General features: G+C 42.0%; 121 protein-coding genes, 1 tRNA gene and 2 pseudogenes (1 of these 124 running past the window's edge). 87 read left to right on the top strand and 37 right to left on the bottom strand.

Annotated features, from left to right (window positions below):
* Positions 1 to 2,285 carry the 5' portion of a CBS domain-containing protein gene (locus NSP_RS19755; protein ID WP_017804363.1) on the bottom strand. 409 nt of this gene lie to the left of the window's left edge, so only the first 2,285 of its 2,694 coding nucleotides appear in the window; it begins with the start codon at positions 2,283 to 2,285; the stop codon falls past the left edge of the window.
* A 267-nt stretch (positions 2,286 to 2,552) separates the two neighbouring features.
* Between NSP_RS19755 and psbZ the strand changes: the two genes are divergently transcribed.
* From psbZ to NSP_RS19730, 5 genes are all read left to right on the top strand, one after another.
* The gene (gene psbZ / locus NSP_RS19750) at positions 2,553 to 2,741 is read left to right on the top strand and encodes a photosystem II reaction center protein PsbZ (protein ID WP_006198368.1); all 189 of its coding nucleotides are present in this window, start codon (positions 2,553 to 2,555) and stop codon (positions 2,739 to 2,741) included.
* A gap of 171 nt (positions 2,742 to 2,912) precedes the next feature.
* Positions 2,913 to 3,491: a 6,7-dimethyl-8-ribityllumazine synthase gene (gene ribH, locus NSP_RS19745; RefSeq protein ID WP_006198369.1), complete on the top strand. Its 579-nt coding sequence runs from the start codon at positions 2,913 to 2,915 to the stop codon at positions 3,489 to 3,491.
* A gap of 174 nt (positions 3,492 to 3,665) precedes the next feature.
* Positions 3,666 to 3,737, top strand: a tRNA-Gly gene (locus NSP_RS19740).
* Positions 3,738 to 4,096: 359 nt separating this feature from the next.
* Positions 4,097 to 4,507, top strand: a complete 411-nt coding sequence (locus NSP_RS19735) for a hypothetical protein (protein WP_017804362.1) — start codon at positions 4,097 to 4,099, stop codon at positions 4,505 to 4,507.
* A 4-nt stretch (positions 4,508 to 4,511) separates the two neighbouring features.
* The gene (locus tag NSP_RS19730; protein WP_006199122.1) at positions 4,512 to 5,777 is read left to right on the top strand and encodes a glutamate-5-semialdehyde dehydrogenase; all 1,266 of its coding nucleotides are present in this window, start codon (positions 4,512 to 4,514) and stop codon (positions 5,775 to 5,777) included.
* A 124-nt stretch (positions 5,778 to 5,901) separates the two neighbouring features.
* Here NSP_RS19730 and NSP_RS19725 read toward each other — a convergent pair whose 3' ends face one another.
* The 4 genes from NSP_RS19725 to NSP_RS19710 all read right to left on the bottom strand — a co-directional run bounded on the left by NSP_RS19725 (position 5,902) and on the right by NSP_RS19710 (position 10,763).
* The gene (locus NSP_RS19725; RefSeq protein WP_006199121.1) at positions 5,902 to 6,993 is read right to left on the bottom strand and encodes a fatty acid desaturase family protein; all 1,092 of its coding nucleotides are present in this window, start codon (positions 6,991 to 6,993) and stop codon (positions 5,902 to 5,904) included.
* Between the two features lie 398 nt (positions 6,994 to 7,391).
* The gene (locus NSP_RS19720) at positions 7,392 to 8,462 is read right to left on the bottom strand and encodes a fatty acid desaturase (RefSeq protein WP_006199120.1); all 1,071 of its coding nucleotides are present in this window, start codon (positions 8,460 to 8,462) and stop codon (positions 7,392 to 7,394) included.
* A 190-nt stretch (positions 8,463 to 8,652) separates the two neighbouring features.
* Complete coding sequence (locus tag NSP_RS19715; protein ID WP_173403309.1) at positions 8,653 to 9,705, bottom strand: fatty acid desaturase; 1,053 nt, start codon at positions 9,703 to 9,705, stop codon at positions 8,653 to 8,655.
* Between the two features lie 239 nt (positions 9,706 to 9,944).
* Positions 9,945 to 10,763, bottom strand: coding sequence for an acyl-CoA desaturase (locus NSP_RS19710; protein WP_006199118.1), 819 nt, complete (start codon positions 10,761 to 10,763; stop codon positions 9,945 to 9,947).
* A gap of 84 nt (positions 10,764 to 10,847) precedes the next feature.
* Here NSP_RS19710 and NSP_RS19705 point away from each other — a divergent pair, with 84 nt between their 5' ends.
* Together NSP_RS19705 and NSP_RS19700 are read left to right on the top strand one after the other, a co-directional pair.
* On the top strand, positions 10,848 to 12,077 hold the full coding sequence (locus tag NSP_RS19705; RefSeq protein ID WP_017804361.1) for a methionine gamma-lyase family protein: 1,230 nt from the start codon (positions 10,848 to 10,850) through the stop codon (positions 12,075 to 12,077).
* A gap of 37 nt (positions 12,078 to 12,114) precedes the next feature.
* A complete protein-coding gene (locus tag NSP_RS19700) occupies positions 12,115 to 12,492 on the top strand; it encodes a GxxExxY protein (RefSeq protein WP_006197667.1) in 378 nt (125 codons plus the stop codon).
* A gap of 43 nt (positions 12,493 to 12,535) precedes the next feature.
* Here NSP_RS19700 and NSP_RS19695 read toward each other — a convergent pair whose 3' ends face one another.
* Positions 12,536 to 13,729 (bottom strand): Coenzyme F420 hydrogenase/dehydrogenase, beta subunit C-terminal domain, encoded by a 1,194-nt coding sequence (locus NSP_RS19695; RefSeq protein WP_006197666.1) that lies wholly within the window; start codon positions 13,727 to 13,729, stop codon positions 12,536 to 12,538.
* A 333-nt stretch (positions 13,730 to 14,062) separates the two neighbouring features.
* On the opposite strand from NSP_RS19695, the gene NSP_RS19690 reads away from it, so the two are divergent.
* The 3 genes from NSP_RS19690 (at position 14,063) to NSP_RS19680 (ending at position 20,169) form a co-directional block, all read left to right on the top strand.
* Positions 14,063 to 15,826, top strand: coding sequence for a DnaJ domain-containing protein (locus NSP_RS19690; RefSeq protein ID WP_006197664.1), 1,764 nt, complete (start codon positions 14,063 to 14,065; stop codon positions 15,824 to 15,826).
* Between the two features lie 992 nt (positions 15,827 to 16,818).
* Complete coding sequence (locus NSP_RS19685) at positions 16,819 to 18,285, top strand: glycoside hydrolase 100 family protein (protein ID WP_006197663.1); 1,467 nt, start codon at positions 16,819 to 16,821, stop codon at positions 18,283 to 18,285.
* Between the two features lie 468 nt (positions 18,286 to 18,753).
* Complete coding sequence (locus NSP_RS19680; protein ID WP_006197662.1) at positions 18,754 to 20,169, top strand: glycoside hydrolase 100 family protein; 1,416 nt, start codon at positions 18,754 to 18,756, stop codon at positions 20,167 to 20,169.
* Positions 20,170 to 20,237: 68 nt separating this feature from the next.
* On the opposite strand, the gene NSP_RS19675 is transcribed toward NSP_RS19680, so the two are convergent.
* On the bottom strand, positions 20,238 to 20,741 hold the full coding sequence (locus NSP_RS19675; RefSeq protein WP_006197661.1) for a hypothetical protein: 504 nt from the start codon (positions 20,739 to 20,741) through the stop codon (positions 20,238 to 20,240).
* Between the two features lie 177 nt (positions 20,742 to 20,918).
* Between NSP_RS19675 and NSP_RS19670 the strand changes: the two genes are divergently transcribed.
* Together NSP_RS19670 and NSP_RS19665 are read left to right on the top strand one after the other, a co-directional pair.
* On the top strand, positions 20,919 to 22,268 hold the full coding sequence (locus NSP_RS19670; protein WP_006197660.1) for a 16S rRNA (cytosine(967)-C(5))-methyltransferase: 1,350 nt from the start codon (positions 20,919 to 20,921) through the stop codon (positions 22,266 to 22,268).
* A gap of 59 nt (positions 22,269 to 22,327) precedes the next feature.
* Positions 22,328 to 22,750 (top strand): tellurite resistance TerB family protein, encoded by a 423-nt coding sequence (locus tag NSP_RS19665; protein ID WP_042202572.1) that lies wholly within the window; start codon positions 22,328 to 22,330, stop codon positions 22,748 to 22,750.
* A 159-nt stretch (positions 22,751 to 22,909) separates the two neighbouring features.
* Here the strand turns inward: NSP_RS19665 and psb35 are convergent, their stop codons facing one another.
* Positions 22,910 to 23,137, bottom strand: a complete 228-nt coding sequence (psb35, locus tag NSP_RS19660) for a photosystem II assembly protein Psb35 (RefSeq protein ID WP_006197658.1) — start codon at positions 23,135 to 23,137, stop codon at positions 22,910 to 22,912.
* Positions 23,138 to 23,337: 200 nt separating this feature from the next.
* Between psb35 and NSP_RS19655 the strand changes: the two genes are divergently transcribed.
* The 4 genes from NSP_RS19655 to NSP_RS19640 all read left to right on the top strand — a co-directional run bounded on the left by NSP_RS19655 (position 23,338) and on the right by NSP_RS19640 (position 26,112).
* A complete protein-coding gene (locus NSP_RS19655) occupies positions 23,338 to 23,751 on the top strand; it encodes a secondary thiamine-phosphate synthase enzyme YjbQ (RefSeq protein WP_006197657.1) in 414 nt (137 codons plus the stop codon).
* A gap of 101 nt (positions 23,752 to 23,852) precedes the next feature.
* Positions 23,853 to 24,590, top strand: a complete 738-nt coding sequence (locus tag NSP_RS19650; protein ID WP_006197656.1) for a hypothetical protein — start codon at positions 23,853 to 23,855, stop codon at positions 24,588 to 24,590.
* Positions 24,587 to 25,246, top strand: a complete 660-nt coding sequence (locus tag NSP_RS19645) for an NAD(P)H-binding protein (RefSeq protein ID WP_006197655.1) — start codon at positions 24,587 to 24,589, stop codon at positions 25,244 to 25,246. The genes NSP_RS19650 and NSP_RS19645 overlap by 4 nt, the downstream gene beginning before the upstream one ends.
* Before the next feature lie 203 nt (positions 25,247 to 25,449).
* On the top strand, positions 25,450 to 26,112 hold the full coding sequence (locus tag NSP_RS19640; protein WP_272092650.1) for a glycoside hydrolase family 24 protein: 663 nt from the start codon (positions 25,450 to 25,452) through the stop codon (positions 26,110 to 26,112).
* A 30-nt stretch (positions 26,113 to 26,142) separates the two neighbouring features.
* On the opposite strand, the gene menH is transcribed toward NSP_RS19640, so the two are convergent.
* Both menH and mutL read right to left on the bottom strand, forming a co-directional pair.
* Positions 26,143 to 26,988 carry a 2-succinyl-6-hydroxy-2,4-cyclohexadiene-1-carboxylate synthase gene (gene menH, locus NSP_RS19635; protein WP_006197653.1) on the bottom strand — a complete coding sequence of 282 codons (846 nt, stop codon included), beginning with the start codon at positions 26,986 to 26,988 and terminating at the stop codon, positions 26,143 to 26,145.
* A gap of 179 nt (positions 26,989 to 27,167) precedes the next feature.
* Complete coding sequence (gene mutL / locus NSP_RS19630; protein ID WP_006197652.1) at positions 27,168 to 28,826, bottom strand: DNA mismatch repair endonuclease MutL; 1,659 nt, start codon at positions 28,824 to 28,826, stop codon at positions 27,168 to 27,170.
* Between the two features lie 149 nt (positions 28,827 to 28,975).
* On the opposite strand from mutL, the gene NSP_RS19625 reads away from it, so the two are divergent.
* The gene (locus NSP_RS19625) at positions 28,976 to 29,311 is read left to right on the top strand and encodes a rhodanese-like domain-containing protein (RefSeq protein WP_006197651.1); all 336 of its coding nucleotides are present in this window, start codon (positions 28,976 to 28,978) and stop codon (positions 29,309 to 29,311) included.
* Positions 29,312 to 29,420: 109 nt separating this feature from the next.
* Here NSP_RS19625 and NSP_RS19620 read toward each other — a convergent pair whose 3' ends face one another.
* A complete protein-coding gene (locus tag NSP_RS19620) occupies positions 29,421 to 30,464 on the bottom strand; it encodes an adenosine deaminase (protein ID WP_006197650.1) in 1,044 nt (347 codons plus the stop codon).
* Between the two features lie 145 nt (positions 30,465 to 30,609).
* Positions 30,610 to 30,753: pseudogene (locus tag NSP_RS27075) on the bottom strand (diguanylate cyclase domain-containing protein); the annotation flags it as partial.
* Between the two features lie 224 nt (positions 30,754 to 30,977).
* Between NSP_RS27075 and NSP_RS19610 the strand changes: the two are divergent.
* The 6 genes from NSP_RS19610 to NSP_RS19585 all read left to right on the top strand — a co-directional run bounded on the left by NSP_RS19610 (position 30,978) and on the right by NSP_RS19585 (position 36,379).
* Positions 30,978 to 32,321 (top strand): adenylosuccinate synthase, encoded by a 1,344-nt coding sequence (locus NSP_RS19610; protein WP_006197648.1) that lies wholly within the window; start codon positions 30,978 to 30,980, stop codon positions 32,319 to 32,321.
* Between the two features lie 45 nt (positions 32,322 to 32,366).
* The gene (gene rplY, locus NSP_RS19605) at positions 32,367 to 32,666 is read left to right on the top strand and encodes a 50S ribosomal protein L25 (protein WP_006197647.1); all 300 of its coding nucleotides are present in this window, start codon (positions 32,367 to 32,369) and stop codon (positions 32,664 to 32,666) included.
* Positions 32,667 to 33,059: 393 nt separating this feature from the next.
* Positions 33,060 to 34,589, top strand: coding sequence for a bifunctional aminoglycoside phosphotransferase/ATP-binding protein (locus NSP_RS19600; protein WP_006197646.1), 1,530 nt, complete (start codon positions 33,060 to 33,062; stop codon positions 34,587 to 34,589).
* A gap of 153 nt (positions 34,590 to 34,742) precedes the next feature.
* A complete protein-coding gene (locus tag NSP_RS19595) occupies positions 34,743 to 35,252 on the top strand; it encodes a hypothetical protein (RefSeq protein ID WP_006197645.1) in 510 nt (169 codons plus the stop codon).
* A 45-nt stretch (positions 35,253 to 35,297) separates the two neighbouring features.
* Complete coding sequence (locus NSP_RS19590) at positions 35,298 to 36,089, top strand: YdcF family protein (protein WP_006197644.1); 792 nt, start codon at positions 35,298 to 35,300, stop codon at positions 36,087 to 36,089.
* Between the two features lie 68 nt (positions 36,090 to 36,157).
* Entirely contained in the window at positions 36,158 to 36,379 is a 222-nt protein-coding gene (locus NSP_RS19585) for a hypothetical protein (protein WP_006197642.1), read from the top strand.
* Between the two features lie 5 nt (positions 36,380 to 36,384).
* Here NSP_RS19585 and NSP_RS19580 read toward each other — a convergent pair whose 3' ends face one another.
* Positions 36,385 to 36,657: a ferredoxin-thioredoxin reductase variable chain gene (locus NSP_RS19580; RefSeq protein ID WP_042202566.1), complete on the bottom strand. Its 273-nt coding sequence runs from the start codon at positions 36,655 to 36,657 to the stop codon at positions 36,385 to 36,387.
* A gap of 454 nt (positions 36,658 to 37,111) precedes the next feature.
* The gene (locus NSP_RS19575; protein ID WP_006197640.1) at positions 37,112 to 39,103 is read right to left on the bottom strand and encodes a PP2C family protein-serine/threonine phosphatase; all 1,992 of its coding nucleotides are present in this window, start codon (positions 39,101 to 39,103) and stop codon (positions 37,112 to 37,114) included.
* A gap of 239 nt (positions 39,104 to 39,342) precedes the next feature.
* On the opposite strand from NSP_RS19575, the gene NSP_RS19570 reads away from it, so the two are divergent.
* Positions 39,343 to 39,774 (top strand): NfeD family protein, encoded by a 432-nt coding sequence (locus NSP_RS19570; RefSeq protein WP_006197639.1) that lies wholly within the window; start codon positions 39,343 to 39,345, stop codon positions 39,772 to 39,774.
* A gap of 160 nt (positions 39,775 to 39,934) precedes the next feature.
* Positions 39,935 to 40,930, top strand: a complete 996-nt coding sequence (locus NSP_RS19565; protein ID WP_006197638.1) for an SPFH domain-containing protein — start codon at positions 39,935 to 39,937, stop codon at positions 40,928 to 40,930.
* A 206-nt stretch (positions 40,931 to 41,136) separates the two neighbouring features.
* Here NSP_RS19565 and NSP_RS19560 read toward each other — a convergent pair whose 3' ends face one another.
* Positions 41,137 to 41,544 (bottom strand): Fur family transcriptional regulator, encoded by a 408-nt coding sequence (locus tag NSP_RS19560; RefSeq protein ID WP_006197637.1) that lies wholly within the window; start codon positions 41,542 to 41,544, stop codon positions 41,137 to 41,139.
* Positions 41,545 to 41,690: 146 nt separating this feature from the next.
* On the opposite strand from NSP_RS19560, the gene purS reads away from it, so the two are divergent.
* The 4 genes from purS to NSP_RS19540 all read left to right on the top strand — a co-directional run bounded on the left by purS (position 41,691) and on the right by NSP_RS19540 (position 49,776).
* The gene (purS, locus tag NSP_RS19555; protein WP_006197636.1) at positions 41,691 to 41,969 is read left to right on the top strand and encodes a phosphoribosylformylglycinamidine synthase subunit PurS; all 279 of its coding nucleotides are present in this window, start codon (positions 41,691 to 41,693) and stop codon (positions 41,967 to 41,969) included.
* A gap of 104 nt (positions 41,970 to 42,073) precedes the next feature.
* Positions 42,074 to 42,748, top strand: coding sequence for a phosphoribosylformylglycinamidine synthase subunit PurQ (purQ, locus tag NSP_RS19550; RefSeq protein ID WP_006197635.1), 675 nt, complete (start codon positions 42,074 to 42,076; stop codon positions 42,746 to 42,748).
* Between the two features lie 182 nt (positions 42,749 to 42,930).
* Positions 42,931 to 45,945 carry a hypothetical protein gene (locus NSP_RS19545; RefSeq protein WP_017804357.1) on the top strand — a complete coding sequence of 1,005 codons (3,015 nt, stop codon included), beginning with the start codon at positions 42,931 to 42,933 and terminating at the stop codon, positions 45,943 to 45,945.
* A gap of 225 nt (positions 45,946 to 46,170) precedes the next feature.
* Positions 46,171 to 49,776 carry a helicase-related protein gene (locus tag NSP_RS19540; RefSeq protein WP_006198576.1) on the top strand — a complete coding sequence of 1,202 codons (3,606 nt, stop codon included), beginning with the start codon at positions 46,171 to 46,173 and terminating at the stop codon, positions 49,774 to 49,776.
* Between the two features lie 144 nt (positions 49,777 to 49,920).
* On the opposite strand, the gene trpE is transcribed toward NSP_RS19540, so the two are convergent.
* The 3 genes from trpE to NSP_RS19525 all read right to left on the bottom strand — a co-directional run bounded on the left by trpE (position 49,921) and on the right by NSP_RS19525 (position 54,177).
* Positions 49,921 to 51,435: an anthranilate synthase component I gene (gene trpE, locus NSP_RS19535; RefSeq protein WP_042202922.1), complete on the bottom strand. Its 1,515-nt coding sequence runs from the start codon at positions 51,433 to 51,435 to the stop codon at positions 49,921 to 49,923.
* 136 nt (positions 51,436 to 51,571) lie between these two features.
* Positions 51,572 to 51,991, bottom strand: coding sequence for a photosystem I reaction center subunit II PsaD (locus tag NSP_RS19530; RefSeq protein ID WP_006198574.1), 420 nt, complete (start codon positions 51,989 to 51,991; stop codon positions 51,572 to 51,574).
* Positions 51,992 to 52,164: 173 nt separating this feature from the next.
* Complete coding sequence (locus NSP_RS19525) at positions 52,165 to 54,177, bottom strand: DICT sensory domain-containing protein (RefSeq protein ID WP_006198573.1); 2,013 nt, start codon at positions 54,175 to 54,177, stop codon at positions 52,165 to 52,167.
* A gap of 1,020 nt (positions 54,178 to 55,197) precedes the next feature.
* Between NSP_RS19525 and NSP_RS19515 the strand changes: the two genes are divergently transcribed.
* Together NSP_RS19515 and NSP_RS19510 are read left to right on the top strand one after the other, a co-directional pair.
* Positions 55,198 to 57,423, top strand: coding sequence for an amylo-alpha-1,6-glucosidase (locus NSP_RS19515; RefSeq protein WP_006198572.1), 2,226 nt, complete (start codon positions 55,198 to 55,200; stop codon positions 57,421 to 57,423).
* A gap of 112 nt (positions 57,424 to 57,535) precedes the next feature.
* Positions 57,536 to 58,024 carry a DUF29 domain-containing protein gene (locus NSP_RS19510; RefSeq protein ID WP_006198571.1) on the top strand — a complete coding sequence of 163 codons (489 nt, stop codon included), beginning with the start codon at positions 57,536 to 57,538 and terminating at the stop codon, positions 58,022 to 58,024.
* 69 nt (positions 58,025 to 58,093) lie between these two features.
* On the opposite strand, the gene NSP_RS19505 is transcribed toward NSP_RS19510, so the two are convergent.
* Both NSP_RS19505 and NSP_RS19500 read right to left on the bottom strand, forming a co-directional pair.
* On the bottom strand, positions 58,094 to 58,411 hold the full coding sequence (locus tag NSP_RS19505) for a DUF2973 domain-containing protein (RefSeq protein ID WP_006198570.1): 318 nt from the start codon (positions 58,409 to 58,411) through the stop codon (positions 58,094 to 58,096).
* Between the two features lie 276 nt (positions 58,412 to 58,687).
* Complete coding sequence (locus NSP_RS19500) at positions 58,688 to 59,005, bottom strand: DUF2605 domain-containing protein (protein WP_006198569.1); 318 nt, start codon at positions 59,003 to 59,005, stop codon at positions 58,688 to 58,690.
* 528 nt (positions 59,006 to 59,533) lie between these two features.
* Here NSP_RS19500 and thrS point away from each other — a divergent pair.
* Positions 59,534 to 61,378: a threonine--tRNA ligase gene (gene thrS, locus NSP_RS19495; protein ID WP_071839338.1), complete on the top strand. Its 1,845-nt coding sequence runs from the start codon at positions 59,534 to 59,536 to the stop codon at positions 61,376 to 61,378.
* Positions 61,379 to 61,491: 113 nt separating this feature from the next.
* Here thrS and NSP_RS19490 read toward each other — a convergent pair whose 3' ends face one another.
* The 3 genes from NSP_RS19490 to NSP_RS19480 all read right to left on the bottom strand — a co-directional run bounded on the left by NSP_RS19490 (position 61,492) and on the right by NSP_RS19480 (position 63,091).
* Positions 61,492 to 62,331, bottom strand: coding sequence for an Rpn family recombination-promoting nuclease/putative transposase (locus tag NSP_RS19490; RefSeq protein ID WP_006198567.1), 840 nt, complete (start codon positions 62,329 to 62,331; stop codon positions 61,492 to 61,494).
* 210 nt (positions 62,332 to 62,541) lie between these two features.
* Positions 62,542 to 62,790: a hypothetical protein gene (locus NSP_RS19485; protein ID WP_006198566.1), complete on the bottom strand. Its 249-nt coding sequence runs from the start codon at positions 62,788 to 62,790 to the stop codon at positions 62,542 to 62,544.
* Complete coding sequence (locus NSP_RS19480; protein ID WP_006198565.1) at positions 62,759 to 63,091, bottom strand: DUF6972 family protein; 333 nt, start codon at positions 63,089 to 63,091, stop codon at positions 62,759 to 62,761. Before NSP_RS19480 ends, NSP_RS19485 begins: the two co-directional genes overlap by 32 nt.
* 167 nt (positions 63,092 to 63,258) lie before the next feature.
* Here NSP_RS19480 and thrB point away from each other — a divergent pair, with 167 nt between their 5' ends.
* From thrB to NSP_RS19460, 4 genes are all read left to right on the top strand, one after another.
* On the top strand, positions 63,259 to 64,176 hold the full coding sequence (gene thrB, locus NSP_RS19475; protein ID WP_044482849.1) for a homoserine kinase: 918 nt from the start codon (positions 63,259 to 63,261) through the stop codon (positions 64,174 to 64,176).
* Between the two features lie 6 nt (positions 64,177 to 64,182).
* A complete protein-coding gene (locus tag NSP_RS19470) occupies positions 64,183 to 64,695 on the top strand; it encodes a hypothetical protein (RefSeq protein ID WP_017804354.1) in 513 nt (170 codons plus the stop codon).
* A 252-nt stretch (positions 64,696 to 64,947) separates the two neighbouring features.
* Positions 64,948 to 66,561: an NAD(P)H-quinone oxidoreductase subunit 4 gene (locus NSP_RS19465; RefSeq protein ID WP_017804353.1), complete on the top strand. Its 1,614-nt coding sequence runs from the start codon at positions 64,948 to 64,950 to the stop codon at positions 66,559 to 66,561.
* 225 nt (positions 66,562 to 66,786) lie between these two features.
* The gene (locus NSP_RS19460) at positions 66,787 to 67,392 is read left to right on the top strand and encodes a Uma2 family endonuclease (RefSeq protein WP_017804352.1); all 606 of its coding nucleotides are present in this window, start codon (positions 66,787 to 66,789) and stop codon (positions 67,390 to 67,392) included.
* A gap of 48 nt (positions 67,393 to 67,440) precedes the next feature.
* Here the strand turns inward: NSP_RS19460 and NSP_RS23750 are convergent, their stop codons facing one another.
* From NSP_RS23750 to NSP_RS19420, 8 genes are all read right to left on the bottom strand, one after another.
* Positions 67,441 to 68,181 carry a dual OB domain-containing protein gene (locus NSP_RS23750; RefSeq protein ID WP_017804351.1) on the bottom strand — a complete coding sequence of 247 codons (741 nt, stop codon included), beginning with the start codon at positions 68,179 to 68,181 and terminating at the stop codon, positions 67,441 to 67,443.
* A 37-nt stretch (positions 68,182 to 68,218) separates the two neighbouring features.
* Positions 68,219 to 68,668: a DUF488 domain-containing protein gene (locus tag NSP_RS19450; RefSeq protein ID WP_006196774.1), complete on the bottom strand. Its 450-nt coding sequence runs from the start codon at positions 68,666 to 68,668 to the stop codon at positions 68,219 to 68,221.
* The gene (locus tag NSP_RS19445) at positions 68,652 to 69,332 is read right to left on the bottom strand and encodes a DUF488 domain-containing protein (protein WP_006196773.1); all 681 of its coding nucleotides are present in this window, start codon (positions 69,330 to 69,332) and stop codon (positions 68,652 to 68,654) included. The genes NSP_RS19450 and NSP_RS19445 overlap by 17 nt, the downstream gene beginning before the upstream one ends.
* 73 nt (positions 69,333 to 69,405) lie before the next feature.
* Positions 69,406 to 69,630 (bottom strand): hypothetical protein, encoded by a 225-nt coding sequence (locus NSP_RS19440; protein ID WP_006196772.1) that lies wholly within the window; start codon positions 69,628 to 69,630, stop codon positions 69,406 to 69,408.
* A gap of 96 nt (positions 69,631 to 69,726) precedes the next feature.
* Complete coding sequence (locus NSP_RS19435) at positions 69,727 to 70,194, bottom strand: hypothetical protein (RefSeq protein WP_006196771.1); 468 nt, start codon at positions 70,192 to 70,194, stop codon at positions 69,727 to 69,729.
* 89 nt (positions 70,195 to 70,283) lie between these two features.
* Positions 70,284 to 70,634 (bottom strand): DUF1257 domain-containing protein, encoded by a 351-nt coding sequence (locus NSP_RS19430; RefSeq protein ID WP_006196770.1) that lies wholly within the window; start codon positions 70,632 to 70,634, stop codon positions 70,284 to 70,286.
* Positions 70,635 to 70,775: 141 nt separating this feature from the next.
* Positions 70,776 to 72,287, bottom strand: a complete 1,512-nt coding sequence (gene ycf46 / locus NSP_RS19425; RefSeq protein WP_006196769.1) for a stress-responsive protein Ycf46 — start codon at positions 72,285 to 72,287, stop codon at positions 70,776 to 70,778.
* 90 nt (positions 72,288 to 72,377) lie between these two features.
* A complete protein-coding gene (locus NSP_RS19420; RefSeq protein ID WP_006196768.1) occupies positions 72,378 to 72,722 on the bottom strand; it encodes a slr0373 family blue light stress response protein in 345 nt (114 codons plus the stop codon).
* A 360-nt stretch (positions 72,723 to 73,082) separates the two neighbouring features.
* Here NSP_RS19420 and NSP_RS19415 point away from each other — a divergent pair, with 360 nt between their 5' ends.
* From NSP_RS19415 to NSP_RS19405, 3 genes are all read left to right on the top strand, one after another.
* The gene (locus NSP_RS19415) at positions 73,083 to 73,571 is read left to right on the top strand and encodes a hypothetical protein (RefSeq protein ID WP_006196767.1); all 489 of its coding nucleotides are present in this window, start codon (positions 73,083 to 73,085) and stop codon (positions 73,569 to 73,571) included.
* Between the two features lie 115 nt (positions 73,572 to 73,686).
* On the top strand, positions 73,687 to 74,841 hold the full coding sequence (locus NSP_RS19410) for an NAD-dependent epimerase/dehydratase family protein (RefSeq protein ID WP_006196766.1): 1,155 nt from the start codon (positions 73,687 to 73,689) through the stop codon (positions 74,839 to 74,841).
* 240 nt (positions 74,842 to 75,081) lie between these two features.
* Complete coding sequence (locus NSP_RS19405) at positions 75,082 to 76,218, top strand: glycosyltransferase family 4 protein (RefSeq protein WP_006196765.1); 1,137 nt, start codon at positions 75,082 to 75,084, stop codon at positions 76,216 to 76,218.
* A gap of 67 nt (positions 76,219 to 76,285) precedes the next feature.
* On the opposite strand, the gene NSP_RS19400 is transcribed toward NSP_RS19405, so the two are convergent.
* Positions 76,286 to 76,561 (bottom strand): DUF7219 family protein, encoded by a 276-nt coding sequence (locus NSP_RS19400; protein WP_231859496.1) that lies wholly within the window; start codon positions 76,559 to 76,561, stop codon positions 76,286 to 76,288.
* A 44-nt stretch (positions 76,562 to 76,605) separates the two neighbouring features.
* Here NSP_RS19400 and NSP_RS19395 point away from each other — a divergent pair, with 44 nt between their 5' ends.
* From NSP_RS19395 to NSP_RS19360, 8 genes are all read left to right on the top strand, one after another.
* Entirely contained in the window at positions 76,606 to 77,985 is a 1,380-nt protein-coding gene (locus NSP_RS19395) for a carotenoid oxygenase family protein (protein WP_071839336.1), read from the top strand.
* 204 nt (positions 77,986 to 78,189) lie between these two features.
* Positions 78,190 to 78,927 carry a phosphoribosylaminoimidazolesuccinocarboxamide synthase gene (gene purC, locus NSP_RS19390; protein WP_006196762.1) on the top strand — a complete coding sequence of 246 codons (738 nt, stop codon included), beginning with the start codon at positions 78,190 to 78,192 and terminating at the stop codon, positions 78,925 to 78,927.
* 161 nt (positions 78,928 to 79,088) lie between these two features.
* Entirely contained in the window at positions 79,089 to 81,359 is a 2,271-nt protein-coding gene (locus NSP_RS19385) for a BamA/TamA family outer membrane protein (RefSeq protein WP_006196761.1), read from the top strand.
* 205 nt (positions 81,360 to 81,564) lie between these two features.
* Positions 81,565 to 82,401, top strand: a complete 837-nt coding sequence (lpxC, locus tag NSP_RS19380) for a UDP-3-O-acyl-N-acetylglucosamine deacetylase (RefSeq protein WP_006196760.1) — start codon at positions 81,565 to 81,567, stop codon at positions 82,399 to 82,401.
* Between the two features lie 69 nt (positions 82,402 to 82,470).
* The gene (fabZ, locus tag NSP_RS19375; RefSeq protein WP_006196759.1) at positions 82,471 to 82,980 is read left to right on the top strand and encodes a 3-hydroxyacyl-ACP dehydratase FabZ; all 510 of its coding nucleotides are present in this window, start codon (positions 82,471 to 82,473) and stop codon (positions 82,978 to 82,980) included.
* Positions 82,981 to 83,199: 219 nt separating this feature from the next.
* Positions 83,200 to 84,018, top strand: a complete 819-nt coding sequence (lpxA, locus tag NSP_RS19370; protein WP_006196758.1) for an acyl-ACP--UDP-N-acetylglucosamine O-acyltransferase — start codon at positions 83,200 to 83,202, stop codon at positions 84,016 to 84,018.
* 73 nt (positions 84,019 to 84,091) lie between these two features.
* Complete coding sequence (gene lpxB / locus NSP_RS19365; RefSeq protein WP_006196757.1) at positions 84,092 to 85,261, top strand: lipid-A-disaccharide synthase; 1,170 nt, start codon at positions 84,092 to 84,094, stop codon at positions 85,259 to 85,261.
* 75 nt (positions 85,262 to 85,336) lie between these two features.
* Entirely contained in the window at positions 85,337 to 86,635 is a 1,299-nt protein-coding gene (locus NSP_RS19360; RefSeq protein ID WP_006196756.1) for a DNA cytosine methyltransferase, read from the top strand.
* A 289-nt stretch (positions 86,636 to 86,924) separates the two neighbouring features.
* On the opposite strand, the gene NSP_RS19355 is transcribed toward NSP_RS19360, so the two are convergent.
* Complete coding sequence (locus tag NSP_RS19355) at positions 86,925 to 87,767, bottom strand: prohibitin family protein (protein ID WP_006196755.1); 843 nt, start codon at positions 87,765 to 87,767, stop codon at positions 86,925 to 86,927.
* Between the two features lie 122 nt (positions 87,768 to 87,889).
* Between NSP_RS19355 and NSP_RS24515 the strand changes: the two are divergent.
* The 5 genes and pseudogenes from NSP_RS24515 to NSP_RS19335 all read left to right on the top strand — a co-directional run.
* Positions 87,890 to 88,027: pseudogene (locus NSP_RS24515) on the top strand (endonuclease V); the annotation flags it as partial.
* Between the two features lie 110 nt (positions 88,028 to 88,137).
* Entirely contained in the window at positions 88,138 to 88,689 is a 552-nt protein-coding gene (locus NSP_RS19350) for an FHA domain-containing protein (protein WP_006196754.1), read from the top strand.
* Positions 88,690 to 88,793: 104 nt separating this feature from the next.
* Entirely contained in the window at positions 88,794 to 90,746 is a 1,953-nt protein-coding gene (locus NSP_RS19345; protein WP_006196753.1) for an FHA domain-containing protein, read from the top strand.
* A 141-nt stretch (positions 90,747 to 90,887) separates the two neighbouring features.
* Complete coding sequence (locus NSP_RS19340) at positions 90,888 to 91,592, top strand: GDSL-type esterase/lipase family protein (protein WP_173403308.1); 705 nt, start codon at positions 90,888 to 90,890, stop codon at positions 91,590 to 91,592.
* The gene (locus tag NSP_RS19335; protein ID WP_006196751.1) at positions 91,589 to 92,023 is read left to right on the top strand and encodes a hypothetical protein; all 435 of its coding nucleotides are present in this window, start codon (positions 91,589 to 91,591) and stop codon (positions 92,021 to 92,023) included. The genes NSP_RS19340 and NSP_RS19335 overlap by 4 nt, the downstream gene beginning before the upstream one ends.
* Positions 92,024 to 92,307: 284 nt before the next feature.
* Here the strand turns inward: NSP_RS19335 and nrtS are convergent, their stop codons facing one another.
* Positions 92,308 to 92,559, bottom strand: coding sequence for a nitrate/nitrite transporter NrtS (nrtS, locus tag NSP_RS19330; protein ID WP_006196750.1), 252 nt, complete (start codon positions 92,557 to 92,559; stop codon positions 92,308 to 92,310).
* 182 nt (positions 92,560 to 92,741) lie between these two features.
* Here nrtS and NSP_RS19325 point away from each other — a divergent pair, with 182 nt between their 5' ends.
* The gene (locus NSP_RS19325; RefSeq protein ID WP_006196749.1) at positions 92,742 to 93,509 is read left to right on the top strand and encodes an AMIN domain-containing protein; all 768 of its coding nucleotides are present in this window, start codon (positions 92,742 to 92,744) and stop codon (positions 93,507 to 93,509) included.
* A 15-nt stretch (positions 93,510 to 93,524) separates the two neighbouring features.
* Here the strand turns inward: NSP_RS19325 and NSP_RS19320 are convergent, their stop codons facing one another.
* Positions 93,525 to 94,064, bottom strand: coding sequence for a DUF3172 domain-containing protein (locus NSP_RS19320; RefSeq protein WP_006196748.1), 540 nt, complete (start codon positions 94,062 to 94,064; stop codon positions 93,525 to 93,527).
* 152 nt (positions 94,065 to 94,216) lie between these two features.
* Positions 94,217 to 94,705 carry an NAD(P)H-quinone oxidoreductase subunit N gene (ndhN, locus tag NSP_RS19315; protein ID WP_006196746.1) on the bottom strand — a complete coding sequence of 163 codons (489 nt, stop codon included), beginning with the start codon at positions 94,703 to 94,705 and terminating at the stop codon, positions 94,217 to 94,219.
* 858 nt (positions 94,706 to 95,563) lie between these two features.
* On the opposite strand from ndhN, the gene rplC reads away from it, so the two are divergent.
* From rplC to prfA, 31 genes are all read left to right on the top strand, one after another.
* Positions 95,564 to 96,199 (top strand): 50S ribosomal protein L3, encoded by a 636-nt coding sequence (gene rplC / locus NSP_RS19310; protein WP_006196744.1) that lies wholly within the window; start codon positions 95,564 to 95,566, stop codon positions 96,197 to 96,199.
* A 35-nt stretch (positions 96,200 to 96,234) separates the two neighbouring features.
* On the top strand, positions 96,235 to 96,873 hold the full coding sequence (rplD, locus tag NSP_RS19305) for a 50S ribosomal protein L4 (protein WP_006196743.1): 639 nt from the start codon (positions 96,235 to 96,237) through the stop codon (positions 96,871 to 96,873).
* Complete coding sequence (locus NSP_RS19300) at positions 96,866 to 97,180, top strand: 50S ribosomal protein L23 (RefSeq protein ID WP_006196742.1); 315 nt, start codon at positions 96,866 to 96,868, stop codon at positions 97,178 to 97,180. The genes rplD and NSP_RS19300 overlap by 8 nt, the downstream gene beginning before the upstream one ends.
* A 6-nt stretch (positions 97,181 to 97,186) precedes the next feature.
* The gene (gene rplB, locus NSP_RS19295) at positions 97,187 to 98,050 is read left to right on the top strand and encodes a 50S ribosomal protein L2 (protein ID WP_006196741.1); all 864 of its coding nucleotides are present in this window, start codon (positions 97,187 to 97,189) and stop codon (positions 98,048 to 98,050) included.
* 149 nt (positions 98,051 to 98,199) lie between these two features.
* Complete coding sequence (rpsS, locus tag NSP_RS19290) at positions 98,200 to 98,478, top strand: 30S ribosomal protein S19 (RefSeq protein ID WP_006196740.1); 279 nt, start codon at positions 98,200 to 98,202, stop codon at positions 98,476 to 98,478.
* Between the two features lie 64 nt (positions 98,479 to 98,542).
* Positions 98,543 to 98,899, top strand: a complete 357-nt coding sequence (gene rplV / locus NSP_RS19285) for a 50S ribosomal protein L22 (RefSeq protein ID WP_006196739.1) — start codon at positions 98,543 to 98,545, stop codon at positions 98,897 to 98,899.
* 51 nt (positions 98,900 to 98,950) lie between these two features.
* Positions 98,951 to 99,727 (top strand): 30S ribosomal protein S3, encoded by a 777-nt coding sequence (rpsC, locus tag NSP_RS19280; protein WP_006196738.1) that lies wholly within the window; start codon positions 98,951 to 98,953, stop codon positions 99,725 to 99,727.
* An 82-nt stretch (positions 99,728 to 99,809) separates the two neighbouring features.
* Entirely contained in the window at positions 99,810 to 100,235 is a 426-nt protein-coding gene (gene rplP / locus NSP_RS19275; protein WP_006196737.1) for a 50S ribosomal protein L16, read from the top strand.
* Between the two features lie 3 nt (positions 100,236 to 100,238).
* Entirely contained in the window at positions 100,239 to 100,454 is a 216-nt protein-coding gene (rpmC, locus tag NSP_RS19270; protein WP_006196736.1) for a 50S ribosomal protein L29, read from the top strand.
* A 19-nt stretch (positions 100,455 to 100,473) separates the two neighbouring features.
* Positions 100,474 to 100,725, top strand: coding sequence for a 30S ribosomal protein S17 (rpsQ, locus tag NSP_RS19265; protein WP_006196735.1), 252 nt, complete (start codon positions 100,474 to 100,476; stop codon positions 100,723 to 100,725).
* A 42-nt stretch (positions 100,726 to 100,767) separates the two neighbouring features.
* Complete coding sequence (gene rplN / locus NSP_RS19260; RefSeq protein ID WP_006196734.1) at positions 100,768 to 101,136, top strand: 50S ribosomal protein L14; 369 nt, start codon at positions 100,768 to 100,770, stop codon at positions 101,134 to 101,136.
* Entirely contained in the window at positions 101,136 to 101,489 is a 354-nt protein-coding gene (rplX, locus tag NSP_RS19255) for a 50S ribosomal protein L24 (RefSeq protein ID WP_006196733.1), read from the top strand. Before rplN ends, rplX begins: the two co-directional genes overlap by 1 nt.
* Positions 101,490 to 101,546: 57 nt before the next feature.
* A complete protein-coding gene (rplE, locus tag NSP_RS19250; protein WP_006196732.1) occupies positions 101,547 to 102,095 on the top strand; it encodes a 50S ribosomal protein L5 in 549 nt (182 codons plus the stop codon).
* 20 nt (positions 102,096 to 102,115) lie between these two features.
* Positions 102,116 to 102,517 (top strand): 30S ribosomal protein S8, encoded by a 402-nt coding sequence (gene rpsH / locus NSP_RS19245; protein ID WP_006196731.1) that lies wholly within the window; start codon positions 102,116 to 102,118, stop codon positions 102,515 to 102,517.
* A gap of 51 nt (positions 102,518 to 102,568) precedes the next feature.
* Complete coding sequence (gene rplF / locus NSP_RS19240; protein ID WP_006196730.1) at positions 102,569 to 103,117, top strand: 50S ribosomal protein L6; 549 nt, start codon at positions 102,569 to 102,571, stop codon at positions 103,115 to 103,117.
* Between the two features lie 2 nt (positions 103,118 to 103,119).
* The gene (gene rplR, locus NSP_RS19235; RefSeq protein WP_006196729.1) at positions 103,120 to 103,482 is read left to right on the top strand and encodes a 50S ribosomal protein L18; all 363 of its coding nucleotides are present in this window, start codon (positions 103,120 to 103,122) and stop codon (positions 103,480 to 103,482) included.
* A 99-nt stretch (positions 103,483 to 103,581) separates the two neighbouring features.
* Positions 103,582 to 104,106: a 30S ribosomal protein S5 gene (gene rpsE, locus NSP_RS19230; RefSeq protein ID WP_006196728.1), complete on the top strand. Its 525-nt coding sequence runs from the start codon at positions 103,582 to 103,584 to the stop codon at positions 104,104 to 104,106.
* 83 nt (positions 104,107 to 104,189) lie between these two features.
* On the top strand, positions 104,190 to 104,633 hold the full coding sequence (gene rplO, locus NSP_RS19225; RefSeq protein WP_006196727.1) for a 50S ribosomal protein L15: 444 nt from the start codon (positions 104,190 to 104,192) through the stop codon (positions 104,631 to 104,633).
* A 71-nt stretch (positions 104,634 to 104,704) separates the two neighbouring features.
* Positions 104,705 to 106,018: a preprotein translocase subunit SecY gene (gene secY / locus NSP_RS19220; protein ID WP_006196726.1), complete on the top strand. Its 1,314-nt coding sequence runs from the start codon at positions 104,705 to 104,707 to the stop codon at positions 106,016 to 106,018.
* Positions 106,019 to 106,023: 5 nt separating this feature from the next.
* On the top strand, positions 106,024 to 106,578 hold the full coding sequence (locus NSP_RS19215) for an adenylate kinase (protein WP_173403355.1): 555 nt from the start codon (positions 106,024 to 106,026) through the stop codon (positions 106,576 to 106,578).
* A gap of 206 nt (positions 106,579 to 106,784) precedes the next feature.
* A complete protein-coding gene (gene infA / locus NSP_RS19210) occupies positions 106,785 to 107,009 on the top strand; it encodes a translation initiation factor IF-1 (protein ID WP_006196724.1) in 225 nt (74 codons plus the stop codon).
* A 116-nt stretch (positions 107,010 to 107,125) separates the two neighbouring features.
* The gene (gene rpmJ / locus NSP_RS24510; protein WP_006196723.1) at positions 107,126 to 107,239 is read left to right on the top strand and encodes a 50S ribosomal protein L36; all 114 of its coding nucleotides are present in this window, start codon (positions 107,126 to 107,128) and stop codon (positions 107,237 to 107,239) included.
* Positions 107,240 to 107,351: 112 nt separating this feature from the next.
* On the top strand, positions 107,352 to 107,732 hold the full coding sequence (rpsM, locus tag NSP_RS19205) for a 30S ribosomal protein S13 (RefSeq protein ID WP_006196722.1): 381 nt from the start codon (positions 107,352 to 107,354) through the stop codon (positions 107,730 to 107,732).
* A gap of 54 nt (positions 107,733 to 107,786) precedes the next feature.
* Complete coding sequence (rpsK, locus tag NSP_RS19200) at positions 107,787 to 108,182, top strand: 30S ribosomal protein S11 (protein WP_006196721.1); 396 nt, start codon at positions 107,787 to 107,789, stop codon at positions 108,180 to 108,182.
* 266 nt (positions 108,183 to 108,448) lie between these two features.
* Positions 108,449 to 109,396 carry a DNA-directed RNA polymerase subunit alpha gene (locus NSP_RS19195; RefSeq protein ID WP_006196720.1) on the top strand — a complete coding sequence of 316 codons (948 nt, stop codon included), beginning with the start codon at positions 108,449 to 108,451 and terminating at the stop codon, positions 109,394 to 109,396.
* Between the two features lie 33 nt (positions 109,397 to 109,429).
* Positions 109,430 to 109,780 carry a 50S ribosomal protein L17 gene (rplQ, locus tag NSP_RS19190; RefSeq protein ID WP_006196719.1) on the top strand — a complete coding sequence of 117 codons (351 nt, stop codon included), beginning with the start codon at positions 109,430 to 109,432 and terminating at the stop codon, positions 109,778 to 109,780.
* Positions 109,781 to 109,854: 74 nt separating this feature from the next.
* The gene (gene truA / locus NSP_RS19185; protein ID WP_006196718.1) at positions 109,855 to 110,745 is read left to right on the top strand and encodes a tRNA pseudouridine(38-40) synthase TruA; all 891 of its coding nucleotides are present in this window, start codon (positions 109,855 to 109,857) and stop codon (positions 110,743 to 110,745) included.
* Positions 110,746 to 110,757: 12 nt separating this feature from the next.
* Positions 110,758 to 111,216: a 50S ribosomal protein L13 gene (rplM, locus tag NSP_RS19180; RefSeq protein WP_006196717.1), complete on the top strand. Its 459-nt coding sequence runs from the start codon at positions 110,758 to 110,760 to the stop codon at positions 111,214 to 111,216.
* Positions 111,216 to 111,632 carry a 30S ribosomal protein S9 gene (gene rpsI / locus NSP_RS19175; protein WP_006196716.1) on the top strand — a complete coding sequence of 139 codons (417 nt, stop codon included), beginning with the start codon at positions 111,216 to 111,218 and terminating at the stop codon, positions 111,630 to 111,632. Before rplM ends, rpsI begins: the two co-directional genes overlap by 1 nt.
* A 131-nt stretch (positions 111,633 to 111,763) precedes the next feature.
* The gene (gene rpmE / locus NSP_RS19170) at positions 111,764 to 112,003 is read left to right on the top strand and encodes a 50S ribosomal protein L31 (RefSeq protein ID WP_006196715.1); all 240 of its coding nucleotides are present in this window, start codon (positions 111,764 to 111,766) and stop codon (positions 112,001 to 112,003) included.
* Positions 112,004 to 112,099: 96 nt separating this feature from the next.
* Entirely contained in the window at positions 112,100 to 113,197 is a 1,098-nt protein-coding gene (prfA, locus tag NSP_RS19165; protein WP_006196714.1) for a peptide chain release factor 1, read from the top strand.
* A gap of 9 nt (positions 113,198 to 113,206) precedes the next feature.
* Here prfA and NSP_RS19160 read toward each other — a convergent pair whose 3' ends face one another.
* A complete protein-coding gene (locus tag NSP_RS19160; protein ID WP_017804346.1) occupies positions 113,207 to 113,656 on the bottom strand; it encodes a hypothetical protein in 450 nt (149 codons plus the stop codon).
* Between the two features lie 498 nt (positions 113,657 to 114,154).
* Between NSP_RS19160 and NSP_RS19155 the strand changes: the two genes are divergently transcribed.
* From NSP_RS19155 to NSP_RS19150, 3 genes are all read left to right on the top strand, one after another.
* Positions 114,155 to 114,517 (top strand): helix-turn-helix domain-containing protein, encoded by a 363-nt coding sequence (locus NSP_RS19155; RefSeq protein WP_006199182.1) that lies wholly within the window; start codon positions 114,155 to 114,157, stop codon positions 114,515 to 114,517.
* An 18-nt stretch (positions 114,518 to 114,535) separates the two neighbouring features.
* Positions 114,536 to 114,649, top strand: coding sequence for a DUF29 family protein (locus tag NSP_RS24500; RefSeq protein WP_006199181.1), 114 nt, complete (start codon positions 114,536 to 114,538; stop codon positions 114,647 to 114,649).
* A gap of 121 nt (positions 114,650 to 114,770) precedes the next feature.
* Positions 114,771 to 115,343, top strand: a 573-nt coding sequence (locus NSP_RS19150) for an IS607 family transposase (RefSeq protein ID WP_017804345.1), incomplete at its 3' end; no start/stop codon positions are given.

The following is a 115,343-nucleotide window of genomic DNA, read 5'->3' as shown; positions in this document are numbered from 1 at the left end:
TGAGCAATTAACGCTTCTAGGCGCATTTCCCAGTGTATGAGGGTTTGTTCAGAATCAAATCGTCGTAAACAGCGTTCTAATAATCGCAATTGCTGCAAAAGTGATTCATCGAGTTTCAGGGTAGGATGAATACACTGCAACGCCCCTAATTGATTGAGTAGTTGTAACGCTGATTTCCAATAGGGGGTTTGGAGGATGTATTTTAATTCGGCTTTGAGTCGAGTTTGTAAGGCCGGGGTTTTAATATTTGTTTGGGCAGTGCGATCGTAAACGCCACTATTGATAGCATAATGAATAAACTCTTCGGTTTGTGCTTCGATTTCAAATCCAAAGCGCACAGCGAAGCGCACAGCGCGATAAATGCGAGTCGGGTCTTCAATAAAACTGTTGGGGTGTAAAACCCGAATTTGCTTGGCTTGTAAATCTATTAAACCGCCGAAGAAATCCAGTAATTCCCCAGAACGAGGAGAAGTCAGGCGCAAGGCGAGGGCGTTAATGCTAAAATCACGGCGATACAAGTCTTGACGAATGGAACTGGCTTCAACTTCCGGGTTTGCGGCTGGGTAAGGATAAAATTCTGTTCTAGCGGTAGCAATATCCATCCATAAAGAATCTAATTCTGGGTCTTTGTGCCATAGTAAAGCCGCAGTTTGAAAAGCCCCATGAATTTCTAACCGCGCCCCTGGATAAATTTCTTGCAGTGCTTTTGCTAATTCTACACCAGCACCCACATCTGCTGCTTGGTGAAAGCCATCAACTACAAGGTCAATATCTGTAATCATTAATGAACCTGCGGCTGATTCCGCTAAGAGCAAGTCTCGCACAGCACCACCGACTAAGTAAAGATGCCAACCGCGTTTTTCTGCTGCTTGGGATGCTACGGTGAGTAATTGCCATAATTGCGGCGCAAGCCGATTTTGTAACTCTGTATTAAAATTTATTTTGAATTTTGAATTTTGAATTTTGAATTTGTTTTCTTCATCGGCTTGATGTAATTCCCGCAAGACATCGGTGCGGGTGACAATTCCTACTAATTGCCCATTTTCTAATACAGGTAAGCGTCCAATATCATAAGTTACCATCAATGATTCGATTTGGGGCAGGATGGTGTCTGGTGTAATTGTTTTAACTTTAGTTGTCATGTAGCCTTTGACTGGCGCATGACTAAAGCCGTGGTGTAGGGCAATATCTATATCTCGTCGCGAAATAATTCCTACCAGTTTTCCTTGGGTATCGACTACAGATAAACCAGAGTGTCCATAGCGTAATAAGATACTTTGGGCTTGGGAAATTGTGGTTTCGGGACGAATGGTGCGGACTGGGGAAGACATCAAGTCTCTGGCTGTGGGAGGATGAGGAATTGAGGTTTTGATGCCGTCTAGAAGTTGTTGTAATGTTTCTTGTGGATTTACTTGGCGTAAACTCAAGGATGCAGCTTGAGAATGTCCACCACCGCCGAATATTTGAAATAAGAGGTTGAGATTTACACCGGGTATTTGGCTTCTCCCAATGATGGTTAAGCGTGAGTCACCTTCTTTGTGAGTATATTCGTTTGCCAGTAGTAAAGCATCTATTTCGGTTAATTCTACGAGTTGTGAAGCTAAACTTGATAACCCTGGCACAAATTCTTCTGTTCTGAGTGTTACCCATCCAATAGTATATCCACGCAAGGAAAAATATTCTAAATTTTCTAAGGCTTCAGTTAATAGCTGTTGTAATTGAGGCGATAAACCGGGGTCAAGATAAGTGGAAATTACCGATGAACTCACTCCTTGTGCCATTAACCAAGCTAAAGCTAAAGCATCTCTGGGTGTGGCACTGTCAAAGGTTAATGAGCCTGTATCCACATGAATACCCAATGCCATGACTGTGGCTTGGGATAAAGTCAGGGGAATTTGCTGTTGTTGCAATTGTTCCACCATTAAAGTTGTACAGGCTCCCACTGGTTCAATATGGGATGCTGTGGCGGGAATATTTAGCTGTTGACTTAAGTGATGATCATAAACTATGATTTGTATGTTGGGTAAATCTAACCATTCGGCAGCTTTACCTAGGCGATCGCGCTGTTGTGTATCCACAACTCTCACAGAACGAATATTTTCGGCAATGACTGCACGTCTTTCAATCAGGGGATATTCATCCCGGTGTAGTGCTAAAAAATCTCTGACAGGCGGATGTGCGCCACCGCTCAAGACGATCTTACTGCCTGGCAATAGACAGGTCAGCCCAACTGCGGCTCCCAATGCGTCAAAATCTGCGGTTGTATGACAAAGAATTAAGTCCATATTCATAAGTCATTAGTCATTGGTCATTAGTCATTGGTCATTAGTCCTTGGTTGGAAATCCTAGTTGTTATGGAGTGCAGAATCGCTCAGAGCCTGGATGAGCAGGACTAAAGTCCTGAGTACAAACTAGATTTCGTTACCAGTGGTTACTTAAGAGTGACTATAGTGACGCAATTTCTGCTAGCTTAACAAATAAGGCCAAACTGTTGGTGTCGCCCTTTAGGATATTCTAGATTTAGTATTTGCGCTAGTTTGAGAGAAGGAAAAATGACCATAATATTTCAATTCGCTTTGATATCTTTAGTTCTCACATCTTTTGTTTTGGTAGTTGGCGTTCCTGTAGTCTATGCTACCCCACAAAATTGGGTGGAATCTAAAAAACTGCTCTGGCTTGGTTCTGGAGTTTGGATTGCTTTGGTGCTTTTAGTCGGTATATTAAACTTTTTTGTAGTTTAAGCGATCGCTGATAGCTATTTCCCCAAAATAGATCGCAACTACAGGAGCAGAAGAGCCAAGAACAAGATTTTCCGGTGATCTTGTTCTATTTACCTAAATGTGCTTTTCTGCTCTTTGGCATCTCCAGAAGAAATGTATATTGGTCAGAGTATAGTTGATTAAGAGGCAGTCATGGCAGTTTTTGAGGGAACTTTTGCTCAAACCGAACCATTGCGTTTAGCAGTGGTTGTGGGTCGATTCAATGACCTGGTTACCGGGAAGCTGCTAGAGGGTTGTCAAGATTGCTTGAAACGCCACGGTGTAGACCCAGACCCCTACGGTAGTCAGGTGGACTATGTTTGGGTTCCGGGAAGTTTTGAAGTGCCTCTAGTCGCCCGCCAACTAGCACTTTCCCATCGTTATGATGCGGTAATTTGTCTGGGTGCAGTGATTCGGGGACAAACGCCTCATTTTGATTATGTCTCGGCGGAAGTGTCTAAGGGCATCGCCGCCGCTAGCTTTCAAACTGGTGTGCCGGTAATTTTTGGCATTTTGACTGTGGATACTATGCAGCAAGCCTTAGAACGAGCCGGGATTAAAGGTAATCATGGCTGGGATTATGCCATGAACGCCCTAGAAATGGCTAGTCTGATGCGGCAATTGCGCTCTAAACTCACAGAGTCATATCCCCGGAACGGCCAGTCTTTACCAGCATCTTTTTCTGGTCAAAACGTCGGCAATTTAGCCGCAGAGTCAGAAGAAGTAGGCTGAAGCGTTTCCTGTGTGCTGAGGAATGCGAATTTTATCAAATGCGCCAACCTCACCCCCAACCCCTCTCCTTACTAAGGAGAGGGGAGCTAGTTAAAAAATTCAGCACTTGAAAGTTTAAATTTAGGGGTTGACAAATCAAAATATATCTGAGAAGATAGAATTCACATGGGAACTGCGGGTATAGCTCAGTGGTAGAGCGTCACCTTGCCAAGGTGAATGTCGCGCGTTCGAATCGCGTTACCCGCTTTAAAAAAAGTTTGAAATCTAGGTTAATATAACCTCTGGGATTATATAGCCTGAATAAAACTTTTGGGGTGTAGCCAATTTGTGTTATGTGGGTGTACTACACTTGATTAGGTTTAGCTAATTGAACGGTAGTATGAACAGGCAAATCATGATTTAGCATCTCCTGGAAATTTACAGCAGATTTCATCTGAGTAGGTACACAAGGGCAGGCATCTTTGCCCCCACCCGCAAGGTTTATAATACTAATGTGTCTACTTCATTTACTTGCAAAGTGCTGTATGCTGAGAAACCAAACCCCAAGGTATTGAGGAACGGTGTTCTCGCAGAAGATAAAAAACACGCTCAAGTTATTAGAACGCTTGTGCCATCTCAAAAACCCGAAAAAAATTGATTTTAACACGGAATATCCTTGTCCCTGCCGTCGCAAAGGACAGTTAGTTCCGATTACACTCACAGAAGCATTTGGTTGCGATCGCTGTCAACAAATCTTTGTAGTAGAAGATAATGGTCATGTGCTAGAACAGCTTTCAACCACCTATCCCTACAAACGAGCTTGGCACTGGACGGGAAAAATTTGGCGTGTTGTGCCGACTCGTTTGGGAGAAAGCTATCTACCTATAGCGCTAGGGATTATATTCGTGCTAGTGATTATATGGTTACCATTAGCACTGCGATTGGCAAATGGTTCTAGCATTATTGCATGGGCGATAGTGGCGGTACTGTTGGCTATTCTGCCTGCACTGATGGTCTGGCTTACTTACAGACGTTAATTCAATGACCGTTGAAGTTTTGGATGATTTCCCCGAACCAATTACTAGCGCTCAACGCGCTTATCAAGCCTCCCTCAAGTTGGGGTTTACCAAGGGCGTAGACCGCAGTCGCGCTGTGTTAGCAATGGCACAGGCGCTCTTAAATTCCTTTGATGACATTTTGGAAGCTAACACTTTGGATTTAGAAGCCAGCAAAGAAATGGCTGTGCCAGAGTTAATTTTAGATTGGCTGAAGCTGACTCCTACGAGGCTAGAAGCAGCAGTAGAAGTTCTTCAGAGGTTGGGGGAAATCTCCGATCCTTTACGGCGCGTCAGGACTGCTGACTATCAATTAGAGGATTCCCAGAGTTACACTCAGTTAATGCCTTTGGGTGTGATTGCATTTGTGTATGAGGCTTTTCCTGATTTAGGGGCGATCGCAGCTGGTTTATGTATTAAGACTGGCAATAGTATTATACTCAAAGGTAGTACAGAAGCAAGTCATTCCAACGAGGCGATCGCTAATGTCCTGCAAAGCGCCTTGGAAGAAGTTGGTTTACCTCCAGGCTGTTTAGAACTGATTAAAGCCGAACACGGTGGTTCGATTCGGGATTTAGTCACCCAAGACAAGTACCTGAATTTAGTGTTACCCTATGGACGTTCTAGCTTAGTCCAGCAGGTGATGCGACAATCAACTTGCCCCGTGTTAAAATCAGCAATGGGTAACTGTCACCTCTATTGGTCACTTAATAGCAGTTTAGACATGATTCGCTGGATGATTACGGATAGCCATGAAAGCGAACCAGACCAAGTAAACGCCATTGAAAAAGTATTAATTCATCGTCAAGCCTTACCATCATCTTTAGCAGTTCTGTGGAACAGTTTAAAAGAAAAAGGTTTTGAAGTTAAAGGAGATGAAGAACTAGTAGAAGCTTTTCCCCACTTACCGCTAGTCAAGTCAGGAGAATGGGGCAGCGCTTATTTAAATAAGACAGTAGCCTTTAAACTGGTAGATAGTTTAGAAGATGCGATCGCCTGGATTAATCAATATAGTAGCGGTCATGCTGACTGCATTGTAACAGAATCTTATCAAGAAAGTCGCCAGTTTGCTTTAGGAGTCAACAGCGCCTCTACCTACATCAATACTTCCCCCAGGTTTTCTCGCAACCCTTCACGGGGAGATTCAGTATTCCTCGGTATGTCTAACCAAAAAGGACATCGGCGAGGATTTATCAGTTTAGAAACATTAACAACTGCGAAGCACATTGTCCAAGGGAATGGACGGTTTTAGGATTACAGGTGCTTTAAGTGTAACTTGATAGAACAATTCTAAACAAGTTTATCACAGACATATCCCGGAATTTTTCCATAATTCCGGGAACTGAACCTATTTTACAAATCAGATAGAATTGCTATTACTCTAGATTTGGTGCGCTTCCCATGAGCTTTAGCCAACGATAATTAGAAGCTAATGCTTCAGTGAAAGTTTCACAAACATTGTACTTCACGCCAAAATCTTCGCAGACATCAGCTAATATTTTAGCTAGTTGGGGATAATGTATATGACAAATATTTGGAAATAAATGATGCACAACTTGATAGTTAAGACCACCAAGATACCAGTTTAAAAACTGATTTTTGGGAGCAAAATCTACAGTTGTTTTGATTTGAAATATTGCCCATTCATCATTAACTTGCTGCAAATCTGAATTTGGTTCAATAAACTCGGCTGCTTCCAAAACATGAGCCATCATGAAAATTATACAAATCATTAAGCCATAGGTCATGTAAGTAATCACAAAACCCACAACTGCTTGAATAGGTGAATATCCGACAGCAATTGGTATTCCCAAGAAAAGTCCCAGCCACATCAATTTTCCACTGAAGAAAACCAACAGGTCTAGTGGTTTAAGTTTAGGAATATCATAAGTATGATATTTACGTTTAAACATAACTAAATAAACATCAGCAAAAGACCAATACAAAGGGATGATGGGATATATAAACCAAATAAATACGTGTTGGAATGAGTGATACCATTTATGCTCCATATAAGGAGTCATTCGCACTAAGCCATCACCATGTATTTCGACATCATGCCCTAATATATTAGTGTATTTGTGGTGTAGAAAATTATGTCTAAATTTCCACAAAAAACTAGACAAACCAATTATATCGAAGGTGTAACCAAAGATATTATTGACCATTTTGTGGCGAGAATAACCACCATGATTTGCATCGTGTCCCACACTAAAACCAATACCAGCAATACCGAATCCTAAAGCAATACAGCCAATTACTTTGAGCCATATTTCAGGCGGACCGAAGAGAGTAAAAGTCCAAGTAGCGACGACCCATGACAAAATAACTGTTGTCTTCATGTACATCGCCGCATTATCTCTAGTAGAGATATTCTGCGACTCAAAATAAGCATCAACTCGCTTATTTAATTCCTTTCTAAAACCGTAATTTTTGGTAAAAGTTACTTTTGGTTGTGTTTGCGTCATTTATTTGATTGCACTGGATTCATTTGTGGGATAAAAATCGGACTTTTTCGTATATTTCTAGTGTCAACTTTGAAAAATACACCAGAATATACACTCTAGTAATTCACATCAAAAGCTTAGTAGATAAAAACTACCAGAATCAATTTTTACAGAATAATAGACATTAATCAAAACCTTAATATTCAATTAAGAAACTTGTCTTAATTCTCCTCACCTCTCTTCTTTGCGCCTAACGCACTTCGTGCTAGAGCCTACGGCACGCTCCGCGTTAGCGGAGCTTTCGCTTTAGCGATACGCTTCGCTGGTGCGCCTTTGCGTGTTAGCGTCAGCGAGGCGTAGCCCGATAAAAAAAGTCCGCGCCTGCGGACTTTGTGTATATAGCTAAGAATCATCCTCGCCTACTTCTGATGATTAGAGGTGTAGTAAACCTTACTACCTGTATCCGGGACAAAATGACAGCTAAGAGCTGAACGCCATACAGACTTCCAAATTGGCTCTTTAGACTCGTGGAAATATTCACCCATAATTGGTTTAATCGCCTCAGTCGCCTTCAGCAAATTGTAGTGAGGCATATTCAGAAAGATATGATGAGCAACATGAGTACCGATATCATGATGGATATGATTGATAAAACCATAGTCTCTATCAATACTAGAAATCGCACCTTTAAGGAAAGTCCAATCTTCTCCACGATACCAAGGAATATCTGACTCTGTATGATGCAAAAAAGTCACCAAATCTAGCCAAATCACAAACACAATGTAAGGCATAGCGTAGTATTTTAGTAACCACATCCAACCCCATTGAAAGGTAAAGAAGCCTAGTAAAGCCACCATACCAATCCAAAGTGCAGTGCTAGTGATAATATCCCATTTTTCGGAAGGCTTAAAAAGTGGGCTACTGGGTGAAAAGTGAGAGCCTTCCTTCCCTGGGGAACGCTTAAATAAATACACCGGATAAGCCAAAAGAAAAACATAATATCTGCCTAACTTTTGGACTAATGGCATTTCCTTATACTGCGATTCTGACACAGGATACCAGCTTTCATCGTTATCAATGTTGCCAGTATTTTTGTGGTGAGTTCTGTGGCTAATTCTCCAACCGTGATAAGGAACTAATATCGGCGTGTGAGATAAATGTCCAATCAAATCATTCAGCCATTTGTGCTTAGAAAAAGATTGGTGTCCACAGTCATGTCCAACTACAAACAAAGCCCAAAACATTGTTCCTTGCATGACCCAGAAAACCGGCCAAAAATACCAAGAATCTAGGTAATTAGCCACTGCATAAAGCAGTCCAATAATCAAGATGTCACGAAAGAAATAAAATAGGGATTTTGTTACACTGGGCTGAAAGCATTCAGCAGGTATTGCTGCTTTCAAATCCTGAAGAGTAAAGGGGAGTTTGGTTATATCCTCAGACGGTTCACAGTCATCAGGATTATTGAAAGCGACGGTATTTGATTGCACTTGATTCTTTGGTGAAATATAAATCGGATTTTTTTGACATATCTCTAGTATCAGCTTGGACTAATACGCAAGAAGATAATCTCTGGTAATTCACCTAAGAATAGTAAGTAGATCAAGAATTACCAGAATCTATTTAATTTACAGGATACTAAAAACTATTGCAACAACAATAATACAAGTTGGTTGCTATTTATTTTCCTGCGTAATATTCGTCGAAAGTCTCATAGCCAATATCAGTTTTATACAGTTGACATTGGTTTGTGATTTGCTTCATTAAAGACCAAGAGAACTCACATTCATCATGGAGATAAGGCTGCCAATTTTCTTTGATGCTGCTGTAAGCTAGCCGCAAATTATAGGAAGGAATGGCAGTGGAAAGATGATGAGGAACGTGGACATTGATATCGTGGCAGAAAATTTCAACCCAACGAGGATAATCACAATGAATCGTACCTGATAGCTGTGCCAAAGCCTCGTTCCACTTGTTTGCTGTGTTAAAAGGAACATCTGATGCAGTGTGGTGAACGATGGTGAAGGTACTCATCCAAAAATGGTATACCATCCAGGGTAAGAGCCAAAACTTGACAAATCCCCAAATACCTGTTGTCGCAATTAGGAGAGGAAATGCGATCGCCGCAAATATCACGACTACAGCCACAGACAGCTTAACACTGGATTGGTCTTTGGTTTTGAAGTTCCGCGCATCAAAATGCACCAACGCCCAATGTCCGATGGAACCTACCCACCACAGACGCTTACGCATGAAGCCTTCAAAGGCAAACTGCCTAAAAGGTGTCCAATTGGCAAATACGTGTGTTCTAATGGGATGCCAAGCATTATCCTCATCCAGTTTGTTGGTATGAGCATGGTGATAATTATGCTTAATCCGCCAACTGTGGAAGGGATAAATTAAGGGAGCCATGAATATGTGTCCCACTAAATCATTTACCCAACGACGTTTGGCAAAAGACCTGTGACCACAATCATGGCCAATTACAAAAAAACCTGTTAAAGCAGTCCCTGTAAAAATCCAAGCTACAGGTAAGAGAAACCACGGACTGATAGCCAGAAAACAGTAGCCCAAGGCGACCATCAAGACACTGAGCATGGCTTGTGTCCAAGCTTTGCGACTGTTTTTTTCAAAACATTCTCGTGGCAAAGTTTTGATAATATCTTTGAGCTTTAAGTTGGGTTCGCCAAGGTCTTCACCTAATTTCTGGCTGTTGATTATTGATGTAGTCATGAACACCTGGAAAACAGTATGCTTCACAGCCAAGTCACCAAAAAAGTGGCTAGGCGCAAAGTTTCTTAACATTAGCGTCTCAGATTATAACAACCTCAGCTACACAAGCGCACTATTAAATAGCTGTAGTTGATAATTTTCTGAAATAGTGAATGGTTATTAGTTCCTCGGAAAAATTCCTTTTTAGCCAATAGTGAATAAATTCTGTATTTATCCACTATTAACCAATAACCTGGAAATTACTGCTTTTTGGCAGCTAACTTGACATTAGTCGCCAGACCAAGTGATTGCAGTAATTGAACTGTCATCCAAGTTAAATCGATTTCCCACCATTCCAGCCCGTGACGAGCTGAGTATTGAAAAGCATGGTGGTTATTATGCCAGCCTTCGCCGAATACTAGCACAGCGACCCACCAGCAGTTTGTGGAGCGATCGCCTGAATCATAACTGCGATAACCGAATTTGTGAGTAGCGCTGTTCACCAGCCAGGTGCAATGGTAAACCCACACAATGCGAGCAAACACGCCCCAAACCACAAAAGACCAGCCACCCAGATACATGAGTAATAAACCCAGTGCTACCTGAACCAAAATGAAATATTTTTGTAAAAACTGATAAACTGGGTCTTCGGCAATATCCTTGGTAAAACGAGGAACATCAGCGTGAGAGGGAGAGTGATAAATTAACCAACCGATATGACTCCACCAGAAGCCTTTATTGGAATCGTGGGGATCTGGGTCAGTATCAGAATGTACGTGATGAATGCGATGTGTCCCGATCCACTCAATTGGTCCACCTTGACAGGCCAAAGTCCCGCAAAAGACCAAGAAATATTCCAGCCATTTGGGAGTTTGAAAACTGCGGTGAGTAACTAGACGGTGAAATCCGAGAGTAATCCCCAGTCCACCTGTAATCCAGTAAAGCAATAAAGCTACACCAACGGCATTCCAGCTAAAGTTACTGGGAAGAAAAGCGAACAAAGCGCCGATGTGCAAGGCTAGGAAAAACAGGGTATTTACCCAGTTAATTTGAAGTTTCGTTGAAGTAGCAATTGTCATGCAATAACCCGATTGAAATTGTCTAACCTAATCTGCGGGGTTTGAAAATCCGCATATCTATAATTTTTTCTAAAAGAGGAACTAATGAACAGCTTAGAACAGATGCGGCAAGCAGAACAGGCACTAATAGAGATTTTTTCTGGAATTGACGCTCAGGTCAAGCATAATCTCAAACGAGTCCTAGATGCCTTTCGTAATCACCGTGTAGGCGCACACCATTTTGCGGGTGTTAGTGGCTATGGTCACGATGATTTAGGACGAGAAACTTTAGATAAAGTTTTTGCCGAAGTTATGGGCGCTGAAGCTGCGGCCGTGCGGGTGCAGTTCGTTTCTGGAACTCATGCGATCGCGTGCGGCTTATTTGGTGTTCTCCGTCCTGGAGATGAGATGTTAGCAGTGGTCGGTTCTCCCTACGATACGCTCGAAGAAGTCATTGGTTTACGGGGTAAAGGCCAAGGCTCCCTTATTGAGTTTGGCATAAATTACCGCCAATTGGAGCTAACCGCCGAAGGAACTATAGATTGGGAAACCTTAAGTCATAGCGTAGCTGACCATACCCGTTTAGTATTAATCCAACGCTCTTGTGGTTATTCGTGGCGGCCGAGTTTATCAATAGCGGATATAGAAAAAATCGTTCATTTAGTTAAACAGCAAAACCCGAACACTGTCTGCTTTGTCGATAACTGTTACGGTGAATTTATTGAAACCAGAGAACCCACAGATGTGGGTGTGGATTTAATGGCGGGGTCATTAATTAAAAATCCTGGGGGAACGATTGTCACCGCAGGCGGTTATATAGCTGGTCGGGCTGACTTAGTAGAAGCCGCAGCTTGTCGTTTAACTGCTCCTGGTATTGGTAGTTATGGTGGTGCGACCTTTGACCAAAATCGGCTGCTCTTCCAAGGCTTATTTTTAGCTCCCCAGATGGTCGGGGAGGCGATGAAAGGGACTCACTTAACTGGTTATGTATTTGATAAATTGGGTTATCCCGTAAATCCCGCACCCCTCGCGCCTCGTGGAGATGTGATTCAAGCGATTAAATTGGGTTCTGCGGCCAAGTTAATTGCTTTCTGTAAGGCGATTCAGCAGCATTCACCAGTTGGTTCTTATCTGGAACCTATTCCCGATGAGATACCGGGGTATGAGAGCCAGGTAGTGATGGCTGGGGGGACGTTTATTGAGGGGAGTACTTTGGAGTTTTCGGCGGATGGACCTTTAAGAGAGCCTTATGTGGTTTATTGTCAGGGGGGGACTCATTGGACTCATGTGGCGATCGCATTAGAAGCGGCGATGGATGCTGTGGGTATGAGTTAAGATTGTCTCACGCAGAGACGCAGAGGCGCGGAGAGGAATGATTGAGAATGAGATTACGGGGGAGATTGTGGATGCTGCTTACAGGGTTCATGTGAGTTTGGGGCCTGGGTTGTTGGAATCTGTTTATGAGACAGTTTTAGATTTGGAGTTACGGAGGCGCAAGTTACAAGTGAGGAGACAGGTATTGATTCCAGTCATGTATGAGGGTATACGCTTGGATGAAGGTTTTCGGGCTGATTTAATTGTCGAAGATAAAGTAATTGTTGAACTCAAATCCGTAGAAACCGTTCATCCAGTACACCACAAACAGCTACTAACCTATCTCCGACTTGCTGATAAACGAGTGGGATTGCTAATCAACTTCAACGTCTCACTCATCAAAGAAGGAATTTCACGAGTAGTTAATAACCTCTAAAAAACCTCCTCCTCTCTGCGCCTCTGCGCCTCTGCGTGACATCTTACTCGGGTAACTTATACCCCCCCACAATCCTCTTAGCAAACTCCGGCACATGAGCCGCCAACTTCTCAGGATAATTGCGCTTCACATACAAATAATTCCGCGTAAAATGGGAATCAATGGAAAACCGCGCATACTCTAAACCCTTCGGTCCAATTTTTTCAATCACCACACCCATCAATTTCGCCGCCCACATCGGCAGAGTCACGCCCTTATCGTAAGCAGGAATACTCTGTTGCACAGCCTCTTTCCTGTTCCCCTGAGACATCACCGGCTGAGTGTCTAACTGGTCTTGCACCAAATCCAGCATTTCTTTTCCTGTATCATTTCTGACTACAATCCACTGCCAGCCGAAGGGTGCGCCCATATAACCCACAACTAAATCAGCTAGGGAATTAACATAATCAAAGCAAGTCATACAGGAAGGTGCAAACACATCTTTGAGTTTATTAGTCTTCAAACCAAAGAATGGCACGGTTTCGCTGGAACCATCCTCATGTTTGAAGTGAACTCGGAAGTCTTGCATAAATTCATAATGCACCACTGTATCAGGTGAACGGCTAGTGGTTTCTAAGAATGTTTGCAGTCCGGCGCGGGTAACGTTATCTACACAGGGTGTACCCAACACATAGAGTTTTTCTAAGCCTAGTTCTTTTTCTACGGCTCTCAGGGCTTGAATTTGGCAACCTACACCAATGACTAATAACCGTGTCATCCCCGATTTTTCTATTTGTTCTAAAACAGAAAGGTTGGGCGATAATGTTGGTTTATTTACTCTAGCTGCCAGTATTTCTTCTGGGGTACGGGCGATAACTGGCATGGGTTGAAAGCGGTCTTCTTTGGTGTTTTGGACACAGACAACACCTTCAACTAAGCCGCGATTCAGCATTTCAATGGCAATGGTACTGACAATACCTGTCCATTGTGCGCCTTCTATGGGCTGCTGTTTGCGGGCGGCGATCATGTCTTGATGAACACCAAAGTATAGTTCATTTTCATTATCTAGGTCACGCGATCGCTTGTGGGTTTGTTCTTCAAGTCCCCCTATCTGCTGATTAATAAAAGCGCAGGCTTCCTTGACATAATGAATATAGTATGTATCACACAGTCCGCACTCGCTACAGAGTTCTTTCGCCGGGCGGCGACTAGTAGATTTGAGGGCTTTGGCTTTTTTGTGAGGAGAAACTGAAGTCATATTAAGCGCAATTTGTGATCTCAAAATTTAAAATAGCGGAATGCTGTATTTTACACAAAATTTCAGAGCAATTCTACACGTCTACCATCAGGGAACCTTTACAGGAAGCGAAAGTTCATTCAATACTGATAACAACAGCACAAACAAGTCTAATAATTTACTTCTGGATAAGATTATAAAAAAACCGAAAAAACCTAAGACCAAATAAAATTGTATAGTCAACTTTTTTATCAAGGAGATGATACTTATTATTTAGAAGAAACTCATTTAAAATTAAATTCTCAAAACCAATTTACTCAAATTACTTCCTATTCTACAAGTCCTTAAATCAACATGAAATCAACTTCCCAAACAGGTGCAGCATTTATCGTCGGCGGAAGTATCGCAGGTGCAGGTATATCCTCCACAGTTGGCGGAATCGGAATTGTCGGCGGCTTTGGCGGTGTAGGAATTGGGGTAACTCCCGTAGTTGCGGCTGGCGCTGTGGCTGGTGCGGCTGTTTATGGTGCATTCCAAGGCATCACAGAGGGGGATACAGCCGCATACGGTGCAATGGGAATTGGTGCAGTTGGTGGTGTTGGGGTGGCTAGCGTTGTCGGTGGGATGGGATTCGTTGCACCAAAAATCGGGTTAGCATTTGGTATTGGTGTAGTTCCAATGGCGGGAATTGGTGCAGTGGTGGGACTCGCGGCTTATGGTATTGCTAAAATATTAGACGAATCTCAAGTTAAGGAAACTCCTTTTGAGGTTTTTGGAAGGATGGAAGAAAAAGTCTTACAAATGGACTACTATTCCGCAGCACTGATTGAGTTAGATTTATTTTTATGTGGTGATGATCTGCATCAAAAATTTGCAGCTTGGGAAATTGAGGATGAGTTAAAAGCACTCAAAGCGAAAGTAAAAAAGCCAGTTGTTCCTCCTCAATCTCAACCTCCTAAAATTGAACCTAAAATCATACTGCAAACAACCAAAAACCCGGAAACTTGGAGATGTGTACAAACTCTTAAAGGTCACTCAGCAGCAGTGAATGCTTTAGCTATTTCTCCTGATGGTCAAACTTTCATTAGTGGGAGTAATGATAAGACAGTCTGTTTGTGGGATTTAAACACTGGCAAATGTTTATATACTTTTTATGGACAAGCAGAAGCAGTGTTATCTGTGGCTATCAGTCCTAATGGTAAGCAAATTATTAGCGGTTGTGTAGACCGGAAAATCAGCAGTTGGCAATTAGATACAAAAGAATATCTTCGGACATTCTCTTATTTAAATTCTCCCTATAGTCATAATGGCTTTGTTACCTCACTTACCTATAGTTTAGATGGCAGAATAATTGCTAGTGCTAGTACAGATAAAACTATTAGAATTTGGGGAGGTTATACAAGAAAGCACAAACTTACTTTGAATGGGCATACTGATACAGTGTATGCTGTAGCTATGAGTCCCAACTGTCAGATTTTAGTTAGTAGTAGTAAAGATAAAACCATTAGAATTTGGGATTTAGAAACAGGGAGAGAACGCTGTATTTTAACTCAAGATTCAGCAGCGAAGACAGTTATTATTAGTCCTGACGGTGAAACGCTTATTAGTGGAAGTAAAGACAGCACTATTAAGCTGTGGAATCTGCACACTGGGGAATTAAGCTGTACTTTGACTGGACACACAAGGGCGGTTCTCTCTCTAGCTATTCATCCCGACGGAAAAACCCTCGCCAGTAGCAGTAGCGACGGTGTAATCAAACTTTGGAATTTACAAACTGGTGAAGTAATTCAAACTTTGACTGGGTTTAGTCCCGTAGCTTTTAGTCCAGATGGTAAAACTCTATTAAGTAGTGCTAGAACTGGTGCAATTAAAATTTGGCGACAAGTACAAAGTGATGAAAAACAACCTGATTTCTTGTCTGGGAAATGGTGGGAAGTTTTGGGTGTTGATGAAGACGCTAATTCTGAAAATGTGAGGTCTGCTTATCTTCGATTAGCCAGATTGTATCATCCTGATGTTAACCGTACTGCCAGTAATAAAGCCTCAATGCAAGCAATTAATCGCGCATATCAGCAATATAAAATACAGAACCTCACCCCCAACCCCTCTCCTTACTAAGGAGAGGGGAGAAATTAATATTTTCCTGATATTAACAGTTCTGTCAGTGCCGAAGGGTCAATGCAAGCAATTAATCAAGCATATCATCAATATAAAATACAGAACCTCACCCCCAACCCCTCTCCTTCTCCCAAAGGGAGACGCTACACGAAAGTAAGGAGAGGGGAGAAATTAATATTTTTCAACCATCAACTAACTGTATCTGATAATTACCCTCTCTTTCTCTGTGTACTCTGCGCCTGGTGTGGTTCGTTATTAACGAAAAATTGATAAATAACGAGTTGATTTATGATTTACCTAGGGTCTTGTCGATATCACTCAAATTCATTTTAAATTGTGACAAAATACTCAATTTTTTAATTCTATTTATTAAAGTTTTGTGATTGCCTCAATAATTACTTTATATTGGTGTAGTAATCTTTTGGTGTCTCGCGGAAAACCTGCATCTACCTTAAGTTATATGCCATATACATTTTTTGACTGTACTTTCAAAAATTCACCTGATTATTGGTAATTTAGGTAAAATATGCACCTCCTGAGAAGTATTGACATCTAAAATTGTTCAGCTTTTATATTGCATATTCTGAGAAAACATTATAAATTATGAAGTTATAGGGGAATAATCTAATTTACCGCCTCAAAACTAAATTCTGATTAAGTAAATATACTAAAAATAGTTAATTCAGTTATCAGTCATCAGTTATCAGACGTATGCTGGTGGATATAGACCCGCCACCAATTACTGGGGGACTTAGACACAGGTATTTAAGTGATAACTGTTCACTGATAACTGTTCACTGTTCACTGTTAAAAACTAACTAATTATAGATTAAGTTGCCTAGTATTCAGTAGCTTAAGTTATTATTTATAAGTTATTTTTTTTACAGCAATTTGCTATTCAAAACATGGTCTTTGTTATGCTTAAAATAGCATAAATAATCAATCAAGGCGCATCTACTAAAAAATCACCCCCTCAATGGAGTTACCTAGCGATGCCAATAAATGAAGTCCTAACAGATGAAAATATAGAAGAAGAAGCATGGCGAGCGTTAGAGAAGTCAATTCTCTATTATCAAGGTCGCCCCATTGGGACTGTAGCCGCCTATGATGCATCTGTAGAAGCACTTAATTATGACCAGTGCTTTGTCCGGGATTTTGTTTCTTCAGCGTTAATTTTTCTGATTAAAGGTAGAACAGAGATTGTTCGCAATTTCCTAGAAGAAACTTTGAAGTTACAGCCTAAAGAAAGGGAATTAGATGCTTATAAGCCTGGGCGTGGGTTAATTCCGGCTAGCTTTAAAGTTGTGGTAGAAAATGGAGAGGAGCATTTAGAAGCTGATTTTGGGGAACACGCGATCGCCAGAGTTACCCCAGTAGATTCTTGTCTATGGTGGATTATTTTGTTGCGTGCTTATGTAGTCGCCACCAAGGATTATTCCATCGCCTATCAACCTGATTTCCAAAACGGTATCCGCTTAATTATCGAAATCTGCTTGGCTAATCGCTTTGATATGTACCCGACGCTGTTGGTTCCCGATGGTGCTTGTATGATTGACCGTCGGATGGGTATTTATGGTCATCCGCTAGAACTTCAGGTGTTATTTTATGCGGCTTTGCGTGGGGCGCGTGAGATGCTAGTTTGTAAAGGTAATCAAGAATGTAAAGGTAATCAGGATATAGTCGCCGCAATTGATAACCGCTTACCGCTTTTATGCGCTCACATTCGCCAACATTATTGGATAGATATTAATCGCCTCAATGCAATTTATCGCTTCAGAAGTGAAGAATATGGCAAAGGTGCAGTGAATCTATTTAATATCTATGTAGACTCTCTTCCCTATTACGAATTAGACAAATGGCTACCCAGAAAAGGTGGTTATTTAGCTGGTAATGTTGGTCCATCGCAGTTAGATACGCGTTTCTTTGCACTGGGTAACTTGATGGCGATTATTTCCGATTTAGCCACCGAAGACCAGTCACAAGCTATTATGAATTTGATTGAGGAACGATGGGACGATTTGGTGGGAGATATGCCAATGAAAATCTGTTTTCCAGCTTTAGAAAGTGAAGAATACAGAATTGTTACCGGATGTGACCCTAAAAATATTCCTTGGTCATATCATAATGCTGGAAGTTGGCCGGTATTAATGTGGATGTTTGCCGCCGCATCTGTAAAAACTAACAGAACTGGTTTAGCTAGAAGGACTATTGAAATTGCCAAAGCAAGGCTGAGTGAAGATGAATGGCCTGAATATTATGATGGTAAGAAAGGGCGATTAATTGGCAAACAAGCCAGGAAATATCAAACTTGGACAATTGCTGGTTTCTTGTTGGCAAAAGAACTGATGGATAATCCCAATTATTTATCGTTAGTGAGTTTTGAGGAATTAGCTCCTGAAGCAGTTTCCCGCGCCTGTGAGTTTGAAGTTGGCAGTGTAGAACCTTACTTACCTCGATAGTAGATATCATTAGGTTCATGATCGCTGCTATGGTGAAATTAATTGCAGTAATACTTTAGAGCAAGTGTGCAAACTGTCCAAATTAAACATTATTTTGAAAGCCCCTTTGTAGTTCTCTGGGGCTTTTGTTATTTTCTAAATTGCTCTATGTGATCACTTTAAAATCAGAGCCTATGTAACAATAAGGTAAATGACAAACTTGGATTATCCTGAGAGTATGGACGGTGGAATATCGCCCTATTTTACTGTAGCAAAAAACTACAGCATATCTCATTTAAGTAGGTACGCAGGGCGGGCATCTTTGCCCTAAACCACAAGAATTAGGATATTAAAATGTGTACTTCATTTACTTGCAAATGTCTGTAGATTGCCATACATATATTACCTAATGAATAAGGATTGAAAAGTAAGAGTTGAACTCTGGTTTTTATCTTGCCAAAATCCCATCACAACGGAGTGTTTCTCGTAATGGACAGAGAGGAAGTAGTAATAGTTGATGATTTAGAGAAACAGGCCTGGGAAATCTTAGAAAAGTCGATTCTTTACTACCAAGGTCGTCCTATAGGTACAATTGCCACTTATGATCCTTCGCAAAAAGTGTTAAGCCATGACCATTGTTTTATTAGGGATTTTGCATCGTCAGCTTTACTTTTTCTGATCAAAGGTAAATATGATATTGTCCGTAATTTTCTAGAAGAAACTTTAAAGTTACAGCCGAAAAAAAACAAGTTTGACGCTTATATACCTGGGCAAGGTTTGATACCAGCTAGCTTTAAAGTTGTATTAAAAGATGGGGAAGAATATTTAGAAACGGATTTTGGTGAACACGCGATCGCCAGAGTTACACCTGTTGATTCTTGTCTGTGGTGGATTATAATACTATATGCTTATGTCAAAGCTACAAAAGATATAAGTTTCGCCTTGCAGCCGGAATTTCAGCAAGGAATCACCTTAATTATGGAACTCTGCTTGGCGACACGATTTGATATGTACCCTACGCTGTTAGTTCCAGATGGCGCTTGTATGATTTATCGGCGTATGGGTATCTATGGTTATCCTTTAGAAATTCAAGCGCTATTTTATTCTGCGTTGCGTTCGGCGCGGAAGTTGCTGATTTGTGCAGGTGATGAAGAAATTGTCGTCGGGATTGATAACCGCTTACCTCTATTAAGAGATCATATTCGTCATCACTATTGGATTGATATGAAGCGATTGAATGTAATTTATCGCTTTAAGGGTGAAGAATACGGAGAGTCAGCAGTCAATCAATTTAATATCTATCCTGATTCCATTCACTATGCTAAATTAGCTATTTGGTTGCCTAAACACGGTGGTTACTTAGCAGGTAATGTCGGTCCTTCGCAACTAGATACACGTTTCTTTGCACTGGGAAATATGATGGCTATTATTTCCTCTTTAGCAAGTGAACAGCAATCCCAAGCGATTATGAATCTGATTGAAGAACAATGGGATGATTTAGTGGGAGAAATGCCGATGAAAATCTGTTTCCCGGCTGTAGAAAAGGATGAATACAGAATTTTTACGGGATGTGACCCCAGAAATGTCCCTTGGTCATACCATAATGGTGGTAGTTGGCCGGTATTATTGTGGTCGTTAATTGCTGCGGCTCAAAAAACAGGTAGAACGGATATTGCTAAACGCGCGTTGGAAATTGCCGAAACACGTCTGAGTAAAGATAATTGGCCGGAATATTACGATGGTACACGGGGGCTGTTAATTGGTAAGGAAGCGAGAAGATATCAAACCTGGACAATTTCTGGCTTTCTATTGGCAAAAGAATTGATGCGAAATTCGGCGCATTTAGGATTAATTAGTTTTGGGCAGTTTGATTTAGAGAATGCTTCCCAGTCTTGTGAATTGTAATATGAATTAAATTGAATGCTTGAGCGATCGCATAGCGTGCGTGCAGTGCGATCGCATTCGTTCATATATCAAAACTTCGATAAACTAAACGTAAAATTTCTGTTATCTATTACTCCATTACCTGATATTTTACTACCACAGTCTTGGAAATTTCCTTGCATGGTTCCTATTTTTTTAATAATTGTTAAATTGTTTTGTAATTGTGACTTCCATAATTCGAGAGTTACAGCATTACCTTGAACCGAAGCCTTTACTGTTCCCTGATTCAAAGTTCCAGATGCGCCCACAAATTTCCAAGTTCCCTGTTGAGGTGCTGTTCCCGGAGAAATATTCATTTCTAAATGAATTACAATATCATCACTAGTTGGGACTATCATGCCTTTCCAGTTACCGGTAATCGAGGCTTTAGTACATAGCTGAGGCTGGAATTGAAGCTGCTGGTTCATTTGGCGGGAGTTTGTCTGTGCAGAAGCGGCGGAAATGCTACCCGAAAGTGCTAAACCAGTGGAGACAGAAATTGTAGAAACTGTCATCATAGTAGCAAGAGCAATAGATTTTATAGAAAGTTTCATGGTATTTTGTTGCTTTTAGTTAGTGTAAATAAAAGAAGTTTTTTATCTTCCTTCACTAACTCAATACGTCTACCTCTAATTATTTATGCAGCCATAAATAGGGAAGATTTTTTGCTAATTTTTTCTCACCTCTGTGTTCTCTGCGTCCTCTGCGGTTCAAATCATCTACTATATTTCATGACTAACCCCCGTCAAATAGCTTTTAATGCCTTGCGCGACGTTCACAAAGGAGCTTATGCTGATGTTGCCTTAAATAGAGCGCTGCAAAAAGTTACCTTACCGAATCACGATCGCCGTTTACTGACAGAATTAGTATATGGCAGTGTCAGAAGACAACGCACCCTCGACACACTTATAGACCAACTCGCCACGAAGAAATCTCACCAACAACCCAAAGACCTCCGCAGCATTTTACATCTGGGTTTATACCAACTGCGTTATCAAGAGCGTATCCCCGCTTCGGCGGCTGTGAACACCACTGTCCAACTAGCTAAGGAAAATGGCTTTTCTGGTCTGACGGGTTTTGTGAATGGTCTATTGCGGCAATACATCCGGTTAGCCCAGAAATTACCAGAGCCTTTAAAGTTACCTGAGAATCCGGTGGAACGTTTGGGAATTTTACACAGTTTTCCCGATTGGATTATTCAGGTTTGGTTAGACCAATTGGATTTGGTGGAGACAGAAAATCTCTGTGATTGGATGAACCAAACACCGACAATTGATTTACGAATTAATCCCCTGCGGACTTCTATTGAGGAAGTTGAGGCGGCTTTGGAGTCGGCGGGAATTTTAACGCGGCGGGTTAACAATTGCCCCCAAGCTTTAAGATTAATTGGTAGTACTGGGGCGATTCAAAATCTGCCCGGATTTAACGAGGGTTGGTGGTCTGTACAAGATGCTAGCGCTCAACTGGTGGGTTATTTACTTCATCCCCAAGCCGGTGAGGTGGTAATTGATGCTTGTGCTGCACCTGGGGGTAAAACTACCCATATTGCTGAGTTAATGGGGGATGAGGGGGAAATTTGGGCTTGCGATCGCACTGCGTCCCGATTGCGTAAACTGAAAGAAAATGCTCAACGGCTACATTTACAATCGATTCAAATTTGTACAGGTGATAGTCGTAATTTACCGCAATTTAATCATAGAGGCGATCGCCTCTTACTCGATGCTCCATGTTCTGGCTTGGGAACTCTACACCGTCACGCTGATGCACGTTGGCGACAAACACTGGAATCTGTGCAGGAACTCTCAATTTTGCAAACAGAACTGATTTCACAGACATCGCAATTTGTCAAGCCCGGAGGTGTACTGGTTTATGCCACTTGTACCCTACATCCAGCCGAAAATGAAGGTGTGATTTCGACATTTTTAGCGAATCATCCCCAATGGCAAATTTACCCCCCCAGCGCTGATTTCCTTGATTCTGCCTATTCCACACCCCAAGGCTGGCTTAAAGTCTGGCCTCATCGACAGAACATGGATGGCTTTTTTATGGTGCGCTTAAGAAAAACCAACGATTCCGAATGAATACTGTTTGGGATTGTACTATTTTGTTGAAGCCCCGAATCTACACCGAAGAGGCAGCAATGGTTACTGATTCCCATGTGAAAAACTTAGTTAAAATTTTGATTGGTGCGGCTTGGATTGATGGTAAGATCCAGCCTGAAGAACGGCAATATCTGCGGGAGATAGCTCAAGCAAAAGGTTTGGCCACTGACCCAGAGATTAAGCCTTGGCTATACGAATTGGTTCGGGAGCAACCACAAGAATGTTATGCTTGGGTCGAAGAATATTTAGGCGATCGCCCCAGCTTGGAAGATTGCGAAAATCTCATTGAGGCTATTAGTGGATTAATTTACAGTGATGGCGAAGTGGCTGTAGAAGAAGCACGGCTTCTGACCAAACTACAGGAGTTAACAAAGCTTAATGAATCTACTCAACCAGCTTATACAGCCTTGCTCAAGCAAATTCAAAAGCTTTATCGTCGGTGGGTTGATGTGCAGAACTAACACGAGAGTTATCAGTTATCAGTTATCAGTTATCAGTCAAAAGACATAACTGGGCTTAAAAACTCATAACCCAAAGCCGATTAGTGGTAGGCGTTGATGGCGGGTCTAATTCCCCCACCATAGGCCTTGATAACTGTTCACTGTTAACTGTTCACTGATTTAAGACTTCGGTTCACCCACCCCCGGAGTTTCTTCTTTTTCAATCTCAGGTACAAAATCAGGACGATCTTTGCTTTCCCAACCGGCAGGTCGTTTGGAGTTGTACCAAGCAATAGAACCAATGGTGACAGCAGCAATAAAACCAACTACATACACTAAAGTAAAAGCTAGAGGAAATTGGGAACCTTTGGCGGCTGCTTCAGTTGCAGTTTGCATCAATAAATTCATGAGTATATTCTCCTATTGTAACCAACATTACTTAAGACACTATAGAAAGAGCGTATCACTTACTTCTACCCCAAGTTTGAAAAACTTGATGTCATGTGGTAGATATTACCTTGGGGAACTGGACTTTCTTCGATAAAGTCCATCAGCACCAAAGCTAGAAATCATCCATAAAATAGAATAAATAGTCAATTACAGTCAAGATGGCTCACTACCAAAAACTCCTAAAAATTTCTACTACAGGCAAAAATTTTCAGAATATCACTGCAAAAATTGCCGCCGCAGTTGCAGAGTCTGGGGTAGAAACTGGACTTTGTACCTTGTTTTTACGCCACACCTCCGCCAGTTTAGTCATACAAGAAAATGCTGACCCAGATGTACTGGTGGATTTAGCCAACTTTATGGCAAAATTAGTGCCAGAATCGGCCAAATATATCCACAATGCCGAAGGTGCAGACGATATGCCAGCACATATACGCACAGCACTCACCCATACCTCAGAACATATTCCCATAAATCGCGGTCATTTAGTCCTGGGAACTTGGCAAGGGATTTATATTTGGGAACATCGTCAGCGTAGTCATACCAGAGAATTAGTTATCCACATTTCTGATTAGGGAGTGGGGAGAAGAGGCAGGGGGGCAGGGTGCAGGGTGCAGGGGGGAGAAGACGGTAACTTGCCAATGACTAATGACCAATGACTCATGACTAATGACTAATGACAAATCACCTTTTTCAAAGCCTTGACGAAATTTTAGCCCAACATTCCGTTAATCCATTAACACTCAACCCCCATAAAACTTTAATCACCAGTTTTGTAGAACTGGAAAATTTAATTACTGCCATCACCACAGACCAAGAAATTATTGTAGCCTTGCGGGATAGTTTGGAACTCATAATTTATGCCCAGGTGCAAAACTTCCCAGAAAATATATTCTGGGATTTTGATTTTATGGTGGGTAGTATGGTCAGACAGGCTTTGGTAGCAGATGAAGGTGCTGTTTCTTTCTTAAAAAGCTTTGGTCATAAAATGGTTTTGCTAATAGAGTTATTCGGTATTAAAAAAGAAATTCGCTTCCGCTACGTTCACGATTTTATCTATGGGTTTGATTGGGCAAGATGGGTAAAAAAAGAACCACAAAGTCGCTCACATTCAGAGCCTTTTAGCTTGGTTTTTTTAGATAATTTGCTGATAAAGGGGGAAAAACTGGTCAAACATATCAATTATGGTCAGGTGACATCTTATAATCTTGGTAATACAGGATACCGTAATCCCTTCGACTTTTCCCGTGAACCAGAAGATGAACACCTGCTGCTAACTTCTCTGGCTAAAGAAAAGCTGATTCCTGTGGAAGCATGGAATTGGGATATCAGCCCAGTGTGGAATCAACCTTTCCAAGAAATGCGCCAGCAGTTAGCATTAAAGTTAAATATTCAACCCCAAAAACACTCATGAAAGCATTTGTAGCCGGAGCAACAGGTGAAACAGGTCGCCGCATTGTCCAAGAACTCATAGCCCGAAATATTCCCGTGCGGGCTTTAGTCAGAGATGTAGAGAAAGCTAGGGCTATTTTACCTCCTGATGTTGAGTTAGTTTTGGGCGATGTCTTAGAAGCACAAAGCCTGAATGCTGCTTTAGGAGATAGTACAGTTTTACTGTGCGCCACTGGTGCAAAACCCAGCTTTGACCCCACTGGTCCCTATAAGGTCGATTTTGAAGGTACTAAAAATTTAGTTGATGCTGCTAAGGCTAAAGGAATTGAGCATTTTGTTTTTGTCTCTTCTTTGTGTGTTTCCCAGTTATTTCATCCGTTGAACTTGTTTTGGTTGATTTTGGTGTGGAAAAAACAAGCAGAGGAATACATTCAAAAAAGTGGTTTAACTTATACTATTGTCCGCCCTGGTGGTTTGAAAAATGAAGATAACTCTGATGCAATTGTGATGCAGAGTGCTGATACCTTATTTGATGGTAGTATTCCTCGACAGAAAGTCGCTCAGGTGGCTGTTGAGTCTCTGTTTAAGTCAGCTTCACGCAATAAAGTTGTTGAGGTTGTGGCTAAACCAGATGCTACCTCGAAAAATTTTGAAGAACTATTTGCTAATGTTGCTTAATTAGTTTTGTTGGGTTTCGCAAAGCCTTAACCCAACCTAGGAATATTTGATTTTTCAGAGTCATAAAAAAGCGCTTGAGCAAGGAAGCACTTTCTTGGTGAACTTTGCCGAAATACGTGCGTCAATTATTGTTGTTACTGATAGAGCGAATTTGAAGGAGTCTGACACTGAAAGGCTTTAAACTCAAAGGCGTTGAGCCTCTGATTGGTCCTATCGCCTCACTGCTTGGCTTTGTGTGCTTGTTGCAGTGGTACATACATGGTACATTGCGATCGCCTACTGATCCTGTATTTAGAGTCCAACAGCCACCTTTAGTTATGCAAGGGGGTGATCCTCATATCCGCGCTTTGATGCGAACCATCTCCGCCAGTGAGGCCAATGGTCCTCGTCCTTATTCTCTTTTATATGGTGGTCAACAGGTCCATGACCTCAGCCGTCATCCGGAAAAATGTGTCACTATTGTCACAGGGCCAAATAAAGGTAATTGTTCCACTGCGGCTGGTAGATATCAAATTATTAATAATACTTGGTTTGAAATCGCCCCTCGCTATCATCCAAAACCTCCCGGAAACATGATGTTTTGGTCTGCTTATAGTTTTGAAGCTGAGTATCAAGATGTTGTGGTTTACCGTTGGTTGAATGATAGAAAGGTTTGGGGAACTGATATTTCTCAACTTTTGCAAAAGGGCAAAATTAACGATGTTTTGCGGCGACTTTCTCCCACTTGGACAAGTCTAGGATACGGTATAGAGACTAATTCAATTAGTAATTCTTTGCCGAATATTTATCAGAAAATGTTGCAGGAGGAATTAAAGGTTGTTAATCAACCAGCATCTGTAATTATGACTCCAAAACGGAGTTTTTAACAAACCACACCAGGCGCAGAGAACACAGAGTTAGAGGGAAAAGGGGGAATTTTGCATGGGTGTGGAATTAGTTAAAAAGTCTCTGATGTGTTTTACAAATTCTTCGGTATTTTCTAAGTGAATATTATGCCCAGCATGATTAATTACTTTTAGCTGGGCAATTTGATATTTTTGCACTATTTCTGTATTAATATCTATAAACTTCTGATCATATTCCCCTGTTAATAATAGCAAAGGTGTGATATTTGTGTCGAGTTTTTCCCATAAAGAAGGTTGATTACCAGTTCCCATGAATTGCAAAGATTTAGTTAATTCAACTGGATTATTTTGCAACCGACTTTCTAACATGGTTGCAAATTTGGGATGATTTTTTATTTCGCCAAATATGGGCTGAATATACCAATTTTGTAAAAAAGTAGCAAAATCTGCTTTGGTAATACTTCTAGCTAATTTTCTAGCTATTTGAGCATCACTTTTCACTCTTGCTAACCGTTCTGTTTCTGTGGCTAAACCTGGGGATGCTGATTCGAGGACAACTTTAGTAAAACGCTCTGGGAAATGTAGAGTTAGATATAAGCCTAATCTTCCACCCATTGAATAACCCACTAAAAAGCATTGCTGAATTTTTAACTCGTCTAGTAAGTTAATTACAGCATTAGCAGTATTTGCCATTGTATAGTATTCATCCCCACCGAAGACTTGAGTTTTACCATGTCCGGGGAGGTCAATTGTTAAAAATGAAAATTCTTCAGCTAGTACTTTTATAGCTTCATCAAATTCATGAATGTTACCCATAAAACCATGCAAAAATAGAATAACTGGTTTATTTGAGTTGTTAATTAAAGAATAATAAAGTTTATAATTTCCTAATCTCATAGGGGAGTATCTTTAATGTATGATTTTGACTTACCCAGAGGCAGGGTATAAAAAAACGAACCGCAAAGGACACAAAGGACACAAAGTAAAGAGGGTTGGAAAGGGTTTTTTCGTCAGTACCGGATGTTTTTGGAAAGTTGGGATTGTTGAAAATTAGCTTATTCACAGAATTTCCAAATTTAAATACCGTGACTTTTACCAATTACCCAATTACGCCGGAAAAATCTGGCTAAAGCTGGTTCTTCTAAGGATAAATAAATGGGGCGACCGTGGGGACAGGTGCGGGGGTTGCGAGTCCGTTGCCATTGATTTAATAATGTCTGCATTTCTGGGATAGTCATGGGTGTACCATTACGAATAGCACTGCGACAGGCGACGGCTACTTGGGCTACTTGTAAATCTCCGCCCCAACTGAGTTCTAAAATTGCGTCTGCACGGTCTTCTCGCTGTTGTAAAGGTGCGGGTATGGTGCGAATTGCCCAAAGTTGTTCCCCAAAGGGTTCTATATCTAAACCGATTCTTTGCAGTTGTAATACTTGCGCTGCTGAGAGTTGATAAAGAATGATGGCGGGTTCAATGGGTACAAGTTGCCAGTTATCACAGATTTGCTCATATAATACTCGCTCATGGGCTATGTGTTGTTCTACTAACCACATTCCATTGGGATGTTCTACTACTATATAGGTGTTGCTCAGTTGGGCGATCGCCTTTAAAGAATGCAGTGTATTATTATGTTCAGGGGTATTTTCAGGATTAACATGATAACCGCCTTTGGCTTCTGCGGCTTTGAGTATTTTACTGACTCTGGTTGTTTGAACAGATTCTTTGAAATTGGCTGAACTTATGCGGAGTGCTTTGTCAATTGCTGTGGTAATTTGTTCTTGCCAATAACCAATTTCATTCAGGTAAATTTCACTTTTGGCGGGGTTTCGATTCCAGTTAATTTGGTCAGGAGAAATGGTCAGATTTAATAAACAAATCGGATAGCGATCGCGTGGTAATGTTCTATGAAATGCTGATAAAGTCGTTTGCTCTAATTCCGGCAATTTTACCATGCGGCCGTTAATCGCTACCCGTACCCAATCAGGGCGGCGACGATGACATCTGTCAGGTAAGCCTACCACTAAATTGAGTTGGGAGTGGGGAATGGGTAGTTCTAGTTTGATTTCGTTTAAATCACCTTGTCGCACCTGGGGGAGAATTTGCGGTAGGAGTTGTGCAGTGGAAGCTGCGGGAGAGATACTGAACCATTGGCGGTCATTTTGCCAAACTTGCCAAGTAACATGGGGGTGACACAGGGCGATTTGTTGAATTGCTAATTGTACGCCTCGCATTTGCTGGGCGGATGTGGGTAAACCTTGACGACGCACGGCACAATTACCGAAGAGATGAGAAACTGTAACTACTGTACCAGGTGCGATCGCAGTCGCTTCCAATTCTACAGCTTGACCACCCTCACCATAAACAACCCGCCAGCCCACGTTTGCAGCCCTTGGACGGCTCAAAATCTCCAAATCTGCCAAAGTTGTCAAACTGTGCAACGCTTCACCGCGAAAGCCCAAACTGTTAATCTTCCATAAATCTTCACTAGAGCGAATTTTGCTGGTGCTGTGTGCCAATGCTGCTTGTTGCAAATCATATTCGTCCATTCCGCAACCGTTATCTGCCACGCGGATGCGCCACTGCTGCGGCCAAAGAGAAACTACAATGCGGGTTGCGCCTGCGTCTAGGGAATTTTCCACCAATTCCCGCACCACAGAGGCTAAAGAGTCGATTACCTCTCCAGCAGTAATTAGATATACGACTTCTGTCGGTAGAGCTTGAATAGTAGATGCCATAAATTACAGTTTAGGCTAATAGCTAACCACTGCATAGAATAAGCATTTATATTTACAATTCCAGACAATTTTAGATTTATTGTAAAGAAACTCAGGTTCTAGAGGAATTGTTGATAGATTGCTTGTAAGGTTATCCGCGAGAAAAGGTTATGATTAGTGATTTAGTTGCTGAAGTTCATGATCTAAAGTTTCGTTTGGAATGGGGACAACCAGCGTTTACAATCATAGATGTGCGCGATCGCCACACATACAATTACAATCGCATCACAGGCGCAATGCAAATGCCCTTAGATGAATTGGTAAAACGCGCCAAATCTGCACTACACCAAGAACGCCAGATTTATATATATGGCGATAGCGACACACAAGCCGGCTACGCAGTCCAATTATTACGAGCTGCTGGCTTTATGAATGCAACCGTACTCAGAGGCGGTATCAAAGCCTGGAAAATAGTTGGTGGTGCGACAGAAGGCGTAGCCGCTTAAAAACACTCATCCTCAAAACCTCTGCGTACCTCCGCGTTAACTTAGCGTAACTCTGCGTTTAATCCTTAATCTTGTGGGATAAGCATCCTCACCCCACAAAATAACTTAACTAATCTGTCCTGGCTAAAACTTTCGGAAGTTCAGGCTTAAGTAATTTGTTCAATAGAGATGCAGGGGGTTGATTGTGAGGCCAAGCAAAAGCATGGCGGAAGGCTGCATTTTGACAAGCTTGTAACTGTTCAAAATTAATGATATCGTAAGTCAAAAGATTTTCGTACTCAAACGGTAAGCGCATATTATGCAACCCAGCGTTATCAGTACAAATGGCAATATCTACCCCAGAGGCAAAACAACGGTCAAAAACTAATTTTAGTTGGCGGATATCCTGTAAAGTACCTGTTTTGAGGTAAGTTGTGGGACAAACTTCTAAACATTGTCCCCGTCTAGCTATATCTGTTAATAACTCTGGAGATAATAGGGGAATTTGGATACCGTGACCAATTCGCATCAGGTAGGGTAAGAGTTTGGGGTGACAGCCATCGGTGGTTTCGTAAAGGTGTCCAGTTGTGTTAATGCCGTGCGATCGCCCATAATCATACAAGCTGACCCATTCTTCTAGACGTTCTTCATAATAGCGATCGCCGCCAGCCACATCAATACCACAAACGTACTGTTGATTCTGCACAGCCAAATCAATTATCGCCCGATTCACCTCATAAGGTAAACGCGAGTGCATACAAAGAATTTGGCTCGTCACAATCGGATACTCTGGTAAATGACTAGCTTTTCCCACCACCTCCACAATTTCCGCCATCTTGTCAATTCTTTGGGTTTGACTCAGATGTTCCGGTGTCCGTAAGTATGGTGTATAACGTAATTCTAAATAAGCCAAATTTTCAAAGATATAAGCACCGCGCAATAAGCGATAAATAAAGTAAGGTAAGGTTTCTACAGTTTGCACACTTTCCACTAAAGTGTGTAATTCTAGATACTCATCTAAAGTGTTGCGAGGACGCGTGTAAAAGTCTTCAAATTCCGCATATTCAGCAAAACGAGCAATTAAATCTGTAGCATGGCGCTCAAAGTACCGCCACAACACACGGGGAACAACTGAACCCCCCAGGTGTCTATGTAACTCAGCATATAAGGCCATAATGGTATTTTGTAAATAAAAAGTTCATTAATTGTAACAAAAGCCCTAAATAAAAAAATCTCTACTTTGTAATAATTTTTGGGTTTAGCGATGCTGAAACTTTTTTTATAATATTCCTGTTCTGGTAAAGGTGTCATAATTTCCAAATTACCGTTTGGACTGTTTGTGCTATTCTAATCAGGCAATCGTCACCAGCCAGATGACCATAGAAGTCGTTGTAAGATTTAAATTTATTAACGTCGAATAAAATCAGTGATAGGGGCTGCTGTTCCCGCGCTAGACGTTTCCATACAAAGGGGATAATCAATACTAATCTCAGGGGAATTTGTCGAGATTTGTCTAGATCGCTATTCATTGTTTATGCTGAAAATATTTGGTGCAAAGATGCATTTTACACTCAGATGTTGAACCAATGCGTCCAAGTGTGTTGAGAGATCGCCAATTACTTGACAAAAGTCTAGCAATCTGGTAAAAATTATAGTTTGTGGAAACTTTACCCTTTAATATAATCTCTTGGCTAACGTAATTGTCATAGGTGCCCAGTGGGGCGATGAAGGAAAAGGTAAAATAACAGATTTACTCAGCCGCTCCGCAGATGTGGTGGTACGTTACCAAGGGGGAGTGAACGCTGGACATACCATAGTAGTCGAAGGACAAACCTTTAAGCTGCACTTAATCCCCTCTGGTATTCTTTACCCAAATACTGAGTGTATTATTGGCTGTGGAACAGTCATAGACCCACAGGTTTTAATCGCAGAACTCGATCAACTAGAAGAATTAAATATTTCTACTGCCAAGCTGTTAATATCTGAGACAGCCCATGTCACGATGCCTTATCATCGGTTGATTGACCAGGCATCAGAAGAGCGACGCGGAAGTCACAAAATCGGCACTACAGGCAGAGGCATTGGCCCCACCTATGCTGATAAATCAGAGCGTACAGGTATCAGAATTTTAGATTTGATCGACCCGGAAGCGCTACGTGAGAAGTTGGAATGGACGATTAATTATAAAAACACAATTTTAGAAAAACTTTACAACCTACCGCCTTTAAATCCCCAAGAAGTAATTGAGCAATATCTGGGTTACGCCGATCGCTTGCGGCCTTACGTGGTTGATACATCATTAAAAATATATGATTCCATCCTGAAGCGGCGCAATATTTTATTTGAAGGCGCACAAGGTACGCTTCTGGACTTAGATCACGGTACTTACCCTTATGTCACCTCTTCTAACCCGGTAGCCGGTGGGGCTTGCGTTGGTACGGGTTTAGGGCCGACAATGATAGATCGGGTGATTGGAGTGTCAAAAGCCTACACCACACGGGTAGGAGAAGGGCCTTTCCCCACCGAATTGCATGGAAAAGTGGGAGAATTGTTATGCGATCGCGGTGCGGAATTTGGCACAACCACAGGACGCAAGCGGCGCTGTGGCTGGTTTGATGCCGTCATCGGTCGTTATGCAGTGCGAATTAATGGTATGGACTGTATGGCCATTACCAAACTCGATGTTCTCGACGAACTAGAGGAAATTCAAGTTTGTGTCGCCTACGAAATAGATGGCGATCGCTGCGAACACTTCCCCACTAGCTCCCGTCGCTTTGCTCAATGTCGCCCCATTTACAAAACCCTCCCAGGTTGGCAGGTATCGACAAGCGAATGTCGTACCCTAGAAGACTTACCACCGCAAGCACTAGACTACCTGAAATTCTTAGCCGAATTGATGGAAGTTCCCATTGCGATCGTCTCTTTAGGAGCCAGCCGCGATCAAACCATCATCGTTGAAGACCCAATCCACGGGCCAAAACGTGCTTTATTGCATCCTGACGGTACACCCGCTTCTTTGCTAAGTGCTTAGATGTACTGACAACTGATAACTGATAACTGATATCTAAAAACCTGTATGGCTATTCAAGTCGAATCTCAAAAGCGCCCAGAAGGTAGCAAGCCCAATGCTTTACGCCGTTCTGGTCTTATCCCTGCTAATTTGTACGGTCACAAAGGTGCCGAATCAATTTCTTTAGTAGTTGATGCCAAAACCATTGAACGCCTGCTCAAACAAGCTGCTGTTAACAAAACAGAAATTGAACTGAATATCCCTGAACTTGAGTGGAACGGTAAAACTGTACTGCGAGAAGTTCAGTCCCATCCAGCTAAGGGTTTTATCTATCACGTCAGCTTTTTTGCAACTTCTCCAGACTAATACAGACCCTTAGTTTGTCTTGATCGCAACTGAAAAATTTGTGATAATTGCTGATTATACCAGGGGTTAAACCCTGGTTTTTTATTAAAAGCGTGAGACTATAGGTTTATGAGTTGGTCTTTGACTCTTTCAGAGGGTGTAGGGCATAGGGTATAGGGTGTGGGGAACCCACGTTTAAAAACATGGGATTGAAGCAACGACGCTTTGTATATCGCGCCCCAGTCTCGATACAATTCCTTTTTTTTGAACTGAAGCTCTAAACTCAGAACTAAAGTTTTTGATTGTTACTCTTCTACACCCTACACCCCACACCCCACACCCTTTTTTCTGTAAAATGCGTGAATCCTGCGGGATTTATCTCCCATTTCTGTAAGTATTCCATCCAAATTTTTTATGACAGAAGTAAATCTTCCAGTTTTAATTCAGCAGATGTTACAGCCGGGATTTTATCCCCATAAAGTAACAGAACCAATTCAATTGATTCAAACTCATATTTCCTATGTCCTACTCACGGGAGATTACGCCTATAAGCTGAAAAAAGCCGTGAATTTTGGCTTTTTGGATTTTTCTACCTTAGAGAAACGCAAACATTTTTGTCAGGAAGAATTGCGGTTGAATCAACGCGGAGCAGCTCAACTGTATTTGGAAGTATTGCCGGTGACTATGGTGGATGAGCAACATCATCTGGCTGGAACAGGAAAGGCTGTAGAGTATGCGCTGAAAATGCGCCAGTTCCCCCAAGAGTTGCTGTTTAGTACACTCTTTGAGCAAGGTAAGTTAAATGAGACTCACCTGGAGGATTTGGGCAAAGTTGTCGCTCAATACCACGCGAAATCTGCAACTGATGATTATATTCGCAGTTTTGGCGAAGTGCCGCAGGTACGGGCGGCAATTGACGAGAATTATCAACAAACTGAGAAGTATATTGGTGGCCCTCAGACACCCAAACAGTTTCAGGAAACAAAGAAATATACAGATAATTTTTTTGTAGAACGTCCAGAATTATTTACCAGCAGAGTGGAAAATAATTACATTCGCGAATGTCATGGTGATTTACACATGAGAAATATTGCTCTGTGGAATGACAAAATTACCCTTTTTGATTGCATTGAGTTTAATGAGCCGTTTCGCTTTGTCGATGTCATGTATGATGTGGCGTTTACGGTGATGGATTTAGAAGCGCGACACAGCCCTAATTTGGCTAATGCGTTTTTGAATACCTACGTTGAGCAAACTGGTGATTGGGAAGGTTTACAGGTATTACCTTTGTATTTAAGCCGTCAGGCTTATGTGCGGGCTAAGGTGACTTCATTTCTGTTAGATGACCCCAGTATCCCAGAGACAGTTAAGGAAGAAGCAGCAAAAACGGCGGCACAATATTACACACAGGCTTGGGAGTACACTAAACCCAAAGCCGGAAAACTAATTTTAATGTCTGGGGTTTCGGGTTCGGGAAAGTCTACCACCGCTAAGTATTTAGCTCGTGAACTACAAGCCATTCAGATTCGCTCAGATGCGGTGCGGAAACATTTGGGGGGAATTTCTCTTGGGGAACGTGGTGGGGATGATTTATATACTCCGGAAATGACCCAAAAAACTTATGCTCGCTTGCTGAATTTGGGAATTATACTGGCGCAGCAAGGTTTTCATGTGATTTTAGATGCCAAGTATGATAAACAACACCTGCGACAAGATGCGATCGCTCAAGCTGAAAAACACCAACTTCCCCTGCAAATTATTTACTGCACAGCACCTTTAGAAGTTGTGCAAGAGCGTCTGGCTAATCGCACTGGTGATATTGCTGATGCTACTGTTGATTTATTAACATCGCAACTTCAGCAAGCCGAAGCATTTACCGCCGCCGAAAAACCCTATGTGCAGATTTGGGATACAACTCAACCACCACAGACACAACTAAAATAGGTAAGTAGGTCGGCGTAAATAAAGTTAACTAGCTAGGGTCGTCATTGGTCATTTGTCATTGGTCATTAGTAAGGGTTTGGGTCATGTTGACGAGTCGTAACTTAGTTTGGTTTATTCGGTGCTTACCTACTTACTTCACTCATTTATTAGCTTATGGCACCAAATAATCAAGGTTTACCCCCCATTTCGCCGGAATTCTTTTCTCAACTAGTATTTGGGGGATTTTTAATCTTAATATTGAGCCTCGCGGGGTTTTCACTACCCCTGAGTATTTTCCTCGGTATTCTTGCTGGTTTTGTCTTAGGTTGGTTCACAAATTCCAGTAAGAGTAGCCCCCAACAAACCACTGTCGCCTCATCGGATGGTATCGACGCGGGACTAAAATACTGGTTATTTTTCCTGTTAGGCTTTGTATTGTTGGGGTATTCTCCACCTGTAAGTATCTTGCTGGGTGCAGTGGCGGCTATCGGTGGCGGCTGGATTACGGCTTGGTGGGGAAGCAAGGAAGAAACGAGAACTCAGCTACCACTGGAAGCTTCAGATGTAGATATGGATACAAATGATAGTCCTAGAGAAAGGATTACCAAACAGCAAAGAAGAAAACTTACCCGTCGTTATCGTCGGGCTTCTGGAAGTTTCAATTTCAAGTTTTGGGAAAAATGAGGGTAATTCGTAATTCGTAATTACAGCAAAAACCTGATACTGAATATGTTTTTATACCTCTCTAAGTTACTGCCACTATTTTTTTATCCTCTGGGACTAATGAGTATTAGTTTGATAGTGGCATTGGTAACATTGTGGAAACGACCACGCATAGCAGCGATCGCTATTTCTTTGGCTTTAACTTTATTGCTGGTTTGCAGTAATGCTTGGGTGGCTAAATCCTTGGTGCGATCGCTAGAATGGCAATATCTCCCTCCTAACCCAGTACCGAATGCAGAGGCGATTGTCGTTTTAGGTGGTGCAACTAAATCAGCTTATCCTCCCCGGCCGACTGTGGATTTAAGTGAAACAGGCGATCGCGTGATTTATGCGGCTCAATTATATCGCCAAAACAAAGCCCCAATCATTATTCTCAGTGGTGGTCGGATTGATTGGCGTGGTGGTGGTGAGTCAGAATCGGCAGATATGGCAAATGTTCTCACATCTATTGGTATTCCCTCAGAGGTAATTGTTCAGGAACCGGACTCTCTGAATACTTACCAAAATGCGGTAAATGTCAAGAAAATTCTAGAATCTCGTGGTATTGGTAAAGTATTATTAGTGACTTCGGCAATGCATATGCCGCGATCAATCCAAATTTTCCAGCGTCAAGGTATAAATGCCATTGCTGCACCTACTGATTTTCTCGTCAGTCAAGGTGAACTGCAAGAACTCAGCAGCACTCCCAAAGCCGCTATCCTCAATTTATTACCTGACAGCAATAATCTACAGCAATTTACTAGCGCCCTCAAAGAATATATTGGTAGTTTTGTCTATAGCTGGCGCGGTTGGCTGTGAAAAGACGCGATTCATCACTTCTCTGAGCGGTCTATAATTTCATTAAATAACTGAAAAATATTAAAAAAATGTCTAAAAATTTACCTTATATTATGCCATCGCCTCAATCTGAAGTTGAGGAAACTTTTGCTCATTACCACACAACTGAGCAATTCTACCAAGAAGTTCACACACGCTCAGAATTTGAGACTTATTGCGAGTGGTATGAAATAACGGCAGAACAGCATCGTCAAGACTTGGAAAAAATGCGCGGCGAATTAAATATATTTCAGTGGTTTCGCCGCTCGTGAGTCATTTAAATGACTTCTAACTCATTTTCACGTAAATGAGCTTTAAATTTTTTAGTAAACCTGACTAAAATTGGCAGATTAGCGCTGACCGGTCTACCTTGCCATTCAGTAGCAATACCGATGACTTCACCTTCTGTACCTTTGATATCAAAAGCCTGACCGCGATGCTCAGGATGATGATACATTACTACCGACTCTTTAACACGGACGCGATCGCCAACTTTCATAGCAACATTTATATCTAGCTTTTGCTGTTCCACAAGCATCTCCACCTGCATTCCTCACTGAACTGCTTTCTTGAAAAATCAACTGTTGATAACAGTCAATCTTAAGCTCCCATTAGGACAGAAGCTCTGTTTTACGCCTTTGTAACTGATATACAAACAAACCCTGCCCATGCAGGCTTTAACAGTTATGAGTTATCAGTTATCAGTTAAGAGACAGAATTGGGTTTAAGTCCCCCAGCATACGCCTTGATAACTGTTCACTGTTCACTGTTCACTGTTCACTGATTTAATAGTGGTTAGTCAGCGACATTCGGATAGTTAAAAACCCGCCTTGGTTTTGCTGTGCGCTTTAACGACAAATCCAATTCTACAACAATTGACGCTCTCACAGCTAATTCATGCCCCCTTAGCTCATCCCGTTATTGACGCAAGTCAAACTCTCCCCTCTCCTTGCTAAGGAGAGGGGCTGGGGGTGAGGTTCTATATTTTATTAAATCCGCCTTCCTTACTTGGGTGGTGGGGGACATAGTGATTGCATTCTTGGGGGAAGTTGCCGACATATCTGTTGAAATCCTTGAGGATTAACTTCCCACAAAGCCAATAATCCCAGACTTGTACCCCCTACCAGCAAAGCCAATAATCCGCCAATTAGCACCATAGGCTTCAGCCGATTTGGTTCTTTAGCTGGGGTAGGTATGGGTGCATCTGGTAGATTATCAAGTGTCAGATCCAAATCCAGTAATGCTTGGGAACTTTGGGACCAGGAAGATTCTGCTTCTAATTCTTCTAGTTCTTCTAGTTCTTCTAATTCTTCTAGTTCTTCTGGTTCTTCTAGTTCTTCGGTGTGGGCAATTTCTTCTGGAAATGGTGATGGATTTGGGACTAAATATTCTCTAGATACTCGGCAAAGAGTCATCACCACAGAAGTATTATCATGACCATTTTTCTCATTTGCGAAATTAATCCAATCGCTGACAGCATCTGCAACTGAAATTTCACCTGCTAACACGGGAATTACATAATCCCGCCAAGATTTTTCTACCCAGTTATGATCACTTAAACCATCAGAACACAGCAGCAATACACCATCTTCTGCCAAAATCAAGCGTTTAATAGCAATGTGTAGGAATTCGGCATCTTTTGTCCCCAATGCTTGGGTGAGGGCAGTTGCATCTATGCTCTCAAGTGCTGGACGATACAAACTGCGGGCAGAACGGACTTCTCGCGTCGCCACAACATCATCGACTGTGAGTAGCTGGCAATAGTTAGGAGTTATCCAATAAGCACGACTATCGCCAATATTCGCTAAATAAAGTTCATGGGCGTTATCTGAGAGCCACCCAGAATTCGTTAGCACTCGTTGCGGCACTTGTACCGCCATCACGAGGGTTGTAGCCATGCGTTCTCTGCCTTGGCGTTTCTGTTCGTCATTGCAAGCACAAATGACGTTATTCACTACCCGCAAGCTGGCTTCTAGTTGTGACTGCAATACATGAGGCGGAATCGGTTCAGTTTGTTCTTCTACTTCGGTTAACAAAGCCCGGATTTGCAGTTTTAGGGACTGTACAGCCAATTGACTAGCAACCTCACCGCCTTGGTGTCCACCAATACCATCGCAGACAATCGCCAACAGTGGCAGTATGGAGTCATCTAAGTCACTAGCAGCCATTGGGTAACAATTGTCTTCATTTTGCCGCAATTGGGGGCCAATATCGCTTGCTCCTGCCACTTTCAGACTTAATGGTAATTCTGCCGCCGATGCAAGTAATAAGGCATTGAGTTGTCTAGAAATGGTTTCTAACTCCGCCTCAGCGCTACACATCTGCTGAAGGATATTTTCTAATTCATCAGATACTGGGGTATTTACAGATGCCACCCAAGGCTGCCAACATTGACCCAAATCTGCCAAACTCGGTTTCTGACCTGGTGTTTGGTGAAGTTCCAATAGTCGCACACACCAACCTTGCGATCGCACGTTATCTGGTATCAATAAACTAGAGGCAACTCCTAACTCTGATAAAGGTTTCCACAATTGGAGAATTTGCCATAGCCAGTAAACTTGTCTGACAGCCGTTGCTTGTTTCCATCCCTGGGCAATGCTTGGGTAGAGATTTCCTGTCTCATCTATCGGCACATTTTCCAGCAAGAGGATATCATCTGCACTTGCTTCTTCAGAGTGAACAAAGCCATAAACTTCCGGCAGGTGTAACCGTTCTGGATATAGCCTTAAATAAGGGATAACTGCTGTTGGTAGCTCGAATGGTACTGTGGGCGGTAAACCCGGCTGAGTGTCTAACCAAACCTGTTGTGTAATTACCTCATACCTACTTAGCACCTTAGTTCCCGGTGAAATGGCTGCTGCTAAGGAACCACTAGCCCACAGATAGCGGTGAACTAAAGGAGTTTCGCAACTTGCACAAACACTTTCCCCCAGAGGATTAATGGGGTTAGTACAGTCTGGATTAACGCAATAAATTATTTGCTGTGTCGAAATCATGACAGTATAAAGTCAAAAAATAAACCAACTCGTGAATTTCGATTAAATTTAAGTTTCCCAGACTTGAAGGCTAGAATATACTGGATTCATGTACCCATGATTACAGCTTGTTACTGAAATTAATCAAACATGATCCTAAAAATATCAAGTTTTATTTTCCGTAAACCGTTACAGTCTGGGTGTATCTAATCTCAAAAATACATTTAAGTGAATGTAGAATCTAGGATGGCGTGATGCCTATGCCAAGTTATACCTTAATCTGGCTCCTGGCAGGATCTGTTCTGTGTTTAATGGAACTTTTCTTACCATCGGCTTTTGTCGAATTCATGATGGGAATTAGTGCCTTGATAGTGGCGCTACTATCTGTAGTAGGTGTGGGGAGTTTATGGCTACAAGTTGCGGCTTGGCTACTGCTTTCCACCGTTTTGATTGTGCTTTCTCGGCGCTTTTTGCAACCGCGTCGGCGCAAGTCGAAAATGCCGGATACAGTTTTAGCCGAAACCTTAACCGAAATTCCGGCTGGGGAAACCGGGCGGGTGCTATACGAGGGAAATTCTTGGCGCGCACAATGTGACGACGAACAACTCAGCGTAGCACCCCATCAAAGAGTTTATGTGGTTAGAAGAGAAGGCACTACCTTGATTGTGATGCCAGATTATCTATTGCGTTGAGTGCGCGCTTGTAGAGACGCGATGAATCGCGTCTGGGAAGAGGAACGAACCACGTTGGCGCTAGCCTCTCCCTTTGGGAGAAGGACACAAAGAAAGAAGGAAAGACATTCGGCGCGGTTCCTCACACAGAAATAGTATGAGAAATTAGGAGAATAAATAAATGGAGCAATTGTTTTTACTAATTTTCTTGGCGCTTGGTGGTTCTGCGGTTGCAGGATCTGTGAAAGTTGTCAATCAAGGTAATGAAGTCTTGGTAGAAAGATTGGGTAGCTATAACCAAAAGCTGCAACCAGGGCTGAATTTTGTCATCCCTTTTTTAGATAAAATTGTCTACCAGCAAACTATCCGCGAAAAAGTCTTAGATATTCCGCCCCAAAAATGTATTACCCGCGACAATGTGGGCATTGAAGTTGATGCGGTGGTTTATTGGCGGATTGTGGATATGGAAAAAGCTTGGTATAAGGTGGAAAATCTCCATGCAGCCATGACAAATTTGGTTTTAACTCAAATTCGCTCGGAAATGGGACAATTGGAGTTAGATAAAACCTTTACCGCCCGTTCTCAAATCAATGAAATGTTATTGCGGGAGCTAGATATTGCTACTGATCCTTGGGGTGTGAAAATTACGCGGGTGGAGTTACGCGATATCGTCCCATCCCAGACGGTGCGAGAATCAATGGAGTTGCAAATGGCAGCAGAACGGCGCAGACGGGCGGCAATTCTGACTTCTGAGGGGGAACGTGAATCTGCTGTGAATAGCGCTAGGGGTAAGGCTGAGGCGCAAATTTTGGACGCTGAAGCTCGGCAAAAAGCCACGATTCTCCAAGCTGAAGCGCAACAAAAATCTATTGTGTTACAAGCCCAAGCTGAACGTCAGCAACAGGTTCTCAAGGCACAAGCAACATCAGAAGCACTGCAAATTATCACTAAAACTTTGAATAGTGAACCAGGCGCACAAGAAGCGTTACAGTTTTTACTTGCCCAAAATTATTTGGAAATGGGTACGAAGATTGGCAGCAGTGACAGCAGCAAGGTGATGTTTATGGACCCCCGCAGTATTCCTGCTACTTTAGAGGGGATGCGTTCTATTGTTTCTGATAGTTCGGCTAACCCGTTGTTTGGCGGTGAGATAGCAAGGGATAATCATTCTAGCTAAGAAGAGGTGATCAGTTAAAAGTTATAATTTTTAATTACAAAAGTTGTAGGGACAATTCATAAATTGTCCCTATTTTGCGGAAAATATTTAAGTTCCCCACTATAGCCAAAGTCAAAAGTCCAAGTTAAATCCCGCACCATAGGACTTGTTGACAGTTAACTGATAACTGTTAACTGTTAACTGTTAACTGTTAACTGTTAACTGATTTAATGCGCTCCCATGCTAGCAGCTTGATTCATTTGGCATTTGCTACACAAACCAAAAAATTCTAGTGTGTGGTAAAAAATTTTAAACTTATGGCTGGATTCTAACTCGTCTTCGAGGTTATGAACGGGACACTGATTAATCGGAATTGACAGTCCACACTGGAGGCAAGTTAGGTGGTGTTTGTCTTGTTGGGCTAGGTTATATAGGGCTTCACCATTAGCCAAAGTCCTGACCTGCACCATACCTTCTAGTTTTAAAGCCTCCAGGGAGCGGTAAACTGTTGCTAAACCCATGCTCTGATTTCGGTTCCGTAATTCTACGTAAATGTCTTGGGCAGAAATGCCTTGTTTAATGGTTTTCAGCAGGCTCAAAATCCGCTCTTGACTGCGGGTGTGTATGGCTCTCATAGACAATTATTTAAATTCGCCACTGTAGTAGAAGCTGTTATACTGGATCAACTAATTACTTAACTGTAACCGCTTCATAATCTTATTTTCACTCAGTTGGGGCAGAAAGTTATAGTATAGCGATCGCAGCATTCAGCAAAAAGCCTGTGCAAAGGAAGTATATAGCTAAAATTTTCGTAACGCTTCGTCCTTCAGTCTTAGACCCTGCTGGTGTGGCTGTACAATCCGGTCTCCAGCAACTGGGATACAACAATGTGGAACAGGTGCGGATTGGGAAGTACATTGAACTAACCATCACTTCGACTGAAGAGATTAAAGCGCGTCAAGACCTTGAACGTATCTGTGACCAAATGCTAGCAAATCCGGTAATTGAAAATTATCGCTTTGATTTGATAGAGGTGGAAACACAAACGGGAGTCATTTAACAAGGGTTGGGGAATGAGGAAGATAGGGATAATCTTAATTTCCCACTCCCCACTCCCAATGACTAATGACTAATGACTAATGACTAATGACTACTGACTAAATCATGAAATTTGGGGTTTTGGTTTTTCCGGGTTCTAATTGCGATCGCGATGTGGCTTATGTTACCAGAGAATTGCTGGGTCAACCGACTCGCATGGTTTGGCATCAAGACACAGACATCGCTGATGTGGATGTGGTAATTGTACCTGGTGGTTTTAGTTACGGTGATTATTTGCGCTGTGGTGCGATCGCTCAATTCTCGCCTGTGATGCAGCAGGTTATTGCTCATGCACAAAAAGGTAAATTTGTCCTCGGTATCTGCAATGGTTTTCAGGTATTAACTGAAGCAGGGTTGTTACCAGGGGCATTGACGAGGAATCGAGATTTGCATTTTATATGCGATCGCGTCCCCTTGCAAGTTGAGCGTATTGACACCAAATGGACGCAAGGCTATAAAACAGGTGAAACTATCACCTTACCCATAGCCCACGGTGAAGGGAGATTTTATGCTGATGCAGCCACCTTATCAGCGATCGAAGATCATGGGCAAGTCCTCTTCCGCTATGCAGGAGAAAACCCCAACGGTTCACTCAACAACATCGCCGGCATTTGCAATCGACAAGGCAACGTTTTAGGCATGATGCCGCACCCAGAAAGAGCCTCAGACACCTCCCTGGGGAGTATTGACGGTTTGAGACTATTTCAAGGTTTATTAGAGCAAATAGCCGCCTTAGCGTAATTTTTTTTTGACAACTTAATTTTTCTTAAAGTCCGCACAAGTGGACTTTTTTCATGACTACTAAAAATCAAGTTACCAAAATATTTTAGTTAGCAGTGATTTTACTGTTATTGACTTATTAATTCCTCTATTTTATATTCAATTATTAATTGAATATAAAATAGATTATCAGGGTTATCAAGGTGAATAAAATAACAACAAATCCAGACTTAGCCAATGTGGATTATACGGATTTATTAACAAAGATATTACAAGCTTTAAAAAACGAACAGATATTTGAAATCCGTAACAATAATAAATGGTTACTAATTGATATTAATAAAATAGCCAGTCAAATAACTGCATTACAAGTAGACAGTCCTTTAGGAAACGCTAAAGCAGTCAAAACAGCTACCCTTAACTTTAGTTCTGGTTCTCAAGAAAAATTTCCCGCACAAATTAGAGAAATTACCGCTTGTATTCAGGACGGCTTAACCAATATTTCTCGTAATGCAGATTCTCTAGATAGATTTGCATTTATTCAACAATTTATCACTGATTTGCACAGATTTCGCGGAAAATACGATAAATTTGACCTAACATATAACTTTCCGAAAAGTGAAAACTTACAAAAACAGCGATTAACACTTAAAAAAGACGACAGCAAACAAAGACAATTACTAAAAGCGCATAAAATCAAAATTTCAGTGGATAAACCTCGTGATTTTCCTGCACAATTATTAGAGGGAATTAATAACTATATAGACACACAATTTGTAGATGCAAGTTCCACAGACAGAGAAGACATAGAATACATTTTAGAGAACTTAAAAGAAAATAGTAACTCTGATATTTACAAATTAGAAAATTTAGTTAACCAACAAACCTTGGGTAAATTAAAAAGGCTAGCCAAGATTAGATATTTAGAATTTCTCTCCGAAAATGTTAGTCATGAAACAGGAAAAATATATTTAGTAGATTTAATCAGAAGATTGAAATTGTTAGATGATTTCATTAACGATAGCAGTAAAGCCGACGGCGAATATTTAGTTAACTATCTGGGAATACCAGTTAATTACCAAAATATATTTTCTCGAAGTGAAGCATTTGATATACTTCCGATTATCCCTGTTATCGCAGGTTACTTAGGAGAAACAGAAAATGAACATGGAGAAAAAGTAGAATTTGTTTTTGGCATCAAGTTGAAATTTGATGGTAAAGTACAAGCCTATGGAGGTAGAACCGTCTTTGATTATAATCTCAATCTGTTAAATCCAGAGAGTAAAGAACATCAACAAGAGATAGCAGACGAATCGAGAAAATTTACATTTGCGAATAAAGTTTTAAAGATAGCATTACTATATTATTTTGTATTTGCATCTCGTGAAAATCCCTCAGATGAAAATTATCACCCCCACAATGAATTAAACTATAATCCCAGAGATAAATTTGAAAAAGATATCCTACCAATATTGCAAGGTAGTGATGATGAAGCGAAGAAGAATCTGTTTAAACGCTTTGTGAAAGGTTTTGAAACATTCAAAGTTCAACAGAAAATCGACACACTCAAAGAAGTATTACAAAAAGTTATCCACCATAAAACTCCATTTCCTAGCAGAGACTATCCCCTACATATTTCCGTGAAGTATAGTATTTTAGAAAATGATATCGACACTATTAATGATAGAGACACATTATTTAAATCTGGGTTAGAAAAAAATCCTAAAGACTGTCTCAAATACATCAACTTAGGAGAAGCAACCACTCAGACAAACTCCCTTGTCAGTCTCCAAGCCAAAATGACTATCAGCGAAATTCATTTTTTAGAGACTGATGACAGAGAAACCTTTCAAATGGAATACGACATAGACAAGATAGACAAGAATATTGGTGTTTTACCTGTAGTATTTTTACCAGCAAGAAATGAAAAATGCCGAAACTTTTATAACACCCAATTCCCACAGCGTAACTTACTGATATTTCCTTATCAGTCAGAAATTGAAAAATTAGACTCTCATCAAGAGTTTATTTACAAAATCACCTACAGTTTACTAGCATATATTTGTGTGTATGTCTTGCTAGAAAAACAATCAAAGTTATTTATTCCCATTTTGAGGATACACCTAAAAAAGAAAACGGATAATGCACCCCTAGAAAAATTTATAGTTTCCTTGACAGGTGTATTATCTCATTTATTTAACGAAAAATCTCGGAGTAACTCCCAAGGAATAGATATTAGTGATTTTTCCAGCAAGGGTAAATTTAAAATTCCCAATACTTTAAGTTCCTTGTATTCTGTCTTACCCAAAAAATTTACTTTACAGAATCCAGATAAATTTAAATTTGAAGAACTAGATAAACTAGCGATTATTGTAGTTTCCAGTCGAGTCAGCGATAGTAAATGGGGAACTGAAAGTAAAAAATCTAACCTGATGGGAGAAATTATTGATTTCCAACTTCAACCGCAAACAGTGAAATTGAGATTGTTAAAAACATTCTCAGAGAACTATGATGATCATCAAGATATGTTTGAATATCCCAGCGTAGTAGTGGAGAATGTAAATAAACTTTATCAAAAAGGATACAGACACTTTATTTATATAGCGAAAGTTCCCTACAGTAGTACATTACATATTACTCAAACTGAAGATGACGGACTATTTTTTATGTCCAAAAATGTAATTACAGCTTTGAGAACACAACGAGATGATATCAAAATTTATCCCATGTTTTTTGACAAATATTACGCAGTCAAAGTAGGGGATAATATCAAATCAACATCATTATATATTCAAGATACCATCGAACTCACCGAGTTAGCAGAAGATAGCAATAAACAATCTGTGATATTTTTCAACTTGTTTAACGGAATCGCAGTTGCTAAAGATAATAACTATAACGGTGTGATGTCTTACGCAACATTATTGAACATTTATAAAGGTATACTAGATGACGAAGATATTAGAAGAGGATTAATTTCCAACCAAAGCCAGTTAAAAAATGAGATTTTGCAATGCTTAACCTTATTTCATTTCTCCCGTTATGAAAAATCGGGTAAAATCGAACTGAAATTAGATCCTTATCAAAATCTCATCGGAGATGAATCAATTGGTGAACTAGCGTTATTTAAACATAGTCGAGGAACAGCAGAATTTAACTCCCTAGCATTTTTAACCTACATCAGAGACATACTCCAAACACCAAAACAAAGTTCGTAGTCAGGACTTTAGTCCTCTCATAACTTCCTTTCTTCTTTCCTTCTTGGCGTACTTGGCGACTTGGCGGTTCGTTTAAACAAAAATCAGGACTTACGCAAAATCATGAAAAAACGAACCACAAAGAACGCGTTGGCGCTAGCCTCTCCCCTTGGGAGAAGGACACGAAGGAAAGAGGGTTGCAGAGAGTTATTGCGTAAGTCCTAAAAAATAATAGAATAAATTAAAATGACAGCAAAAATAGCTGATGACTTAGGAAGATTATTTGAAGTAGGATTTAATATTGGGATTTTATCCTACATTCACCAAAACCAAATCAAGCAGCGATTTGGAAACTTATATCGCAGCGAACTTAAACATCTGAAATTCTCTAAAATTCGACAAAGAATAGTTGATAAAGTAGTCAGCAAACGAGACAGAGAGATAGCTGATACTTGGTGTCAATTTTTTGTTCAAAAGGGATTTTTATCGGGATTAAATTTCTTTCGCGAATATCTCACATCTGTGGGATGCGATAAACCAGAGAACTTCCGACATCTGGAAATTTTATATTATCAATGCTGCTTTCATGGTGATAACAGTATTGGAACTTATGAAACCGATGAGACGCAATGGTTTAAAGATGTTCTCTCCCAGTTTGATAAATTAGAAAATACTGCTAACTATATTAGTAAATATAAAGCGAAAGGTGATTTTCTCAACGCCGATACTTTAATTTTGCTCAAATATCGGCGTAAGTATCGGGTTTTGTGTCTTGACTTATCGGTATTTTCCATTCACACCGACGAAGATATCCAAAATATTGATTATGTAGAAATTATTCGCCGCTTATTAATGCGGGATGTTAACTATATTCGTTCTAAAAGCGTATTTTCTAGCTTGAGTATTGATACTAATTCTTTAGGTTTAGATTTTTCGCCAGGTTTAACAGACTATTTCACAGCTTTTAAATATAAAGACAAGGAAAGCGCCAAATTAATTCAAGCTGCTGGTTATATTTATAGCTTTTATCAATTTCTCGAAGAAACCGGGATGATATCAGATATCTCAGCACCGATATTAAATGCTGTTGGTTATAGCGATCGCTCATTCAATACTATATCTATTCAACCAGAAAACCTCAACATTTTTCAGACTTGTTATCAAATCTATAAACACCATGATAACAAAGAAGAAATTACCGACGCGCGTCATCGAGTTCTCAATCAAATCACACGTAACGCCTTCAGAACATTTGACAAAGGTCAAGAATTTGTCAATTCACTTTTAGGCATTACGCCAAATAGCATCAATATCATACCACGTCACACAGAGAAAATCAGCGACTTTTCTAACTCCGTCGCCCAAGTTCCCTCAGAGTTAATTTCTGACTTAGGTTTAACGGGAAATTGCAATTTTCGTGACGCACATAGTCAGCTAATTCAAAAATCTCTCCTCTCCGACAAAACCTATATATTCCTCACCGGAAACCCTGGTATTGGTAAAACCACAGCTATTGTTAATTTTCTCAAAAATCATCTCGATGAAGGCTTTATATTTTTCTATGTCAGTCCCCGCAAACAGGTAAATCTCGACATCATCGAAAAATTCAAAGATAAACAAACTACGAAATTAGTCGATGAGAGAATTTTGGCTATCAATACTCATAGTCACCTAATTAAAGATAACTCTGGTAAATGTTCAGTTGAATATACTTCCAATCAATATCAGAATGATTTTGTCCAAGGAGGAGTTCACTTTCTCAATAGTGAAAATGTAGCCAGAAAAGCTAGACGCAGCAACCGACTTGAACATATTACCGATGATACTATTCAAGACGCAGGACAAAAAACCAAAGGTGTTTTAAATAGTCTTTGCGAAGGACTATATACTGTCATCTCGCAGGAATTATCGCAGAATATTATCGCTACTGCTTCTACTCAGTCATTAAAAAAAACCGATAGCGGAGATACATTAAAACATCTGGAAAAAATCTTCCGCGACGCATACAACACCAGAGAAGAGAAAGTATTCCCGGAAAAAATGCAAAATATCTCTCGTCGCATCAAACATCTATTTATCATGATAGACGAAATTACAGGTGATGAGGGAGGGGTAGAATTTCTTGATGGTATTCATAAAATTATCAAGCGATATGAATTAACCAACCCTGAAAATGGTTTTAATACCAAGGTAATTATTGCAGATGCTTCCATCGTTGATCAAAATGTGATTCGTCAACATTTAGAAGATACCACACCTGAACCGAATAAAATCTACTTCCGTCACGCTGGGGATAATATTCAACCCTTGTCGGTGGAAGATTTAAACTTTAAAAATTTACCTGCTTCCATCATTAACGCTAACTCCTACCCAGCGAAAAGTTTAACTATTAGCTATCAAATTTTGATCGAGTCTTGCAAATTTACCGATAAGGCGCGATTAAAGGATAAATCTAATTTAGAGAAAAATCTTTTAGAGGCAATTTTTACAGATATTCAAAATCTTTTAGAAAATTCAGACGTTGCACAATTTATAGTATACATCCAAAATAAACCCAAACTCTCGGAACTTATTGATAAAATCCAGGACAAGTTAGGCGAAGGTAACTTTCAGAAAAATAGCCATTATCTAGAAATACACGCGAATATCTCGGAGTTAGAAAAACAAGAAATTCAAAGATATCAAGAAAATGTCAAAGTAATTTTCATGACTGCTTCGGGAAGTCGGGGTTTATCCTTTCCCAAAGCCAAGCACATTTTAGTGGAAATACCCAAATTTGAAATTGAAAAAAACCTGATGGAAATCATTCAGGTAATTTATCGAGGGAGAGGAAATGATTATCTAGATAACCAAGATAAATATTTATTTTTCTATTTAGCCGAACGTTCCTTTTATTACGAAGATAACCCGCAACTATCTGTAAAAGAAAGCGTTTTAAGTTTATTAAACCTGCTGTTAATTCTCAAAGCGTCTATCATGACGAGAATTTATGGCTATGGTAATATTGGAAGAAAAAAATATATTCTGATTCCTATCGGGGGAAAATCGATTTTAGCTGCTGGGGAAACATTTTCTAGCCAAATGGTAAATCTGATTAACCAAATCAAAAAAGAACACCAAATGAACCGCAGTCATGAATTATTAGAAAAAGTCTATACCAGTTTAGAAAAACTCATGGGAGATGGTGATTTTGTTGTTCAGAAAGGCGCAGAAGAAAGTTATCTAATATTACAAAAAACTTTTAATAATAAATTCTTACAACTTGCTAATACCTTTGATAAATTACTAGATTTTGACGCACTGGAGTTAGGCTATATTAACGGTGGTTTGCTATTAGTACCCACAGCAAATATAGAAGAATCGTATCAAATAAAATTACTAGACATTGAACAATACGCCAATGCAGAATTATGGCAAAATATGAAAAGAATTAGCCAAAATCAAACGTATCCCGAAAATTTAAGGTTTGCGATTAAAGATGCAATTGAGCTAGTGCATAAATTACAAAATGCGTCATCCAAGACACAAAAATTAACACAAAAGAGTAAAAATATTGATCAATATTACGCCTTACCATTATTTGCCTTTATTAGTGGTGAAGTAATGAGCGAATATTTTACTAATGAAATAGAAGAACCAGAAGACGAGAGATTCCGTGATATCCTAGCCGCATATATTCGCCTATTATACCCTGTAACTAATATATTACCAATAGGACATAAATATCAAGAATTTCCATTTGTAGTATTTAGAAGTTACTCCTTAGCAGAAATTAGAAAACAACTTTTTACAGATAAATATCTATTAAACTCCCGTGAATTAAACGTATTAAACTTAATCCTTTCGCAATAAAACTAAGCTATTTCACATATATTTTAACATAGGCGGGCAAGATGCCCACCCCACCGTAGTTTAATATTATTGAAGTAGGAACATATTAAACTCGTCTCATCTCTTACTCTCTGCGCCTCTGCGCCTGGAGCGTGATAAAAAAGATCATTGTAAACAACGAATTGCTATCAACAACCCCCGCGCCTTATTCAAAGTCTCCTCATATTCCTTTTCCGGTTCAGAATCAGCCACCAAACCTGCACCAGCTTGGACAGTTACAGTATTATTCTGCAATACCATTGTACGAATTGCGATCGCACTATTCAATTGTCCCTCAAAATCGTAATAACCATAGACACCAGAATAAACACCCCGGCGACTCGGTTCCAACTCATTAATAATTTCCATCGCCCGAATTTTAGGCGCACCACTCACCGTCCCCGCAGGGAAACAAGCCTTGAGTAAATCCCAAGCCGTTTTATTTGGTGCTAACTTACCCACCACATTACTCACAATGTGCATCACATGGGAATAACGCTCAACTATCATTAATTCATCAACTTTGACGCTACCACTTTCACAAACCCGCCCCAAATCATTCCGCCCTAAATCAACTAGCATTACGTGTTCCGCAGTTTCCTTGGGGTCTTGAAGTAAATCCTCTGCAAAGGCTTCATCCTCCTTCATGGTTTTCCCCCGTGGACGTGTCCCCGCAATCGGGCGCACTGTGGCTAATACCCCACCATCTGCATCCCGTTCGGCTTTTACCATCACCTCTGGACTGGAACCGATAATTTGCCAATCTTGGAAATTAAAGAACGCCATGTAAGGCGAAGGATTAATCTGGCGCAGGGAACGATAAAGCGCGAAGGCATCGCCTGTATATTCTGTTGATAAACGCTGGGAAATTACTACTTGGAAAATGTCGCCAGCTTTAATATATTCTTTTGCTTTTTCTACACTAGCACAAAATTCTGTCCGAGTCAAGTTACTCGTATATTCTTCTATTCCCCCCATATTCTGCGTTCCTGGGGGAGTCCATTCTAAAATAGTTTTTTGTGGCGATACTGGTAAAGATAACTTACACAACATCTGGGTAACGCGATCGCACGCTTGTTCATAAGCCTGTTGCAAATCTACTTTTGGGTTACGTAAATCTGCGTAGGCGATCGCCCAAATTTTCCGCTTCACCTGGTCAAAAATCAACAGGTGGTCTACCTGCATCCATAATCCATCAGGGATATTACCCTCATCAGGTGGATGAACTGGCACACGTGGCTCAATCCAGCGAATCAATTCATAGCCCCAAAATCCAAACAATCCCCCAATTCCCGGCGGTAGTTGGGGTAAAGTCACTGGTTTAAAAGGTTCCAGACATTGGGCTAAAGCTGTAAAGGGGTCGCCTGCAAAAACAACTTGCGAACCGTCTCGATGTGTCTGAGTTGTAGTCTCACCCCTTGCTGATAAAATCCATAACGGATTGCAACCGAGTAAACTATAACGTCCGATATTCTCCCCACCTTCCACTGATTCCAGCAAAAAACTGTAAGGCTGACCAGCACAAACTTTATACCAAGCTGAAACAGGCGTATCTAGGTCTGCTATCCATTCCTGATACACTGGCACAAAATTACCTTGTAAAGCTAGCTGCGAAAAATCAGAAAAATCGGGGAACATCATAGAATTTTGGGAATTGGGAGTGGGGAATGGGGAATGGGGAAATTAGAGAATGGAGAATGGAAAATTGGGTATCAAATTTGTCCCCTTCTTTTCACTACTCCCTACTCCCTACTCCCTACTCCCCACTTTCTAGCCTCTAAACATCGTGGGTAGCTTTACCACTGAACTTAAGTTTTGCGGGACTGGGGTTTTCCCCAATGCTGCGAGGTACATGACGTACTTTTTCGCGTCCTGCGTTAACTTTTTCTGGGAACACACCATCAGCCGGGTGAATGAAAGTGGTTTCTCCAGAGGGTAAAATCCGGTAAATTTTGTAATCTGTGATTTTGAATTTCCGGAGTTGACCGCCCAATGCGATACCATATTCTTTACGAGCTATGTATAGCAGGTTTTCGCCTTTGAGCATAGTGGCAGAACCACCTGTAGGCATTTCAAAAACTTGCTCTTTAGGGCTTGTCCAAGTGATAGCGTACTTTTCTTCTTCTCTTGCTTTGGTCAGCAAACCGCCAGTGCTACCACCAAATAGCGGAGTTTGTCCAGAAAGTGTTTCTGCCATAAAGGTGTCTCTCTCTCAACGTTTTTAGGGCATCCTAACATTGCCAACATGATCATATGGCGATCGCGTCATAGACTGTAACAGTTTTTAGTCATTCGTCATTAGTCATTGGTGAGCAAACTCTCCCCTCTCCTTGATAAGGAGAGGGGCTGGGGGTGAGGTTCTTCTGAGAATTACAACTTACTCTTGACTTTTGGGCGCTTTTCCTCATAGCTCACTTGAGCGATAGGAACAGTGAAATGAAACTGGCTACCTTGGTCTTTACCATTGGATTGGGCCCAAATTTCCCCACCCCAGCCATTGACAATTTGACGGCTAATTGCTAGCCCCAAGCCCGTCCCGCCAGTGGTTCGCCGCAACGCTCCTTCTTCTTGATAAAAGCGGTCAAAGACTATTTCTAGGCGATTGGGTTCAATACCACGTCCAGTATCAGCCACAGTCACCTCCACCATCTGATTGCTGTTTTGGGTGGCGGTAATTGTAATCTGGCCTTCAGGCAGTGTGAATTTACAAGCATTATCCATCAGTTTGGCGATTACCTCCACCAACCAATCACCATCAGCCCTGACTAAAGGCAGATTTTCGGCAATTTGAGTTTTGACTTGGGGGGGTTTCTCGGCTGAGGAACGGGTGCGAAGTCGGCTGAGGGCTAAATCCACACATTCTTGTAAAGTCAAGGATTCTGGATGCCATTCTACCCGTCCGCTTTCTAAGTTGGAAAGGGTGAGGAAATCTTGCACCAGTTTCCGCATTCGTTCTGAGTCGGAAAGTGCCGTACTCAGCATTACCTGTTGCAATTCTAAAGGCATATCCGGTTCAGTCGCCAGACTTTCTAAGCACACCTGAATTGTGGATAGGGGCGTGCGGAGTTCGTGTCCGGTAATGGCGATTAAGTTGCTGCGGGTGCGGTCTAGGGCTTCTAGCTGCTGGTTCAGGTCTTCTAGGTTGGCGTAAGCCTCAGCTTGGATTAATGCTGCGCCCATTTGGGTAGCGATCGCCTTTACCAAGTCTAATTCTCCTGGTTGCCACTCGTGTGGTGGTACACTGCAATAGTGCAATTCCACAATGCCTAACAACCGTCCTTGAAATAAGACTGGTTCGATTAACCAAGAACGAATAGCGAATTTTTGGGCAATTGCGGATAGTTTTTTGGATTTGGTAACACGAGGGTCACTCAGGGTATCCGCTACACAAACGCCCTCACCGTTTTGGATTGCTTCTTGAAATAAATGATTTTCCTCTAATTGCCAACTTTGCCCACCCACAGGTGAAATCCCAGGAATCAAAAACTCATGTTTAATCTGTGCCTGTGCATCTGTAGCCTGAGCGCGGTAAATTAAACAGCGACTAGCCCCTAAGTGTTGTCCTAGCTCTTGTGCAGCTACTTGTAGGACTTCGTGGGGGTCAAGCGATCGCCTAATTGCCGTACTGATAGAGTTGACTAAACGCTCTTTTCGTGCTTGGGCAGTGATCGAACGATAGGCTTTATGCAATTTATACTGGCTAGCTTGCAGATAAGTCACCAAGCGCTGCACAAACGGGTCGGTATCGATATCACAAGCAAATTCAGTCATTTGTGCTGCTGGGGAATATTTTCTAGTTTCCCCAATCCCAAACCTCTGGCGAGCCTGTTTAATTTTGTCTCCCAGGTCTGGTTTGTAAACCGAAATTCTGTTTAACAGCAAATCAGCTGCTTTGAGGCTCACTCCCCGTTCTGATGTCCAGATTCCTTCAAACCTCCTAGCCGTATCCATATCGAGACTAGGAGTAAATTCTGGTAACTGCTGGTTTTTGGCAATGGAACCCAGGCTTTCTCGGCACACCAAACAAGTAGCATAGTTATTAGCAATTACCACCAAATGCCATTCTTGACTTAAGGCATCTTCTGGCTCAAAGGCTACCTTTTCATAATATTCCGAACTGTTGATAAAGTCTGTCTCTGGTGCGGATAAGACGTATATTTGATTACTACGCATAGCTAAACGCTGATAGCGATGAGCTTCTTGGCGATAGTATCGCTCTCGTTGGAAGCTAGCAATTATCAAAGGCTGCTCCAAAGTTGCAGCCAAAACCTGATCTTCCATCGCATGGGAAAGGGCTGTTAGTGAAGCCTTGAAATATAGCTGGGGTCGCAGGTAGGGTATAGACTCTAGCAGATCACTCAGCACAGAAGACGAAATGCTCATGAATATCGTTAAAGAAAAGCCCAATCACAATAAAGATTCAAGTCATAGCTGCATTGTACAAATTACAACGGACTCTCAAGTGCAGCAGACAGTTGAAATATGTAAAGAATCGTTAACAACACATTTCACAAAGGTAGTGACAGCGTTGGTAAAATCTCCAAGACTAGACCAACAAAAATAGTACATTCATGGGTCGTAACCTCGGATATATAAGTGTTTTGCTACATTGTCTTGATATTTATTTTGCAGTTTTTGTGTTACCTTTGCTGGTATCATCAGGTTTAAAATCATAGGCTACTAAGCCCAATATACATTCAACAGACAGCTTTATTATCAAACTTAGCAGCCGTGTATTTACCTAAAATTGCCCCTTAATGCAAAATTAGCCAGTGGAAAATTCTCTCGCTCGCTTATTTTACCAACTTTTTGAGAAATAATATTTGAGTAGCTATACTGAGCAAAATTTATCAGATTTCCTCATCTGCTAACTACCAATTTATCTGAGTTCATCTCTGGTCGATTCATTTCATGGCTACCCCACCCCCGCTATCGCCTTTTGACCCGCGCAATTAATTAAACCCCTAGCAATAAATAACTACTGTCATTATTTCTCTTATTCTGATTGCATAACTATTCATTCTATTTAAATTCAGCCTTTTTTACCCAAAAATCTTTAATATTCTTCCCGAATTATTCCGACGATTTTATCTAATTTTTGGAGTTTATCGCCCAATCAAATTATCACCATGAGCAAGTTTAGTATCTTGGCTAAGTATTCTGTTTCCATGAGGAGTGAGAAGGTTTACAGTTAGATTAATTAGCTGAAAATCACCGTTTTTCAGCCTTGACTTTAGATATAAAAAATATAATCTAGTAAAGATTTGTGATCAATTTTTTCTCTTTGCCTTTGTTAAAAATTTGTGCATCTTAATTTGACACCAAAAGTCTGAAACCTTTTTATAAAAGCACTTTCCCCTGTTGACCCCATTGATATATACCTGGAAAAAGGAACTCTCGCTCATGACACCGGATACACTGACGACCCTGGAAAAAATTTCTTTAGATGGCAAAACTTTTACTCCCGCAGCACAATTATCTATACCAGAATGGCCTTCTGTTGTGAGTGAAAGACCACAACCAACTCTGACAGTTAAAGATGATGATTTATTTTTGGTGACGGATACAATGGGGAACATTTCTGGCTGTTCTCTCCAGGATGGGAACCCCAACGTGGGACTATTTTGTGCTGACACCAGATTTCTCAATCGTCTAGAGTTGCAAATTGACAGGCGATCGCCTATCCTTCTAAGCAGTACTGCCCAAAAAGGGTTTGCAATTTCAGTTCTGTGTACTAACCCGAATATTGACGAACACCTGAAGGCTGAAACCATAGGTATTCGTCGAGAAATTGTCCTCAATGGGGCGCTATTTGAAGAAATTGAAATATCTAATTACAGCACCACAAACGTTAGCTTTGAATTAAGTATCAGCTTCGATGCCGATTTTGTCGATTTATTTGAAGTTCGCGGTGCTAAGAGAGAAAAAAGGGGTCAACGTTTACGCTTAGTAGAATCCACACCTCAAGAATCTTTGACCTTAGCTTATCAAGGTTTGGATGGCTTCTTAATGGAATCTCGTATCCAATTCCAGTATCGTCAACCAGACGATTTCCAGGGTTACACAGCTATTTGGCGATTGGATTTAGCTTCCCACGAAACCCAAAAGCTGGGTTACAGAATCAATATGTTAACCAACCATCAGCCAAGTTCTAAAGTCAGTGCTGCTTTCACCTTAGTACAAGCCAAAGCGGCTGAGTTGATGGAAGAACAAGAATGGATACAGCAAATTACACAAATTAGATCAGATAAAAGTCTCTTTAATCGTGTAATTGAACGCGCTGAACAAGATTTGTATTTGTTGCGTCAGTCTTTTGGGAAGAATAAGACTGTTTCTGCGGGTGTCCCTTGGTTTTCCGCCTTATTTGGCAGAGATTCATTAATTACAGCTTCCCAAACCCTGATGCTAAATCCTGAAATTGCTAAAGAAACCTTGATGATATTAGCGTCATATCAAGGGAAAACTGAGGATAATTGGCGCGAAGAAGAACCAGGGAAAATTTTACACGAGTTACGGTTTGGGGAAATGGCGCGCTGTGAAGAAATTCCCCATACACCCTACTACGGGACTGTTGATGCGACTCCCCTATGGTTGATGTTGTATGCTGAATACTACGCTTGGACTCACGATCAAGAAACTCTAGAGAAGCTTTGGCCGAATGCTTTAGCAGCGATGGAATGGATTGACCTTCATCTCAAACAAAGTAGCTATTTGACTTATTACTGTAAATCTCAACGCGGTTTGGCTAACCAAGGATGGAAAGATTCTGGTGACTGTATCGTGAACCATAAGGGTGAGTTAGCCACTGGTCCCATTGCTTTGAGTGAGGTACAAGCTTATGTTTATGCAGCCAAAATTCAGCTAGCAGAAGTTGCTAAGATGAAGAAGCGGCTAGACTTAGCAGAACGCTGGCTAGATGAGGCTAGACACCTAAAGGTGCGTTTTAATCAAGATTTTTGGATAAAAGACCAAGATTTCTGCGCCTTGGCTTTAGATGGCGATGGTAAACCAGTGGAAAGTATTACATCTAATCCTGGACACTGTTTAAGTTTAGGAATTTTCACACCGGAAAAAGCCTACAGTGTGGCGGAACGGTTGCGCGCGCCAGATATGTTTAATGGCTGGGGGATTCGGACTTTGAGCAGTTTGTCGCCAGCGTACAATCCAATGGGTTATCATATTGGTTCAGTTTGGCCTCATGATAATTCTCTCATTGCAATGGGATTGCGATCGCTCGGTTTAATTGATCAAGCTTTAGAAGTTTTCCAAGGTTTGTTTGATATGACTAGTCAGCAACCATATCAACGTCCTCCAGAACTTTTCTGCGGTTATGAACGTAATGGAGATGATGCGCCGGTACAGTATCCTGTTGCTTGTTCACCACAAGCTTGGGCGACTGGTACTATATTTCAATTGCTGCAAATGGTAGTTAATTTAGTCCCTGATGCTCAAAATAATTGTTTGCGAATTATTCATCCGACTTTACCAGAATCAATTAATTCTCTATCGTTTCATAATTTGAAGGTAGGCGCTACTATCCTAGATTTGGAGTTTGAGCGTTCTGGAAGTACGACAGCTTGTCGGGTTGTGAAAAAACGCGGTAATCTGCGGGTGGTGATTGAAGCGTAACCAGAAGGTTTATAGGGGTTTATTTATAGACCCCTATCTCACGCTCCAGGCGCAGAGGCGCAGAGAGTAAGGATTGAGAATTTCTCAAGAAGAGTAGGAGTAGAGGTAGTTTATGGTGTCACCAATAATACAACCAGCCACTCAAACCTTATATGACCAAGATTATTATCTGTGGCTGAGGACAACTATTAATCAACTTCGCACGGGACAGCTTTCTGCGGTTGATTTGGATAATTTGTTAGAAGAGTTAGAAAATATGGGGAGAAGTCAGAAGCGCGCAATTAAAAGTTTATTGATTAAGCTTCTGGAACATCTACTAAAACTCAAGTGTTGGGATGGGGAGAGAGAACGGAATCAAGGACATTGGAAAGGGGAAATTAGGACATTCCGCAGACAGATAAAAGATGAACTTCAAGATAGTCCGAGTTTAAAACCTTATATTTTAGAAATATTCGATCTATGTTATCAAGAAGCCAGAAAAGAAGCAAGCGATCGCTCTCAACTAATAATTGACCTATTTCCCCTCATCCCCATTGGTTCCTTAGAACAAATCTTAGATGAAAACTGGTTTCCTGTATATCAAGCTTGTGTTCAGGAGTAATTTCAGTAATTATAGGGGTTCATTAATAAACCCCCAATGCTACAAATACTAAATTACGACTGTGAAAAATTAACCTTCTTCTCGGTCGCTTTTTTGTCCTGGAGAAGATTCATAAAGAGCATCTAACTGTTGACGAGCATCTTCAACGTTAACTGAACGCATGACTAACAGAGGTTCTTTAATTAAATTACCAGCGTTATCTAATAATTCTGGGTGGGGAATAAATTGTTTTCTCGAAGACATATAGCCTTGATTATCCATTGATGAGTATTTACCGGGATAAACTCGTTCTCGATCAAAACTGAACATAATCAAGTTGCGGATTAAGTTAGCTACGGCTAAAACAGCCAGAATTGTAAAAGCCAGAATGTAAAGTAGGTGTAACATCGGATTTTCCTCTAAGAGCAGCAAGTTTTAAAACGTTATTCGGTAGCCTTTTGCTTCGCCTATATTGTGAGAGTCGGCGAAGATGAACATCTCACGCACCCAGGGTGCGTCTATAGTTTTATGGAAAAATTTGTTAATCTATTCAAACTAAAGTAGCATGGGATACATTATTTTTTAATAAAAATAATGTTAAGGATTTTGAATCTTTAATGCGACTTGTATAGTGTCGTGTTGTTATGCCAATCAGTCTGCAAAAAATCAACCAGTAGCGCAGTTTTAGACTTCCTGTGTCTGACGAAAGCGCATTGATACATTCCAACATTCTGTTACCAATCGATGCCAAGGCATTAAGATGGTCATCTCAACGCCGACTTGTCCATCCGTGGCTGTAAATAGCATCTTGGCTGCGTTTAGTTCATTTTGCGCTTGCTTGACTCGCAAAAGTAAATCTGATTGCTCCTCGTGACTCATAAATGAGAGTTGCCCGGTTTCTAACAATTCACGCGATCGCGCAAACCAATCATTAAAATCCTCCAGTAGAGGTTCTAACACCGTTTTCAGCATCTCAGCCCCTGGTAAATTCGAGTCTCGCATAAATAAAAAGTATATTTCTAACTCCCCTCATAATATTAACATTTTTTACAATTTTTAACATTCTTTGATGCTCTTTCCTCAGACAGATTCTGGAAAAATCTGTTCTAATCGCTACGAAATAGAGTAATATTAAGATTGGCGTAAGGTTTGTGTAAACTTGACAAAATAGACAAAAGCTATACAGATATATAGCAGTCACAGTATTTTCGGCAGGGTGCTAACGTAGCTCACCGTAGGTATCTCCAGCCAATACGCCATAATTTCCTACTTTGGTGCTGACTCCTTAACACTCATCTGCTGCGGTTTATGAGAAAAGCTTTAATAAAACTGAAATCTTAAAGTCAACTTGGCAGTAATCAAAGCCAGTAAACTCGTTATATTTGAAGCAGACTGGAAAGTGCTGAGTGCTGAGTTAAGAGTAAGTTTCTTCCCCCCAGCACCCAGCACCCTGCCCCCCTGCCTCTTCTCCCTGGGTAGATTTTTTACAGCTTCAACAACTAAAATTAACTTTTTGTAATCACTTCGCTAATGGTTCAGCAACCGATGTCGCCAAATTCATCTCTCGTGAAATCAGAACAGCCTGAAAAAATTTATTTACCTCGGACCAGCGAATCGGAAACATTAAAGCAGATTCGCCACACAGCTTCTCACGTAATGGCAATGGCGGTACAAAAGCTGTTTCCTAAAGCGCAAGTTACAATCGGTCCCTGGATTGAAAACGGTTTTTACTACGACTTCGATAGTCCAGAACCATTTAGCGAAAATGATTTGAAAGCCATCAAGAAAGAGATGGTAAAGATTATTAATCGCAAATTACCTGTAATTCGGGAAGAAGTCAGCCGGGAAGAAGCCGAAAAAAGAATCTCAGAAATTCACGAACCTTACAAACTCGAAATCCTGGGAGATATTAAACAAGAACCCATCACAATTTACCATCTGGGTAATGAATGGTGGGATTTGTGCGCCGGACCTCATGTAGAAAACACCAGTCAATTAAACCCCAAAGCTATTGAATTAGAAAGTGTAGCCGGTGCTTATTGGCGTGGGGATGAAACGAAGGCGCAGTTACAACGCATCTATGCGACTGCGTGGGAAAGTCCAGAACAACTGGCTGAATATAAGCGGCGCAAAGAAGAAGCGCTACGAAGAGATCACCGTAAACTTGGTAAGGAACTGGGTTTATTTATATTTTCCGAACAAGTGGGGCCGGGTTTACCTTTGTGGACTCCTAAAGGTACTTTGTTGCGGAGTGTTTTAGAAGATTTCCTCAAAAAGGAACAGCTTAAACGGGGTTATTTACCTGTAGTCACGCCGCATATTGCGAGAGTGGATTTATTTAAAACTTCTGGACACTGGCAAAAGTATAAGGAAGATATGTTTCCTTTAATGTCGGATGATGAGGAAGCCGCAGCTTTAGAGCAAGGTTTTGTCCTTAAGCCGATGAATTGTCCCTTCCATATCCAAATATACAAGAGTGAGTTACGTTCTTATCGGGAATTACCAATTAGATTGGCAGAATTTGGTACTGTTTACCGCTACGAACAATCAGGAGAATTGGGTGGTTTAACCAGAGTGCGCGGTTTTACTGTGGATGATTCCCACCTGTTTGTGACTCCTGAACAGCTAGACAGTGAATTTCTCAACGTGGTGGATTTGATTTTGTCGGTGTTTAAGAGTCTGCAATTGAAGAATTTTAAAGCTAGACTCAGTTTCCGCGACCCAGCCAGTGATAAGTATATCGGTTCTAATGAAGTGTGGGATAAAGCCGAAGGTGCAATTCGCCGCGCTGTGGAAAAGTTGGGAATGAATTACTTTGAGGGAATCGGGGAAGCGGCGTTTTATGGTCCCAAACTAGATTTTATCTTTAGTGATGCTTTAGAACGGGAGTGGCAATTAGGAACTGTTCAGGTAGATTACAATTTACCAGAACGCTTTGATTTAGAATATGTAGCTGAAGATGGTTCCCGCCAACGTCCTGTGATGATTCACCGTGCGCCGTTTGGTTCTCTAGAACGGCTAATTGGGATTTTAATTGAAGAGTACGCTGGGGATTTTCCTTTATGGTTAGCACCTGTGCAAGCGAGATTGTTACCAGTCGGTGAAGCACAGCTAGATTTTGCTAAGGATGTCGCCGCAAAAATGGTGGCTGAGGGTATCCGTGCAGAAGTCGATACCAGTGGCGATCGCTTGGGTAAAATTATCCGCAATGCAGAGAAACAAAAAATCCCAGTCATGGCGGTGATCGGAGCTAAAGAAGTGGAATCTAACAGCTTGAGTATCCGTACCCGTGCTTCTGGGGAGTTGGGAGCTATCCCTGTGGATGAAGTGGTGGATAAAATGAAACAGGCGATCGCTAACTTCGAGAACTTCTAACCATCATTAGGCTAGTACAGCACGGCGGAAATAAACCATTTGAAATAAATCAAAAGCCTATAGAACAAGCTTTTTGACTTTTGACTTTTGAATTTTGACTTCCGCCTTGCGGCCTAGCCTAACCAGGACTGCAAATCAGCCATACTGCTAAAATCAAGCAAGGCTTCACCCAGATTTTCTAATTGTTCCAAAGAGAGAGTTTCAACACGCTGGCGCACATCTGGAGGTAATTCTCCCACTCGTCGAGTTAGGAGTCGCAGTATGAAGGATCTTTCTCTTTGTACTCCTTCTTCCCGACCTTCTTCCTTGATTTCCCGGTAAACTCGCGTTTCTTTGAGTGTTATTCCTAGCATCGCTTCAACCTCCCTGCGGCTTAATTTTTCAAACTTGTAAACCATGATTGTGGTTACTAATTCAATTATGGCGCTACTTGCGGTTTCTGCTTCCTCACAAGCGGAACGTTCAAGTAAATACTTAGCCTCAGAGGGTGCTTGTTCTGAGTCTAGAGTGGTTAATACCATCAATGCTACCCATAGAGGTAATTGACGAATATCTCCCAATTCATCCAAATACACTCGATGCACCTGATTACCGTTCAGGAAACCACGATGGGGATAAATATTACTTTGTTCAATACTGCGTGATGGGTAAATTATCACTGCTTGCCAATCACTAAATCTGTCACTGTTGCGGTAGAAATATAATGAAGATTCAGCAACTACTCTCTCATAGAGTTTTTCGTCTTTTTGAAACTGCACCTCACAGAAATACACCACACCCGGACTTTCATTTTCTGGTGGTAAAAATACCCCGTCAATTTCAAACTTGGGTTCTTTGACAGCTACCGAATCAAAGCGATATGCCCCAGCATTTCCTGGCGGATTTGTCAATAGTTCAAATAATAAAGTCGGGGATTGTTGAAATAGTTGATAAAATATGGAATCTCGGCGCATGAAAGATGTTCCTAGATGAGCGCAATAGTTAAAGATGTGTCAAACGCGCTCATTTGTCTTCATCATCTTAACCTTCAAGGACTGCAAATCATCCAGATATTCTTAAAGCGATCGCTCACTTCGAGAACTTCTAGCAGAAACTAGGGCGAGTATTGCTCACCCTGTAAAAAATCATCCACCTTAAGTTGGAAAAGTCTAGCCACAAGCTTCTCATGCTGCAACTGAAGCTGTTAATCTTCCTTCGACTCGTTCATATTCATCTTCAAGTAGCCAAAGTTTTGCTTCTTCATAGCTGTCACTAGAAAATGCCAACTGATAATTCTGATTTGGATCGTAAACACAGCTTTTACCGGAACTGTCGCTTAATAAAATCAGAACGTATGGAGGTGAAGCCGTGGGATCTATCCATAGCTCCGAGAATTCCCAATTATCTACTAGGTTTTGTGCGTGGGATAACATGGTATTTGTTTCCTTTTACTTTCATTTCAGCGTAATAAAGTGGGATTTTACCGCCATCAATACTGAGACGATATCCAATTGGTTCGGTAAAGTATAATCCATAGCGTTCATGTCCGCGAATCATCCCTGTAAATTCTCCTTGCTCTATGATTGCTTGAGCAAGTATATATATTGTCGCTTCATCAATAAATATATGAGCGCTTCCTTCTTTTTGGAGTAGCTGTTGCATTTGAGGAGTATCTGGGAGATGCTTGGCAACGTGTTTAGTGTCAAGAGTTAGTTCACGGTCAATTAAACTCATTCAAAGCAGTTTTACACATAATTGAGAAAGTTCGTTAAAAAATTTATAAGCGATCGCTTACTCCTATATTCTGTTTTACAAACCATACCTAGCCGCAATTAGCAAGACTCTTGAGCAAATCACCCCTTAACATGAGATGCTGGTTGATGATTGGAGAGTATTTGCAGATGTCTGTTATTTCTAGTATCACTGTTACCGTTCCCGCCACTACAGCTAACTTAGGGCCTGGTTTTGACTGTATCGGTGCAGCTTTAACGCTGTACAACAAATTCAAATTCACTCGCCTCGATGAGGGTGGATTAATTATTGATGTCACAGGTGCAGAAGCTGAACGGGTGCAAACTGATGAAAGTAATCTGCTCTATCAGGCTTTTGTCAAGTTATATCAATATATAGGACAAACACCGCCATCGGTAAAAATGGAAATTCAGCTTGGTGTACCCTTAGCCAGAGGTTTGGGTAGTTCAGCGACAGCCATTGTCGGCGGTTTAGTCGGCGCTAATCAACTGGCGGGTGCGCCTTTGACTCAATTACAGGTGATGGAATTAGCGATCGCAATGGAAGGACATCCTGATAATGTAGTTCCAGCCCTATTGGGGGGATGTCGTCTGGCTGCTACCAGTGCCGATAATTGGGCAATTTGCGATATTCCCTGGAATGAAGATATTGTCCCAGTGCTAGCTATTCCTGATTTTGAGCTTTCCACCAGTGAAGCACGGCAAGTTTTACCCACTCAAGTCAGTCGTGCAGATGCAATTTTCAACACAGCACATCTGGGGTTATTGTTGCGCGGTTTGCAAACAGGTAAGGGAGAATGGTTAAGCACAGCTTTACAAGATAGATTGCATCAACCATATCGCCAAGCTTTGATTCCTGGTTACGATGCTGTGAATGCAGCTGCAATGAAAGCTGGTGCTTATGGGATGGTAATTAGTGGCGCAGGACCGACACTGTTAGCCTTAGTAGATCAGTTACATTCCCAGGCTGTAGAAGCGGCGATGTTATCAGCTTGGCAATCAACCGGAATTACAGCCACAGTGCGATCGCTTTCTCTGGATACCCAAGGTGCAAGCTACCAAGGATAAACCGTCATGATTAACCAAATTCATACAGAAATCACCACCCTCAACTCAGAAATTCAGGCGCTTCAGCAAGAACGGGCTACCCTGAGTATTAATAATGTCTTATCTGGGAAGAATGATTCACCCTCAGCAATGGTGGAAGCTTGTCGCCGCCAAGCCAGAGAAAATGCCCAATTATCTATAGAACTCAAGGGTATAGACGATGCGATCGCAGCGCTGGAAATACAGCGACAATACAAACAAGCACAATTAGAACATTGGCAAAAACAATCCCAGCAACTTACCCAAGAGCAAGAATTAGAACAAGCCAGAGAAGTAGCTCAGGTTCATGCCCAACGCATTAATCAACTAGCCGCAGAACTGTCCACAGAAATCCGTCTACTAAAATCTTGCGCTGATTATTTGAGTCCCATGTATTGGCAAGTCTACTACAAGCCCTTCATTACAGGGTTCAAGACCATCTCAGTTCCCTATGTGCGCTCAGATGGGGAAGTCTGGACAATTGTAAATCGGATTGTTTGAAATTCTTCGTATTTGTCCAAAACGCAATATATCATAACTTAAATTGGTGACTTTAGTCACTTTTTTTATATATATTTTTGTATTGACGTTGCAAAAGTTTACATCTAGAATGGTTTTGACAGGAATTGGTAAGTATTTATTCCTAAAATTTACTCAAAAAGTCAAGATTAGGGATAAATAATATTTACAAAAATACACATTCCTTAATATAATGAAATCATAACCAAAAAGGTAAATCGATTGTCAGAAGTAATGAATGCTATTGAATTTCCCTGGCTGTCAGCCATAATTTTATTGCCCCTGGTGGCTGCCTTAGCCATCCCTTTAATCCCAGATAAAGAAGGCAAAACCGTTCGCTGGTATGGTTTGGGAGTGGCGATCGCCGATTTTGCCCTGATAATTTCTGCCTTTTGGTATAGCTACGACTTCCAAAACCCCACACTGCAACTCGTAGAAAACTATGCTTGGGTTCCACAGTTAGGTTTAAATTGGTCTGTTGGTGTTGATGGTTTATCAATGCCCTTACTTTTATTAACCGGCTTAATTAACACACTGGCAATCTTCGCGGCCTGGAAAGTCACCACTAAGCCGCGATTGTTTTATGCCTTGATGTTGGTGATGTACAGCGCCCAGATTGGCGTATTTGTCGCCCAAGACTTGCTATTATTCTTCCTAATGTGGGAAATCGAGTTAGTACCTGTGTACCTGCTAATTTCCATCTGGGGAGGTCCAAAGCGCCGTTACGCAGCTACTAAATTTATTCTCTATACAGCCGCAGCATCAATATTTATCTTAGTAGCTGGTTTTGCAATGGCATTCTCAGGAGATACCGTCACCTTCGACATGGCGACTCTGGGAATGAAGCAATACCCCAAAGCCTTAGAATTATTAACTTATGCAGGATTCTTAATCGCCTTTGGTGTGAAGATGCCCATCTTCCCCTTACACACTTGGCTACCTGATGCCCACGGCGAAGCATCTGCACCTGGTTCCATGATTTTGGCTGGTGTGTTGTTAAAAATGGGTGGTTATGCACTCATCCGCTTCAACGTTGAAATGTTGCCTAATGCCCATGTTTACTTTGCCCCAGTCTTAGCAGTATTAGGTGTAGTTAACATTGTCTACGGTGCTTGCTGCGCCTTTGCCCAAACAAATCTCAAACGCCGCTTGGCTTACTCCTCAATTGCCCACATGGGATTTGTCTTAATCGGCATAGCATCTTATACAGAGATTGGGATTAGCGGTGCTGTATTACAGATGGTTTCCCACGGTTTAATTGCTGCTAGCTTGTTCTTCTTATCTGGTGTAACTTACGAACGTACCCACACCTTGATGATGGACAAAATGGGCGGTATGGCCAAAGTAATGCCCAGAACCTTCGCAGTATTTACAATTGGTGCAATGGCTTCTCTAGCTTTACCCGGAATGAGTGGCTTTGTGGGTGAGTTGATGGTGTTCCTCGGTATCGCTTCCAGCGATGTTTACAGTTCCAGCTTCAAAATTGTAGTCATCCTGTTGTCGGCGGTTGGTGTCATTTTAACTCCAATTTACCTACTCTCGATGCTGCGCCAAGTATTCTACGGTGAACAAAACGCAGAATTACATCTAGATACTGTAGTTGCTGACATCAAACCCCGTGAATTGTTTATCACCGCTTGTTTGATCATTCCCATCATCGGTATCGGTTTCTATCCCAAGTTAGTTACGCAGACTTACGATGTGAAAGCAGTGGAACTAGCAGCTCATGCGCGTCAAGTTCTACCAGTATTCGCTCGTCAGCAACCCGCAAGTCTGTACTCGACTATCTTCACTGCACCAACCTTAGCTTCATCTGAAATTGATACTTTAGTTAATCTCTCAGAGTAAATATAATACCCAATCCGGGTCAATACTGTTCGGTGGGAGCAAATTCGTGAGCCGAAAACCCTTGTAGAGACGTTCCATGGAACGTCTCTACATTCCTTAACCGAAAAGTATTGCAATCAGGGTGTTGCCAGTAAATTCTAAATATGAGGGGATTAGAGGGGTGGTTTTACAACCACCCTTAAAATTTTTTATATGCTATTAATACTGGACAAATCTTGATGTGATATGACTACTAACTTACCTGTAATCACAGAAATTGTACCAATGGTCTTGCAGATGCCACCTGCGATCGCCATGACCGATGATCAATTTTATGAATTTTGTCAGATCAACCGTGATTTTCGTATTGAACGCAATGCTGCTGGAGAATTAATGATTATGTCCCCCACTGGTTCAGAAACCGATGAGCGCAATTTTAACTTAATTGGCCAGTTGTGGGCGTGGACAAAGCAAGATGGTACAGGTATTGGGTTTGGTTCCAGTGGTGGATTTACCTTACCTAATGGCGCGGTTCGTTCTCCCGATGCAGCATGGATAAAATGCACACGTTGGGAAGCTATATCACCGGAACTGCGAAAGAAATTTGCCCCAATATGTCCTGAGTTTGTCATTGAATTGCGTTCTGAGAGTGATAACTTGCGAATTTTGCAAGACAAGATGCAAGAGTATATAGATAATGGCACGCAACTTGGTTGGTTAATTGATAGAAAGCAACGCCAAGTTTTTATCTATCGTCCCAATACTGCGGTTGAGGAATTAGATCACCCTAAAACCCTTTGCGGTGAGCCGTTACTACCTGAGTTTATTTTAGATTTAAGTCAAGTTTGGTAAGGCCAATTTTAACTGCTTCAAGTTATAGTTCCAAAACATAATTCAAGTTTAAAGCCATCCTAAGCGTTGCTTCACATCTGCAACATTTATGACTGCTGCCACTAATTTATAGCAAAACTTTTTTTCTTGCCCAGAAGGTATGAAAGGTTCGCTTAAGCTAATAGTCAGTCTGAATTTATCCGGCTCAAACTGATGCAATTTTAACTCTTCTATCACTTCTTCACAAGAATATATTCCTTCTTCAAAATAATCAAGTTTATCTGTCCATATAGAATCTGTAATCGGTAAATCATAAGAATTTCCAGATAAAGAGAAAAGACACCTGAATTTTTTCTTATCGATTGTTTTAACTTGCCACTGAACTTTTTCCGGTTTTATCAGTGCTAATGAAGACTGAACAGGTGATTTTTCCAGATTTTCATAACAAATTTGTTTATCTGAAGTACCTAACAGTTCTGGAGAAGAATGTCTTTGAATTTCTGGACTTAGCAACCTTCTAGCTTGACTTAAAGTTAAACTTCCTAATACTTCCCATGATTTCCTAGAATCTATTAACCAATTTTCAGGTTGGTGGCATTTTGGCTCAGGTTTAGTACATGGAATTCTGATAATGTCAAAAAGTTGAGGTTCACTGTCATTGGTTAGAGTATAATGCTCTGGGTATAGAGTACCATCTCTTTTATTAGAGACTGGACGCAGCCAACCCGAACCATCTGTTTTCAAACCAGCAATACAAATTCCGCCATGCTTAGTAGATTTGGCAAGGCAGATAATTTCAAAAATAGGCATTCTAAACCTCTGATTCGCAGCCTTTTCAAGATTACGTTTAGAGGTGATGAATTTTGATAGGTGTGTTTAGCTTATTTTGCAAATACTCAGCAACTAACCGACGATGGCAATTATGAGGCTTTGCTTCACTACACAACAAACAAGCTTCATCTAAAAGGTCTGAATTAACCTTCTTCTCAATCTGTCTCTCTGTGATGAGTTGATTGAACCTCTTTTCATATAATGCCCAGTTTATTTGCTTTTTTTTATATTCTTCGAGAATATCTTTAGTTGGAGCTAAATCAAGAATATGGATATATTCAATTTCTCCAATTTTACGGAGAAAATACTCTAAATCATTCTTTTTGGCAAATCCCGCCAATTGGGAAACATTATTTAGTCGAGTGTCAATGACTCGCTTAACCCCCGCTTTGATAAGTGTTTCAAAGAATTGCTCGGCTTTTTTCTGAGTAAAGCCAATAGTAAATAGATTAACTTGCTCGCTCATGAGAATCTTCTGTTTCTGTATATGTCCGTTCTACATACGCTATTCTGTCACCTTGTAACTGATATGCTTTTTGAATTAATTCCTCACGAGAAAGGGGTTTTTCTATAGTATCTATAGGTCGCATATCAAAGAGAGAAAGTTGTTTAACAGAATTTTGGTTATCAGGCAACAATTTATATAAATTATGCTGCTTTAATAGTCTATCTTCTAAACATTCATGTGATTCTAAGTCACCATTTTTATGAATATGGTTAATTTCTAAACCTGTCTTTTTCAAATGTGGACAAACCAAAATAGCTCTATGGCAAACAATAGGGTCTTGTTCAGCACACATTAAACTAATTTGATGTTGTTCAGCACCCTTAATCAGACGATTTAACCCTGTTGCGAAAGCTTTCGTGGCACTAATTAAATCATAACGAGCCATACCCTCTACGTAACAGCTTCGATCATGAGGACGAGCGCCTAAATTATCGCCAAGGCTGACATATGCAATATCTACGGTTTGGAGTGCTTTTTTAAAAGCAGGTTGATTGAAATGTGGAAATCTCCGACTGTAAGGGCTAGAGCGTACATCTGCTACAGCCGTAATTCCATTTTGTTTTAAATTTTCAATAAAAGTTTCAATTGAATGATTGGAGTGTCCAATAGTGAATATTTTCATAATTCATCATAATTTGTGAGTATAATTTCGTTGTAGTAGAGCCACAATTGCATTCGTGTCGAGCAAGTAGCGATTACCACTCATCGCGTAAACTTCTTTGTATAGCTACTGCATCTCCTTCCCAAGTTAACTTTCCTACCAAATCAGAGAAATCATATCTGGGTTTCTGCTCCTCGTTTGACGAAACTGGATTCAATACAACTACAATATTTACTTCACCAGCCGCTAACTGCGTGGGAATGTTCAGATGTAAATATCCTGATTCATCAATCGTCGTCGTAAGTTTTAAAACTTCCATTGCCAAATATATCAGATTTCAGGGGTAATGGTGGGTTACGCTGACGCTTTAGCGTAGCCATGCCCCTTGGGCTATACCCACCCTACTGGATGGACACTAAAACTCTTTGTGGTGATTCTTTTCACACCCCATTCTATTAATGATTCTTCTTCTCAAGTCATTTGAAAGCCATAAGCTATTTATCTCTCCAACAATATCGCTACAAGGTCTTCCCTGCTGCTGTCGTTGTATTGTGTAAACTGCAACCAATAATTCTTCAATACCAAATTGAGATACGGCATCACCAATAACAGTCGCAATACCTAATAAACCTAAACCTGCAACCATTCCAAAAGGTCCACCCAACATAGCTAAGGCGGCTGTAATAACTGCTCCACCAGCCAACCCGGTACCAGCAGCGATAGAACAAGCCACGGCAAACATAACTGCTGGTAGTCCTAGAGACGCTATCTTACGTGCAATTTCGTCAAAGCTCATATATGGATGTAATAAAGTTAACAAATTTATTGTACCCATATATAGTTTTTGATTGAAAATCATGGCAACAAAAAAATGGGCAACCAAGAAATAAATCCCAGTCCCAATAAAAAAAGCGGGCTAACCGCTAATGAAGTGGTTAACCCGTTCAGCTTTGGGAACGCGCTGAGAAAATTCTATTGCAATACCAACTTGACATTGGCGTTTTGCAGACCGCGCTGTTTTACTTCAGACAAGGTTTTGTTAACAGCATACTTTTGGTTGATGGAGTTGATCAACTCGGTCTGATTGTGCTTCTTAGCAACGCCCCACAGGTCAGCGATAAGGTCAAAGGAACCATCGCTATTGTGAGACCAACCTAGATCATATTCGCCTTCCAAAACAGCTACGATGTCGGAACGAACGCGCTGACCATTGTAACCACGAACATCCGCTTCAGTCTTCACGCTAATACCAAGGTCGCGTAAAGAAGACTTGAGGATCTCAGCATCGGTGATTTTGGTACGCAGAGTGCTAAAATGAGACATTTGGGTTTCCTCCAGTGAGAAGAGTAAGAAAAAAGACAACGGTTTTTTTCGGTAAGCCGCGCTGATGGAAATGCGGCTTTTTCTCTTAGCTGCTAGCTTTTGGGGCTAGCCTTTGCCCCTGGTATTAGCAGGGGAAAGCTTTTAAAACTCCATGCGCTGATATTCGGCGACGGAGGCTGCGGCGGGTCGTGCGCGCTGTCTGGCCCAATCTCTTAGGGCTGTTACCTGTTCTTGCATGGTACGTGACAACGGCAGAGTTGCTTTTAGTGCAGCAATAATATCTAATTGGGTGAACTCGCGGTCTTGGGCGAAGGCTTCATACATTGCCGCCACAAGTGCTTGTTCAATTTCTGCCCCAGAGAAGCCGTCAGACATCTTGGCTAATTGCTCAAGGTCGAATCGAGAAATGTCTTCACGACGTTTGGTGAGGTGGATATTATATATATCCTGCCTTTCTTCGGCTGTGGGCAGATCCACAAAGAAAATTTCGTCAAAGCGTCCTTTCCTCAGAAACTCTCCAGGCAAGCGTTCCACTCGGTTCGCGGTTGCCATCACAAATACAGGAGATTTCTTGTCTTGCATCCAAGTTAGGAAAGAACCAAAGATTCTACTTGATGTACCACCATCGGAATCAGATGAACCTGAGCTACCTGCAAAGGATTTATCTAATTCGTCTATGAACAGAATCGCTGGAGAGATGGATTCTGCTGTTTTTAGGGCGTTACGTAGATTGGCTTCACTTCGTCCCACCATTGAGCCGTCATATACTCGCCCCATGTCTAGGCGTAGTAATGGCAAACCCCACAGTCGGGAGGTAGTCTTGGCAATTAGTGACTTACCACAACCGGGAACACCAAGAATTAACATTCCTTTGGGTTGAGGCAAACCATACTCTCTTGCCCTTTCTGTAAAGGCATTAGAGCGCTGTTTGAGCCACCTTTTGAGTTCTTCTAAGCCACCTACAGCATCAATGGTTGCATCTTCTTCGATGTATTCTAAAATACCATTGCGCCGAATCAGTTGCTTTTTCTCAGATAGAACTATATCTACTTCTTCTTCCGTTAAGCGTCCAGTTGTTACCTGTGCTTTACGGTATACTTTTTCAGATTCATCTTTAGTTAAACCTAAAGCTGCTCTGAGAAGCTTTTCTCGCGCCTCGGTTGTCAACCGTCTGCCTCGATTTTGCTCTAAATGGTAGGTTAAAACTTTGTTTAACTCCGCCATATCTGGCAATTTGAAGTCAAGAACGACAACTTCTTTTTCTAGTTCAATGGGAACTTGTTGCATGGGTGACATCAAAATGATGTTTTTCTGCATTCCCTTAAAACTAGCGATCGCATCACGTAAGGATCTCGTTGTAGCAGGCGCATCAATAAACGGATGTAAATCTTTAAGAATAAATATACCAGGTTCTTTCTGCCGGATGATCCACTCAATCGCAGCCTCCGGCGAAACAGTATTGTGTTGGGTGACGTTCCGGGGTTGCCCATATTCCACGATGCCGTGAGTTACTGTCCAGACGTAGACGCGGCGTTGGGGCTTTAATAATTGGGCGATTGTGGAAATTGCCTGTTCCGCCCGTTCTTCCTCGGAGGTCACAAGGTAGATTAGAGGATATTGAGCTTGAATTAAGATATTGAGCTCTTCTTTCATACAATCGACCTGCTTGAGACCTTATACAGTAAAGACATCGTTTGTTGGTTGTGGCAACCGAATCATGAACTGTTCATTCATCATTCTTACCTAGCAAGGAACCAATTCTTCCTCACCCTTGGGATGAGTTTCATCTTTTTCCATCTCATCAATGGATAGATGCTCTGGGATTATTCCTGGCTGACTGCTCATGGCAATCAATTCTCCATCACGCAAGACTAATGAACTCTCACATTCTGGACAGGAGTAAATTCGGTGCGTTCGTCCATAGGCAGAAGCTTCGACTTCCTCAACTAGTTCTGAATTAGCAAGGTAGAAGACTAGGGCGCGTTCGGCAAGCTCTGACATCGGTTCTGAATCAATAGCTGAACGAATCTTCAGTTTTTTGTGAAGTTCTGGCGACAGATATAAAGTAACCTTTTGCTTAGTTTGCATATAACTCTTTAACGGCCTTACCCGGGTATGTATATTACGTTATCGATTGCTTTGTGAGTTGTCAAGACATTAAAGCGTTTTGATGGCAATATTGTTACATTTGTTTACATTTAGCAATGACATAGTTATTAGACATCTCCAGAAAATAATGTAGAGACGTTGTATACAAGGTCTCTACAAGGGTTATGGGAAACGCACATTTAATTCTCACCAGATGTCTATTGAACTGAGTTATTTATAAAACATTTACCTATTTCTACTCATGCAACTAACCACGGTTAAAAATATGGCATTTTATCGATAAAAATTAGGGTTATCTGGTAAATTTGAAATATAAGTAACTTGATAAAAAATATAATAATGTCTACCAATACAGTAAAAACCTGTAGTTTCAAACAAAAAATTTATACTAAAACTAAAAGCCTGGGCGGTAAGACTGTCCTGTTATTTAGTCTGTGGAGTTGTACTGCAACCAGTTTACCAGCACCTGATGTGACATGGAATACTTATAATAATTCACGTTATGGCTTTGAATTTCCATATCCCAGTAATTGGAATCCCTTACCAGCCAAAGTAAATAATGATGGGATTGTTTTGGTATCACCAAAAAATAATTATGTGGAAATTCGGGCATGGGCTGCTAATCGGCTACCTGATTCAAAAGAAAATACCAAAACCACGATTAACCCCAACTCAAGATCAAGTCCAATATTACTGGCAGGCGCGCAGCCAGAAGCAAGAATTTTCCGATTACTATCATTTGTTTTACTACATCGCCTACCAGTACCGGATTCAGGAGTAGGAGAAGTGAGGGAATGGGGAAGTATAGTCAAAAATTCTGATTCGTGATCATCCTCATCTGCCTAATTTCCCCAGCCAAAATTACCTCTTTTTACAAGAATGATGGTTGAGAGGGTACAGAAACCTGATAGATTTAGCTATCAGCGAGTAAAAACTGGTGAAGATGAAAGTCCTGGTAATTGGTGGTGATGGATATTGCGGTTGGGCAACTGCACTTTACCTTTCCAACCGAGGTTACGAAGTTGGAATTTTAGATAGTTTGGTGCGGCGGCACTGGGATAATGAATTGGGTATCGAAACTCTGACTCCCATCGCACCAATTCAGCAACGCCTCCAGCGCTGGCAAGATTTGACTGGTAAATGTATCGACCTATTCATTGGCGATATTACTAATTACGAATTTCTCAAGCAAGTTTTACACCAATTTGAGCCGAACGCCCTCGTGCATTTTGGTGAACAACGTTCAGCGCCCTTTTCGATGATTGACCGAGAACACGCCGTTCTCACTCAGGTTAATAATGTCGTCGGTACTTTAAACTTGCTGTACGCCATGCGAGAAGACTTCCCAGATTGCCACATGGTGAAACTGGGAACAATGGGTGAATATGGTACACCCAATATTGATATTGAAGAAGGGTTCATCACAATTGAACACAATGGTCGCAAAGATACCTTACCGTATCCGAAGCAGCCGGGTTCGATGTACCACTTGAGCAAAGTTCATGATAGTCACAATATCAACTTTGCTTGCCGCACTTGGGGGCTGCGGGCTACAGATTTAAATCAAGGGATAGTTTATGGCGTTCTGACCGAAGAAACGGGAATGGACGAAATGTTAATTAATCGCCTTGATTATGATGGTGTATTTGGTACAGCACTGAATCGTTTTTGTATTCAAGCGGCGATCGCTCACCCTCTCACCGTCTACGGGACAGGTGGACAAACTCGCGGCTTCCTAGATATTCGGGATACAGTGCGATGTATTGAACTAGCGATCGCCAACCCAGCCGCACCAGGCGAATTCCGAGTATTTAACCAATTTACTGAACTATTCAGCATTGGTGACTTGGCATTAATGGTGAAAAAAGCTGGGAATGCGATCGGGCTGAATGTGGACATCAATCACCTGGATAACCCCAGAGTTGAGAGAGAAGAACATTACTTCAACGCGAAAAATACCAAACTGCTGGATCTAGGTTTACAGCCGCACTATCTCTCTGATTCCTTACTTGATTCATTGTTAAACTTTGCCGTCAAGTATCAAACACGAGTTGATCACAAGCAAATTCTGCCCAAGGTTTCTTGGCACAGAAAATAGATTCAAGCCTGCTGGAAACTGTTCGTCATGTCTTAGCAAAACATGATGGACAGTTAATTTTTGTTGAGCATCAACTATATATTTTGTGAGGTGGGCAAAATGCCCACTTCTACCTAGCAAGGCGGACTTACCACAGAACCTGCGTAGGCATGATTTGTATGTATAGCCTCAGACTGATAATCTGCGGGTAATTGACTGCAATGTAAAAGAATCTGGGATTATCTGCTTGTATAGTTTTTTATGAGAATCGCTCTATTTACTGAAACCTTTCTGCCCAAAATTGACGGCATAGTAACGCGCCTCCGCCATACAGTTGACCATCTACAGCGCAATGGCGACCAAGTATTAGTATTTGCTCCTGATGGCGGAATTACTGAACACAAAGGAGCCAAAGTTTACGGTGTTACTGGCTTTCCTTTGCCATTGTATCCAGAGCTAAAAATGGCCTTACCCCGTCCGGCTATTGGTTATGCTTTAGAAGAATTTCAGCCAGATATTATTCATGTGGTGAATCCTGCTGTCTTAGGATTAGCTGGGATTTTTTATAGCAAGATGCTTAAAATACCGCTAGTTGCATCTTACCATACCCATTTACCTCAATATCTCCAGCATTACGGTTTGGGAATGCTCGAAGGGTTTCTGTGGGAATTGCTCAAAGGCGCTCATAATCAAGCCGCTTTGAATCTTTGCACCTCTACAGTCATGATGGAAGAACTCACAGAACACGGGATTGAACGGGTGAAGGTGTGGCAAAGGGGTGTGGATACAGAATTTTTTCATCCTGATTTAGCTAGTGGGGAAATGCGATCGCGTCTGTCCCAAAATCACCCAGAAAGTCCCCTACTGCTGTATGTCGGTCGTCTTTCCGCCGAAAAGGAAATTGAGCGCATCAAGCCCATTTTAGAGGCAATTCCCCATGCTAGATTGGCATTAGTGGGTGATGGTCCCCACCGTCAAGAATTGGAAAAACACTTTGCAGACACTCCCACTCATTTTGTCGGGTATCTCACCGGACAAGAGTTAGGCTCTGCCTTTGCTAGCGCTGATGCCTTTATTTTTCCTTCTCGGACAGAAACACTAGGCTTAGTTCTACTAGAAGCAATGGCGGCGGGATGTCCAGTAGTAGCCGCCCGTTCTGGGGGAATTCCTGATATTGTCACGGACGGTGTAAATGGCTATCTTTTTGACCCCACAGCAGATATTCAAGATGCGATTCATGCTACTGTCCGCCTCTTGCAACACAAACAAGAACGAGAGGTAATCCGTCAAAATGCCCGCAGCGAAGCAGAAAATTGGGGATGGTCAGCTGCTACTTGTCAGTTGCAAGATTACTATCAAAAAGTGGTATTTTCCGCAAAACTGACAACTGTAGCTTGAATCAGTCAACAGTCAACAGTTATCAGTCATCAAGGTTTTTTGACTGATAACTGATAACTGATAACTGTTAACTGCTGGTACTTTCCCCATCATCACCTTGAAAGGGCGTTTCGCCAATTTGCAGTTGTTTTTTCGTTTTTTTCAACTGTTTCCACAAAGCCTTGATTTGTTCGTAAGCTTCATCTGGGGTCAACTTTCCACCTGTTTCTAAATTACAGATGTAACTAATACGTTGAGCAAATTCCTGCAAATTGGCATTAAAAACCAAGTTTTCCGGCTTTACATGACCATAGTAGCGTCCACGAGGATAGAGAAAGTCATCTTTGTCCATTATTTTTCCCATTTATTTATTAAATATTTTTGGTTCATCAGTACCTATGATGCTGAATCTGCTTTAAAAAAGCCGGAATCCTGACTAGACAAGAAATTCAAACTGATTATCCTCAATGTTTTGGGAAAATTTCTTTTTTATCCCTGTTCCCTGTTCCCCTTTTCCCACCCATTGGACTATATCACTGGTTTGATGGTGATGGTATGTTACATGGAGTCAACATCAAAAATGGTAAAGCGAGCTACCTTAACCGCTACGTGGAGACCGAAACCCTAAAAGTTGAAAAACAACAAGGCAAAGCAATTTGGCCAGGTTTACTCAACCTACCTCGATTTGACTCTCCTTACGACATCATGATTAAAAATCCTGCCAATACATCTGTAATTTGGCACGCTGGGAAACTTTTAGTCTTGTGTGAAGCCGGAGTACCCCATCATATTCGCGTCCCAGACTTAGAAACCCTTGGCGCTCACACTTTTAACAATCAACTCACCTGTGCTTTTACAGCTCATCCCAAAATAGATGCTGTCACAGGGGAAATGATGTTTTTCGGCTTTTCTCCCATTGCTCCACCGTACCTATCCTATGGCGTAGTCACAGCAACAGGAGAAATTACCCGCATTGTGCCAATTGAGTTACCTGCCCCTGTAATGATGCATGATTTTGCCATTACGGAAAATTACTCAATTTTCTTAGATATGCCCCTAACCTTCCAGCCAGGACAAATGATCAAAGGTGGAATTCCCCTAGCTTTTGACCGCACACGTAAAAGTCGTATTGGCATTATGCTACGCCACGGGGATAACAACACTCTACGCTGGTTTGAAGTGCCAACTTGCATGGTTTATCATACCGTCAATGCTTACGAAGAAGGAGAAGAGATAGTTCTCTTAGGCTTGCGGATGCCTTCAACTAATCTCTTAATTCCCGACGATAGTGACAACGGTAACAGTTCTGAAAACGAAATTGCCAAAATGTGTCGCTGGCGCATTCATCTCAAAACTGGAGCTATTACTCAAGAGTTGCTTGACGATCAAGTTACAGAATTTCCCCGAATTAATGAGCAGTTGGTGGGGCGCAAAATGCGTTACATCTACGCTGGACAAGGGGCAATTTACGCCAGTCCCAAACCCCTGCTTGATGGCGTGAAGAAATATGATTTAGAAACAGGCACAGCTGAAAGTTATTTTTATGGACGGGGACGTTTTGGCGGTGAAGCGGTATTTGTTCCTCGTCCTGGGGCAACTGTTGAAGATGATGGTTGGGTAATCACGTACATTCACGATACCATTGCCAATAAGTCAGAATTACTGGTTTTAAATGCCCAAAACATCACATCCGAACCTGTAGCGCGGGTTATGCTTCCTCAACGTGTACCGTTTGGTTTCCACTGTGGCTGGGTTTCCTCTGAACAAATGGCAACTCAGAAAATTTAGCTAACTTCACTAGGGAGCAACGCGATTTTGTTAGATAATTGCTCCCTACCCCCTGCCCTCATCCTTTGAGGGCATAGGTGTTTGATATCAGCCAACAAACCATAGCAAACTCACCACCAATAGCGGATCTGGAATAACTAAAGATAAAATAGTTAAGCCTGAAAGGGCGAAAGCTGCCCACTGCCTAAAACTTTACCTTATATTATGTCTGTTTACTCTCAGTTATACGAAGGCAAAGCTAAAATTCTTTATGCAACAGACAATCCAGAAGTCTTGTTGGCTGATTTTAAAGACGATGCCACTGCTTTTAATGCCCAAAAACGTGGCAGTATTATTGACAAGGGAAAAATTAATTGTACTATTTCTAGCCAGCTATTTCAGCAATTGGAAATATATGGTATAAAAACCCACTATATTGATAGCCCTAATCCGCATCAAATGCGAGTTAAGGCTGTAAAGATTGTGCCAATAGAAGTAGTTATCAGAAATATTGCGGCTGGTAGTCTGTCTGTGCAAACAGGATTACCAGTAGGTACAGTGCTGAAACAACCTTTGGTAGAGTTTTATTATAAAAACGACCAATTAGGAGATCCACTGTTAACACGCGATCGCCTATTTCTGCTAGAACTAGCAACACCGGAACAAGTAGATACAATTCACAATCTAGCATTGCAGGTCAACGAGTTTCTCCGTGGCTTTTGGCAGCAGTGTGGCATTACCCTAGTAGACTTCAAACTAGAATTTGGCTTGGACTCACAACAGCAGATACTCTTAGCAGATGAAATTAGCCCTGATACTTGCCGTTTGTGGGACACAGCCGAAGCAGACCCTAACCTGAGAGTAATGGATAAAGACCGCTTCCGCCGTGACTTGGGGAATGTAGAGAATGCTTACCAGGAGGTCTTACAACGAGTCCTACAAGCAGTAGAAAGTAAAACTTAAATTTGTCAAAACCACTCAGAACAAATGGTTTTTTACTGATACTTGTGACTTATACAGTAAATAGGCAATAGCAAAGAACTTTCTTGTGACCTGATATCCTTTGCATAAGAGCCTGATTGTCAAGGGAATGGTGTGTGGATGTGAAGAGGAATTTAAATAAAATGCGTTTATCTCCCGTATGGGTGGCAATGGTAGCAATTGCAACGCCATTAGGCGGCTCCCCCAGCGCAAATGCCCAAACCATTAATAGTTCAAAACAAACAGCAGAGGTTTTCACACCTGAGATTAATCAAGCAGTTCCAGCAAGTGAAATTCTAAACTTTCACTCCAACTCCACAGAAAATCAGTCTGTTGTCCCAGTTTTCTCAGCTAAATCAGTTCAGAAGACTAAATCAGAGGTCATAATTCCGACCTTGACAACACCCGAAGTTGCTCAAACCTCTGAGACAACGGCAAATTTGCTCATCCAACAGCCTAATTCTGTGGCAAAAATTGCACCCCCAGTAATTGGCCAGGCGGTACCCTCACCAACCCCTGAAACTACTCCAAACCTGGAAAATTCCAATACTCCCAACGCCACCCCAAATGCTGAAGAACCTCGCGTCCTGGTATCAGAAGTAGTTGTTAGACCTGAGACAGGAGAACTAACACCGGAACTGGAAAACCAAGTTTTCCGAGTAATTGGAACTCAACCCGGTCGGACAACAACCCGCTCTCAGCTGCAAGAAGATATTAACGCCATCTTTGGTACTGGCTTCTTCGCCAACGTTCAGGCAGTGCCAGAAGATACGCCGTTGGGTGTGCGAGTGAGCTTTGTCGTCCAAGCCAACCCTGTCTTGAGTAAGGTAGAAGTGCAAGCCAATCCGGGAACTGATGTTCCCTCTGTACTGCCTCCTAGCACTGTGGATGAAGTCTTTAGTGAGCAATATGGTCAAGTCCTGAACCTGCGGGAATTGCAAGAAAATATTAAGCAGTTAACCCAGAAGTATCAAGAAAAAGGTTACGTACTCGCCAACGTCATTGGCTCGCCACAGATATCCGAAAACGGTGTTGTTACTCTGCAAGTAGCCGAAGGGGTAGTAGAAAATATTAAAGTCCGGTTCCGCGATCGCGAAGGTCGGGAAACAGACGAGAAAGGAGAACCCATTGCGGGTCGGACACAGGAATATATCATTACGCGAGAATTAGAGTTAAGTCCAGGAGATGTATTTAACCGCGACACAGTACAAAAAGACCTACAGAGAGTATTTGGACTAGGGCTATTTGAAGATGTCAATGTCTCCCTTGACCCTGGTACTGACCCGACTAAAGTCGATGTCGTGGTGAATGTAGCCGAACGTAGCACTGGTTCCATTGCAGCAGGAGCCGGGTTTAGTTCTGCCAGTGGATTATTTGGTACTGTAAGTTATCAGCAGCAAAACCTCGCAGGCAGAAACCAAAACCTGGGAGCCGAAGTACAGGTGGGACAACGGGAACTGCTGTTTGACCTCCGGTTTACAGACCCCTGGATTGCAGGTGACCCCTACAGAACTTCTTATACAGCCAACCTGTTTCGCCGCAGTTCCATTTCATTGATTTTTGATGGACAAGACGGTGATATTAGGACATTTGAACCAGACGCAACAGATAACGAAGGCGATAGCCCTCGTGTTCTCCGACTAGGTGGTGGTGTTACCTTTAACCGACCATTATCTCCCAACCCCTACGAGAGATCAGAATGGACTGCTTCAGCCGGATTGCAGTATCAACGAGTTTCTACCCGTGATGCCGATGGTAATGTCCGACCAGAAGGAGCTGTGTTCCAGGATGGAATCGCCGGAGAAACAGTTCCCCTGAGCTTCTCAGGAGAAGGTGAAGATGATTTGGTGCTATTACAACTAGGCGCACAACGCGACCTCCGTAATAACCCCTTACAACCAACCAATGGTTCCTTCCTGCGCTTTGGGGTCGATCAGTCTGTACCAGTAGGACTAGGTAGCATTTTGCTCACTAGATTACGAGGTAACTATAGCCAATACTTACCCGTGAGTTTGACTAGCTTCGCCCCAGGGCCACAAACCCTCGCTTTTAACCTGCAAGGGGGTACAATTCTGGGTGACTTACCTCCCTATGAAGCTTTTACCCTTGGCGGTAGCAACTCTGTTAGAGGTTATGAAGAAGGAGCTTTAACTAGTGGACGCAGTTATGTCCAAGCATCTGTTGAGTATCGCTTCCCTGTTTTCTCCGTAGTCAGTGGCGCACTGTTTTTTGATGTTGGTAGTGATTTAGGAACTACAACTAGACCGGCTGAAGTCCTCAACAAAAACGGTAGTGGTTACGGCTATGGACTCGGTGTGCGTGTACAATCCCCACTAGGCCCCATTCGTATTGACTACGGTATTAACGATGACGGCGATAGTCGCATCAATTTTGGCATTGGGGAAAGATTTTAAGTAGTCATTGGTCATTAGTCATTGGTCATTGGTCATTAGTCATTAGTGATTGAACTTTTGACTTCTGACTTTTGATTTTTGACTTCCCCAAAGGGGTGCTAGCCACTTGCTAATTGTCACATTTGCCTGAATACTGTTTCCATAAAGGGTCTTTGGCGAAACCTCAGATGAATTATACAAATCAAAATATATTAATTTTTTGCTCATGCAACAGCACACCATAGCCGGGGAAATCACCCAAGCTGGAGTGGGACTGCATAGTGGTGTCATTACCAATGTACGGATATTACCCTCTGAACCAGATACTGGACGCTATTTTGTGCGGGTCGATTTACCAGATTTACCAATCATTCCCGCCCAAGTTGCAGCCGTCAATCAAACTCTTCTCTCCACTCAATTGGGTAAGGGTGAAGCCTGTATTCGCACAGTAGAGCATTTATTAGCCGCCCTTGCGGGAATGTCGGTGGATAACGCCCGCATTGAAATTGATGGTTCAGAAGTACCACTATTAGACGGTTCTGCAAGGGTTTGGACAGAAAGTATTGCTCAAGTTGGCTTGGTATCACAACCCATTAGCAACCCAGTTCCTTGGGTGGTGAAAGAACCAATCTGGATCTATGAAAATGATGCTTTTGCTTGCGCCCTCCCCGCATCAACAACTCGTTTTAGTTACGAAATTGATTTTGCACTATCGGCTATTGGTAATCAATGGCACAGTTGGTCACTGAGTGGCAGTTTTGCCCAGGAAATTGCTCCGGCTCGTACTTTTGGTTTACTGCATCAAATTGAACATTTACAAAAAACCGGGTTAATTAAAGGTGGTAGCTTGGATAATGCCCTGGTTTTTGGATCTGAAGGTTTGGTAAATCCACCATTAAGATTTGAAAATGAACCAGTTCGTCATAAAATATTAGATTTAGTAGGAGATTTGAGTTTATTGGGAACTTTTCCGCAAGCTCATTTTTTAGCATATAAAGCCAGCCACAATTTACACATTCAACTGGCGCGGAAAATTTGGGAATTGCAATTGGCTAAAGTCTAAAATTTCCATTGTTTACAGGTTTTAACACCTGCCTACTTGATTTATCAATTAAAAAGCAACATACAGCTAATGGCAATCGTCACTGAAGTGAATAGTCCCGATACAACTGAACCTACATCTACTGAAGAACAGACTACTGAAATTAAAACCACATTTTCATCTGTAGAAATTCAGAAGTTGCTCCCGCACCGTTACCCATTTTTACTTGTAGATAAAATCATTGACTATGTGCCAGGAAAATTGGCTGTAGGTGTGAAAAACATCACGGTCAACGAACCCCAGTTTACCGGACATTTCCCAGAACAACCACTGATGCCTGGAGTGCTAATTGTTGAGGCGATGGCACAGGTAGGAGGCATTATTTTGAAGCAATTACCTGGGTTGGAGGATGGACTATTCGTTTTTGCTGGTATCGATAAAGTGCGCTTCCGCCGCCAAGTCGTTCCCGGAGATCAGCTAGTGATGACAGTGGAACTGTTGTGGATAAAGCAACGTCGTTTCAGTAAAATGCAAGCCCGTGCTGAGGTTGACGGACAACTGGCTGCTGAAGGCGAATTAATGTTTTCTCTCATTAAGTAAAAATTTGCTTTGTGCTAGTGGGTAAAGCCGTAATTTACTCTTAACTTAGACCTCAATAAATAAGAATAGCAGTAAAAAAGAATCCACAATAGCATTTGATAATTTCTAGATTTTCGTCGCCCTCACACATAACTTGCTTGACTCGACACTTTCGGCTACTGATTGTAGAGACACGTTTAATCGCGTCTCTACACTTAAAAAAGTTATGGAGATTCACCCTTGAAGACGCTTATTCATCCAACTGCTGTAGTTCATCCTAAATCGGAACTCCACCCAACAGTGCAAGTCGGTGCCTATGCTGTGATTGGACCTCATGTCAAAGTTGGCATGGAAACAATTATTGGCGCTCATGTCGTGCTAGAAGGGCCTTGTGAGATTGGGACGCGAAATCAAATTTTTCCAGGCGCTGCTATCGGTATGGAACCCCAGGATCTCAAGTTTGTGGGAGAACCAACTTGGGTCAAAATTGGTGACAATAATTTGATTCGTGAGTATGTCACTATTAACCGTGCGACTGGTGCTGGTGAAGCTACGGTGATTGGCAATAATAACCTTTTAATGGCTTATGTACACGTAGCTCATAATTGCATAATTGAAGATAATGTCATCATTCCTAACTCCGTAGCATTGGCTGGTCATGTCCACATAGAGTCACGCGCTAGGCTGGGTGGAGTTTTAGGTGTGCATCAATTTGTACGCATTGGTCAACACGCAATGGTCGGGGGTATGGCACGTATTGACCGGGATGTTCCTCCTTATATGTTGGTGGAGGGAAATCCAGCACGAGTCAGAACTCTGAATTTAGTCGGACTGAAACGTTCTGGGATGAGTTCAAGCGACTTGCAAGTTCTTAAAAAAGCGTTTCGGATTCTTTATCGCTCTGGCTTAAGTTTTAAGGAGGCTTTGGAACAGCTGGAACAGCTGGGCGAAACTGAACAATTGCAATACCTGCGTCGTTTTTTGCGCCTTTCTCAAATGTCTGGAAGACGTGGTTTAATTCCAGGAAGGAAAAAATCAGACGCAAGTGATGAGTCTTAAATTATCTGTGTAAAGACGCGATGAATCGCGTCTCTACAAGAAGTTGTTAAATCTTAGTTTTTAGTAATATCAAATGCGGATATTTATCAGCACTGGCGAGGTATCTGGCGATTTGCAAGGTTCATTGCTGATTACAGCTATCCAGCGTCGAGCTGCTGCGGCTAATTTGCAATTAGAAATTGTGGCGCTGGGTGGGGAAAAAATGGCAGCAGCCGGAGCTACTATTTTGGGTAAAACCAGTGGTATTGGCTCGATGGGTTTGATAGAGTCTTTGCCTTATGTTTTCCCGACTCTTCAGGTACAACGGCGAGCGATCGCCTTTCTTAAAGAAAATCCCCCTGATTTAGTGGTACTAATTGATTATATGGGGCCAAATCTCGGTATTGGTACTTATATGCAAAAGCATTTACCACAAGTACCAGTGGTTTATTACATCGCTCCCCAAGAGTGGGCTTGGTCAATGGGTTTGCGTAATACATCCCGAATTGTCGGTTTTACAGATAAACTCTTGGCTATTTTTCCCGAAGAAGCCCGTTATTTTCGCGAGAACGGCGCAGAAGTTAGCTGGGTCGGTCATCCCCTTGTTGACCGGATGCAAGACGCACCCAGTCGCTCAGTAGCCCGCGCAAAATTGCAAATTCCACCAGAACAAAAGGCGATCGCACTACTTCCCGCTTCTCGTCGTCAAGAACTAAAATATCTTTTACCGGTGATTTTTGCAGCTGCTCAAACGATTCAAGCTAAATTACCAGAAGTTCATTTTTGGATTCCCCTGTCGTTAGAAGCTTACAGAGAACCAATCGAAGCCGCAATTCAAAGTTATGGTTTGCGGGCGACAGTTTTATCTGGTCAACAAAAAGAAGTTTTTGCCGCAGCTGATTTTGCTATCAGTAAATCTGGTACAGTCAATCTGGAACTGGCTTTATTAAATGTGCCGCAAGTTGTGGTTTACCGCCTCAATCCCATTACGGTTTGGATTGCGCGTAAAATTCTCAAAGGGTCGATAGTTTTTGCTTCGCCACCTAATTTAGTGGTAATGAGGGAAATTATACCAGAGTTATTACAAGAGCAAGCTACAGCAGAGAATATTATTCAAGCATCGATGGAATTACTGCTAAATTCTGAACTTAGAGCGCAAACTTTGGCAGATTATGCCGAAATGCGGCAGCTTTTGGGCGAAGTGGGAGTATGCGATCGCGTTGCTCAAGAAATTTTGCAAATGCTACCAGAAGTTGGGGAGTAGGGAGTAGGGAGTAGGGAGTGGGGAGTGGGGAGTAGGGAGTGGGGAGTGGGGGGAGTAAGAAAGATGGTCAGGTAGATGAGAAAAAAACGGCCGATTGCAGTTGATTTATTTGCTGGTGCTGGTGGGATGACCCTCGGATTTGAACAAGCTGGTTTTGATGTACTTGCATCTGTAGAAATAGACCCCATACACTGTGCAACACACGAGTTTAATTTTCCTTTTTGGCGTGTTTTGTGTAAGCCTGTTGAAGAAACTACCAGTCAAGAGATTAGACAAAGTTCATCAATTGGCGATCGCGAAATTGATGTAGTGTTTGGTGGTCCCCCCTGTCAGGGGTTTTCATTAATAGGGAAACGTTCTTTTGAAGACCCTAGAAATTCTTTAGTATTTCATTATATTAGATTAGTATTAGAACTCAGCCCCAAGTTTTTTGTAATTGAAAACGTCAAAGGAATGACGGCTGGAAATCATCAAGCATTTATTGCAGAAATCATTAATAAATTTGCCAGCAATGGTTACAAAGTCCGCCAAAAATATCAAGTTTTAAATGCTGCTCATTTTGGAGTACCACAAAATCGGGAAAGATTATTTATTCTGGGTTGTCGTAATGACTTAGAATTACCAAATTATCCAGAAGCAATTACTCAACGAGCGAAACCAAAGAAATCAGGATTACCTCATGAATTAAACTTAAGTCCGACAGTGTGGGAAGCACTTCAAGACTTACCCGAAATAGAAAAATATAGCGAATTATATCAACGTGATTGGGTAGTTACAGATTTTGGTAAGCCCAGTAATTATGGTCGCCTACTGCGTGGGCTAGGTTCTACAAATAATGACTATTCATATCAGCGTCAGTATGACTCTAGAATCCTGACATCCAGTTTAAGAACACAGCATAATTTAGAAACAGTCACCAGATTTGCAGCTACACCTTATGGTAAAACCGAAAAAATTAGCCGTTTCCATAAGCTTGATCCTCAAGGAATTTGTAATACCCTCAGAGCCGGAACTCCTAGTAATCAAGGTGCTTTTACTTCCCCTAGACCAATTCATCCGTTTATCCCCAGATGTATAACGGTGCGGGAAGCAGCACGTTTACATTCTTATCCAGATTGGTTTAGGTTTCATGTCACAAAATGGCATGGATTTCGACAAATAGGAAATTCTGTTCCTCCTTTATTAGCTAAAGCTGTCGCTTTAGAAATCATTAAATCTTTAGATATAAAGTTAGATAAACCCACAACGATAAAACATTTAGGGGATGATAGTTTACTAAGTCTTAGTATGACGCAAGCGGCTAAATACTTTGAAGTGAATCCTCATACTATAGAGCCTAGAGTCAGAAAATCAAATATACCGATTTTCACCTGAATTGCTACTACAAGAATTATCTGTGGTCGAATAATTCTTGGTTTACCTCATTGAGGTGCGAATCGCTATATTATCCAACCAATTGCGTAAATCTTCAAATTCTAGAAAGAAGTTAGATATTAATTCTGGAAATAAACGGTCATGATATATTGTTATATCACATTTTTTCTCAAATATTATGGCGATCGCCTCCGGTGGGCGCGGAGCGCCATCGCATCTCCACTAACTAAAATTTCGGTATCTGATGTAATCTGATCGTACTTTAGTTCCTGGAGGCGATCGCTAAAAATTATTGTTGCTGATTTCCACTTGCTAAACTACTAGGATTAATGTTAATTAAAGGCAACGCACCGTTACCACTCATCACTGTGGGAAAACGGCCATCCCATTTTTCTATCGCTTGCTTTTGTAATAAATCTGGCGTTAAAGTTAGCCTTTGTAATCTTTGTGCTTCCGCTTGTCCTTTGGCGCGGTTGATATCTGCTTGGGCTTCTTGAGTCGCTTTCTGAGCAATAAACTCTGCTTGTTTAGCCTCTTGTTCAGCTATTTGTTTCGATTCAATTGCTCTACTAAACTCTGGAGAAAAGGAAAAATTCACTAAAGAAACATCATCTATAATAATACCGTAACTTTCTAAACGGTTTTTGAGATGATTATCAATTTCTTCCTTTAATTCCGTTCTTTTCGTAATCACTTCTTCGGCAGTTTTTTTAGCAGTAGCTGCTTTCAAAACTTCGGAAACTGCTGGGGTAATAATTCCATCAATAATTAGATTTTCATCTCCAACTTGTTGAAAAATTTTATTTACTCTTAGCGGATCAATGTGCCAGTTTACCGCCAATTCTGTCGTGATTGTTTGCAGGTCTTTGGAAGCTGCATCAGATTTAAAAGTATTTTTTTGAACGCGAACATTTAGCCTTTTAACTGATGTGACAATTGGCATAATTGGATGTAGACCTTCGCCTAAAACTTGCTCCTGCACTTTGCCAAACCGCATGAGTACACCCCGTTCACCAGCATTTACAATGGCAAAAGGACGGATCGTAATTGCCAAAAATAAGATAAATATTCCTCCAGCAATATAAAATCCATACTGAAAGTTAGTATCAAGATTTCTGCTCACATTACGCATATTTTTCTCCTTAATTATTGATACACTAACGGCGAGAATTTTCTCACAAGCTACAAAAATTTTAAAATTAGGTTATTGGTAACTACACCGTTACTAATCAATATTTCGGAAAAGCACACTAAGGAGTAAAGCCTGTATATGTATCCATCGGTCATCAAGTCAGTTTAACTACGGCGATTGACTATGTATTAAGCTGTACACCCAAATATCGCTTACCCGAAACTACACGCATTGCTGATAAATTAGCATCAGCGAGATAACGTGATTGTTGACCTTTGTGCTAAACACTTGCTTGCTCTGGCTCAATCGTGTTAGGAATCCCACAGGGAAAAGTTGAAGTAACTAAATAAGAATTACCTAAGCTAGAAAAATGAACGCACTAACTTTACAGTGGCATGATACAGGCCAAGATAGAGTTCAGAACATTTACGAGCAACAGCCAAGTAAAAATCCTAACACCGTCCGCATCGGTCGCGATCCACTGCGGTGTGACATTGTTTTGAGTAACCCGACTGTATCCGGTTTACACGTAGAAATATTTTTTCACACCCAGCAGCAATGCTTTTATATCAGAAATTTGCGATCGCCTAACCCCCCAATCATCGATGGACAGCAATTAATCCAAGGTGAAATGCCTTTAAATCAAGGCAGTATCATCTATTTGGGTCAAGCAAAACTTCAAGTTACTAACGTTGCTATTAACAACATTCCACCAACAATTTTAGCACCACCACAACCACCAATCCCACTGAGTCATCATCACCATTCACCCACACCCGCAGCACCACCACAAGGAATTTATGGTTTAGAGTGTCCCAAATGTTATAAAGTTTCACCTGTGGAAAATCTGCAAATTGGTTGTCCTTGGTGTGGTACATCTTTAGCAGCATCAGTAAGTGTCTTAGTAGCACCCAATCATTAGGGGTGTGGGGAGTGGTCCGTAAAGAATTTTGGATTTTTGATTTGCGATTTTAGATTGCAGTCTAATCCAAAATCTAAAATCTAAAATCTAAAATTGATTGACTAATGACTAATTTACAAATTCAATTAACTTGGGAAGATCCAGCGACGGGGGAACGGCGAGAACCAACTTTGAGTGCGCCAATTGCTTTTGGTCGTGAATTCGTCCGTTTACCGGCTGAACTTCAGGGACGGCGTGTAGCTAGAATGCTACTTAACAGTAATGAAATTTCCCGTTATCATGCTCTGGTTGACTGGGAACAAAACCAGCTAGTAGTAATTGACCAAAACAGCATTAATGGTGTATTTATTAACGGTCAACGACAAAACCGTGGTGTTCTAACTAACGGTGATACTTTACAAATTGGCCCCTACATGATCACGGTGATGTTTGGTGTCAACGCCACCACCCAAGCTACCACCCCGCCGTCAATAATTCAGTTTAACCCCAATACCAATATCCCAGACCCTGGCTTACCACCAGTCCCGCCAACACCTTTATCTAGCAATTTTCCCCCACCAGCATTTAAGGCTGAATTGGTCGCGGTGCAAGCACTTCACGCCACAGGTTTACCCGTGGATGAATGCGATTATCTGGCAGTTGGGGCAGGATTAGGTAGTTTTATTTGGGTTGATTTGTTGCGAATTAGTGGTGTCCGGGCTGAAAAAATCATTGCTTTGGGATTAGACAAAGAACCTTATGCGCGTTATAAAAGCCTTTGTCTGAATTCGCAAATTCCCTTACATGAAAGATTGCGATCTAATTCTGATTCTTGTCCTGATAATATTTGGGGATGGCCTAGTTATGCTTTGCGCGAAGCTGGGCGTGACGTTACCAAAGGTCATCTCAATTCAGCATTCAAATATTTATGGCAAGTTTTCGCTGAACCCACCTTTGCCGAAACTTATACACCTCGTGCGGGTAATGTCTTCGATTCCATAGACAGGGAAGTTAAGCGCATTGGCTGGAATCAAATTTATCGTTATGGGCGCGTTAGGGCTATTCGCAAAACAGATGATGGCAGATATTGTGTAGCCTATTCTCGCAGTCCCGGAAATTATGCTTTTATAGTTAGTCGTTATTTACATTTAGCTACTGGGTATCCCGCAATTCAATTTCTCCCAGATTTGCAAGCTTATAGAGAAAAATATCAAGATTTTAAGTCTGTTGTCAATGCTTATGAAGCGCACGACCATGTTTATCAGCAACTAGAACAACAAGGTGGTACTGTGTTGATTCGCGGACGGGGAATTGTGGCTTCGCGAATTATCCAAAGAATTAATGAGGCCAGAAAGCACAATCGTCAAATTACAGTTTTGCATTTAATGCGATCGCCTAAACCCCAAGGCAACAAATTTCAAAAAGCACAGCGACAAGTCAAAAATCATTACGAATTTCAGCCCTTTAACTGGCCTAAAGCTTGTTGGGGCGGAGAACTCCGCGTCATGCTCGAAAAAGCCACCCCTGACGAACGCCAGCGCCTACTAAAAGACTGGGGTGGTACTACCACCGCCGACCGCCAAGACTGGCAGCAAATAACTGAACAAGGGTTAAGTGAAGGTTGGTATCAAATAACCTTTGGTGAAGTAAAAGCTGTGGAACAAGATGCTCAAAACCGGACTATTACCCATATCCAGGAAAAAGGCTTGGGAGAAATGAAACTAGCAGCCGACTTTATTGTTGATGCTACCGGACTCGATGCCAAAGTCAAAGCCAGCCCTTTGCTAGAGGATATTGTCAAACATTACAACTTACCCCTGAATCATATGGAGCGTTTAGTTGTCACAAATAATTTTGAAATACCAGAAATGCGGAATGGCAAAGGACAGATATATGCAGCCGGAGCAATTACATTGGGTGGCCCCTATGCAGCCGTCGATAGTTTCCTAGGTTTGCAATATTCAGCATTAGTCGCCGTTGATGGACTCGCCGCCTCCCGTGCGCCCGGACTTCACCGCTTAAATATGCTAACTTCCTCTGCACAGTGGCTAAAGTGGATATTTAATCAATCCCCATAATTCCTTAACTCCTATTCTCTCCTCTGCGCCTCTGCGCCTGGTGCGTGATATAAATTCATTTTTGTATCAGACAAGCAAGATACCCTTTAATGGTGTAGAAATGTGTAGAATCTTGTAAAGATATAAAATACAGCCCTTAAAATGCAAACATTCGAGCTTTCTTCCTCAATGCAGCTGGTAGAACCACCCAAGCAATGTCAGCCTTTGAAGATTATCGCACTGGGGGATAGCTTAGTATATGGCTTTGGCGACCCGGAAAAAGGCGGTTGGGTTGAACAACTCCGGCGGTGGTGGATGTTACCCGATAGTTCTGGTCATGTATTATATAATTTGGGAGTTAGAGGCGATCGCACACAACAAGTAGCACAAAGGCTAGAAGTAGAATTTCGTCATCGGGGTGAACTGCGAAATCGTCTTCCCGACATGATTATCCTCTCCGTAGGTGTCAATGATTCCGCAAGATTAACACGTCCCCAAGGCAGAAATTATACAGATTTTGACCTATTTGAATCAGAAATTAGTTCTTTACTAGAACAAGCACAACAACTCTGTCCAGTGTTATTTGTCGGGATGATTCCCGTAGATGAAGCCAAAATGCCCTTTCTAGATTGCTTTTATTATAATCACAGCGACCAGTACCGTTATAAAGAAGCTACTAAACTTGCTTGCAGTCAACGGCAAATTCCTTATTTAGATATTTTCGATAAATGGATGGCGCGGGATGAATTTTGGCGGTTGCAACGCTTAAGTGCAGATGGTCTTCACCCCAATACCCTCGGCTATCAAACTTTGTTAGAAGATGTGATTAATTGGCAACCACTAGCAGCCTATCATAGTCAATTATGACACCAACTTTATTTGGGCGTTGGCAAACTCGACTACTACTACTCGCAACTATAGGCGTAGTAGTATCATTACCTTTTGCAATGGGTTTAATTGGCCCTGGCGCAAACTCGGTTTATTTCTGGATACTTGGCTATGTCGCTATCTTTGGCTTAATTTGGGATGTGCTTTATAATTATCTGCAAAAATCCCGTTGGGATAGGGACTGGCCAGCCGCTTATCAACTGGTTGCTGGGATTTGGGAATCAGTCTTTATCTTCTGTGGGGTAAAACTTTTTGGCTTCTTACCAATACCTATACCAAAAGCAGAACTAACGTTAGGAGCTTTTTTGCTACACTATAGCCTAGTCTGGCTAGCAGTTTTTATCGCCTCGCAAAGCCTCATGCGAATTATCTTTCCCCGTTGGCGTTTCCGAGGAGGCCAATGGTTATAAGTTTTCCCGTAACCTCGTTTTTTACTGATGAGAAAAAATCAAAATAATTAAATTTTAATTAACATAAATTAATTATTTTTGCTTCCTCAAGGAACTTACTAGTACAGTTCGGCGTAAATAGGACAACCATTTAAAATCAATCAAAAGCCTATAAAGTAAGACTTTTGACTTTTGACTTTTGACTTTTGACTTCCGCCTTGCGGTACTAGGTACTGAACCAGGCAGATATCTGTCAATAAAATCTTGGATATTAACGCAGATTTATAAAATGTCAAATGTCTGCATTAGTTAAATTTTTTAGCTTGAGTTGAACTGTAAACACTAACGTATTGACCATGAATATTAACGCAATAGGGAACTAGGTAACTTATCGCCGCAGATATCCAGCGTTCGCGACTCATTTCGCCTTGCCACAAAGCACTTCCATGATTGATTATAAATAAGATAGAACCAACAATCAATGCAACTTTTACTGCTGTTGTCACCAATTTCGGCTCAATTAAACTGGCAAAATATCCTTTAACAAACTTAGACATTCTTACCTAACCTTGGGCTTATATAGATAAGCATACAGATTGTTAGGTTCAATTCATCAAATTGTTGGCAAATTTGTCAGGTTCGGATAGCGTGTATGCAGGACTTAAGATTTAAGTATATTATACCGAACAATAATTACCAAAAGATGCCTCATGGCTCAACATAAAAGGAAAATAAATTCATGTACCAGGGACTAAGCATTAGGCAATTTTGGCAAAGTCGCCATCATCTGTTGGGGTTGTATGCAGTAATTGCTCTGCAAGCTGGTAGTAGTGTCGCCGCACCAGCAGCCAGATTAGATGATTGGCGCTTTTACCCAGAAGCTATACAGTTAGAAATTAACCTCTCAGCTAATACAACTCCCAAGTATTTCTACTTATCCGAACCGCCTCGTCTGGTTGTGGATTTGCCAAATACTAAGTTAGGTAACGTTCCCACCATCCAAAATTATTTTGGCGCAATTCAAAGAATTCGTGTTTCTCAGTTAAATGAGACTGTAACTCGAATTGTTCTGGATTTAGCCGCCGGAAATTATGGAGATCCCAACCAAGTACAGCTACAACCAGTTTCCCGACAAAACCCCACGCGCTGGGTGTTACGTCCTACGATTACTAGTTATACTCGCCCTACACAACCGGGAAATTTTCAATCTTTACCCAACCAAGCACCCAGTAATTATCAACAGTTACCTAGCACCTTATATCCCATAACTCCTAACTCACAGCAACCCTTTGTGACTGTACCTCCCCTGAATCCTAGGAACTCTTCTCAATTACCCGGTTCTATTCTTCCTCCAGCTAGTTTTCCCCAGCAACCTAGTAATTTTAATAGTCTTCCCTCTCAAAGAAGCCCTAATTTCTCAGTTCCGACAATCCCCAATTATCAACCGAATGTGTCAAATATACAGGTGATTGAGTTTGGTCAACCTCTTCCCAAACCCAATTACTAAATTGGCAAAATTCTACTAAAATCTATCTGTTTGTTGAGGTTGTGTAACTGCTCCTGGTTGAGATGTAAAAAAGTTTTGAGCCGCCTGATTTTGGTAGATACATCTGATATCAGGGTTTTCACTTTCTAAAGCACCTGTAAAGCCAAAAGTGTTTAGGCGATTTTTACATTCTCGAACTTGGCTAGATGTCACAAGGTTGCGTTGCTCTAAAATTGCCCAGTTATTTTGCCGCAGAACGCACCCAGGACGCATACTTGGTTGAGCCACATAGACGTTAAACGGGTTGAGAGTCACGAACAGTCTCGCGTCCATTACCATTGCACTAGCTCCATTCTGCACGCAAATCTCAGGGTTTGGCGCTCTATTGTCAATAAATTCACGAGAAGCCACATTTGATGGCGTTAATGTGGTTGTGGAGCTAAAGGCAATCCCAATACCAATGCCTAACACCAGCACCCCTGCCAAAATGGCGATAGTGGAAATGTTGAACAAAGATGGTTGTGAAGCCGAAGATTTAGAAGTAGTAGCCGATCTACCAGTAGATTTACGTCTCATTTTGCTCTGTTTACCTTCACGCCTGAGAAAGTAGGGAGTAGTCTAAACTGTTCTGCCTTTTACAGTATGACGATTTTTAATTGTAGTTGTCTGTAATTGGGGCGATCGCACCTCCGGGAAATTTGCGAAGTAGCGATCGCCCAGCTAAATCATTACACAGCTAGATAGCTGGCAGAATATGTATCTTTGAGAGATTTCCAACGAAAAGCGCGATCGCCTCCTCTCTCAACTACTACTTTGACTCGTGGTTCCAAGCTAGGCAAAGTCGTTAAAAACTCCACCTCCTGATCCGCCAGAATCTGCCCTTCAATAATCCACAACACCAAACCCTTAGACTTTGGTGGTAGCTGTTCCAGATTATAAGTAACAATCGGTGGTATGTAATACACATAACCCACTGCCGCACCACTACCAGTGCTTTTTTTACCCAGGTGAGGTGGTCTCACACCATGAACTCCTGTGAGATAGGCAGCTACGTCGCCCAGTCCCCTAGCAGTAATATGAAGATTTCCATAGCCAGCCGCCCGCAGTCGGCGGCGATATCGACCTTCAAAACCTCCTTCGAGAGGTACGTAAACACCAAGGGAACCAAATTTCTCCAAATCGCGGATGAAAGCGTTGCCAGTGGTAATCAGTGCCATAAATTTTCGTCCTATCCCACTTAGATATCTCTATTATTCACCCTCAACCAAGATTAGGTTAAAGTATTGAGGCCAGAAAGCCCATCTCATTATCTTTAATCAAAAACTATTTTAAAGATTTATAGACAAATCTCCATAGATGATTTATGATATTAGATTGTTACCTGTAAGAGTAAAAACTAAGTTATCATTGTTCTGTGAGTTTTCAGATGTGTAACATCGCCAGCCAAAAATAAACTTGCAAAAAGTAGAAACCTGGTTCAAAGTTGTCAGACACTGGTAAACTAGAAAAGCTCTCAGGTTAAATCAGAGTTGTGGCTGAATAAACAAAGCCAACAAACGACTCTAAACTACATTCACTCCTTTAAGCTTGAGAAACCAGGCAAAATCTTAAACTATAGTTTAAGGTTAAAGTAATGTGTTGAGTACGGATACTGAGTGGTAAAAAACCGCTTAAGTCCCACTACAGCACGGCAGAAGCAAGTTATGGCAGGAAAGCCACCAACAGCACTGCCTCCAGAAAGTGCCTAAGTAATTGCTTGGACGAAAGCATTACTGCACAAAGCGCAAAGCTAGAAAGCATTGCCCTGATTCCAAAAGTTATTTTTTCTGAATGGGAAAAAGCTTGTGGCTGTTCTGGTGACCAAGTGAGTGAAAGTAAACGGATTCACCAAACAGAAAAGACATAACTTGTTGTGTCATGAAAGATATGGTGTAGTATCATCTGCTGCGAATTTCCGTTCGAGCAGCGTCCCCAAGAAAGGTTCGTCCAACCTCAATCGGCACCGATACAAATGTAAAAGTGTCCTCAAGAGTCCGATTCCAACACCAGCAAGTATATAAGGAGAACCAGTTACTGTGTCTGTAGGTATTCTCGGCACCAAACTGGGCATGACCCAAGTCTTTGACGAAGCAGGAGTATCCATTCCTGTCACCGTAGTTCAAGCCGGACCATGCACTGTTACACAAGTTAAAACAAAACAGACCGACGGTTACAGCGCCATCCAACTCGGTTATGGTGAAGTAAAACCCAAGGCGCTGAATAGACCTCTGCTGGGTCACTTGGCAAAATCATCTGCACCAGCGTTGCGTCATTTAAACGAATATCACACAGATAGCCCTAGTGATTATGCTTTAGGTCAAGAACTAAAAGCAGATATTTTTAGCGAAGGTCAAATTGTCGATGTAGTCGGTACCAGTATTGGTCGTGGTTTTGCGGGCAACCAGAAGCGCAACAACTTTGGCCGTGGTCCCATGTCACATGGTTCCAAAAACCATAGAGCGCCAGGTTCCATTGGTGCAGGTACAACCCCAGGTCGTGTTTATCCGGGTAAACGGATGGCAGGGCGTTTGGGTGGAACCCGCGTGACAATTCGCAAATTAACAGTGGTACGAGTAGACCTCGAACGCAACTTATTGCTAATTAAAGGAGCCATTCCTGGTAAACCGGGGTCCTTAGTGAATATTCTGCCTGCGAAGAAAGTTGGTAAGTAGTCATTGAAAGGCAAAAGACACAAAAGGACAAAAAAATGGTTGAAAGCGTAGTAAAAAATTGGCAAGGAGAGCAAGTCGGCGAGACGACCTTTGAATTAAGAGTTGCTAAAGAATCAACAGCATCTCATATTGTGCATAGAGCCTTGGTCAGACAAATGACCAACTCTCGCCAAGGAACCGCAAGTACAAAAACTCGTTCCGAAGTCAGAGGTGGTGGTCGTAAACCTTGGCGGCAAAAAGGCACAGGTCGCGCTCGTGCAGGGTCTATTCGTTCACCACTGTGGCGTGGTGGTGGTGTCATCTTTGGACCTAAACCCAGAGACTATAACCAAAAATTAAACCGCAAAGAACGACGTTTAGCACTGCGAACCGCATTTGTTAGTCGTGCCGACGATTTGATTGTAGTACAAGACTTTAGTAACGAATTATCCCGCCCCAAAACCAAAGAATTAGTGGCAGCACTAGCTCGTTGGGGAGCAGCACCAGAAAATAAGGCATTGTTAATTATGCCGATAATTTCATCTGAGGATAACGTTTATCTGTCAGCCCGCAATATCCAAAATTTAAAGTTAATTGCAGCCGACCAGCTAAATGTTTACGATTTGCTGCACGCTGACAAAATTGTGATCACAGCATCAGCTTTAGCTAAAATTCAGGAGGTCTATAGTGCCTAAGTTTGACCCCCGCAACCTTGCCGACTTAGTGCGTCGCCCCATAGTGACTGAAAAGGCGACCATCCTGATGGAGCAAAATAAATATACATTTGAAGTGGCTCCAAAAGCCACCAAGCCACAAATAAAAGCGGCAATTGAAGGCCTATTTGAGGTCAAAATTGTCAAAATTAATACCATGATGCCACCACGCAAACAGCGTCGTGTTGGTAAATTCGTTGGTTACAAACCCCAATACAAGCGAGCTATCGTCACTGTAGCCCCTGGGGATGAAGAGAAAATTAGACAAGTTCTATTCCCAGAGGTATAAAGCAAAATGGGTACTCGTTCTTATCGTCCTTATACCCCTAGTACACGCCAAGTTACAGTTTCCGACTTTGCCGAAATTACCAAATCAAAGCCGGAAAAATCTTTAACAGAATACGTGCATCGCCCCAAAGGTCGTAACAACCAAGGGCGCATCACTAGCCGTCGTCGGGGTGGCGGACACAAACAAATGTACCGGATCATTGACTTTAAACGGGATAAACGTAATATTCCCGCCCAAGTCATAGCCATTGAATATGATCCCAACCGGAATGCGCGCATTGCCCTGGTGTTATATCAAGATGGCGAAAAGCGTTACATTCTTCACCCCAATAAGTTGCCAGTGGGTGCAACAATTATTGCGGGTCCCGATTCTCCCTTTGAAGATGGCAATGCTTTGCCACTTTTGAATATTCCCTTGGGTACAAGCGTACACAACGTAGAACTAACACCTGGTAAAGGCGGACAAATTGTCCGGGCTGCTGGTGCTAACGCTCAAGTTGTAGCCAAAGAAGGTCAGTATGTCACACTGAAATTACCTTCGGGAGAAGTGCGGATGATTCGGCGGGAATGCTACGCCACCATCGGACAAGTAGGTAACACCGACGCGAGAAACTTAAGTGCGGGTAAAGCCGGACGTAATCGTTGGAAGGGTCGCCGTCCGAAGGTTAGAGGTAGTGTCATGAACCCCGTGGATCACCCACATGGTGGTGGTGAGGGTAGAGCGCCTATTGGTAGACCAGGCCCTGTAACACCTTGGGGTAAACCTACTTTGGGTGCGAAGACACGCAAACCCAAGAAAGCCAGCAGCAAATTGATCGTACGTCGCCGCCGTAAATCTTCTAAACGCGGTCGTGGTGGTCGTCAATCATAGAATTTTAGATTTTAAATTTTGGATTTTAGATTGGGTTGATTTGTCAGTATCCAGAATTTGTGAAACTTGACCAGAGACCTAATTCATTAAAATCCGAAATTCTCAAATTTTTAATTCAAAATCTCAAATCCAAAATCCAAAATTGAATTATGGGTCGTTCTTTAAAAAAAGGGCCTTTTGTGGCCGATCACTTGCTGACCAAGATTGAAAAGCTCAACGCTAAAAACGAAAAGCAAGTGATTAAAACTTGGTCGAGAGCTTCGACAATTTTGCCCTTAATGATAGGTCATACCATCGCTGTTCACAACGGTCGTCAACACGTTCCGGTTTTTGTGAACGAGCAAATGGTAGGACACAAGTTGGGAGAGTTCGCCCCCACACGTACCTACAGAGGTCATGGGAAGAGTGATAAAAAAGCAGGGAGATAGTTATTAGTTATTAGTCATCAGCTAAAGGCTAATAATCAGTGACTAATGACTAAAGGAGAAAAATATGGCTATTGATACTACTGAAGTTAAGGCGATCGCTCGTTATATACGCATTTCTCCCTACAAAGTGCGTCGCGTACTCGACCAAATTAGAGGGCGTTCTTACCGAGAAGCACTAATTATATTGGAATTCATGCCCTATCGAGCTTGTGAACCAGTATTGAAGCTTCTCAGAAGTGCCGCCGCTAATGCCGAGCATAATGCTGGTTTAGACCGGACAAATCTGGTAATTACTCAAGCTTATGCCAATCAAGGTCCAGTGCTAAAACGGTTTCAACCCAGAGCGCAAGGGCGAGCTTACCAAATTCGCAAGCCAACGTGTCATATCACTGTGGCTGTAGCTGATGCTACTGCTGAATAATTATCAGACCCGAAAAATTGCGTAAAGTTAGAAATTTTAGAGGAAGCATTTGTGGGACAGAAGATTCATCCAGTTGGTTTTCGCCTGGGTATTACGCGTGAGCATCAATCCCGTTGGTTTGCAGTTCCTGAACGTTATCCAGAACTTTTACAAGAAGACTACAAACTGCGTCAGTACATAGAAAAAAAGCTGGGTAAACTGGCTCAAAACAACGCCGGGATTTCTGAAGTCAGAATTGAGCGCAAAGCCGACCAAATTGACTTAGAAGTACGCACAGCTAGACCTGGTGTAGTTGTCGGTCGTGGTGGACAAGGTATTGAATCACTACGGCTTGGACTACAAGAAGTGCTGGGTGGTAATCGCCAAATTCGCATCAACGTAGTCGAAGTTCAAAAAGTTGATGCTGATGCTTCCCTGATTGGCGAATACATTGCTCAACAGTTGGAACGACGTGTTTCGTTTCGGCGGGTAGTACGCCAAGCCATTCAGCGCGCTCAACGTGCTGGTGTTCAAGGCATTAAAATTCAAGTCAGTGGTCGCCTCAACGGTGCAGAAATTGCCCGGACAGAGTGGACTCGTGAAGGTAGAGTACCTTTACATACCTTACGGGCTGATATTGACTACGCTTACTGCACAGCCAAAACAATTTACGGGATTCTGGGCATCAAAGTATGGGTGTTCAAGGGAGAAATTATCCCCGGACAAGAAGAAATTCCAGCCCCACCCAGTACACGCGATCGCGGCGATCGCGATCGTGAACGTGAACCCCGTCGTCGTCAACAACAACGTCGTCGTCAGCAATTTGAAGACCGTTCTAATGAAGGATAGTCATTAATCATTAGTCCTTAGTCCTGAGCAATGACCAATGACCAATGACCAATGACAAATGACCAATGACAAATGACGAACCATGTTAAGTCCTAGAAGAACTAAATTCCGCAAACAACAGCGCGGACGGATGCAAGGCCTAGCTACCCGTGGCTGCAACATTGATTTTGGTGATTTTGCCCTGCAAGCTCAAGAACCATCTTGGATTACCGCCCGGCAAATTGAGGCCTCCCGTCGAGCAATGACCCGTTATATTCGCCGGGGTGGACAAATCTGGATTCGGATTTTCCCAGACAAACCAATCACCATGCGCGCAGCTGAAACCCGGATGGGTTCTGGTAAAGGTAATCCAGAATATTGGGTAGCCGTAGTCAAGCCAGGACGCATTATGTTTGAAATCGCTGGTGTTACCGAAGAAATCGCTCGTGAAGCGATGCGTTTGGCGGCAAATAAGCTACCGATTAAAACTAAGTTTATTGTGCGTTCTCAACCAAAGGAGCAGGAGTAGGTTATGCCTCTTCCCAAGATTTCAGAAGCTAGAGAATTCAGCGACGAGCAGCTGGTTGAGGAAATTCTCGCTGTTAAAAAACAACTGTTTCAGTTGCGCTTGCAAAAAGCGACAAGACAACTAGAAAAGCCTCACCAGTTCCGACACGCCCGACATCGCCTATCCCAATTGCTGACTGTCGAGACTGAACGTAAGCACAGCAGCAAGTCAACCGACTAAAGAACAACAATAGGAGATTATGGCAATCAAAGAACGAGTCGGCTTGGTAGTGAGCGACAAAATGCAAAAAACTGTAGTAGTTGCTATAGAAAATCGCTCTCCCCATCCCAAGTACGGCAAAATCATGGTTAAAACTCGTCGTTATAAAGTCCACGACGAAGAGAATCAATGCAAAGTAGGCGATCGCGTGCGGATTCAAGAAACTAGACCTTTGAGTAAAACCAAACGCTGGCAAGTCAAAGACATCTTGAATACTAAAGCCACAATGTAACCCTGGTTACACGAATCAATCAGGATAAAAGGGAGACTAATTGTGATTCAAACCCAGACTTACCTGAATGTCGCAGATAATAGCGGTGCAAAAAAAATTATGTGCATCCGTGTATTAGGTGGTGGCAACAGACGTTATGGTTTTATCGGCGACAGAATTATCGCCGTTGTTAAAGATGCCATTCCTAACATGGCTGTCAAAAAGTCAGATGTAATCGAAGCAGTGATTGTTCGCACCCGTCATAGCATCCGCCGTGATAGTGGTATGACCATTCGCTTTGACGATAACGCTGCTGTGATTATCAACAAAGATGGTAATCCCAGAGGTACACGGGTTTTTGGACCAGTTGCCCGCGAATTACGTGAAAAGAGCTTCACCAAAATTGTTTCTCTGGCTCCGGAGGTACTGTAATGGCAAACCGCAAGGAAAAGCCGAAAGTATTCTATAAAATGCACGTCAAAACTGGCGATACCGTGCAAGTAATTGCAGGTAAAGACAAAGGCAAAGTGGGGGAAATAGTCCAAGCACTACCCCAACTGAGCAAAGTCATTATCAAAGGTGTCAACATGAAGACTAAGCACGTGAAACCCCAGCAAGAAGGGGAATCAGGTAAAATCGTCACCCAGGAATTTCCCATCCATAGTTCCAACGTGATGCTATACTCCAGCAAGCAAAACGTCACCAGTCGTGTTTGTTACACCTTCACCGCAGAAGGTAAGAAAGTGAGAATGCTGAAGAAAACAGGTGAAATTCTCAATAACTAGAGAATTAGACCTTAAAAAAGTTTCCCTGACCAAGCCCAGGGATAAGGACAAGAAAGTATGCCGACAACCAGACTCAAAAACTTATACCAAGAGACAATCGTCCCTAAACTGACTAATCAGTTTCAATACACCAATGTACATCAAGTACCAAAGGTGATTAAGATTACGATTAACCGAGGTTTAGGCGAAGCGGCTCAAAATGCTAAGTCGCTAGAAGCGTCTTTAAATGAAATTGCGGTAATCACTGGTCAAAAACCAGTAGTGACGCGGGCGAAAAAGGCGATCGCTGGCTTTAAAATTCGTGAGGGGATGCCCGTGGGCATTATGGTAACTCTCCGAGGCGAACGAATGTATGCTTTTCTTGACAGATTAATTAGCTTGTCATTACCCAGAATTAGAGACTTTCGGGGCATTAGTCCGAAAAGTTTTGACGGACGCGGTAACTACACTCTGGGTGTTAGAGAACAGCTAATTTTTCCAGAAGTCGAGTACGACAGTATCGATCAAATCCGTGGGATGGATATTTCCATCATCACAACAGCGAAAAACGACGAAGAGGGTCGCGCCTTACTTAAAGAAATGGGAATGCCCTTTCGCGATCAATAAGTTCATCTAAAGAGGGAACGATGGCGGCTAACGATACAGTTGCAGATATGCTGACGCGCATCCGCAATGCCAACCTGGCAAGGCATCAAACGACACAAGTGCCAGCGACAAAAATGACTCGTAGTATTGCTAAAGTACTACAAGAGGAAGGCTTTGTTGCTGAAGTTGCAGAAGCAGGAGAAGGGATCAAGCGGAATCTGGTGATTTCCCTGAAATACAAGGGTAAAAATCGTCAGCCTTTAATCACTGCTTTGAAGCGAGTGAGTAAACCAGGTTTACGTGTTTACTCTACTAGAAAAGAATTACCAAGGGTACTAGGTGGTATCGGCATTGCCATTATTTCTACATCCAGTGGCATCATGACTGACCGTGAAGCACGTCGTCAGAGCTTGGGTGGTGAAGTACTTTGCTATGTTTGGTAGTCATTAGTTAGTCCTTAGCGCTCAGGACTTCAAGATAAAGGACAAAAAATCATGTCTCGTATTGGTAAACAACCAATTACTATTCCCGCCAAAGTGGAAGTGACAATTGATGGCCCCAAAGTTGTGGTGAAAGGCCCCAAAGGCCAACTTTCTCGCACTTTGTCTGCCAATGTAATTGTCTCCCAAGAAGGGGGAATATTAAATGTCACCCGTCGTGATGAGACCCGTGTCTCTCGGCAAATGCACGGTTTAAGCCGTACCTTGGTCGCTAACATGGTCGAGGGAGTTTCCCAAGGCTTTAAGCGTCGTTTGGAAATTCAAGGTGTAGGTTACCGCGCCCAACTTCAAGGACGTAACCTAGTTTTGAATATTGGTTACAGCCATCAAGTGAATATTGTTCCACCAGACGGAGTTGAGTTTCTTGTAGAAACTAACACTAACATCGTCGTCAGTGGTTATGACAAAGAAATTGTAGGTAACACAGCAGCAAAGATCCGCGCCGTTCGTCCCCCAGAACCATACAAAGGTAAAGGGATTCGTTATGCCGGTGAAGTGGTCAGACGCAAAGCTGGTAAGACTGGTAAGAGTGGTAAGAAGTAAAAATGAAACTTACTCGTAGAGAATCAAAACAGCGTCGTCATCGGCGCGTTCGTGGTAAAGTTCAAGGAACCCGAGAACGTCCGCGTTTAGCTGTGTTTCGTTCCAATGAACATATTTACGCTCAAGTAATTGATGATACTCAGCATCACACCTTAGTAGCAGCCTCAACTGTAGAACCAGAGTTGAAATCTAATTTAGCTACAGGTGCTACTTGTGACGCATCAGCGCAAGTCGGCAAGTTGATAGCAGTGCGATTGTTAGAAAAAGGAATCACCAAAGTAGTCTTTGATCGCGGTGGCAACTTATATCATGGTCGTGTCAAAGCACTCGCTGATGCAGCACGCGAAGCTGGTTTAGATTTCTAAAGTCATTAGTCATTAGTCATTGGTCATTAGTCATTGGCTAAGGACAAAAGACAACTGACAAAGGACAAAAGACAACTGACTAATAGAGAGCATTTGATTATGGCAACTGGTCGTCGTAAAGCGAACCGCACAAAAAAAGAAGAAACTACCTGGCAAGAGCGAGTCATCCAAATCCGCCGGGTGAGCAAGGTCGTCAAGGGAGGTAAGAAACTTAGCTTCCGAGCAATTGTTGTCGTCGGTAATGAACGTGGTCAAGTTGGTGTCGGAGTAGGCAAAGCCTCAGATGTCATCGGTGCTGTTAAAAAAGGTGTAGCCGATGGCAAAAAACATCTGATTGACATCCCTATGACCAAATCTAACTCCATTCCTCATCCTATTGATGGTGTCGGTGGCGGTGCTAAGGTGATGATGCGTCCTGCTGCCCCTGGTACTGGGGTAATTGCTGGTGGTGCGGTTCGGACTGTCCTGGAATTGGCAGGAGTTCGTAACATCTTGGCCAAGCAACTTGGTTCCAACAATCCACTCAACAATGCAAGAGCCGCAGTGAATGCCTTATCTACACTACGTACTCTTTCCGAAGTGGCTGAAGACCGGGGTATTCCTATTGAAAAACTCTACATTTAGAATGATTGACGGTTGTCAGTCAACAGTCATCACTCAACAGTGAACAGTCAATAGTGAACGTGTAAACAATTACTTATTACATCATGAGACTCAACGATGTTAAGCCCCAAAAAGGTTCAAAAAAACGCCGCCGCCGTGTAGCCAGGGGTATTTCCGCAGGTCAAGGCGCTAGCGCTGGTTTAGGTATGAGAGGTCAAAAATCTCGTTCTGGTAGCGGTACCAGACCAGGTTTTGAAGGTGGTCAACAACCACTGTACCGCCGAGTACCTAAGCTCAAGGGTTTTCCGGTGGTGAATCGGAAAATTTACACTACGATAAATGTAGAGAAACTAGCTTCCCTTCCTGCTGATACAGAAGTAACTTTGGCCTCCCTCAGAGAGGCAGGAATCCTAACTGCTGCTAAGGGTCCATTGAAAGTTTTGGGCAACGGGGAATTGAATGTATCCCTAAAGGTACAAGCAGCAGCTTTCACAGGACAAGCTCGTAGCAAAATTGAGGCAGCTGGTGGTAGTTGCGAAGTCTTATAAGTGAGCCAGAAAAGCGCACTTTGCATTTCTTATTGCTGCCAGCGCCTGGTTCACTATAGAGGTAGCATTCTATGATCAGTCGAGAAAAAGCCCCAACGGCTCAAGAAACTTTTATGCAGATGGCGCAAGCAGCTGGCCTCAGAGGTAGGCTGCTTGTTACCGTCGGTATTTTAATTTTGGTTCGCCTCGGTATATTTTTGCCAGTTCCAGGTCTTGATAGAGCGAGATTTGCCGAAGCAATAGCTGGTAATAATGCCGTCTTTGGTTTATTGGATATATTTTCTGGACGAGGACTTTCCACTTTGGGAATCTTCGCTTTGGGGATTTTACCCTTTATTAATGCGTCCATTATTATCCAATTACTCACGGCGGCTATTCCATCTTTAGAAAATTTACAGAAAAATGAAGGTGAGCAGGGCCGGCGGAAGATTTCGCAAATCACACGCTATGTAACTGTAGTGTGGGCGACTATTCAAAGTGTGGCTTTTTCGGCAATCTTCCTCAAGCAATTTGCTCTAAATCCAGGTATACCATTTGTCCTGGAGACAGCGATCGCTCTGACTGCTGGTTCCATGTTTGTCATGTGGGCATCAGAACTAATTACAGAACGAGGACTTGGTAATGGCGCATCATTGTTGATTTTTGTCAACATTGTTGCTTCGCTACCTAAAGCTTTAGGCGATACCATTGACTTGGTGCAAGTCGGCGGTAGAGAAACCATTGGCCGTGTAATCGTTCTGATTTTGGTATTCCTAGTGACAATTGTGGGGATTGTTTTCGTTCAAGAAGGCATCCGTCGTATCCCGATTATTTCGGCTCGTCGCCAAGTAGGTCGCAGAGTATTGGCAGAACAACGCAGTTATTTACCCTTGCGGCTCAATTCCGGGGGTGTAATGCCGATTATTTTTGCGGCGGCAATTTTGAGTTTGCCACTGTTAATCGCCAATTTCACTAGAAATACTGAAATAGCCAACATTGTCAATACTTATCTCAGTCCTGGAGGTTCTGGGGCTTGGGTTTATGCTCTGGTCTACTTAGTCTCAATTGTTTTCTTCAGTTATTTCTATTCTTCGTTGATTGTTAACCCAGTTGATGTAGCGCAGAACTTGAAGAAAATGGGGTCTAGCATTCCCGGTATTCGTCCCGGAAAAGCTACCAGCGAGTATCTTGAGCGTGTGATCAATCGACTAACTTTTTTAGGTGCGATATTTTTGGGCTTTGTGGCTATTATCCCCACGGCTGTGGAAAGTGCTTTAGGAGTCCCAACCTTTAGAGGCTTGGGTGCTACTTCTTTACTAATCCTAGTGGGTGTGGCAATTGATACGGCTAAACAAGTCCAAACTTACGTTATCTCTCAGCGTTATGAAGGAATGGTGAAACAATAGTGACAGTGACTCGATTAATTTTCTTGGGACCACCCGGATCTGGTAAAGGAACTCAAGCTCAAATTTTGGCTGAAGACTTGAATATTCCCCATATTTCTACAGGGGAAATATTAAGGCAAGCTATGCAAGAGCAAACTCCTTTGGGAATTAAAGCTCAAAGTTATGTAAATAGCGGCGATTTAGTCCCCGACCAGTTAGTGCAGGACTTGGTACAGGAGCGCCTTAGTCAACCAGATGTGAAATCTGGCTGGATTCTTGATGGTTTTCCTCGCAAAGTCACACAAGCAGTTTTTCTGGAGAAATTGCTAGCAGAAATGAACCAGGGTGGCGAAAGGGTAATTAATCTGGATGCACCAGATGATGTTGTGGTAGCACGTTTACTCGATAGAGGACGAAAAGATGATACCGAAGCGGTAATTCGTCATCGTTTAGACGTTTATCGTGCTGAAACTGCGCCATTGATTGATTATTATGGCGATCGCCAAAAACTGTTGACAGTCAATGGCGATCAGTCCCAAGAAGAAGTCACTCACGAATTGCAAAAAATCGTCACTTCATAGACTGAGTAGGGTTTGTCAAAATCACCATTCACTCCCCAGTACAGACGCGATCAATCGCGTCTCTACCCCACAAGGGCATAGATACAGGCCAATTTTAGCTAAGATATATTAAGAAACTGTTGATATATTTCTCAAAATATGTTCTTTTGCAGATGAAGTGCTGCAACTGAATCAATAGGAGATTGTTGCATTGAGGAAAAAACAAATTGTCTAAGCAAGATTTGATCGAAATGGAAGGCACTGTCACTGAATCCTTGCCCAATGCGATGTTTCGCGTTGATTTGGACAATGGATTTAATGTCTTGGCACACATTTCCGGTAAGATTCGCCGTAATTACATCAAGATTTTACCTGGCGATCGCGTCAAAGTTGAGTTAACTCCCTACGACCTCTCAAAAGGTAGAATCACCTATAGACTGCGGAAAAAATAGTTATATGTCGAAAATCTTACCATAAAACCATCTTTTTGGGTTCTACCCAGTTACTTAAGTGAATTAATTTCCCTAAAAATGCTATAATTTACTATTTGGAGTCAATTACAAAAGGCATGAAAGTTCGAGCCTCAGTCAAGAAAATGTGTGAAAAATGTAACGTGATCCGCCGTCGCGGTCGCGTTATGGTGATTTGCGTGAACCCCAAACACAAACAACGCCAAGGCTAACACTCTGATAAATTCAAGAGTGAAAACACAGATTAATCACCATTAAAAGCTACAAAGGCAATTATCACGCCTTTGTCATACTAACTGCGATAACAATAGGGAGAAATTAATTGTGGCACGTATTTCCGGAGTAGACCTTCCACGCGATAAGCGCGTTGAAATTGGTCTGACTTATATCTACGGAATTGGGTTAACAAGGTCTCTGGAAATTTTAGCCGCTACAGGTGTAAACCCAGATACCCGCGTTAAAGACTTAAGTGATGCTGAAGTAGCAGCCCTGCGTGGCGAAATCGAAAGCAACTATCAAGTTGAAGGTGACTTACGGCGTTTAGAAGCCATGAGCATCAAGCGCTTGGTTGATATTGGTTGCTACCGTGGTCGTCGTCACCGCATGGGCTTACCAGTTAGAGGTCAAAGAACTCGCACTAATGCTAGAACCCGTCGCGGCAGAAGGCAGACAGTGGCTGGTAAGAAGAAGGCTCCAGGCAAATAAACTTTCAACACTTGCTCGTCCAGGCAAGTTTTACCTTAGATTAACTAAACAAATATGGCAAGACAACCAACTAAAAAAGGCGGGAGCAAAAAGCAGAAGCGCAACGTACCCAACGGGATGGCCTACATCCAGTCTACTTTCAACAATAGCATTGTCACCATTACCGATCAAAATGGCGATGTTATTTCCTGGGCCAGTGCTGGTTCAAGCGGTTTTAAGGGAGCAAAAAAAGGAACTCCCTTTGCAGCACAAACCGCAGCTGAAAGTGCAGCCCGTCGGGCGATGGATCAAGGAATGCGCCAAATTGAAGTCATGGTAAGTGGCCCCGGAGCAGGTAGAGAAACCGCGATTCGGGCAATTCAAGGAGCAGGACTGGAAATTACCTTGATTCGGGATATCACCCCGATTCCTCACAATGGTTGCCGTCCACCCAAGCGCCGCCGAGTTTAAATGCAACCTGTTTGTTAGGCATTGGGTCTACAAATTGTTTCAAATGGCTTGAGCAACGAGAAGCAAGTCAGCTCTTCCTGTCGGGAGGGCTGCTAAACTTCAAACTAACCAAAATAAATAATGATTTCCCCTAAATAGGGTGATCAAATTAGACTGCCATTAAAAACTGGTAGTTGAATCTACCTAGCGAAAGCTAGGGAAAAAAAAGTAAATTCGAGGCAATAGATTTGCCTGCTAGCAGCACCTTAAAGAAGGGAGGCTAATCCGTGGCGCAGTTTCAAATTGAATGTGTAGAGTCTAATACTGAGGAAAGTCGGAGCCATTACAGTAAATTTGTGCTGGAACCTCTAGAGCGTGGTCAAGGAACAACAGTTGGCAACGCGCTGCGGCGGGTTTTACTGTCGAATCTAGAGGGGACAGCAGTTACAGCAGTGAGAATTGCCGGTGTCAGCCACGAGTTTGCTACAGTTCCGGGTGTGCGGGAAGACGTGCTGGAAATCCTCATGAAAATGAAGGAAGTAATCCTCAGAAGCTATTCTTCTCAACCCCAGATTGGCAGATTACTCGTTAATGGGCCAGCAACAGTCACCGTGGCTCATTTTGATTTGCCCAGTGAAGTAGAAGTTATAGACCAAACCCAGTATGTCGCTACCTTAGCTGAGGGCGGCAAACTGGAAATGGAATTTCGGATTGAGAAAGGTAAAGGATATCGCACAGTAGAGCGAGGACGCGAAGAAGCCACTTCCTTGGACTTTCTGCAAATCGACTCGGTATTTATGCCAGTCCGGAAAGTTAACTACAGTGTCGAAGAAGCCCGTGGTGAAAGCTCAATTCCTAAAGACAGGTTGCTGTTAGAAGTTTGGACAAATGGCAGTATTTCGCCCCAAGAAGCACTATCATCAGCAGCTGGTATTCTGGTAGAGCTATTCAATCCATTGAAAGATATTTCACTGGAACCCACAGAAACAGGTGCCGAAGTCCCAGACGACCCCACCGCCCAAATTCCCATTGAAGAGTTACAGCTATCTGTACGGGCTTATAACTGTCTCAAACGCGCACAAGTTAACTCTGTGGCCGATTTGTTAGATTTCACTCAAGAAGACTTGTTAGAAATTAAAAACTTTGGTCAGAAGTCAGCAGAAGAGGTAGTTGAAGCCTTACAGCGCCGTTTAGGTATTACCCTGCCCCAAGAAAGAGGCACTAAACACACATAAGTCCAAAATTTTACTCATTAATAGTGCATTATTATGCGTCACCGTTGTCGAGTTAAAAAACTCAGTAAACCAGCTGACCAACGTCGCGCCCTCTTGCGAGCGTTGACCACAGAGATCATCCGTCATGGTCGAATCACCACAACTTTAATTCGAGCTAAAGTTGTCCGTAGTGAAGTAGAAAAAATGATTACCCTAGCCAAAAACGGCTCCTTAGCAGCACGTCGGGAAGCTCTGGGTTATATCTACGACAAGCAGCTAGTTCATGCTTTATTTGAACAAGCTCCGACTCGTTACGGCGAACGCAAGGGCGGTTATACCCGCATCTTGCATACCGTTCCTCGTCGGGGAGATCAGGCAAAAATGGCAATCATCGAGCTAGTTTAGTTAACTTAGTCATTGGTTATTGGTCGTTGGTCATTAGTTAATGACAAGGACACAGACCAACCGACAGAATCTATATGTTAGAAAGCCAACCGGTTCCCACCGAAACCCATAGAGTCGCCCTCGTAATTCAATACGTCGGCACTCATTTTCACGGCTGGCAAAGACAAAAGCAGCATCGTTCAGTTCAAGAAGAAATTGAAACAGCGATCGCTACGGTTCTTGGCTATCATTTGACTCTACATGGTGCGGGTCGAACCGACTCTGGAGTTCATGCAGCTGCTCAAGTAGCCCACTTTGAAGCCACAGGATTAATCCCACCTCACAGGTGGGCATCAATTCTGAATAGCTATCTGCCTCAAGATATACTGATAAAGGCTTCAGCTGCTGTAGATAATCGTTGGCACGCGCGTTTTAGTGCTGCCTATCGCCGATATCGCTACACGATATACACTGAAGAACGGCCGAACTTGTTCGTCAGACCCTTCAGTTGGCATTATTATTATGCACCCCTGGATGAATGCTTAATCCAAGCTGCCCTCGAACCCTTGATGGGGAAGCATCATTTGGCGGCATTTCACCGTGCGGGTTCCAAGCGATCGCATTCTTGGGTAGAGGTGCAAGCAGCAGAATGTCATCGTAGTGGGCCATTTCTTCATATTGAAATTCAGGCAAATGGATTTTTGTATGGCATGGTACGGCTGTTAGTAGGGATGCTGGCACAGGTAGGCACAGGTAAGCTGACACTTGCTGGCTTTACCGAACTCTGGCAAGAAGAACGCCGCGAAGAAGTCAAATACGCTGCCCCTCCCCAGGGTTTGTGTTTGTTACGAGTAGGCTATCCAGATTTTCCTTTTCCCCCAGAGATTTGGTACGAAACCCTGCCTAAATTGGTCTTTCCTACAGGTATTCCCCTAGAATATTCCCAAACAGAAACCGTTTCCCTCAATTCCACACCACTCTTGTAAACAGAAACTCTAATGACAACAAAAACCTACCTTCCTCCTCAAGCAACCCTTGAGCGTGAGTGGTACGTAGTAGATGCCACTGATAAACGCCTCGGCCGCCTCGCTACCGAAATCGCCATGATTTTGAGAGGCAAAAAGAAAGCCGAATTTACGCCCCATATGGACACAGGTGACTTTGTAATTGTCATCAATGCCGAAAAAATCGCAGTTACAGGCAAAAAGCGCACCCAAAAACTTTACCGTCGCCATTCAGGCCGTCCCGGCGGAATGAAAACGGAAACCTTCGCTAAATTGCAACAGCGCCTACCAGAACGGATATTAGAACACGCCGTCAAAGGTATGCTGCCTAAAAATAGTTTGGGTAAACAGTTGTTCACCAAACTCAAAGTCTACGCTGGGCCAACTCATCCCCACGAAGCGCAACAACCCAAAGAACTAAAAATTAATACAATTCCTGGAGAAGAAAATTAATGGTAGTAGCACAAAGCAATAGCGGTCGCGCCGTGTACTGGGGTACTGGTCGTCGCAAGTCCGCAGTCGCACGGGTCAGATTGGTTCCCGGCGAAGGTAAATTAACTGTCAATGGTAAGGATGGAGAATTGTACTTTCAATTCAACGCCAACTACCTGGGAGTGATTAAAAACCCTCTAGAAACTCTGGGACTAGAAAACGAATACGACATTTTGGTGAAAGCTGAAGGCGGCGGCTTGACAGGACAAGCTGATTCTATTCGTTTAGGTGTAGCTCGCGCTCTGTGTCAACTAGACCCAGATAACCGTCCACCTTTGAAAACTGAGGGCTACCTAACTCGTGACCCCCGTGCCAAAGAACGGAAAAAGTATGGTTTGCACAAAGCCCGGAAAGCTCCTCAGTACTCCAAACGTTAAGTCAATTTTGGATTTTGGATTTTGGATTTTAGATTGTAGTCTGATCCAAAGTCTAAAATTCCCTTGTCCTCATTTCCCATTTCCCATTTTCATCTAAAAGATATAATTGATATAGGATAACGACAAAAAACATGGCTAAACCTGATATTCATCCCCAATGGTATCCAGAAGCTAAAGTGTACTGTAATGGTCAAGTTGTTATGACTATTGGCTCCACAAAGCCAGAATTGCACGTAGACGTTTGGTCTGGAAATCACCCCTTTTATACTGGTACTCAGAAGCTAATTGACACTGAAGGTCGAGTTGAACGCTTCTTGCGTAAATACGGTATGAGCAGCACTCAAGCCACAGAAGAAACTCAAGAAAAGTAGCGGGTTGGCTCTGCTGTTAACGACGACCCTGCAACTGCCGGGTCGATTGTCATTTTTGGGCGAGCCAATTTGTTATTTTTAAGGAGCGCATTTTTCATGGCTGAATCATACTTACTAGATAAACTTAAATCTGTTGAACAAACCTTTCATGAATTGACCCGTCGTCTGGCTGATCCGGATACTGCTAGCAATCCTGATGAGTATCAAAAAATCGCCAAGTCTCGTTCATCTTTGGAAGAGGTAGTAAATACCTACGAAACTTGGAAGATTGCTACTGAAGAATTAGCAGGGGCGCGTCAGGTACTCAAAGAAGCGAACGGTGATCCAGAGTTGCACGAAATGGCAGCTTTGGAAGTTAATGAATTAGAAGAAAAACTAGAACATTTAGAAGCTCGCTTAAAGGTGTTGCTGTTACCCCGTGACCCCAACGATGAGAAAAACATCATGTTGGAAATTCGCGCTGGGACTGGCGGCGATGAAGCGAGTATTTGGGCTGGAGATTTACTGCGGATGTACTCCCGTTATGCTGAACTCCAGCATTGGAAAGTCAAACTGGTGAGCGAGTCACTGGGTGAAATGGGCGGCTTTAAAGAAGTAATCCTAGAAATTCAGGGTGATAGCGTTTACAGTCAGCTGAAGTTTGAAGCGGGAGTACATCGCGTCCAGCGTGTACCAGCAACTGAAGCCGGGGGACGAGTTCACACTTCTACCGCCACAGTAGCAATTATGCCAGAAGTGGATGATGTGGAAATTCACATTGATCCCAAGGATATTGAAATGAGTACAGCTCGTTCTGGTGGTGCTGGTGGACAAAACGTCAACAAAGTAGAAACGGCTGCTGATTTGTTCCACAAACCCACTGGTATCCGGATTTTCTGTACAGAAGAACGTAGCCAGTTGCAAAACAAAGAACGGGCGATGCAAATCCTGCGGGCGAAACTGTACGAAATGAAGTTAGCCGAACAACAAGACGCTGTAACTTCCATGAGGCGATCGCAAGTTGGTACAGGATCACGATCAGAAAAAATCCGTACCTACAATTATAAAGATAACCGCGTTACCGACCACCGTCTAGGACAAAATTATTCTCTTAATCCTGTCTTAGAAGGCGAATTAGAAACGGTGATTCAATCTTGTATTTCTCAAGACCAGCAAGAACGCCTAGCAGAGTTAGCAACTTCTACTTCTAACTAATTTGCACCATTAATAAACATCATAGAAAACCGCAGCTAGTTCTGTAGCCTTCAATACACATAGGCGGTTTTCTAACGCGGTGCTGAGTACGTCTGACATTTCACTCAGATAATTGTAATATACAAACTCGTACTGGAGGATGTGATTTAACCTCTGCCATTCCTGGAGAGTTGGGCAGCAGTAAATTAATTTTTCCACTTCTGTTTGCCAACGCGCAAAAATCCGATAGCTGAAAAAGCTGCTGCACACGTTACCTTTTGCATCCCAGTAGGAGATACACACCTGATGCTTGAGACAACGGATTTTTTTGACTTGCTTAACGTCGTAGCCTTTAACTTTCAGAGCTTCTTTAACTTCTGCATCTGAAAAGTGCCATTGATCTGGTTTAATCTTATTAGAGGCTATGAGGTTTCGACCTGGACGGCGATATTTTTTAAGTTTACGTGGACTGCGGAACATTATGCACCCTTTCTAGATAATTTAACTTTGACATACTCCCATGCCTAAAGGCATGGGGATTCTAGGCTCAAACAGCGATTGCAGGTTGAGATGTTTATTCTGCTTGTGTTCGTACAGTTTAAACTTCAGTGTTCTCATGCTAGTATTATATCACTAAGGAAGGCTTTATGACGGCATGAAAAAATTAACTGTGAGATGCTCAGAACAGGAGTATGAAATGCTTATAGAATATTGCCAAGAAACAAATCGCACTCAAAATGATGTACTCAGAGAATTGATTCGGAAGTTAAAGAAAAGCCGTCCTAGAAAGACAGGGCTTTAAACCCGGGTTTTTGGTAAAACTCTATATATATTGTCTAGCTTGCAGTTAAACTTTTCAATAACAAATCTAAATTAAGAATATCATTAGCAAGCTAACTTGTAAATGCCTAAATTAATAAAATATTTCATAGGCAAAAAAAGTAAACTAGTAAGTGTAGTGGAAGAAAAATTACAGTAGTGGATTTAGAAGCTAGAAAGAAACTTGTTGAAGTAGTGAAAATGGCTCGTGGCTCCATGAGTCAGAGGGGTTTTGGTAAGCTTCTCGGCGTTTCTGCCACTGCCGTACAATTGTGGGAAAAGGGAGATTCTATCCCAGACACAGAGAATTTAGCCAACATCGCCGCCAAAGCAGGCTACACGATGGAGGAACTGCTTCACTACATTGGTGTCAAGCCAATGTCACAATCCACGGATGTCAACCAGATGGTAAAGCAGATCAAATCTATGCCATTGAATGAAGTAGCCATAGTTGGTAGAGCTGCGATGGAGAGATTGGCTGCTGCGGCAGAAGCTTCGGTAGATAAAGCAAAAGCTAGTTGAATATCTGTTGGGAATGACATGGACATAGACAAACAAAGTTTGTATGACCAAGACTTCTACGGATGGACACAGCAGCAGGCTAAAGCTTTGGAGCAGAGGCTAGTCCTAGAACTAGACTGGCAAAATCTGTGAGAGGAAATTCAAGCTTTGGGACGACAGGAGTATCGGGAATTAGTCAGTCGTCTGAGCTATCCTAAGTTGACAATTAAATAGACATACTTATACACTTATAGACAAATATCTAAGTGTATTTATGTTTAAACCACATGAATTTGCCGAGAAAATTGGAGTTTCTGTTAAAACACTACAAAGATGGGACAATTCTGGAAAATTACCAGCAAAAAGAACACCATCGGGGCATCGGTTTTATACAGAGAACGACTTATTGATTATTCAGGGATTAAAACCCACAGAGCAACATCGTAAAAATATCGTTTATTGTCGCGTTTCTTCTAATGGACAGAAACCGGAATTGAGGAATCAAATCACCGCTATGGAAACATTTTGTTTAAATAGGGGTTTAGCTGTTGACGAATGGGTATCGGAAATTGGCGGAGGCTTGAACTTTAAAAGAAAGAAGTTCTTATCAATTATGATGTCTATGCTTCAAGGCGAAATCGCAATTATTGTCATAGCTCATAAGGATAGAATGTGTCGTTTTGCTTACGAAGGTTTACCGCATACCACTTGTAAATCAATCACTATATCTCGTACTGCTGACAGTTGGTTTATCGCCTTTGCTTATGAACAAGAGCATGAACCAACCCTTAAAAAGTATGAAGTTGTAGGTGTGGATATTGGGGTAAAAGAATTAGCTACTCTTTCT

The organism is Nodularia spumigena CCY9414 (assembly GCF_000340565.2).
Classification (GTDB): Bacteria; Cyanobacteriota; Cyanobacteriia; order Cyanobacteriales; family Nostocaceae; genus Nodularia; species Nodularia spumigena.
Note: the sequence above shows the minus strand (reverse complement) of the source record. Positions and strands in the feature narration are given on the sequence as shown.

Coding starts and splice junctions, on each gene's coding strand:
- psbZ (WP_006198368.1), top strand. CDS start 2,553: ATGACCATAATATTTCAATTCGCTTTGATATCTTTAGTTCTCACATCT.
- ribH (WP_006198369.1), top strand. CDS start 2,913: ATGGCAGTTTTTGAGGGAACTTTTGCTCAAACCGAACCATTGCGTTTA.
- NSP_RS19730 (WP_006199122.1), top strand. CDS start 4,512: ATGACCGTTGAAGTTTTGGATGATTTCCCCGAACCAATTACTAGCGCT.
- NSP_RS19725 (WP_006199121.1), bottom strand. CDS start 6,993: ATGACGCAAACACAACCAAAAGTAACTTTTACCAAAAATTACGGTTTT.
- NSP_RS19715 (WP_173403309.1), bottom strand. CDS start 9,705: ATGACTACATCAATAATCAACAGCCAGAAATTAGGTGAAGACCTTGGC.
- NSP_RS19710 (WP_006199118.1), bottom strand. CDS start 10,763: ATGACAATTGCTACTTCAACGAAACTTCAAATTAACTGGGTAAATACC.
- NSP_RS19705 (WP_017804361.1), top strand. CDS start 10,848: ATGAACAGCTTAGAACAGATGCGGCAAGCAGAACAGGCACTAATAGAG.
- NSP_RS19700 (WP_006197667.1), top strand. CDS start 12,115: ATGATTGAGAATGAGATTACGGGGGAGATTGTGGATGCTGCTTACAGG.
- NSP_RS19695 (WP_006197666.1), bottom strand. CDS start 13,729: ATGACTTCAGTTTCTCCTCACAAAAAAGCCAAAGCCCTCAAATCTACT.
- NSP_RS19690 (WP_006197664.1), top strand. CDS start 14,063: ATGAAATCAACTTCCCAAACAGGTGCAGCATTTATCGTCGGCGGAAGT.
- NSP_RS19685 (WP_006197663.1), top strand. CDS start 16,819: ATGCCAATAAATGAAGTCCTAACAGATGAAAATATAGAAGAAGAAGCA.
- NSP_RS19680 (WP_006197662.1), top strand. CDS start 18,754: ATGGACAGAGAGGAAGTAGTAATAGTTGATGATTTAGAGAAACAGGCC.
- NSP_RS19675 (WP_006197661.1), bottom strand. CDS start 20,741: ATGAAACTTTCTATAAAATCTATTGCTCTTGCTACTATGATGACAGTT.
- NSP_RS19670 (WP_006197660.1), top strand. CDS start 20,919: ATGACTAACCCCCGTCAAATAGCTTTTAATGCCTTGCGCGACGTTCAC.
- NSP_RS19665 (WP_042202572.1), top strand. CDS start 22,328: ATGGTTACTGATTCCCATGTGAAAAACTTAGTTAAAATTTTGATTGGT.
- psb35 (WP_006197658.1), bottom strand. CDS start 23,137: ATGAATTTATTGATGCAAACTGCAACTGAAGCAGCCGCCAAAGGTTCC.
- NSP_RS19655 (WP_006197657.1), top strand. CDS start 23,338: ATGGCTCACTACCAAAAACTCCTAAAAATTTCTACTACAGGCAAAAAT.
- NSP_RS19650 (WP_006197656.1), top strand. CDS start 23,853: ATGACAAATCACCTTTTTCAAAGCCTTGACGAAATTTTAGCCCAACAT.
- NSP_RS19645 (WP_006197655.1), top strand. CDS start 24,587: ATGAAAGCATTTGTAGCCGGAGCAACAGGTGAAACAGGTCGCCGCATT.
- menH (WP_006197653.1), bottom strand. CDS start 26,988: ATGAGATTAGGAAATTATAAACTTTATTATTCTTTAATTAACAACTCA.
- mutL (WP_006197652.1), bottom strand. CDS start 28,826: ATGGCATCTACTATTCAAGCTCTACCGACAGAAGTCGTATATCTAATT.
- NSP_RS19625 (WP_006197651.1), top strand. CDS start 28,976: ATGATTAGTGATTTAGTTGCTGAAGTTCATGATCTAAAGTTTCGTTTG.
- NSP_RS19620 (WP_006197650.1), bottom strand. CDS start 30,464: ATGGCCTTATATGCTGAGTTACATAGACACCTGGGGGGTTCAGTTGTT.
- rplY (WP_006197647.1), top strand. CDS start 32,367: ATGGCTATTCAAGTCGAATCTCAAAAGCGCCCAGAAGGTAGCAAGCCC.
- NSP_RS19600 (WP_006197646.1), top strand. CDS start 33,060: ATGACAGAAGTAAATCTTCCAGTTTTAATTCAGCAGATGTTACAGCCG.
- NSP_RS19595 (WP_006197645.1), top strand. CDS start 34,743: ATGGCACCAAATAATCAAGGTTTACCCCCCATTTCGCCGGAATTCTTT.
- NSP_RS19590 (WP_006197644.1), top strand. CDS start 35,298: ATGTTTTTATACCTCTCTAAGTTACTGCCACTATTTTTTTATCCTCTG.
- NSP_RS19585 (WP_006197642.1), top strand. CDS start 36,158: ATGTCTAAAAATTTACCTTATATTATGCCATCGCCTCAATCTGAAGTT.
- NSP_RS19580 (WP_042202566.1), bottom strand. CDS start 36,657: ATGCAGGTGGAGATGCTTGTGGAACAGCAAAAGCTAGATATAAATGTT.
- NSP_RS19575 (WP_006197640.1), bottom strand. CDS start 39,103: ATGATTTCGACACAGCAAATAATTTATTGCGTTAATCCAGACTGTACT.
- NSP_RS19570 (WP_006197639.1), top strand. CDS start 39,343: ATGCCAAGTTATACCTTAATCTGGCTCCTGGCAGGATCTGTTCTGTGT.
- NSP_RS19565 (WP_006197638.1), top strand. CDS start 39,935: ATGGAGCAATTGTTTTTACTAATTTTCTTGGCGCTTGGTGGTTCTGCG.
- NSP_RS19560 (WP_006197637.1), bottom strand. CDS start 41,544: ATGAGAGCCATACACACCCGCAGTCAAGAGCGGATTTTGAGCCTGCTG.
- purQ (WP_006197635.1), top strand. CDS start 42,074: ATGAAATTTGGGGTTTTGGTTTTTCCGGGTTCTAATTGCGATCGCGAT.
- NSP_RS19540 (WP_006198576.1), top strand. CDS start 46,171: ATGACAGCAAAAATAGCTGATGACTTAGGAAGATTATTTGAAGTAGGA.
- trpE (WP_042202922.1), bottom strand. CDS start 51,435: ATGATGTTCCCCGATTTTTCTGATTTTTCGCAGCTAGCTTTACAAGGT.
- NSP_RS19530 (WP_006198574.1), bottom strand. CDS start 51,991: ATGGCAGAAACACTTTCTGGACAAACTCCGCTATTTGGTGGTAGCACT.
- NSP_RS19525 (WP_006198573.1), bottom strand. CDS start 54,177: ATGAGCATTTCGTCTTCTGTGCTGAGTGATCTGCTAGAGTCTATACCC.
- NSP_RS19515 (WP_006198572.1), top strand. CDS start 55,198: ATGACACCGGATACACTGACGACCCTGGAAAAAATTTCTTTAGATGGC.
- NSP_RS19510 (WP_006198571.1), top strand. CDS start 57,536: ATGGTGTCACCAATAATACAACCAGCCACTCAAACCTTATATGACCAA.
- NSP_RS19505 (WP_006198570.1), bottom strand. CDS start 58,411: ATGTTACACCTACTTTACATTCTGGCTTTTACAATTCTGGCTGTTTTA.
- NSP_RS19500 (WP_006198569.1), bottom strand. CDS start 59,005: ATGCGAGACTCGAATTTACCAGGGGCTGAGATGCTGAAAACGGTGTTA.
- thrS (WP_071839338.1), top strand. CDS start 59,534: ATGGTTCAGCAACCGATGTCGCCAAATTCATCTCTCGTGAAATCAGAA.
- NSP_RS19490 (WP_006198567.1), bottom strand. CDS start 62,331: ATGCGCCGAGATTCCATATTTTATCAACTATTTCAACAATCCCCGACT.
- NSP_RS19485 (WP_006198566.1), bottom strand. CDS start 62,790: ATGTTATCCCACGCACAAAACCTAGTAGATAATTGGGAATTCTCGGAG.
- NSP_RS19480 (WP_006198565.1), bottom strand. CDS start 63,091: ATGAGTTTAATTGACCGTGAACTAACTCTTGACACTAAACACGTTGCC.
- thrB (WP_044482849.1), top strand. CDS start 63,259: ATGTCTGTTATTTCTAGTATCACTGTTACCGTTCCCGCCACTACAGCT.
- NSP_RS19470 (WP_017804354.1), top strand. CDS start 64,183: ATGATTAACCAAATTCATACAGAAATCACCACCCTCAACTCAGAAATT.
- NSP_RS19465 (WP_017804353.1), top strand. CDS start 64,948: ATGAATGCTATTGAATTTCCCTGGCTGTCAGCCATAATTTTATTGCCC.
- NSP_RS19460 (WP_017804352.1), top strand. CDS start 66,787: ATGACTACTAACTTACCTGTAATCACAGAAATTGTACCAATGGTCTTG.
- NSP_RS23750 (WP_017804351.1), bottom strand. CDS start 68,181: ATGCCTATTTTTGAAATTATCTGCCTTGCCAAATCTACTAAGCATGGC.
- NSP_RS19450 (WP_006196774.1), bottom strand. CDS start 68,668: ATGAGCGAGCAAGTTAATCTATTTACTATTGGCTTTACTCAGAAAAAA.
- NSP_RS19445 (WP_006196773.1), bottom strand. CDS start 69,332: ATGAAAATATTCACTATTGGACACTCCAATCATTCAATTGAAACTTTT.
- NSP_RS19440 (WP_006196772.1), bottom strand. CDS start 69,630: ATGGAAGTTTTAAAACTTACGACGACGATTGATGAATCAGGATATTTA.
- NSP_RS19430 (WP_006196770.1), bottom strand. CDS start 70,634: ATGTCTCATTTTAGCACTCTGCGTACCAAAATCACCGATGCTGAGATC.
- ycf46 (WP_006196769.1), bottom strand. CDS start 72,287: ATGAAAGAAGAGCTCAATATCTTAATTCAAGCTCAATATCCTCTAATC.
- NSP_RS19420 (WP_006196768.1), bottom strand. CDS start 72,722: ATGCAAACTAAGCAAAAGGTTACTTTATATCTGTCGCCAGAACTTCAC.
- NSP_RS19415 (WP_006196767.1), top strand. CDS start 73,083: ATGTCTACCAATACAGTAAAAACCTGTAGTTTCAAACAAAAAATTTAT.
- NSP_RS19410 (WP_006196766.1), top strand. CDS start 73,687: ATGAAAGTCCTGGTAATTGGTGGTGATGGATATTGCGGTTGGGCAACT.
- NSP_RS19405 (WP_006196765.1), top strand. CDS start 75,082: ATGAGAATCGCTCTATTTACTGAAACCTTTCTGCCCAAAATTGACGGC.
- NSP_RS19400 (WP_231859496.1), bottom strand. CDS start 76,561: ATGGGAAAAATAATGGACAAAGATGACTTTCTCTATCCTCGTGGACGC.
- purC (WP_006196762.1), top strand. CDS start 78,190: ATGTCTGTTTACTCTCAGTTATACGAAGGCAAAGCTAAAATTCTTTAT.
- NSP_RS19385 (WP_006196761.1), top strand. CDS start 79,089: ATGCGTTTATCTCCCGTATGGGTGGCAATGGTAGCAATTGCAACGCCA.
- lpxC (WP_006196760.1), top strand. CDS start 81,565: ATGCAACAGCACACCATAGCCGGGGAAATCACCCAAGCTGGAGTGGGA.
- fabZ (WP_006196759.1), top strand. CDS start 82,471: ATGGCAATCGTCACTGAAGTGAATAGTCCCGATACAACTGAACCTACA.
- lpxB (WP_006196757.1), top strand. CDS start 84,092: ATGCGGATATTTATCAGCACTGGCGAGGTATCTGGCGATTTGCAAGGT.
- NSP_RS19360 (WP_006196756.1), top strand. CDS start 85,337: ATGAGAAAAAAACGGCCGATTGCAGTTGATTTATTTGCTGGTGCTGGT.
- NSP_RS19355 (WP_006196755.1), bottom strand. CDS start 87,767: ATGCGTAATGTGAGCAGAAATCTTGATACTAACTTTCAGTATGGATTT.
- NSP_RS19350 (WP_006196754.1), top strand. CDS start 88,138: ATGAACGCACTAACTTTACAGTGGCATGATACAGGCCAAGATAGAGTT.
- NSP_RS19345 (WP_006196753.1), top strand. CDS start 88,794: ATGACTAATTTACAAATTCAATTAACTTGGGAAGATCCAGCGACGGGG.
- NSP_RS19340 (WP_173403308.1), top strand. CDS start 90,888: ATGCAAACATTCGAGCTTTCTTCCTCAATGCAGCTGGTAGAACCACCC.
- NSP_RS19335 (WP_006196751.1), top strand. CDS start 91,589: ATGACACCAACTTTATTTGGGCGTTGGCAAACTCGACTACTACTACTC.
- nrtS (WP_006196750.1), bottom strand. CDS start 92,559: ATGTCTAAGTTTGTTAAAGGATATTTTGCCAGTTTAATTGAGCCGAAA.
- NSP_RS19325 (WP_006196749.1), top strand. CDS start 92,742: ATGTACCAGGGACTAAGCATTAGGCAATTTTGGCAAAGTCGCCATCAT.
- NSP_RS19320 (WP_006196748.1), bottom strand. CDS start 94,064: ATGAGACGTAAATCTACTGGTAGATCGGCTACTACTTCTAAATCTTCG.
- ndhN (WP_006196746.1), bottom strand. CDS start 94,705: ATGGCACTGATTACCACTGGCAACGCTTTCATCCGCGATTTGGAGAAA.
- rplD (WP_006196743.1), top strand. CDS start 96,235: ATGGTTGAAAGCGTAGTAAAAAATTGGCAAGGAGAGCAAGTCGGCGAG.
- rplB (WP_006196741.1), top strand. CDS start 97,187: ATGGGTACTCGTTCTTATCGTCCTTATACCCCTAGTACACGCCAAGTT.
- rpsS (WP_006196740.1), top strand. CDS start 98,200: ATGGGTCGTTCTTTAAAAAAAGGGCCTTTTGTGGCCGATCACTTGCTG.
- rplV (WP_006196739.1), top strand. CDS start 98,543: ATGGCTATTGATACTACTGAAGTTAAGGCGATCGCTCGTTATATACGC.
- rplP (WP_006196737.1), top strand. CDS start 99,810: ATGTTAAGTCCTAGAAGAACTAAATTCCGCAAACAACAGCGCGGACGG.
- rpmC (WP_006196736.1), top strand. CDS start 100,239: ATGCCTCTTCCCAAGATTTCAGAAGCTAGAGAATTCAGCGACGAGCAG.
- rpsQ (WP_006196735.1), top strand. CDS start 100,474: ATGGCAATCAAAGAACGAGTCGGCTTGGTAGTGAGCGACAAAATGCAA.
- rplX (WP_006196733.1), top strand. CDS start 101,136: ATGGCAAACCGCAAGGAAAAGCCGAAAGTATTCTATAAAATGCACGTC.
- rplE (WP_006196732.1), top strand. CDS start 101,547: ATGCCGACAACCAGACTCAAAAACTTATACCAAGAGACAATCGTCCCT.
- rpsH (WP_006196731.1), top strand. CDS start 102,116: ATGGCGGCTAACGATACAGTTGCAGATATGCTGACGCGCATCCGCAAT.
- rplF (WP_006196730.1), top strand. CDS start 102,569: ATGTCTCGTATTGGTAAACAACCAATTACTATTCCCGCCAAAGTGGAA.
- rplR (WP_006196729.1), top strand. CDS start 103,120: ATGAAACTTACTCGTAGAGAATCAAAACAGCGTCGTCATCGGCGCGTT.
- rpsE (WP_006196728.1), top strand. CDS start 103,582: ATGGCAACTGGTCGTCGTAAAGCGAACCGCACAAAAAAAGAAGAAACT.
- rplO (WP_006196727.1), top strand. CDS start 104,190: ATGAGACTCAACGATGTTAAGCCCCAAAAAGGTTCAAAAAAACGCCGC.
- secY (WP_006196726.1), top strand. CDS start 104,705: ATGATCAGTCGAGAAAAAGCCCCAACGGCTCAAGAAACTTTTATGCAG.
- rpmJ (WP_006196723.1), top strand. CDS start 107,126: ATGAAAGTTCGAGCCTCAGTCAAGAAAATGTGTGAAAAATGTAACGTG.
- rpsK (WP_006196721.1), top strand. CDS start 107,787: ATGGCAAGACAACCAACTAAAAAAGGCGGGAGCAAAAAGCAGAAGCGC.
- rplQ (WP_006196719.1), top strand. CDS start 109,430: ATGCGTCACCGTTGTCGAGTTAAAAAACTCAGTAAACCAGCTGACCAA.
- truA (WP_006196718.1), top strand. CDS start 109,855: ATGTTAGAAAGCCAACCGGTTCCCACCGAAACCCATAGAGTCGCCCTC.
- rplM (WP_006196717.1), top strand. CDS start 110,758: ATGACAACAAAAACCTACCTTCCTCCTCAAGCAACCCTTGAGCGTGAG.
- rpsI (WP_006196716.1), top strand. CDS start 111,216: ATGGTAGTAGCACAAAGCAATAGCGGTCGCGCCGTGTACTGGGGTACT.
- rpmE (WP_006196715.1), top strand. CDS start 111,764: ATGGCTAAACCTGATATTCATCCCCAATGGTATCCAGAAGCTAAAGTG.
- prfA (WP_006196714.1), top strand. CDS start 112,100: ATGGCTGAATCATACTTACTAGATAAACTTAAATCTGTTGAACAAACC.
- NSP_RS19160 (WP_017804346.1), bottom strand. CDS start 113,656: ATGTTCCGCAGTCCACGTAAACTTAAAAAATATCGCCGTCCAGGTCGA.
- NSP_RS24500 (WP_006199181.1), top strand. CDS start 114,536: ATGGACATAGACAAACAAAGTTTGTATGACCAAGACTTCTACGGATGG.